Consider the following 115,343-nt stretch of genomic DNA (forward strand, 5'->3'; position numbering starts at 1 on the left):
GCGATCGTCACGGCGGCCGTACGGATCATGCGGTCCGAGGGGCTGCAGCGTGTCACCGTGCGGCGGCTGGCGAAGGAGCTCGACACCGGACCGGCCTCGCTGTACGTCTACTTCTCCGGCACCGCCGACCTGCACGCGGCGATCCTGGAGGAGTTCCTCGGCGCGGTCGACCTGGGCCCCGTGACGGGTCCGGGCGACTGGCGCGACCGGCTCGCCTCGGTGCTCGTCTCGTACACGGGCGTCCTGTTCGAACACCCGAGCCTCGCGCACTCCGCGCTGGTGGTGCGCCCGTCCGGCACCCACTACCTCGCCCTGGTCGAGGGGATCCTGTCTCTCCTCCACGAAGGCGGCGTCCCCGACGGGCAGGCGGCGTGGGGGGTCGACCTGCTGCTCCAGGTGGCCACCGCGACCGCCGCCGAGCACTCCGCCCGCGACGAGAGCGCCTCGGCGGGCGAGGAGTGGAACGCCCTGGCCGAGGCCCTGCGCGCAGCACCGGCCGACACCCATCCCCGGATCGCCGCCCTCGGCGACGACCTGATGTCCGGAACCCCGGCACAACGTCTGCGCTGGCTGTTCCACGCGGTCGTCAACGGCGCCCTCACCACCCCGCGCGATCCCGCCTGACCCGGCTCCCCCCACCGGACGGCGGCCGCCCCCGCGAAAGGACCCGCACCATGGCCACCACCCCCCACCACCCGATCGCCGTCATCGGCGGCGGACTCGGCGGTCTCACCCTCGCCCGCGTCCTGCACGTGCACGGCGTCCACGCGACCGTCTTCGACCTGGAGGCGTCCCCGGCGGCGCGGACCCAGGGCGGCATGCTCGACATCCACGAGGAGACCGGCCAGGCGGCCCTGCGCGAAGCCCGCCTGTACGAGGAGTTCGCCGGCCGGGTCCACCCCGGCGGCCAGGCGATGCGCGTCCTCGACCGGCACGGCGCCGTCCGGCGCGAGGAGCCGGACGACGGCGGCGGCGGCCGCCCCGAGATCGACCGCGGGGACCTGCGGGACCTGCTGCTCTCCTCGCTCCCGGACGGCGCCGTGCGCTGGAACGCCAAGGCGGTGTCCTGCCGTCCGCTGGACGGGGGCGGGCACGAGGTCGTGCTGGCCGACGGCTCGGTGTTCACCACGGATCTGCTCGTCGGCGCCGACGGCGCGTGGTCGCGCGTCCGCCCTCTGGTGTCCCCGGCGACCCCCGCGTACACCGGCGTCTCGTTCGTCGAACTCGACCTGAACGACGCGGACGTACGCCACCCCGGGGCGGCCGGGCTGATCGGCGGCGGTATGTTCTTCGCGCTCGGCGAGGAGAAAGGCTTCCTCGGCCACCGCGAGACGGACGGCAGCCTGCACATCTATGTGGCGCTGCGCGCGGACGAAAGCTGGCTGGGCACCGTCGACTTCACCGACACCGACGCGGCGAAGGCGATCCTCGCGAAGCACTTCGACGGCTGGGCGCCCGCCCTGCGCGATCTCATCGACGCGGCGGACGGCCCGCTCGTACCCCGCCACATCCACGCCCTGCCCGCGGGTCACCGCTGGCCCCGGACCCCGGGCGTCACGCTCCTCGGCGACGCGGCCCATCTGATGTCTCCGTTCGCCGGAGAGGGCGCCAACCTGGCCCTGATCGACGGCGCGGACCTCGGGCGCTGCCTGGCCGCGCACCCCGGCGACACCGAGACGGCGCTGACCGCCTACGAGGAGATCATGTTCCCGCGCGCCGAGGACACGGCCCGGGAGTCCGCCGAGGGACTCGAGGTCATCTTCGACCCCCGCGCCCCGCAGCCGCTCATCGACATGTTCGCGCGATTCGACGGCGAACAGCACTGACCACGACCGGCCGTGCCGGGTCTCGGGGTTATGGATCGATACCGACTTCGTCGTTGATACACGGCGGATGCACGGGAAAACTGAGGCGCACCGGGGCGGGGAAGTGCCGGAAGCCTTCTCGGATGTGACGGGGGAACGGTCATGAGCATGCCGATGGGGTACGTGGCGTCGACGGCGGTCCTCACCTGGTGCACCTTCTTCGCCGTGGTCGCGCCGCGCCGGCCCCGGCCGCTGGCGAGCATGAGCTTCTGGTTCGGCCTGGGCATCAACGAGGTGCCGTTCATGGGGCTCTTCCTCCTGGTGGGCTCCACGGTGCTGGCCGCCGCCCAGGGCGATCTGCGGTCGCCGGGCGCCAAGGTGACGGCCGCGGTGGCCGCCGTCGCCACCGCCGGTCTGGCGGTCTCCGCCTGGCGGGGCGTGCGGACGGACCGGGTGATCGGGTCGGCGCTCCGGCACGGGCTGGGGGCCGACTGGCGGGAGCAGGTGCGCGTACCGCTGCGCCGGCACCGCCCCTGGGCCCGCATCCTGCTGCTGCCGGCGCTCATGTGGAGTCACGACGTGGAGCGGATCCCCAACATCCGTTACGGGCCGGCCGGGCGGCGGAATCTCCTCGACGTCTACCGCCACCGCGACACACCACGGGGCGGGCCCGTCCTGGTCTACTTCCACGGCGGCCACTTCACCGGCGGAGCGAAGAGCCGCGAGGCACGGCCCCTGCTGCACCGGCTCGCGAGGATCTGCCTCTACGGCTACTACGGGCACTACTTCGGCGACCGGCCCGCCGAGGCGCCGTCCCCGAACCAGCCGCAGGGCTACCTCCATTCCGGTGCGCCGCCGGTTCTCGTCGTCCATGGCACCAAGGACGCGCTAGCGACCGTGGAGGCCGCCCGGTACTTCGTCGGCCGGCTGCGCCAGGTCTCGGACGACACCGTGGTCTACGCCGAACTGCCGGGCGCGCAGCACTCGTTCGATGTCTTCCACTCCCCGCGCTTCGAAGCGGTCGTGGACGGCGTCGAGGCCTTCGCCGCCCGGGTGCTGGCCGATCCGGGGCGTACGTCCGCCGGGTCGTCCCGCTAGTCCCTGACCGATAGTCCCTGACCGACAGGTCAGGACCGGGCGCGGGACCGGCGGACGGGGTGACCGCCGGGGCCGTCGGTGAGCCAGGAACCGTCGCCCAGGGGCACCATCTCGTACGGTCCGGTCGCCTCGACGGTGATCACGCCGCCGGGCGTGCCCGTGCGGACGTCGACCAGGTGGTGGCGGAACCACTCCTCCTCGTCCTCGCTCTCACCGCCCAGGGTGACGACGGCCGTGTCCTCGGTCAGGTAGCCGCCGCTCCATTCCAGGAAGGTCTCCTCCGGGTCGTATCCGAAGGACTCGACCGGGAGCGTGCAGAGCACCTCCCCGTCGGGGTGGCGGTGGAAGGACACATCCGCCTGTCCGTGGTCGACGGTCATGAACTGCCGTCCGGACGGGGCCAGACCGATCAGGCAGCGGTCATGCCACGGGTACGTCGTGAACGCGGCCGTCCCGTCTCCCCCGACCACCTCGGCCGTGCCCCGGAGAACCACGACACCGTCCTGCCCCTCGCCGATGTCGAGGTAGACGCTGCCGTCCACGGGGTGCACATGGTGGCCGCCGCCGTGCCCGACCGTCCCCAGTTCCCGGCGGGCGAGAACCACTCCGCTGTCGGCGTCGTGCACCACCCACTGGTCCTCGCCCGCGCGTCCCGCCATCGCGTCGGGCCGGTAGACCCATACCGTCCGGCCGTCCGCGGACAGGGCACAGCCGGGCCGGTGGCCGTGCCTCACGTCCGAACGGGGCTCGAAGTCCGAGGCCCACACCGGGTCACCGGCCCGGGTGAGGCAGACGACACCGTTCAGCGTCGTGTACACGACCCTCTCCAGATCGTGCCGGACCGCCGACTCCACGACCTCGTCACCGGCCCGTGGCCGGAACACCGCGGCGGGCTCCAGCGTCCCGTGGGCGCCGGAGTCCACCACGTAGGCATGGATCCGCCCGTCGTGGTGGCGCGTGATGACCTTGGGCGGTGGCACGGAATTCATCCGCCGAGGATAAGGCCCGCCACGCTCCTCGTTGATCGTCAGGCCCAGGGGTCCACGGCGCGGTCGCCGAAGGAGGTCCAGGGCTGCCAGCCGCCGCCCGGGCGGTCCTGCACCCGCGTCCGCACCCGGCCGTCGGCGGTGACCGCGAAGACATGGATCCGTCCGGTCGCGTCCACGGCGGCGGAGGGGGGCGCGGCGAGCACGGTGTCCGGTTCGCCGAACGCGCCGCCGGGGCTCCAGCCCTCGCCGGGCGCGGTCTGCCAGCGGTGATCGATCCGGTCACCGCCCGGGGACAGGACGAACGCCTCCAGCCGGCCGTCGGCGCCGGTCACGAGCAGCGGGGCCGCGGCCGACCAGCCGAACAGAGGCAGCCAGTCGTCCCATCCTCCGCTCGGCGCCGACTGGCGGCGCTGGAAGGACCCCAGACCGGACGGCCCGATCGCGGCGACGGTGAGCCGGCCGCTGCCGTCGCGCATCACCCGTGGAGCCGCTCCGGCCGCGGTGCCGAACCGGTGCCACGGGGACCAGTCGCCGCCCGGCGCCAGCTGCCACCGGTGCCGGATCTCCGCGCCTCCGCGTACGAGGGCGAACACCTCCAGCCGGCCGTCCGCGTTGACCGCGACGACCGGTGGCGCGCCCGTCGGCCCGCCGAATCCGGCTTCCCACGGGTCCCAGGTCAGCGACCCGGGCGACCGTTGCCGCCGCCGGGAGACGACGCTGCCGTCGGGGCTCGGCGCGAAGACCTCCAGCCGTCTGTCGGCTGCGCGGGCCACGGCGGGGGCGGCCCCGGCCGGCCCGCCGAACTCCTCCCACGCGTACCAACCGCCGTCCGGTCGCTGCACCCGGTGGTGCAGGTTGGCGCCGCCGGGGGCGAGGGAGAACACCTCCAGTCCGCCGGAGGAGTTGTGCCCGAGGGTGGGGACCGCGCCGGCCGGCCCGCCGAACTCCTCCCACTCCGACCAGGTGCCGGCCTCCGGGTCGAGCTGGACGCGCCGCAGCATCGAACGGTCTCCGGCGTCGAGGGCGAACACGGTCAGCCGGCCCTGTACGTCCACGGCGGCGACCGGGTTGTCCGGGCTCCGCCACGAAGGGGGCGTGGCCCGCCAGTGCAGCGGTGCCAGGTACAGGCCGTCGCGGAACCAGCCCGCGGCGCTCGCGTACCACTGGTCCCCGTCGGCGACCGGTTCCACGGCGTGACCGGGCACATGGCCGGCGTATCCGTCGAGCGCGAAGCGGAAGGGATCCCGGGAGGCCAGGACGTCGGTGCCCTCGTACCCTCCCCTCGGCCCGATGAACAGGTAGTACCAGCCGTCCCGTTCGACCACGAAGGGCGACTCAGTGACCGAGACGCCGGTGGCGCCGGTGCTCGCGTCGGTGTACGCGATGCCGGGCTCGCTCCAGTGCAGCAGATCTCCGGAGCGGCGGTAGCAGACCAGGTGGCGGTCGTCGGAGGCGGAGAGCTCGGTGTAGTACATGACCCACTCGTCGCCGATCCGCACGACCATGGGGTCACGCGCGACGTGCCCGCGGAAGAGGGGGCCGGAGGGCAGGCGGGTCCAGCTGAACAGGTCGGTGGAGGTGGCGAGACCGATCGCGGCGCCGGCGCTGCCGCCCGCGGCGTAGAACATCCAGTACCGCCCGTCTGCCTCGATGACGTGCGGGGCCCACAGGTGCTCCTCGCCGTGGTGGCCCGGGTCGACGGTCAGTGCGTCGGGGTGGGTGGTCCAGGGTCCGTGGAGGGCGGGCGCGGAGGCGTGGGCGAAGGAGATCTCCGCGGCGCTGTCCGGGGCCTCGCCGGGCGCCGCGCTGTCGCCGACGATGCTGAACAGGCGCCACCGGCCGTTCGCCCGGATCAGGGTGTGGTCGTTGAGGTAGCGGCGCCGGCCCGGTGGGGAGGGGTCGTGGACGTGGGTGAAGGATCCGGCGCCGACCCACCGGGGCGCCGGCCCGGGGACGGAGGCCACGGCTGGAGCACGGCCGGTGAGCGGGAGCACGAGGGCTCCCGCTCCGGCCGCGCGCAGCAGGTGGCGCCTGCTGAACGGATGCACGAGAACGCTCCGGAGGTACGTCGTCGTCAGTTGACCGCGGGTCCCGCGGTCTCCTTGAGCCAGCCCCACTGGGACCAGGTGGAGAAGCCGGTCTGCCAGCGGTGGTAGACCCCGGTGGGATTGGTCCCGAAGACCTCGATCCGTCCGTCGGCGTTGGCCGCCGCGGTGATCTCCGTGCCACCGTCGCCGAAGGTCTCCCACGGGCTGTACGGGGCGTTCACCCCGGTCTGCCACATGTGCTGGGCATCGCTCGCGTTGATCGCGAACACCTCGACCCGCCCGTCCACGGTGCGCTGACTGGTCAGCTGGGAGTTGGCGAGACCACCGGTCTCCTGCCAGCCGGACCAGCTCGTGGGACCGGTCTGGTACCGGTGGAAGACGCCGACGGGCCCGGAGGCGAACACTTCGATCCGGCCGTCCTGGTTGTGGTCGACGGTCAGGTCATGACCACCGGTACCGAAGTCCTCCCAGGGTGACCAGCCGCCGTTCACGGACGTCTGGTAGAGATGCTGGAAGACCTCACCGTTGAGGGCGAACACCTCCAGCCGGCCGTCCGGCGCCTTCGCCAGTTCGACACGGCTCCTCCCCGGGCCGCCGCCGGTCCCTTCCCAGCCCGACCAGCCGCTGTTGGGGGCCGTCTGGAACCGGTGGAACACGTCCTCGGGGCCGGAGGCGAAGACCTCAAGACGGCCGTCGTTGTTGGAGCCCACGGCGAGGTCATGGCCGCCTTCGCCGAAGTTCTCCCAGCCGGACCAGCCGCCGGAGGGCCGGTCCTGGTAGCGGTGCTGGAGGATTCGGTCGTTGATCGCGAACACCTCCAGCCGGCCGTCGGCGTTCGGCCCGATCGCCAGCTCCGCTCCCGCGGGACCGGCGATGAACTCCCACTCCGACCAGGTGCCGTTGATGTTCTCCTGCCAGGCATGGTGCACGCCGTCGGCCCCCGCGGCGAACACCTCGAGACGCCCGTCCGAGGACCGCGCCGACACGACTCGGCCCGACTCCGCCGGATAGACCAGCGGCGCGGGACCGGGCCCGGGGTGGTTGAGACGGTCCACGGCGGCCCGTGCCGTGCCCATGTGCCGCTGGTGGTGGCCCTGGTTGTAGGTGGACCAGGGGCTCCAGTTCGTACCCCTGGAGGAGATACGGAAGGCCTCGTTCGCATTGCACTGCGCGTCATAGGCACAGGCGTCGCTGACTTCGGCATGCCAGTAGTCGTTGATCTGCCACAGTCCGCGGTCGGTGGACGGGGGCGTGTTGTTCGTGCGGTTGTACGCCTGCGGATTGCAGCTGGACTCCGCCAGGGCGACGGCGACGGCGGTCACCAGGCTCTCGCCCCGGAAGCCGGCGTTGTAACCGACCTCGGCACACAGGTCGCTCGCGGCGGCGGCGACGCCGACGGCCCGGGCCGGGACCGGGGCGGAAACGGTCTGCGCCCCGGCAGGTGAGCCGGCGACGAGCCCCGGCAGAAGGATCACGGTCAGCGCGAGAAGCAACCCGAGCACCCGCCCGGAAACGCCTCGGAAAACGACGGACATCACGCGAGGCCCCCCGTCATGCCTTGCGCAGGCGGGCGATGACACCGTTGATGTCGCGCTCCAGCAGATCCCGGCGGACCCAGTGGCCGCCGTCCACCTCATGCGGCTCGTGGGGGATGCCCGCGCGGTCGAGGTGCCACCTGAACTCCCGCTGGGTGGCGAGCACCACGGTCTCGTTGGCGTATCCCTGGATGTCCTGGGGGCTGGTGCCGGCGACCAGGAAGACCCGCTTGTTCCGGTAGCTCTCGACGCGCTCGCACGGGTTGTCCGCGCTGACCCGGGCCTGGTCCCAGAAGGGCACGCCGTAGATGGTGCCGCCGCCCAGTTCCACGGCGGCGGAGGAGGCGTTGGCCCAGTGGGTCACCAGGTCGCCGTTGCCCCCGCGCAGGTTGGCCGGGCCGGAGTGGGCGCTGACCGAGGCGAAGTGGCCGTAGTACTTGGCCGCGTACTTCAGGGCGCCGAAGCCGCCCATCGAGAAGCCGGAGACGGCCCGGCCGTCGTACTCGGCGTACGTACGGAAGTTGGCGTCGATCCACGGGAGGAGCTGCGCGATGTGGAAGTGCTCCCAGTCCCGGGCGCCGACGTTGGTGTTCACCGGGTTGGAGTACCAGCCGGCGCGCCCGCCGTCGGGCATCACGACGATGAGGTCCTTCCAGGCGGTCAGACCCCGGATGTCGTGATGCGCGTCGAAGGTGATGAAGTCCTCCAGGCCGCCGTGGAACAGATAGAGGACGGGGTAGCGGCGCCCGCTGGTGTGGTAGCCGTCGGGCAGCAGTACGTTGACGGCCGGGGTCCAGCCGCCGATGGCGGAGGTCTGGAACCGGTAGTACCACATCCGGTGATCCTGCTCGCCGCGCTCCGTGATGCGCAGGCCGAAGCCGTCGCCGACCGCCGCGGCCGGAGACGCCGACGCGAGAACGCCGCCGGCTCCCAGGGCCGCCGCGGCGGTGAGCCCGCCGGCGGACTTGAGGATGCTTCTGCGGGTGGGGTGCTGCGCGGTCAAGGTGACCTCCTGTGGGCGGGCTGGCTGAGGACCCGGCTGCCTTCACAGCGACACCGGCGTTCGGAAGCTAGCGAGCCACGCCCGGGAGGAGTATCCGGAACCTTACGGACTGACAGAAGCGGCTCACGTCCTCTAGGCCGACGGTCCTGACGGGTAGGCGAACCACAGCGACAAGGGGCCGAGTGGACAAGGAGACACGGGGACACGGCACTTGACGGTCCGACAGGCTTCGCTCCGCCGGCCTTAGCCGGACCGGCCGCGGTCGTCCATCCGCAATTCTCCGGATCCCAGGACCGCACCCCGCTCGGCTACCTTCAGCGCGACCACACCGTGACCCGGCGCGCCCCCTGCGCGACCCGGCGCGATCACGGCGGTCCCCCCTCTCGTACGTGCCTCGTATCGCTACCGACCAGGAGCCCGTTGTGAGCGCACACCATCCCTCCCGCAGAGCGCTGCTCAGAGCCGCCGGTGGATTCTCGGCCGCGCTGTCCCTCGCCGGCGCGACCGTCCTCGCGACCGGATCCGCGGCCGGTGCCGCCGGACACGGCAACGGCCTCCGCTCCGCCCAGCGCGTTCGGTCGGACGTGGGCGGCCCGATCAGCCGCGACGAGATCCTCCTCCGGGCCCAGCACTGGGTGGATCTGAACGTCTACTACAACCAGAACGACTCCCACCCGGACCTGCAGGGCAGGCACTACCGCACCGACTGCTCGGGCTTCGTCTCCATGGCCCTGCACCTGGCCTCGTCCCCCAGTACGGTCACCCTGCCCGAGTTCATGGACCCGATCGGCTGGGAGGATCTGAAGCCCGGGGACGCCGTCGGCACGCTCGGGCCGGGAACCGGTGGCGACGCGGGGCACGTCGTGCTGTTCGCCGGCTGGGCCAACCATCAGCACACGCGCTTCTTCACCATGGAGGAGATGGGCGGGAACGGGTCCGTCCGCTACGAGCGGCCGATCAACTACACCACGAGCGGAGGCCGGTTCGTCGCCAAGCCGTTCCGCTACAGGAAGGTCGTCGAGGCCCCCGCCCACCGCGTCGTCAGCCCGTCCGAGACGGGCCGGGTGGTGTCGGCGCGGTCGGCCGACGGCCGGCTGGAGACCTTCGCGGCCGGCGCCGACGGGGTCCACCACGCCTGGCAGACCGAGGTGAACGGCAGTTGGTCGGCCTGGCGGCCGCTCGGCGGACCGCGCGACGCGCAGATGGCGATCGCGCCCAACGCGGACGGGCGGCTGGAGCTGCTGGCGATCAACGGCGAGACGGCCCAGCACATCTACCAGACCGGCCCGTCCAAGGAGTGGTCCGGCTGGGAGGAGTTCGGCACCGCCGGCCGGTACATCGCCGCCGGAACGAACGCCGACGGCCGTATCGAGGTCTTCGCCTCCGGCCCGAAGGGCGTGTACCACCGGTACCAGACCGGGCCGAACGCCGGCTGGTCGGGCTGGGAGTTCACCGGTGGCGGTCCCGTCGACGCCCGGCTGGAGATGGAGAAGTCCCCCGACGGTCGCCTGGAGGTGTTCGCGCTCAACGGCACGGTCTTCGAGCACCAGTACCAGCTGGCCCCCAGCGGCGGCTGGTCCGCCTGGGAACGCTTCGGCGAGGGCGGCCACGATCTGACGGTGGACCACAATGCCGACGGTCGCCTGGAGGTGTTCGCCTCCGGACCGGAGGGCATCTTCCACCGGTACCAGGAGAACCCGACCTCCTGGTCGGGCTGGGTGCGCACCGGCGGACCGGCCGACGCGAAGCTCACCAGCGAGCGGACCGCCGACGGCCGGGTGGAGGTCTTCGCGATCAGCGGGGAGATCGCCGTCCACGCCTGGCAGACCGGGATCAACGCGCCCTTCAGCGACTGGGCCACCATCGGCACCGGCGGTACGGACATCACCGCCGCCACCAACGCCGACGGCCGCCTGGAGGTGTTCGGGACCAGCCATGCGGGCGTCTACCACACCTGGCAGACCGGCTTCTCCGACTGGGCACCGTGGGTGTGGCTCAACGGCTCCGGACCGGCGATCAGCTGACGGTGGCGGGACCGCCGCTGCGGACGGTGCCGGTGCCGCACCCGGATCATCGGGCGGCCCGGCCCGGACGCCGTCGCCTGCGTGCGCGTCGCAGCTCGTCCGTTCCCCAGACGATGAAGGGGAACGTGGCCACGAGCACCACGACGTCCCAGGGCAGCGCGGCCGTGCCGAACAGTTCCTGGAGCGGCGGAAGGTAGACAAGAGCAGCGGTGAAGGCCAGTTCGAAGGCGATCCCCGCGAGCAGCAGGGGATTGGTGAACAGGCCGATCTCGCGGAGGGCGGCGTGGTCGGTGCGGGCCGCGACGGCGGTACCGACCTGGCAGGAGACAATGCCGGCGAAGGTGGCTGTCGTGGCCATGGTGTAGGCGTGGTGGAGGGCCGTCCCCTCGCCGGTCGGCGCTCCGGGAGTCCAGCCCGAGCGCCACAGCACGTAGAAGAACGCGCCCATCACCACCACGGCCGACACCAGACCGAGCCAGCCCCAGCTGCGTATCAGCATGTCGCGGGAGATGACTCCCTGGCGGTGCGGCCGGGGCGGTCGTTTCATGGTGCCGGGCTCGGACCGCTCGCGGCCCAGCGCCAGGGCGGGCACGGTTTCGGTGCCCAGGTCGATGGCGAGGATCTGCAGCACGGTGAGCGGGAGCGGGACGGTTCCGGCCGACAGCGCGAACACGAGGAACGGCACGACCTCCGGGGTGGTGTGCGCGAAGATGTAGACGATGAACTTCCGTACGTTGTCGTAGACGCGTCGGCCGGATTCGACCGCGGCGACGATGGTGGCGAAGTCGTCGTCGGTCAGGACCATGGTGGCGGCCTCGCGTGCCACGTCGGTGCCCGACCTGCCCATGGCCACGCCGATGTGGGCCCGGTGCAACGCCGGGGCGTCGTTCACGCCGTCGCCGGTCATCGCCACGATCCGGCCGTGGGCACGCAGGGCGTCGGCCACCTTCAGTTTCGTCTCGGGCGAGGACCGTGCGAACACCACTTCGACGTCGTCCTCCATGAGAAGCCGGTCGAGTTCCTCGTCCGTGATCGATTCCGATGCGGGCACGACGTGCAGTCGGGGAACGCCTATGCCGACCTCACGGGCCACGGCGGCCGCTGTGGCACCGTTGTCGCCGGTCACGATGAGCACCCGGATACCGGCGTCGTGGCAGCGGCGCACGGCCTCGGCCACCTCCGTGCGCGGGGGATCGTAGAGCCCGACCAGCCCCAGCAGCGTCAGCCCGGACTCGGCGTCCTGTCGCTGCGACGGGACTTGCGTGCCTTCGGGCCACTCCCGTCCCGCGACCGCCAGGACGCGCATGCCCTGCCCCGCCATGCTCTCCGCGGCCTCACGTGCCGCCTCGATGTCCGCGTCGGCTCCGACGTGTGGCAGCACGGCCTCGGGGGCGCCTTTCACCACGACGCGGAGGGGGCCGGTTCCCCGCCCGCTCTGGACGACCGACATCAACCGCAGCCGGGGGTCGAACCGGAACAGGGCGCGCCGTCCCGCGTCACGCTCGTCCAGGTCCAGGGGCGCACCCCGCTCGGCCGCCCCTTCGACGAGGGCGGTCTCGGTGGGGTCGCCCCGCAGGGCCCCTTCGTCCGTACGGCTGACGGTGGTGCACAGCGAGGCGGTGTGCGCGGCCTCGGCGGCCCAGGGGCCCGGTGAGGTGCCGTGACCGGGAGTCCACACCGTCTGCAGGCGCATCCGGTTGAGGGTGAGCGTGCCGGTCTTGTCGGTGCAGATGACGTCGGTGGAGCCCAGGGTCTCGACGGCGCTCAGCCGTTTCACCACCGCTCCTCGGCGCGCGAGCGACCGTACGCCCACCGCAAGGGCCAGGGTGATCGTCGGAAGCAGGCCCTCGGGGACGTTGGCGACGAGGAGACCTATCGCGAACGTCAGGGAGTCGGTGAGCGGCAGGCCGACGGCCACCCCGACGAGGAGGAAGATCATTCCCATCGCGACGGCCACGGCCGCGATGAGCCAGGCGACTTTCTTGACCTGCTGTTCCAGCGGGCTCGGCTCTCGTCCGGAGCGCCGGCTGAGCGCCGCGATGCGTCCGAGCTCCGTGTGGTTCCCGGTGGCGTAGACCGTGGCCCGGGCCTGCCCTCCGAGACAGGTCGTCCCGCTGAACACGAGGTTGGGTTCCTCGATGAGCGGGGCGCCTGCCCGGCCTGCGGCATCCGTCCTCTCCGCGGGCGCGGACTCCCCGGTCAGCATGGAGAGGTCGACCTCGACCCCTCCCTCGGTCAGCCGTGCGTCGGCCGGAACCCTGTCTCCTTCCTCCAGGAGGACCACATCGCCCGGAACGAGGTCCCGGGCCCCGACCTGTCCCGTCCTGCCGTCCCGGACCACGAGGGCGTGCTCGGGCAGGTAGCGGGCGAGGGTCTCGACCGCCCGCTCGGCCTGGCGTTCCTGGAGCAGCGCGAAGGCGGCGTTGACGGCGATCACCGCGAGGATCGCCCAGCCGAGCACGGCCAGTCCGGCCACGAAGGCGAGGGCCGCGGCGGCCCACAGGAGGAGGGCCAGGGGGTGGGCGAGCTGTGTGGACAGCTCGCGGGCGATGGAGGAACGCGCCTTCGACCGCACCTCGTTGGGGCCATGGACGGCGAGGCGGCGGGCGGCCTCGCGTGCGGAGAGCCCTTCGGGGCCGGTGGCGAGTTCACGACGCAGCCGGGAGACGGGCTCGCTCGGATCGAATGCCTCGCCCGGCGCGGGGAAGGCCGGGTCCTCGGTCGGTGCTCCCTCAGCCATCGTCGGTCCCGTGTCGCGATGTCATCGGCCGGATCAGCGGGGTGGTGGGGTGGCGGGCCGGGCGGCGGCGTTCATCAGCGCGTCGCCCGGGATCGTGGTCCCTCACCATGCCTTCCTCCTGTGGCGGAACAGCCCGGACCCTCGCGATCGGTCAGGAGGGCGGGGCGAGTTGGGCTCCGATGTGGTGGGCCCACCGGCGGATACGTTCCGGGTTGCGGAAGTCACCGCCCTTCCCGTGCCGGACCATGCTGTGGGCGATCAGGCCCGGCGTCCGCTCCGTGAGCGCTCCGCCGAAGGTGATGTGCTCCCGTGCGCCGCCCATGTCCTTCACCCGCTTCCGTGTGCATCCCGATCTCCTGGGCGGGCGCCATCGGCCGGCCGCGTCCGGCCTCATGTGTCACGACAGGGCACGACGACGACGGGGCACGCGGCGTGGTGCAGCGCCCGGTGGGCCACCCTGCCCAGTTGCAGGCCGACGGGGCTTCCCCCACGGCGTGCTCCGACGACCAGCAGGTCGGCCGCGGCCGACCGCTCGACCAGGACCGTGGAGGCCGCCCCCTCCGGAGTGGCCCGGCTCACCGGGACATCCGGGTACTCCCGGGCCGGTCCTTCGAGTGCCCGGTCGAGAACGCGGATGGCGCGCGCCTCCGCCGAATGTGCCGGATCGCCCGTGATGAGCGGGTGCTCGGCGGGTCTGGGCAGGGGGTCCCGCCAGGCGCTGAGAGCGCTGAGGGCGCAGCCGCGTGCGGCTGCCTCACGGAAGGCGAAACGCACCGCGGGAGCCTCGACGTCCTTGCCGCCGACTCCCAGGAGGACGCGTTCATGACGGGAGGCGAGCGCTATGTCGTCCCCACGCACCACGACCACGGGGCACGCGCTGCGGGCCGCCACGACCAGGCTCACCGAGCCCAGCAGCAGAGAAGCCAGCTGCCCGCGGCCCCGTGATCCCACGACGACCGCCGCGGCGGAGGCCCCTTCTCCGAGCAGGGCGCCGGCGGCGTCCTCGGCGAGCACGTCGGTGGAGACGGTCAGGCCGGGCGCGACCACCAGAGCGCGCTGGGCAGCGGCTCCGACGATGTTCTCGGCGAGAATCCGCGCGGCCGGCCGATCCAGGCCGCCGGAGGGAACCGCTCCCTCGTACCGTTCCCAGAGCGAGGCGTACACCAGCCTCAGCGGGATCGCGTGACGCGCGGCCTCGTCGGCGGCCCAATCCACCGCCTGGAGACTCGACTCGGAACCGTCGACCCCTACCACCAGCGGCGCTTGCATCGGGCACACCACCCTTCCCTCTTCGAAGGATTGACTGCATCCAGGCTGGCACCGGGCACCCTACCGGGCCAGGGCCGGTCGGTCCCCACCGCGTTCCGTCCGGCCCACGGACGGTCCGGCACGGCGTGCGGCGTGCCCGCACTCACGGCAGCCCCGCCGCTCCTGGCGAACCCGTGCTTCGGAAGGCCGTGCGGACGGCCCGTGCCGCGAGGAATCCGGCGGGCGCACAGGCCGCCGCCAGGGCGAGTCCCGTGCCGCCGAGCGGTTCGGTGTCGAGGGCCGTACGGAGGAAGGGCACGTAGAGCGCCGCCAGGGCCAGCAGGGCGGAGGCGAGGACCGAGAGGGGAAGGAACGGGTTCTTCCGGGTCAGCAGCCGGGAGCGCAGTCCGAGGACGACACCGAGCTGGGCGGCGAGCAGGGCGAGGAAGAGCACGCTCTGCCAGCTCAGGCCGAGCGCCCGCGCGGCCAGCCCCGCGCCGAGAGCCCCGCCGGTGACGACGGCGGCCAGGACCAGCAGCCGCTGCCAGGCGCCACCGCCGAGGATGTGCTGGTCCGGAGGGCGTGGCGGACGTCGCATCGTCCCGGGCGACGCGGGCTCGGCGCCCATGGCGACCCCGGTGAGGCCGTGGGTGAGGAGGTTGATCCAGAGGATCTGCCCCGCTCGCAGCGGCAGGGGCAGGCCGAGCAGCGGGCCGATGAGCATCACGAGGATCTCCGCGGCCCCGCCGGCCATCCCGTAGACGAGGAAGCGGCGGATGTTGTCGTAGACGCGCCGGCCCTCCTCCACGGCTGCCACGACGGTCGACAGCTCGTCGTCCGTCAGCACGAGATCCGCGGCCTGGCGTGCGACCTCGGTGCCGCGGGCGCCCATGGCGACGCCGATGTCCGACCGGTGCAGAGCGGGCCCGTCGTTCACACCGTCGCCGGTCATGGCCGTGACCGCGCCCTTCGATCGCCACGCGGCCACGATGTCGAGCTTCTGCTGAGGATCGGTGCGGGCGAAGACGCGTACGGACGTGAGGTCGTCGATCCGGCCCGCGGCGACGTCCGCGCCCGTGACGACGCGGGGCTCCGGGTCGTCGGCCGCACCGGCGAGGCCGACGGCGCCGGCGACCGCCCGTGCCGTCGCCGGATGGTCGCCCGTGATGAGGACGGGGGTGATGCCCGCCGTGCGGCAGGCAGCGAGCGTCCGGGCCGCATGGGGCTTCGGCGGGTCGCTCAGCGCCACCAGGCCGAGGAACCTCAGTCCCGACTCGGCCGCCGCCACCGGGTCCGGGGTGTCGTGGCGTACGCCGGAAGCCACCGCGAGCACCCGGTGGCCCCGTCCGGCGAGGCGCCCGGCCACGTCCCTGGCCTGCGTGAGGGTGTCCGCACCCGCCCGCAGCACGGCCGGGGTGAGGACCGCCTCGGGTGCTCCCTTCAGACAGACGAGGACCCGTCCTCCGGCGGCCCCGTGCAGTGTGGTCATCCGCTTGCGGAGACTGTCGAAGGGCGCTTCGGCGATCCGGGGGTCGTGGGCGCTCCGTTCCTCCTGAGAGGGGCATCCCGCCTTGGCCGCCGCGGCGAGGAGGGCTGCTTCCATGGGGTCGCCGACCGCCGTCCAGCGGCCGTCTCCATCCGTGTCGTCCGGCGGGCGCAGGGCGGCGTCGTTACAGAGGGCGGTCACCGTCAGCAGCTCCCGTATCGGGGCGAGTTCCTCCGGGTCGGCGGGTCTCCCGGCGACCAGGACCTCCCCCACCGGCTCGTAGCCGACGCCCGTCAGCTCGACGCTCACCGCGGGCGTCCAGACCTCCTGGACGACCATGCGCCCCTCCGTGAGGGTGCCCGTCTTGTCGGTGGCGAGGACGGACACCGAGCCGAGCGTCTCCACCGCGGGCAGCCTGCGCACCAGCGCGTGCCGGGCGACCATGCGCCGCGCCCCGAGGGCGAGGGCGAGGGTGACCACGGCGGGAAGGGACTCCGGGACGGCCGCCACCGCCAGGCTGATCGCGGTCACCGCCATCGTCCCGAGCGGAAGACCGCGGACGAGGCCGAGGGCGAAGACCAGTGCGCACAGGGCGAGCGTCACCGCGGCGAGGACCCGGCCCAGAGCCGCGAGACGGCGCTGCAGCGGGGTCGCCTCGCGCCGGTCGTCGAGGAGGGCGGCGATCCGGCCGAGGGCGCTCCGCGGGCCGGTCGCGGTGACCGTGGCCACGGCCCGGCCGCGTACGACGACCGTCCCCGCGCTCAGGGTGTCGGGGGCGTCCTTGTCCACCGGTACGGATTCCCCGGTGAGCATGGATTCGTCCAGGAGGAGGGCGGATGCCTCGGAGAGCCGGGCGTCGGCGGCGACGATGTCTCCTTCGCCGAGGACCAGGACGTCGCCGACGACGACCTCCGCGGCCGCGAGGTCGCGTACGGCGCCGTCCCGCCGCACCCGCGCGCGGGGAGCGCTGAGGGCCGAGAGGGCGGCGACGGCATGGTCGGCGCGGACCTCCTGGACGACGCCGACGGTGGTGTTCACGACGACGACCAGAGCGATGACGATGGTGTCGGGATGGTCGCCGATCGCCAGGGTCAGTGCGACGGCGCCGAGCAACACCATGATCAGCGGGTCGCGGAGCTGGGCGAGGATCCGGCTGTACAGCCGTACGGGCCGGCGGGCGGCCACCTCGTTGGGCCCGTCGGTTGCGAGCCGTCGGGCCGCGTCCGCAGCGGTGAGGCCTGCCGCCGGGGAGACCGGGGCGGCCTGGGCGTCGGCCGGCGTCGTCATGGCGCGTGCTCACCCCACGGGGACGACGGTCAGGGCGTGCTCGGCGTCACCGGCCACGACGACGGGGCAGCGGGCCCGGTCGGCCGCCGCACGCAGGGCGTCCTGGGCTCGCCGCGTCAGGGCCCGGTGCCGTGGCGTGTCGTCGGCGTGCTGCGGGGGGACGGCGACGAGACGGAGCGCCGGCCCTCGGCGGTGGGTCTCGTCGGCCGCCCGGGCCAGGCCGAGGTGTGCTTCGCGGTCGGGGCCGATGCCGACGACAGGCTCGCGCCGGCCCGTGGTGGTGGTCATGCTGTGCTCCCGTGTCCGGGTCCGTACCGGTCCGATGCGTTCGGCCGGGCGGTGTGCGTGCCGCAGCGGGACGAGCGTGGTCCGGCCCGTGCCGGGCCAGGGTGTCCGGGGCGGCGGACGGCGCGGCCGGCATCCGTACGACCGGGGCCGTCGTCACTCATCGTCCGGCCCGGGGTCGTTCCCCTTGCCGAGCCGGCCGGACCAGACGGGCTCGACCTGCTCCCATTCGCGCTCCAGGGCGGCCGGGGTGCTGCCGTCCGCCCTTCGCCGCAGGAGTACGAGGCCGGCGGCTCCGGTCGCGGCGACCGCGGCGGCTGTCGCGACTCCGCCGGCGACCGACGTCAGCAGCAGGTCGGATGTGCCGCCGGCCCGCCTGACGGGTGCTCCCGAGTCGTCCACCGAGACCGGCACCGTCCGCCCCTGGGGCGTCCGGGCCGGGACCTCGACGGTGCCGGAGCGGCGCACACCGTCCGGGTACTCCCACTCCGCGGGCGCGACGGACCGGTTCGCCGGACCGCTCCGCGCCGGGAGCTGTTCCTGGGCCGGTCCCGTCGTGGTCGCCGTCACCAGGTGCAGCCGGGCGGCGCGGTCGCGCTCGGCCTGGGCGCCGAAGCTCCACAGATACCCGGCGGTGATCGCGCCGCAGAGCAGCGCGAGGACCAGTACGACGATCACGCTCGCGCGGCGGCCCGGGCCGCCGCGCGACGGTCCTGGCGCGGCACGGGGTGTTCCGCGGTCGGTCATGACACGCCTCCGGGTGCTCGTCCCCTCTCAGACGGGACGGGTCATGAACGGTTCTCCTCGTCGCCGGCGGCCCGCTTGACGGCGATGGTCCGTGCCGTACGGGTGTCCTGGGCGGGCATCGGGATCCGGACGGTCAGGATGCCGTCCGCGTAGGAGGCGTCGACGCCGTCCGTGGGAACGGTGCCCGGGAGGCGTACGGTCCTGCGGAACACGCCGTAGCGGAACTCCGAGTGGTCCTTGTCCTCGGCGCTCTCCCGGTGCTCGGCGCTGACGGTGACGAGGTTGTCGTCGGCCGTGACGGTGATGTCGTCCGGGTCCACGCCGGGGAGTTCGGCCCGCAGCGTGCAGACGCCGTCGTCACCGGCGGAGACCTCGACCGGGATGGAGTGGGCGGCCGACCCGGGGCGCCATCCGGGAAGCCCGGGAAACTCCCTGCCGAACCATGTGTCGAGGTCGGGGAAGAAGCTGCGCCTGCGTTCCGGCTTGGCTCCGGTCATCGTTCTGCTCCTCTTCGACGGTGCCGGGGTTCCGGTCCCGGCGAGCGGTGTCCGATGGCGGAGACCGGTCTCCGCGGTTCCAGCCTTCCGCCCGTACGCCGCGCGGCGGAGTGTCGAACGGGGTTGTCGAGGAGGGCCGAACGGTCCCGTTCCGGAGCCGACCGGCCCCGGAGGCGGCCCTGGTCGCCTCACGGCCGTGGGTTGCGCGGACCGCCGGGCCGTGGCCCTCGGCGTAGACGGTCTTCACCCGCTTGGTTCCGGTCCGCACATCGATCACGGGGCCGAGGGCCGGGTCCTTCATGCTCGGTTCGAAGACCGTGTACTCGTCGGGGTCCACCCGGCCGCCGACGACGGTCTCCCCCAGCCCCGAGCCCCCAGCCCCCAGCCCCCGGGCGGCGCTCACCGGCATGCCGTCCTCGGACGTTCAGGTACGTCTCCTGCGGTCCGGCGAAGCTCGCCTCCGGCAAGTCCTCCAGGCGGGCGCCTTCGCGGAGCCGGTCGATCTGTGCGGCGACGGCGGAGCGCAGACCGTGGGCGCCGAGCCGGGGTCAGTAGGGCAGGGTGCGGCCCGACGGGGTACGCAGATCGAGCGGCCATCGCTCGCGGCGTCTGCGCGGCCTGGCGGCGATCCGGATGCGCTGCACGGTGCTCACCTCTCCGTGTCCTGGGACGACCGCGGGTGCGTCCTCTTCCCCACCCTCCGGCGCGGCGTGCGCGGTTCGCAGTGCCGAGCGGGTCAGCGGAGCGCAGGCCGGACGGACTCCACGGAACCGGGCCGTTCGGCCCCGATACGGACCGGAGCGGCCCTCACCGCGCGGTCGTGCGCCGGACCAGCCTGGAGTCATCGACGGCGACGGACGAGGAGGCAGTGATGACGGCACAGGTCACCGTGGGGCTGGACGGCTCGGACGAGAGTCTGGCCGCGGCCCGCTGGGCCGCGGCGGAAGCGGCCCTCCGTGAGGTCCCGCTCCGTCTGGTGTACGTGGAGGAGTGGCCGAACACTCCGGAGATCCCGGCCCCTCACGCCCGGACGCTGTACGAGCGGGCCGGGACTCTTCTGGACGACGAGGCGGAGCGGGCCCGGAAGGACCATCCCGACCTGGAGGTCGCCACCGAGCAGGCGCGCGGGCGTGCGGCGGACGAGCTGGCCGCCGCCGCGGACGCGGCGGATCTGCTGGTGCTGGGGTCACGCGGTCTCGGCGTCCTCGGATTCGTCATCGGCTCGGTCTCTCTCGCGGTCGTGGGCACGGCCCGGCGGCCGGTCGTCCTCGTGCGCGCGGAGCACCCGGATACCGCGCCCTCCGCCCGCGGGATCGTGGTCGGGGTCGATCTCCGGCAGCCCAGCGAGCCGCTGCTGGCCTTCGCCTTCGAGGAAGCGGCCAGGCGGCGCGCTCCGGTGCGGTTCCTCAGCGCCTGGACGGCTCCCGCCTCCTACGGCTTCGCCTCCGCCATGGACCCGGGCATCAACGAGGAGCTGGGGAACGGCGTCCGTGTCGGTCTCGAAGAACTGCTGGCTCCGTGGCGGACGCGCTGTCCGGGTGTCGACGTCACGGCCGAGGCGGTCGCCGGCTCGGCCGCGTTCCGGATGACCGAGGCGTCACGGGAGGCGGAACTCGTTGTCGTGGGGCGCCGCACCCGTCGGCTGCCGGTCGGCCCGCACATCGGTCATGTGGCGCACGCGGTCATCCACCACAGCCCGGCGCCGGTGGCGGTCGTTCCTCAGGAATGAGTGGGGGTCACAGCCCCTGGGGGCCAATGGTCCCGGAAGGGTCCCATTCGGCACTCCTGGCGAATGCGCCGGTACAGCAGGGTGGGACGGGGGGACTTCCGCTCGGCGAAGGAGGAGTGTCATGCAGCACCGCACCGTCTTCGAGGTGATGACGCACCGCGTGGTCACCGTCTCTCCCGCCACCCCCTTCAAGGAGATCGTGCGTCTCCTCGCGGAACACGACATCTCGGCGGTGCCGGTCGTCGACGAGGACCGGCGTCTGCTGGGCGTGGTCTCGGAGGCCGATCTTCTGCGGGACACCGCGGAGCTGCCCGATCTGGAGGGCCGCTGGGCAGGTATCCGCATGCTGTCCCAGGAACGGGGTCTTCCCGAGGCGGAGACGGCGGCCGACCTGATGACCTCGCCGGCCGTCTCGGCGCAGCCCGGCTGGAATCTCGTCGAGACGGCCAGGACCATGCACCGCAAGGAGGTGAAGCGGCTCCCCGTGATCGACGAGACCGGCCGGCTCGTCGGAGTCGTCAGCCGCACCGATCTTCTGCGGCCGTTCCTCCGAGGTGACGCCGCCATCCGGGACGAGATCGAGCACGACGTCCTGGCCGACACCCTGCGGCTCGCCCCCGAGACGCTCCGCGTCACGGTCGACGACGGGGTCGTCACGCTGACCGGTCGCGTCGACGAGCGGGCCGACATACCCGTGATCGTCAGACTGTGCCGTTCCGTCGACGGAGTCGTCGCCCTGCACGAATCGATCGATCACGCCTCCGACGACGCGGCGCTCGATGCGGAGCAGCCGCGCTGAACCGCCCTCGGACGACGCCGGTTCCGTACACGGAAGGAGCGGATGATGCGACACCGCAGGATCGAAGAGCTGATGTCCCGTGAGGTGGTGAGCGTTCACGGCGACGCGCCGTTCAAGGAGATCGTGCGGGTGCTGTCGCGACACCGCGTCACCGCGGTGCCGGTCGTGGACGGGTCCGGCCGGGTGATCGGCGTCGTCTCGGAGGGCGATCTCCTGCGCAAGACGGCCGATCGGGCCGTCGCCGGAGATCTGCCCGCCGTACCGGGGCTGGAGGCGTGGGAGCGGGCGAAGACGGAGGGCACGCGCGCGGAGGAGCTGATGTCGGCCCCGGCGGTGTGCGCCCGTCCGGACTGGACGGTCGTGGAGGCCGCGCGTCTCATGGAGGTTCAGGGCGTCAAGCGCCTGGTGGTCGTGGACGACCAGGACCGGCTCGTCGGCATCGTGAGCCGCCGGGACCTGCTGGGGATCTTCCTCCGCGACGACGAGGACATCCGCCGCGAGATCGCCGAGGACGTCCTCGGCCGTACGCTCCACCTCGCGCCCGGCACCGTGAACGTCGAGGTGAGGAAGGGGCAGGTGGAACTCGATGGCACCGTCCCGTACCGCGGCATGCTCCCGGCCATCGAGCGCATGTGCGCGATGGTGGACGGCGTGGTCTCGGTGTCGCTCACCCGCCTCGCCCACGAGATCGACGACATCGCCACGCCATCGCGGGGCGGACAGCGGTGACCGGCGGTGCGGAGGGGCGGGGACAGAACCCGCGCTCTCTTCTCCGCCAACCAGCTTTCCTGTCGCGGGCGTTCACCGCCGCACGCGCGGCATCCCCAGCCCGATCCACGAGATGATCTCCCGCTGGATCTCGTTGTTGCCGCCGCCGAAGGTGAAGATCACGGCCGAGCGGTAGCCGCGTTCCAGTTCGCCGTGGAGCACCGCGCCGGCCGAGCCCTCCTTCAGCGCGCCCGCGGAGCCGACGATCTCCATCAGCCAGGCGTAGGCGTCCCGGCGGGCCTCGGAGCCGTAGACCTTGACGGCCGAGGCGTCCTGGGGGGTGAGGGTGTTGTCCTGGAGGGCGGCGACCATCTGCCAGTTGAGGAGTTTCATCGCGTCGAGGCGGGTGTGGGTGCGGGCGAGCAGGGCGCGGACCCAGCCGAGGTCGATGACCCGGCGGCCGTCGGCGAGCTTGGTGTCGGCGGCCCAGCGCTGGACGTTGTGCAGGGCGCGGACCGCCATCGTGCCGTGGGCGGCGAGGGTGACGCGTTCGTGGTTGAGCTGGTTGGTGATGAGCCGCCAGCCCTTGTTCTCCTCGCCGACGCGGCGGGAGACCGGGACGCGGATGTTCTCGTAGTAGCTGGCGGTCGTGTCGTGCGAGGCGAGGGTGTTGATCAGGGTGCAGGAGTAGCCCGGGTCGCTCGTGGGGACCAGGAGCATGGTGATGCCCTTGTGCGGCGGGGCGTCGGGGTCGGTGCGGACGGCGAGCCAGACCCAGTCGGCGGTGTCGCCGTTGGTGGTCCAGATCTTCTGGCCGTTGACGAGGTAGGTGTCTCCCTCGCGGACCGCGCGGGTCCTGAGGGCGGCGAGGTCGGTGCCCGCGTCCGGTTCGCTGTAGCCGATCGCGAAGTCGATCTCGCCGGCCAGGATGCCGGGCAGGAAGTGGGCCTTCTGCTCGTCGGTGCCGAACTGCATGATCGTGGGGCCGACGGTGTTGAGGGCCATCAGCGGCAGCGGTACGCCGGCCTGGGCGGCCTCGTCGAAGAAGATGAACTGTTCCATCGGGGTCAGCCCCCGGCCGCCGTACTCCTTCGGCCAGCCGACCCCCAGCCAGCCGTCGGCGCCGAGCCTGCGGACCGTCTCGCGGTAGAAACGTTTCTGGGCGGCGGGTTCCGCGTAGCGGGCGTAGGCGTTGTCGGGCACCAGGGTCGCGAAGTAGGTGCGCAGTTCGGTACGCAGCCGCTGCTGCTCAGGCGTGTTTTCGAGGTGCACGGCCCCTCCAGAGTCTCGCTTCGGCGTCCCCGTGTGCGGCGGCGCACACAGTAGAACCTGTTGCAAGAATCCGGAAGGGCCGGGACGCGGGGATCGGCGTCAGCGCTTGACGGCGCGCAGCACCACGAACTTCGGGTCGCCCGCGACCGTGGTGCAGTTGCCGAAGATCCGGCGCAGATGGGTGTGGTACGAGAGGTGCCGGTTGCCGACGACCCAGAGTTCGCCGCCCTGGCGCAGGGCGGTCCGCGCGCCGGCGAACATCGTGCGGGCGGTGGCGTCGGTGGTCGCCAGGTGCGAGTGGAAGGGCGGGTTGTTCAGCACCAGGTCGACGCTGCCCGGGTCGAGGTCGCCGAGGCCGTCGCCGACCAGGAAGTCGGCCTTCGCGCCGTCCGGCGCGCCGGCCCGGAAGGTCTCCTCGGCGGAGGCGACGGCGCCGTAGGACTCGTCGACGAAGGTGAGGTGCGCCTCGGGGTTGGCGCGGGCGGCGGAGAGCCCGAGGACGCCGTTGCCGCAGCCCAGGTCGACGACCCGGACGGCCCCGCCGCGGGTGGGCAGGTGCTTCAGGAAGAAGCGGGTGCCGATGTCGAGGCGCTCGGCGCAGAAGATTCCCGCGTGGTTGACGGTGGTCAGGCCCGCGACGGGGCCTACGTCGGCGGGCAGCTCGTAGCGGTACGGCCAGGGGCTCGGCGTACGCGGCAGTCCGGTGTCCGCGGTGCTGAAGATGAGCCGCGCCTTGCGCACCGCGAGGGAGGTGCGGGTCGGGCCGATGATCCGCTCGAAGAGCTTGAGCGTGGAGGTGTGGATCTCCTTGACCATGCCGGTGCCGATGACCACGGTGCCGGAGTGGACGGCCGGGGCGAGCCGGTGGAGCTGGTCCTCCAGGAACGCCAGGGACTTGGGCACCCGGACGATCAGGACGTCGATCCGGTCCGGCGGGGTGTCGCGGGAGGACAGCAGAGTGACGGCGTCGGCGTCCAGGCCGTTGCGCGCGAGGTTGGCGAGGGTAGCGCGCCGGGCCAGGTAGGAGTCGCTGATCTGGACCGGCCGGTGGGCGGCCAGCGCGGTGGCGAGCGCCCCCCACCGGTCCCCCACGACGGCGACCGTCCCCGAGAGGTCGACCGGGCCCGTCTCGGGGTCCGTCAGCTGCCGGAGCAGATATTCGTCGGCGGCGTCCCACGCCCGGAAGGGATCGCGCGGGTGCTCGGGGAAGCGGGCGAGCTCGAAAGCGCCCTGTGAGGTCGTCAAACGGTTCATATGTCACTCAGGCTAGCCGAGGGAACCGGGGGCGCCCCACACGCTCCCCGGCTCCTCGGCCGCCTTCACCTCGGCGTCACGGCTCCGCGCACCGCCCGCCGGGTGCTCCCACGGGCCCCCGGGAACCGTCAGGGCAGTTGTTTGTCGATGGCCGACCGCCCCTCGGCGGCCAGCTTGCGCCGCGCCCATTCCAGGGTCTCGGGCGTCAGGTCCCGCCCGGAGGCGAGCACCAGGTCCTCCGCGCTCGGTCGGTCGCTCGCGCCGGTGTGCAGGAACCGGTCGGGGGTGACGCCCTCCGGCCCGGACACCGGCGCGGATACGGATTCGGGCTCTTCGCTCATGCCGCCTCCTCGTCCTTGCGGCAATTCTCGCGCCGCACGGACCCCACCGCATCCGAGGGGCCGGCGGACTCTTGCCCGGAAGGGTGAATCAGCCCTTGGCACGCCCGGGGAGTGGGCAGGAGAGGGACGTTCCTGCTCCATCTCCCGAGGCGGTGCCCATGCTCCACGGCGTCGATGTCAGCGCTTACCAGCCCTCCTACGACACGGACGGTCTCGACTTCGTCATCGTCAAGTCCACCGAAGGACGCACCTATGTCAATCCGCGTATGGACGCGCAGGTGAAGCGGGCCCGGGACGCCGAGTGCGTCGTCGGCTTCTACCACTTCCTGTGGCCGGGGGACGTGGCGGATCAGGTGGCGTACTTCCTGGCAAAGACCCCGGAGAAGGCGGGCGATCTGCTCGCGGTCGACTGGGAACAGACCGGCGGCGGGACGCGGGCGAGCAACGCGGAGAAGGACCGGTTCATCCGCGAGGTGAAGCGGCAGCGGCCCGGTCACCGGGTCCTGCTGTACTGCAACCGCTCCTTCTGGCTCAACCACGACACCACCGGCTACGCGGGCGACGGGCTGTGGATCGCCGACTACGTCGCCGCGGGCAAACCCCGCATCGAGGCGGACTGGCGCATCCACCAGTACACCGACGATCCGCTCGACCGGAACGTGGCCGACTTCGCGTCGGTCCGGGCGCTGCGCGACTGGGCCGCCGGATAGCACCCGACAGCGCCGGACCACATCGGGCACAGCTGCCCCGTCCGCCCCCGGGAGCCCGTCCGCCGGGGGCGGAGTGCCGTCCGCTACCGGTTCCGGCCAACCCACTCTTGACCTGCACATGATAGGTACAGAGTGTTCACTCCTGGAGCACGGTGCGTGTGGAAGGCTCCCGGCTGACCACCTACCGCACGGCCGCCGCGCAGGCCCCCACCCAGGGCCCGTCGCGACGCCCGCGTTCCGGAGAGGACACCCCACATGTCCCGTCGTCATTCGTTCTACGCGCGTCCACTGCTGGCGGCCGTAGCGGCCGTCACCGTACTCACCGGCACCGCGGCCGCCGCGCCCGCGGGCGACGCGCCCGACCGTTACACCGCCACCTCCGCCGCCCTCGACGACACGTACTACCAGGACGCGCTCGGCAAGACCGGAGCCGAGCTGAAATCCGCCCTGCACACGATCATCAGCGACCAGACCAAGCTCTCCTACAGCCAGGTGTGGGACGCCCTCAAGGCCACCGACGAGGATCCCGCCAACTCCTCCAACGTCGTCCTGCTGTACACCGGGCGCTCCCAGTCCAAGAACGACAACGGCGGCAACTCGGGCCAGTGGAACCGGGAGCACGTCTGGGCCAAGTCGCACGGCGACTTCGGTACGGCGACGGGCCCGGGCACCGACATCCACCATCTGCGGCCCGAGGACGTCCAGGTCAACTCCACCCGCGGCAACAAGGACTTCGACAACGGCGGAAGTGAACTGGGCAACGCGCCCGGCAACTTCACCGACGGCGACTCCTTCGAACCGCGCGACGAGGTCAAGGGCGACGTCGCCCGCATGATCCTCTACATGGCCGTGCGCTACGAGGGCGACGACTCCTTCCCCGACCTCGAACCCAACGACCAGGTGGACAACGGCTCCGCCCCGAAGATGGGCAAGCTGTCCGTCCTGAAGCAGTGGAGCCAGGAGGACCCGCCGGACGCCTTCGAGAAGCGCCGCAACGACGTCATATTCGAGCAGTTCCAGCACAACCGGAACCCGTTCATCGACCACCCCGAGTGGGTCGGCTCCATCTGGTAGGGCCGGCTCAGCCCTCCCCGGCCAGGGCCTGCGCGCAGCCTTCGACGGCCGCCTCACGGGTGGCGAAGCGCGGCAGGTCCTGGCCGGTCCCCCGCCGGACGACATCGGGCGGACCCAGCAGATCGCGTGGATCGACGACCGCCGCGCGCCGCCCGTCGGAGGTGAGCCGCGCGAGGCCGGTGTGCAGCATGGCCAGGGCCACCGAGTCGATGGCCGTGACGTCGTGCAGGTCGAGCACGACGGAGCCGCCGTCCGGACCGGACTCGTCCAGGGCGTACAGCACGCGTTCGGCGGCCGTGAAGTCGATGGACCCCTGGGCGACGACGACGCCGACCTGCCCGCGCAGGACCCGTTCGTGCTCGGCCGAGGGCGCCGACGGCAGATCGTCGGCGGTCGTGACGAGGGTGACGGTGGAGCCGGGAAGCGCCGGATTGAGCATGAGGTGCAGCCCGTACCGCTGCGACAGCGTCTCCAGCGCGGCGTGGCCGCGTACCGAACCGCCGGTGGCGTCCAGCGGCGGGCTGTAGGTGGCGACCCCGAAGCGGGCGGGGCCCACCGCGATGAGGCCGCCGGACACTCCGCTCTTGGCGGGCAGCCCGACGCGCAGCAGCCATTCTCCGGAGCCGTCGTACATGCCGCAGGTCGCCATGACGGCGAGGACCCGGGCAGCGACCTCGGCGGAGACGACCTCCTCGCCGGTGACCGGGTTCACGCCGCCGTAGGCCAGGGTCGCGGCCATCGTGGCGAGGTCGATCGCGGTGACGCGGATCGCGCACTGGCGGAAGTAGCGGTCGACGGCGAGGACCGGGTCGACGGGCATGGTGCCGGTGGAGCGGATCAGGTAGGCCAGCGCGCGGTTGCGGTCCCCGGTCACCGACTCGGAGCTGAACACCTCTTCGTCGACGTCGAGTTCGCGTCCGGCGAACCGGCCGAGGCAGCGCAGGATCCGGTCGAAGGCGGGCTCGTCGGGGGTGTCGGGGATCAGCGCGGTGGTGACGATCGCGCCGGCGTTGACCATGGCGTTGGCGGGCCGGCCCGTATCGGGTTCGAGGCTGATGGCGTTGAACGCCTCGCCGCTCGGCTCGGCGCCCACCCACCGGCTCACCTCGTCGAGGCCGAGGAGGGAGAGCGCGAGGGCGTAGACGAACGGTTTGGAGACGGACTGGAGGGTGAAGGGGATCTCGGCCTCGCCCGCGCTGTAGCGGTGTCCGTCCATGCTGACCAGTGCGAGCCCGAAGGCGTTCGGGTCGGCGAGGGCCAGCTGGGGGATGTAGTCGGCCGGCTTCCCGTCCCGTACGTCCACGAACTGGGCGCGCAGGTTCTGGAGCGAGTCGGTCACCGCGTCGGCAGCACTCATGGGCGCCGCCCCTCAGCCGCGCTCGGCCTGGGCGACCCGGGGGAAGGTCTTCACCCCGGCGGCCTTGCGGCTGTTGGCCTGGACGCTGACCGTGCGGTCCGGCGGCGCGTCCTCGACGCCGACGACCACGGTGTCCAGGACCTTGTCCTCGGCGTCGACGAACTCGACCTTCACGGCGTAGAAAGCGGCCTTGTCGGTGGGGTTGGTGATCCGGACGAGCGCGCTGCGGACCTCCTCGGACGCGGTGACCGGCAGTCCGTTGACGGAGACGTCGCCGACCGCGTTGCCCCGGCCCTCGACCTCGTCCAGCCGCTTGGCCGCCTCCTGGCGTACGCGTTCGGACTCGGCGGACACCGAGGCCGCGAAGCTCTGCTGGGTGCGCGGGCTCGGTGACTCGGCGGGCGACTCCGCCGGCTCGGGTGTGAGGGTGTGGACGCCCCGGTCGGTGCCTTCGCCGCTGGTGTCGGAGTCGCAGGCCGTCGCACCGGCGAACAGCAGGGCTGCCGCCGCGAGGGGGGCCAGGGTGTGGGCGGCGCGGCGGCCGCGAGCCCGGCGCACAGGGAGGTTCGCTTTCACGGACGGTCCGTCCAATCCAAGAGAGGGGATCCGGGTGAGGAAAGGGGGTGTGCGCGGGTCACGCCGTCTCGTCGCCGAAGATGTCGCGGAGCTTCGCCTCGCGCTCGGTGTCGAGGTTGCTGTGGAGGAGTTCGGCGCCGTCGCCGGGCAGCTGCGCGCCGATCCGCTCGGGCACCTCGTTCATGGTCAGCAGGAACAGCGCCGAGGTTCCGGGCGTCACCTTCTCCTTGACCTCGGCGATGAAGTCGTCGTCGATGCCGACGTCCGCGAGCTTCCCGCCGAGCGCCCCGGCGGCCGCCCCGATCGCGGCGCCCAGCAGCGGCATGAGGAAGAGCAGCCCGAAGAGCATGCCCCAGAAGGTCCCGCTGAGGGCCCCGGCGCCGACGAGGTTGAGCAGCTGTTTCGTGCGCGGCTTGGCCCGGTCGGCGGGCCAGCTGACCACCGCGGCGTCGAGGATCTTGATCAGCCCTTCCTTCTGAAGGGCTTTCAGCGCCTCCTCGACGCTCTCGGCGCCCTCGGCCGTCCGGAACTTCCACACCGTGAGGGTGGACATCGCGCAACCTCCCGCACTCCAGGAGCAACAACTCGCTCATATTAGGATCAAAAGGTATGAATTGACTCGTCGAAGCATCCGCTCAGACGGAGCGGGTTCGAGCCCCGGGAGGGAACGATGGATACGGACGCCCTGACCGCCGACCTGTTGCGGGAGCTGCGGGCGACCCGGCCCTATCCGGCCCTGTCCCTGACCATGCCGACCCATCGCAAGGCCCCGGACAACGCCCAGGACCCGGTGCGGCTGCGGAACCTGGTGGCCGAGGCCGGACACCGCCTCGACGCCGACCCCGAGGTCAGCCGCGAGGTCGCGGCGGCTCTCCGGGCCCAGCTGGAGCGGGCGGCGGCCGAGGTGGACCCGCGCGGGGCGCTGGACTCCCTGGTGCTCCTGGCCACCACCGACGAGTCCTGGATCTGGCAGCTTCCGCGCACCGCACCCGAACGGGTGGTGCTCAGCGACACCTATCTCACCCGCAACCTCGTCGCGGCCAAGGCCCAGACCCGGCCGTTCCGGGCGCTGACCGTCGCCGCCGACCACGCCACGCTGTGGATCGGCACGGGCGACGGCATCCGGCCCGAGAAGACGGGCGGCTTCCCGCTGACCGCGCCGAAGGAGCCGCCGAACCCGCAGCGCGAGGAGCGGATCGGCGACACCCCGAGCACCTTCACCGACGAGGAGACCCGGAACTTCTTCCGTGACGTCGACGAGAAGCTGCGCGCGGTGCTCGCCGACGATCCGCGTCCGCTGTATCTGATGGGCCTGGCCCCCGCTCTCGCTCTGCTGGACGAGGTCGGCGCGGGCTCCGGGTCCGCCATCGGCCGGGTCGCCAAGGGCGCGCCGGCCGATCTGCCGCCCGCCGAGGTGCTCCGGGAGCTGCGGCCCGCCCTCGACGAGGGCGTACGCCTGGCGGCCGCTGAGGTGGAGACCCGGCTCGACCACGCCCGGGGCGCGCACTCCTTCGCCGGGGGTCTCGACGAGGTGTGGGCCGCCGTCCGGGAGGGCCGGGCGGGTCTGGTCGCGGTGGAGGAGCACTTCCAGGCGGCCGTGCAGGTGACCGACGAGCATCTGGAGCCGGTGCCCGAGGGGAGCGCACAGACCGCTGACGGCACGATCCGTGAGGACATCGTCGACGAGCTGGTCGAAGCGGCGCTGGACAGCGGCGCCGACGTGGTGTTCGTCGAGGACGGTTCACTGGCGGAGTACGGCCGGATCGCGGCGGCGCTGCGCTACTGACCGGGACCGCCCACGGGGCCTTGGCCGTCAGCCCAGGCGGCGCACGGGCTGCCCGTCGAGGAACGCCCTGATGTTCTCCACGGCCTGGCCGTAGTAGGTCTCGTAGTTGGCGCGCGACACATAGCCCAGGTGCGGGGTGGCCAGCAGGCGCGGGGCCGTGCGCACCGGGTGGCCGGCCGGGAGCGGCTCGATGTCGAAGACATCGGTCGCGGCCCCGGCGATGGAGCCCGCGTGCAGCGCGGCGAGCAGGGCGTCCGTGTCGACGATGGCCGCCCTGGAGGTGTTGATCAGATACGCGGTCGGGCGCATCCGGGCGAGTTCGGCCGCGCCGATCAGGCCGCGGGTCCGGTCGCCGAGCGCCAGGTGGACGGAGACGAAGTCGCTGTCGGCCAGCAGTTCTTCCTTGGAGGCGGCCAGGACCACGCCGACCTCTTCGGCGCGTTCCTTCGTGAGGTTCTGGCTCCAGGCCACCACGTCCATGCCGAAGGCCAGGCCCACCTGCGCCACCCGGGCGCCGATCTTCCCGAGCCCCAGCAGACCGAGCCGCCGGCCGTGCAGATCGGCCCCGAGGGTGGACTGCCAGGGCCCGCCCGTGCGCAGGGCCTCCGCCTCGGGGACGACCCCGCGCGCCAGGCCCAGGAGCAGCGCCCAGGTGTGCTCGACGGGCGGGGTGGAGGAGCTGGCGGTGCCGCAGACGACGACGCCGTGCCGCTCGGCGGCGTCGAAGTCGATGACGGAGTTGCGCATGCCGGAGGCGATCAGCAGCCGCAGCCGGGGCAGCCGGGCGAACAGCTCCGCCGGGAACGGCACCCTCTCGCGCAGGGTCACCACGATGTCGAAGCCGGCCAGGGCGGCGGCCGCCTCGTCCTCGGTGGCGAGGTGCTCGGTGAACGACACCACCTCGACATCGGCGGTGACGGCCGACCAGTCGACGACGGTGGTGGCCACGGACTGGAAGTCCTCGATCACGGCGCAGCGCAGCTTCATGGCGGCCTCTCCGGTGGGTGTCGGGTCGCCGTCCATGATCGCTCATCGGCCGGTACGGAAGAACGGCGGCCGGTGGAAGCCTCGGTCAGCCGCCCCACTTCCAGTCCACGACCTCCGGCAGATCCGTGCCGTGCTCGCGGATCCAGGCGTGGTGGCGGGTACGGGTGTCCGCCATCTCCTGGCGTACGGCGACGGCGCGGACGCCGAGCCCCGGCACCCGGTCGATGACGTCCATGACCAGCCGGTAGCGGTCGAGGTCGTTGCGGACGACCATGTCGAACGGCGTGGTCGTGGTGCCCTCCTCCTTGTAGCCGCGCACATGGAGGTGGGCGTGGCCGGTCCGGCGGTAGGCGAGCCGGTGGATCAGCCACGGGTAGCCGTGGTAGGCGAAGATCACCGGCTTGTCGCGGGTGAACAGGGCGTCGTACTCGGAGTCCGGCATACCGTGCGGGTGTTCCGTGTCGGGCATCATCCGGGCGATGTCGACGACGTTGACGACCCGGACGGCCAGCTCCGGCAGATGGCGGCGGATCAGGTCGGCGGCGGCCAGCGTCTCCTGGGTGGGTACGTCCCCGGCGCAGGCGAGGACCACGTCCGGTTCGCGCCCGCCGTCCTCGGTCCCGGCCCAGGTCCAGGCTCCGGCCCCGCGCGCGCAGTGGGCGCGGGCCTCCTCGGGGGTGAGCCAGTCGAAGGTCGGCTGCTTCCCGGCGACGATGACGTTGACGTAGTCCCGGCTGCGCAGCGCGTGGTCGGCCACCGAGAGCAGGGTGTTGGCGTCCGGCGGGAGGTAGACGCGGACGACCTCGGGGCTCTTGTTGAGGATGTGGTCGACGAAGCCCGGGTCCTGGTGCGAGAAGCCGTTGTGGTCCTGGCGCCAGACGTGCGAGGTGAGCAGGTAGTTGAGCGAGGCGATGGGCCGCCGCCAGGGCAGCCGGCGCGAGGTGCGCAGCCACTTGATGTGCTGGTTGACCATGGAGTCGACGATGTGGGCGAACGCCTCGTAACTGGAGAAGAGCCCGTGCCGTCCGGTGAGCAGATAGCCCTCCAGCCAGCCCTGGCAGAGGTGTTCGGAGAGCACTTCCATCACCCGGCCGTCGTGGGCGAGGTGTTCGTCGGTGGGCAGGGTCTCGGCCTGCCAGGCCTTGCCGGTGGCCCGGTAGAGGGCGTCCAGCCGGTTGGAGGCGGTCTCGTCGGGGCCGACCACCCGGAAGTCCCTGCGCTCGGCGGTGGCGGCCATGACGCTCTCCAGGAGGCCGCCGAGCACCCTGGTGGGCTCGTGGAGCGTGGTGCCGGGCCTGTCGACCCGTACGGCGTGGTCCGCCGGGTCGGGCAGCGGGAGGTCGCGCAGGAGCAGCCCGCCGTTGGCGTACGGGGTGGAGCCGAGCCGGGCGTCGCCCTCGGGCACACAGGCGAGGACCTGTTCGGTGGGCCGGCCGTCGGCGTCGAAGAGTTCGCCGGGGCGGTAGGAGCGCAGCCAGGTCTCCAGCTGCCGCAGGTGATCGGGGTGGTCGCGGACGCCGGAGAGCGGGACCTGGTGGGAGCGCCAGGTGTTCTCGACGGGCTGCCCGTCGACCTCCGCGGGGCCGGTCCAGCCCTTGGGGGTGCGCAGCACGATCATGGGCCAGCGGGGGCGTTCGGTCGCGCCGTCCTCGCGGGCCGCCCGCTGGTACGCGCCGATGCGGTCCAGGGCGGTGTCCATGGCGGCGGCGAGCGCCCGGTGGACGGCGGCCGGGTCGTCGCCGGTGACGAACAGCGGGTCGTGGCCGTAGCCGCGCAGCAAGCGGTCCAGTTCCTCCTCCGGGATCCGGGCGAGGACCGTCGGGTTGGCGATCTTGTAGCCGTTGAGGTGGAGGACGGGCAGGACGGCCCCGTCGTGGACCGGGTCGAGGAATTTGTCTCCGTGCCAGGAGGCGGCGAGCGGTCCTGTCTCGGCCTCGCCGTCGCCGATCACACAGGCCACCAGCAGGTCCGGGTGGTCGAAGGCGGCTCCGTAGGCGTGGGCGAGGGCGTAGCCGAGTTCGCCGCCCTCGTGGATGGAGCCGGGGGTCTCGGGGGCGACATGGCTGGGCACACCGCCGGGGAACGAGAACTGCCTGAACAGCGCGCCCATGCCCGCGGCGTCCCGCCCGACGTCCGGATAGGTGGCGGAGTAGCTGCCCTCCAGCCAGGAGTTGGCGAGGACGGCGGGCCCGCCGTGGCCGGGGCCCCAGACGCACAGGGCGCTCAGTTCACGGGCCTTGATCACGCGGTTGAGGTGGGTGTGGACGAGGTTGAGCCCTGGCGAGGTGCCCCAGTGGCCGAGCAGCCGGGGCTTGATGTCCTCGGGGACGAGCGGCCGGGTCAGCAGGGGGTTGGCCATCAGATAGATCTGGCCGACGGCGAGGTAGTTGGCCGCGCGCCAGTGCGCGTCGAGCGCGGCGAGTTCGTCGTCGGAGAGCGCGGCGGTCGCGGAGGGCGCGGCTGCGGTACGGGGGTCGCTCACGGGGCAGGTCTCCTCATCGGGTGACGGCGCACGGGCGGGGGTGTCGTCAGGACGCCTCGGGGCCGTACCAGAGCGTGGTGGCGTTGCAGAACTCGCGGATGCCGTGTCCGGCGAGCTCACGTCCGTAACCGGAGCGCTTGATCCCGCCGAAGGGCAGGGCGGGGTGCGAAGCGGTCATCCCGTTGAAGAAGACCCCGCCCGCCTCCAGGTCACGGGCGCAGCGCTCCTGCTCGCCGGGGTCGCGGGTCCACACGTTGGAGCTGAGGCCGAAGGGCGTGTCGTTGGCCAGCTGGACCGCCTCGTCGAGGTCGGCGACCCGGTAGAGGGTGGCGACCGGTCCGAAGGTCTCCTCGCGGTGGACGCGCATGGCGGTGGTGATGCCGGCGAGCACGGTGGGCTCGTAGAACCAGCCGTTCTCCAGGCCGCCGCCGAGCTTGTCGGGCCGGCGTCCGCCGCACAGTGCCCGGGCCCCGCGTTCGACGGCGTCGTCGACGAGTTCCTCCAGGTCGGCGCGGCCCTGTTCGGTGGAGAGCGGGCCGATGTCGGTGGCGTCCTCCAGCGGGTCGCCGACGGTCAGGGCGCGCATGCCCGCGGTGAAGTGCTCGGCGAACGTGTCGTAGACGTCGGCGTGCACGATGAAGCGCTTGGCGGCGATGCAGGACTGGCCGTTGTTCTGGACCCGGGCGGTGACGGCGGTGGCGGCGGCCTTCTCCACGTCCGCCGAGGGCAGCACGAGAAAGGGGTCGCTGCCGCCGAGTTCCAGCACGGTCTTCTTGACCTCGTCACCGGCGGTGGCGGCGACGGCGCGCCCGGCCGGTTCGCTGCCGGTGAGGGTGGCCGCGACGACGCGCGGGTCGCGCAGGACCGCCTCGACCGCGCCGGAGCCGATCAGCAGCGTACGGAAGCAGCCCGCCGGGAATCCGGCCCGGTGGAAGAGGTCCTCCAGGTAGAGGGCGGTCTGCGGGACGTTCGACGCGTGCTTGAGGAGTCCGACGTTGCCCGCCATCAGCGCGGGGGCGGCGAAGCGCACCACCTGCCAGAGCGGGAAGTTCCACGGCATCACCGCGAGGACCACGCCGAGCGGACGGTAGCGGACCAGCGCGCGGGCGGCTCCGGAGTCCTTCACATCGGCGGGGTCCGGGTGTTCGTCGGCGAGCAGCCCCTCGGCGTGGGCGGCGTACCAGCGCATCGCCTTCGCGCACTTCGCCGCCTCGGCGCGGGCTGCCGTGATGGGCTTGCCCATCTCGACGGTCATCGTGCGGGCGATGGTGTCGCGGTCCTCGTCGAGGAGGTCGGCGGCACGGTTCAGCCAGGTGGCGCGCTGTTCGAAGGGGGTGGTGCGGTACTGGTGGAAGGTCTCCGCGGCGGCGGTGATCCTGCGGTGCGTCTCCTCCTCGCCCAGGGCGTCGAAGGACCTGATCAGTTCGCCGTTCGCGGGGTTGACCGTCGCGATGGGCATGGCAGTGGCCTCCTAGCATCGGTACTTCGACCGTGCCGCGCCGCACCGGTCCGCGCAACGCGGCCCTCCCCTCCCCCGCACGTACCCGGCCGACGCGGATCATGCGTGCCCAGGGGGCACGTTCCGCGTCGGCCGGTGTGCGGTCCGCCCTTCCGGGGCGGTTATACGAGCGCTGCCAGGGGCAGGTCGCGGGCGGTACGGACGCCGGGCAGCGGGGCGTACGGGAGCAGGCCCGCGGTCTTCGGCGCCTCGGCGTAGCGGGTGAACCAGACCACCTTGCCGTCCATGGTCCGGCAGGTGCCCCAGCTGTCGCTCAGGGCCATCACCCGGCTCAGCCCGCCGCCGGCCGGCAGCAGCCGGGGCATCCGGGCGCTGTTGTCCGCGACGGACACGGTCACGTGCCGTCCGGTCCAGCGGAGTTCGAGGACGCAGGTGTTGCCGTCGCCGACATGCCGGTGGACGTTGGTCAGGAGTTCGTCCAGGGCCCGGCCCACCGGCCGGACGTGCAGATCGAGACTCCAGTGACGGAGGTGTGCGGCGACGATCCGCCGCAGCTGGGAAACGCGCTCTGCCGACACCTGCAGTTCGACCGAGTAGTGCCGGTCGAGTGGAACGGTCATCGTCGAGGCTCCTCACCACGAGGCCCACGTGCTTCACCCCGTCGTACCTTTCACCCCGTCGTACGAACGACCCCCGAACACGAAGCGTGAGCACTGATCACTTCTGGGTCACTCCTCAGGGTGAGGCCGGTACGCCGGACGCGCAACAGCTGGGCCGTCCGTGCTGGTCGGAGCCGGTGTCCGGGCTCAGGACGATCACAGCAGGTAGGGCAGCAAGGTGTCCGGGGCGAGGGGCAGTTCGCGCAGCCGGGCGCCGGTGGCGTGGCGGACGGCGTTCCCGATGGCGGCCGCTGTGCCGACGATCCCGATCTCGCCGATGCCCTTGCTGCCCATCGGGTTGAGGTGGCGGTCGTCCTCCTCGATCCAGTGGGCCTGGATGTCGGCCGTGTCGGCGCAGACGGGCACGTGGTAGGCGGCGAGGTCCTTGGCGGTGAAGTCGCCGAAGTCGGGGTCGAGGCCGCAGCCCTCGGTGAGCGCCATGCCGATGCCCATCACCATGCCTCCGGTGAACTGGGAGCGCGCGGTGCGGGCGTTGAGGATCCGCCCGGCGGCGTACACGCCGAGCAGCCGGCGTACGCGCACCTCGCCGGTGACGGAGTCCACGGCGGTCTCGGCGAAGTGGGCCCCGAAGGCGTGCCGGGCGTACGGGGACTCCTCGCCGGTCTCCTGCTCGGTGTCGGCGGTGGTGGTGATCCCGTCGGGCGGCAGCGGTCCGGTGTGTTCCGCGAGGCGGGCGGCCAGGTCGGCGGCGGCCTTGTGCACGGCCCAGCCCCAGGAGGCGGTGCCGGAGGAGCCGCCGGCCAGCGGGGCGGTGGGCAGATCGGTGGAGCCGATGTCGATGTGTACGGCCCCGGGGTCGACGCCGAGCGCGTCGGCGGCGATCTGGGCCAGCACGGTGCGGGCCCCGGTGCCGATGTCGGTGGCGTTGACCGCGATGCTCAGCGCGCCGTCCGGTGCGGCGTGGGCGCTCGCGGTGGAGCGGGAGACGAGCACGGGGTACGTCGCCGAGGCCACGCCCGTACCGATGAGCCAGCGGCCCTCCTGGCGGGCGGCGGGCCGGGGGTCGCGGTCGTGCCAGCCGAAGCGCGCGGCGCCGTCGCGCAGGCAGGCGGCGAGACCGCGGCTGCTGAAGGGGCGGTCGCTGTCCGGTTCGGTCTCCGGTTCGTTGCGCAGCCGCAGCTCCACGGGGTCCAGGCCGAGCGCGGAGGCGAGCTCGTCCATGGCGGACTCCAGGGCGTACATCCCCGAGGCCTCCCCCGGGGCGCGCATCCAGGAGGGGCTGGGGACGTCGAGGGCGGTCACCCGGTGCGCGGTCCGGCTGTACGGCGAGGCGTACATGGTGCGGGCGGGCACGGCGGCCTGCTCGACGAACTCCTTCACGGTGGAGGTCTGGGTGACGACCTCGTGGCTGACCGCGGTGAGCACCCCGTCCAGGTCCGCGCCGAGCCGGACCCGCTGGATCGTGGGGGCCCGGTGGCCGATGACCTCCGCCAGCTGGGCGCGGGGGAACACCAGCTTCACCGGCCGCCCGGTGTGCCGGGCGGCCATCGCGGCCAGGACCGCCTGGGGGCGGGTGGTGCCCTTCGAGCCGAAGCCGCCGCCGACGTGCTCGGAGACCACGGTGATCCGGTCCGGTTCCAGGCCGAACGCCCGGGCGAGGCTGCCGCGCACCTTGTCGGAGCCCTGGCTGGCGTCGTGGACGGTGAGGTGTCCGTCCTCCCATACGGCGGTGGCGGCGTGCGGCTCCATGGGGTGGTTGTGCAGGGCGCCCATCCGGTACGTGGCGTCGACCTGGACGCGCGCCCCGGCCAGGGCGCGTTCCACGTCGCCGCGGACCCGGACGGCGGGGAAGCCGCCGTTGGCCTCCTCGGGCGTGTAGAGGCCGGGGTGGTCCTCGGTGAGGGTGACGTCGAACGGGTCGCGCTCGTACTCGACGTGGAGTTCCCCGGCGCCGGTCCGGGCCGCTTCGAGGCTGTCGGCGATCACGAGGGCGATCGGCCAGCCGTGGTGCGGGACCCGGTCGTCCTGGAGCACGGCGAGGATCGGGTCGTCGGGCTCCCGGAGCCGGGGCGCGTTGTCGTGGGTGAGGACGGCGTGGACGCCGGGTACGGCGAGGGCGTCGACGGCCCGTACGGCGGTGACGCGACCGGCCGCGACGGTGGCCGGGACGGTCCAGGCGTACAGACAGCCGGAGGGTGTGCGGTCGGCCGCGTAGCGGGCGGTGCCGGTGACCTTGTCCCGGGCCTCTCTGCGGACGACGGGCGCACCGGGGAACTGCGGGGCTCGGGTGGTCATGGCGATGGGTCCTCGGGGGTCGGTGGTGCGGGCGGGCGCGGGTGCCCCGGGCGGTTACGGCCGGTCCCGGCGGTTCAGCCGGTCCGGGCGGGCTGCCGGGCGGTGAGTTCGCCGAGCACGTCGAGGGCGAGGCGGCGGGCGAGGTCCACCTTGAACGCGTTGTCGCGCAGCGGCCGGGCCTCGGCCAGTTCGGCGATCAGGGCGTGCTGGAGGACGGCGGGCGTGGCCGGTGCGCCGCGCAGCTCGGCCTCGGCCCTGCGGGCCCGCCAGGGACGGTGGGCGACGCCGCCGAACGCCAGCGTGGCGTGCTCGACGCGGCCGGCGGCCACCCGGACGGTGGCGGCGACGGAGACCAGCGCGAAGGCGAACGAGGCGCGGTCGCGGGCCTTGCGGTAGCGGGAGGCGGTGCCGGGCGCCGGCGGCGGGAGCAGCACCTCGGTGATCAGCTCGCCGGGCCTGATCACGGTGTCCTGGTCGGGGTTCTCCCCCGGCAGCCGGTGGAATTCCGTGAGGGGGACGGCCCGTTCGCCCTCGGGGCCGAGCAGCAGCACGGTCGCGTCGAGCGCGGCGAGGGCCACGGCCATGTCGGACGGGTTGGTGGCCACGCACTCCGGCGAGTGCCCGAGGATGGCGAGGTCGCGGTGGGTGCCTTCGCGCGCGGGGCAGCCGGAGCCGGGGAGCCGTTTGTTGCAGGGCTTGGAGACGTCCTGGAAATAGCGGCACCGGGTGCGCTGGAGCAGGTTGCCGCCGGTGGTGGCGGTGTTGCGGAGCTGGCCGGAGGCCCCGGCCAGCAGCGCCTGGGACAGCACGGGGTAGCTCTCGATGACGTCGGGGTGGGCGGCGAGGTCGCTGTTGCGCACGGTGGCGCCGATGCTCAGGCCGCCTTCGGCCGTCCGGGTCACCCGGTCGAGCGGCAGCCCGGCGACGTCGATGAGGATCCGGGGCGTCTCGACGCCGAGTTTCATCAGGTCCACCAGATTGGTGCCGCCGCCCAGGAAGCGGGCGCCGGGGCCGGCCGCGCAGAGCCGGACGGCCTCGTCGGTGGAGGCGGGGCGCGCATAGCCGAACGGTTTCACTCGATCACGTCCTCGATGGCTTCGACGATCCGGGGGTAGGCCCCGCACCGGCACAGGTTGCCGCTCATCCGTTCCCGGATCTCGTCGGCGTCGAGCACGACGGCTCCGGCGACGGTCCCGTCCGGCCCGGCGGCGAAGGAATCCGGTGCGGTGGCGTGCGAGGGGTGGCCGTCGGCGGCCTCGCGGAGCATTCCCACGGCCGAGCAGATCTGGCCCGGGGTGCAGAAGCCGCACTGGAGGGCGTCCCGCTCGACGAACGCCTGCTGCACCGGGTGCAGGCTCTCGCCGTCGGCGAGCCCTTCCACGGTGGTGATCGTGGCGCCGTTCCGGGCGACGGTGAGCAGCAGACAGCTGTTGACCCGGCGTCCGTCGACGAGGACCGTGCAGGCTCCGCACTGGCCGTGGTCGCAGCCCTTCTTGGCGCCGGTGAGTCCGAAGTCCTCCCGCAGCGTCTCCAGGACGGTGGCACGGTGGTCGACGGTCAGCGTCGTCTCCTCGCCGTTGACGTACAGCGTCACGGCGGAGCGTTCGTCGACGACCGGTTCCGGTTCGAGGTCCGCTCCGAGAGCGAGGGAATCCATGCGCGCGCCTTTCGCTTCGCCGTGCGGCCGGGCCACCCCGGCCGGGTTCTGGTCCGGTCCGGTCAGCGGCTCTCCAGCCGCAGCCTGACCTCCTGCTCCTGGTCCCCGGCGGCCGTGCCGACGACGCTCACCACGAAGGCTCCGGTGAGGTGGGTGCGCAGCCGGTCGACGGCCCAGTAGCCGCCCTGGGCGTCCACCGTGACCGGTGCGGTGAGGCGGGCGGGGGTGACGTCCGCCCGCGGTTCGGACACGTCGACGGTGGTGACCCAGGCGGTGGGGCGGGGGCCGGAGACCGGTGCGGGGGTCTCGCCCATCGGGTGGTCGGAGGCGAAGGCGGTGGCGAGCACGTCGAACACGGTCCGCGCGTCCTGGGTGTCGCAGCGGCCGAGCGAGACCACCACCTCCCGGCCCGCCGGGTGATCCTCGCCGCTCTGCTCGGGGGTGCTGTTCACCGTGGTTCCTTCCGCTGGGGTGCCGGCCTTCGGGACCACTCCAGGCTGACCCCGCATCCGGCCGACGGCGACACGGGAAGCACCCGAAAGAGGCCTGGAACACCTGGAGGGCGGGCAGGAGGGCTGTCCTGGCCCACGGTCTTGAAACGCGTTTCCCGCGAGATACCCATAAAACATGAATTGATGTGAATAGCTGACTGATGCCCTCCTCCCGGGGTATGGGCATTGCATGGACGTTCTGAATGCAGTCACCGCGGCCGAGGTGTCCGCCGAGGTTCCGCTCGCTGCGACCACGGGCGCCCTCGGGGTCGTCATGCCCATCGTGGCGCTGGCCGTCGTCGCCCTGCTGATCGGCGGCTTCATCCTCAGCAAGCGCAAGCACGACGCCGAGCCGCCGCCGCCCCAGCCCCATGAGCAGCCGGAGACGCCCGAGCGGCGCACCCACGTCGAACAGCACGACCCGCATTCCTCCGATCAGTTCCCCGAGGACGGCCACGCCCTGTCGCCGTACGAGCTGAAGGACCACGGCAACGGCCCGCTGCCGCCGGACGAGGAGCGGCCGAACGGCTGACCGGCCCGTCCCGCGGGGGCGTCACGTCGGCCCCCTCTGCTCAGGAGGTTGTGATGGCCGGCTCGGCCGCCGACCGACGTACCCGACTCACGGTCCTGGTGGCGCTCGCCGCCAACCTCGTGATCGCGGCGGCCAAGACCCTGGGCGGGCTGGCCTCCGGCTCCCCCGCCCTGCTCTCCGAGGCCGCCCACTCGGTCGCCGACAGCCTCAACGAGGTCTTCCTGCTCGCCGCGCTCCGGCGCAGCCGCCGTCCCGCCGATGCCCGTCATCCGTTCGGATACGGCAAGGAGCGCTACTTCTGGGCGCTGCTGGCCGCTGTCGGGATCTTCGTGATGGGCGGCTGTTTCTCGTTCTACCAAGGCCTCTCCGCCCTCCGCCGGGGCGACCACGATCCGCCCGAGGGCTACACGGCGGGGCTGATCGTGCTCGGCGTGGCCTTCGTCGCCGAGGCCACCTCGCTGAGCCGGGCCCTGCACCAGGCGCGCGGCGAGAAGCGCGGGGCACTGGACCCGGCGCTGCGCACCGTCATCGCGGAGGACAGCACGGCGGTCCTCGGCGTCACCCTGGCGATGGCGGGCATGGGGCTGCATCTGGCCACCGGCAGCGTGGTCTGGGAGGCGGCGGCCTCGCTGGGCATCGGGCTGCTGCTGGTCTACGTGGCCTTCCGGCTCGGCCGGGACGCCCGCGACCAGCTGATCGGCGAGGCCGTCGATCCCGAGCTGCGACGCGATCTGGTGGGCTTCCTGATGCGCCAGGGCGAGATCGACAACGTCGCCGAGCTCCTCACGATGCGGCTGGGCATGGACTCGGTCCTGGTGGCCGCCCGGATCGACCTCGCCCCCGGCATCGACAGCGAACGGGTGGAGGAGGTCTCGATGCGGATCAGGGAGGCGATGGCCGACCGGTGGCCGCAGGCCGACCAGATCTTCCTCGACATCACGAACGCGCCGCCGCGCGCCGGTCTGTGACCCCGCAGGCGCCCCGGCCCGCGTTGCGGGACCGGGCGGGCCGTTCGAGGCTGGTTGCTGGACCGCAGCGGCCGGGCAGAACGCCGCTCCCCGAAGAAGGCAGTGGACCATGACCGGAAGCGATCCCCGTACGGCCTCATCGGCGGCCCCGCTGACGGGCCCGGCCGCACCGTGCTGGGTCACCCTCATGACCCGGAGCCTGGAGACGGCCGAACGGTTCTACGCACAGGTCCTGGGCTGGTCGTTCCGGCCCGGGCGGCTCGGTTCGGACTACGCGGTGGCCTACCGCGACGAGGTGCCGGTGGCCGGCGCCTTCGCCGTCTCCACGGCGTTCCAGGTCGCGGTGGCCTGGACGCCGTACTTCGCGGTGGAGGACGCGAACGTGGCCGCCGCCCGGATCCGTGAGCGCAGCGGGACCGTGGCGGTGGGGCCGCTGACGCTCGGCAAGGGGCGCGGGGTGCTGGCGTCGGACCGGGACGGGGCGGCGTTCGGCCTGTGGGAGCGCACCGAGCCCTCCACCTCGCCGCCGGCCCCGGCCGACCACGCGCACGCCTGGCTGCGGCTGCGGACCCGTAACGCCTTCGACGCGGCGATCTTCTACGGCGAGGTACTCGACTGGGCGAGCGGACGGCCGGGCTGCTGCGATGTGGCGTACGAGGGCGACGAGGTCATCGTGCGGTGCGAGGGGCATGCGCTGGCCCGGATCAGCTCCGGCGCCGAGGAGAGCGCGGCCGAACCGGTGGTGCGCCCGCACTGGCAGGTCCAGTTCCCGGTGACGGACCTCGCGGCGACGGTCTCGGCCGCCGAACGGCACGGCGGCGACCTCGTCGAGGAGCGCACCGGCTTCGGGGGCACCGAGGTCACGCTGCGGGACCCGAACGGCGCGCTGTTCGCGGTGACCGATCTGCGCAGCCCAGCCTGACACGGCCTAGGAAGCCCTGGCCCCGGGGCCGTTTCCCGACTCGTCCTCGTCATCGCTCTCGTCCCGCGCAGCGCTCCCCCGGGCCAGGGCCCATACCGGGAAGACGAACCAGCAGGCCAGGAACCACAGGGCCATCGCGCCGACCAGCCACAGCGCCAGCTGATTGTGCAGGGCGACACGGAGGATCAGCAGCAGCGCCGAGCACATGGTGCAGAAGAGCAGCACCAGGCCGAGGACGGTCATCCTGGAGGCCCAGATGACCGTCTCGGGCTTCATCCGGCGGCCGGTGAGGAGCCGGTGGTACGAGACGGGGCCGATGAGCGCCGCCGCGGTCGCCGAGCCCAGCATGACCGTGATCACGTAGATGGTCCGGTCGGTGTTCCCCAGCTCCTCGAAACGCGACTGGAAGACCACCGCGAGCAGAAAGCCGAAGAGGATCTGGACGCCGGTCTGCGCGACGCGCAGTTCCTGGAGGAGTTCGGACCACTGCCGGTCCGCCCGCTCCTCCTGGGTCTCCTGACGGCCTCTGCTGAATGTCACGTGACCTCCCTTCCCGCGTGGCGGCGCGCCCATGGCCGGAATTCACGGGTTCCCCGCGGTCACGGGCCCATTCCCGTGGACCGGCGGGAGGCGGCCCGCCTAGGATCACCGCAGGGCATCGCGCGTCGGTCACCGGCCGGGTGAGGCGTGGAGGTAGCCCGTGAGATGCCCGTTGGAGGCATTCCACCGTGTCAGTCGAGTTGAACCACACCATCGTCCATTGCCGGGACAACCGCGAGTCCGCGGAATTCCTGGCGGACCTGCTGGGCCTGGCGGTCGGAGAAGAGTGGGGGCCGTTCATTCCGGTCGTTCTCGCGAACAGCGTCACGCTGGATTTCGCGACGATTCCCGCCGCTTCGATCACCCCGCAGCACTACGCGTTCCTCATCTCGGAGGCGGAGTTCGACACCGCGTTCGCGAAGATCCAGGAGCGGGGAATCGACTATTACGCCGATCCCCATCAGAAGATTCCCGGCGAGATCAACCACAACGACGGCGGGCGGGGCGTGTACTTCCCCGATCCGAACGGTCATGGGATGGAGCTGATCACCCGCCCGTACGGCGGCTGATCAGCACCCGCAGCACCCCGTCCGGTCCCGGAGCCCGGCCGCGCACCCGTGCGGCCGGGCTCCGGTCGTCCCCGGGGCGGCGCGCCTCAGCCGATGCGCAGCAGGAACTCGGGGCGGTCCCACATCACCGCGGGCGGGGCGGCGAGGACCGTGCCGACGGGTTCGGCGCCGATGCTGCGGTAGAAGCCCTCGGCGGGCGGATGGGAGACGATCCGGACGCCCGTGAGCCCGGCGTTCCGGGCCTCCTCGCGCAGATGGCCCGCGAGCAGCCGGCCGATGCCGAGCCCCTGGGCGGAGTCGGCGACGAACATCAGGTCCAGCTCCGGCGGGTCGAGGAGCAGCGCGTAGAAGCCGAGGATCTGTCCCGTGCCGCCGTCCGCGGCGACGAAGACCCGGTGCACGGCGATGTAGTCCGGCCCGACCCGGTAGCCCTCGACCATCGGTGCGTACGGGCCCTCGTAGGCGCGTGAGGTGCGGACCAGCCGGGTCAGACGGCCCGCGTCGCCCGCCTCGGCGCGGCGCACCACCACATCGGCGCGCCGTGCGGCGGGCCCGCGCCGCCGCCCTGTTCCGCCCGATCCCATACGGCGAGTATGCGGCACGGTGACGACAAGCCCTAGGCCGGGCGGCGTTCCTCGCGCCAGCGGCGTACGGTCCCGTCCACGTCGAAGGGCTTCAGTCCCAGCGGCGGGCCCTCGGGCGGCCTCCTGATCGCGCGTTCGATCTTCTCGTTCACCTCGGTCAGGATGCGCCGCACCTCGGCCTCGGTGCGAGCGGCGGAGACCGCGGCGGGAACGTCTTCCGCCTCTTTGCGCAGGGCCAGGGCGGGCGGCAGCATCGACACGCCTTCCCGCTGCATCTTCTGCTTGATCCACCAGGTCTCGTCGTACGGGCGTTCAAGACCGGCGATCGGCTTGCCGAAGCCCGGGAGCGCGGAGAAGTCGCCGCGCTGTTCCGCCTCGTGAATCTGCCGGTCGACCCAGGATTCGAAACTGACTCCCGGTGGTTTGCGCTCCGTCATCGCGTGTCCCTCCGACCTGCAGCCGATCCGACTCCTTCACCCTACCCAGGACGCCGCACGGGCCCTCCGGCCGGAAGGCGGCGGCCTCGAACGGGCAACCGGGGGTACACGAACTCCTGCGCACCGCCCGGCGATTGCCGCCGGGCCCGGACCGAAAGGGGTTGACCACTGTGCGACAGCAGAGCTACGTACCGGCCGATGAACGTTGGGGGCGGTAGCCGTGACGACAGCGATCATCATCATCGCCGTGGTCGTCGTGGCGGCCATCGCCGCGTTCTTCCTGCTCCGTGGAGGTCCGGTCGGCGGCCGGGGGCTGCGCAGCCGCTTCGGACCGGAGTACGAGCGGGTGGTCGCCCGGCACGACGGCGACACCGCGGCGGCCGAGCGGGAGCTCGGCGACCGGGTGAAGCGGCACGGGCGGCTGGAGAAGCGCCCGCTGACCGACGAGGCCCGCGCGCGCTACGCCGCCCGCTGGGCGAGCGCCCAGGAACTCTTCGTCGAATCGCCCGGGCGGGCGCTCGCCGAAGCCGACACGCTGCTGGCGGATCTGTCGCGCGAGCGCGGCTTCCCGGCCGGCGAGGACTTCGAGGACCGTACGGACGCGCTCTCCGTCCACCATGCCGCGCACGTCCACGGCTATCGGCGGGTGCACTCCGCGCGACGCGGGGACGCGAGCACCGAGGAGATGCGCGAGGCGCTGGTCGATGCCCGCGGGCTCTTCGACTCCCTGCTCGCGGACGGCCCGTCGGGGCGTGAGCACGGCAACCGGCATCTGGTGAAGGGACGCGGCACATCATGACGCGGACGACGGACGAAACGACGCAGACGCCCGACAGCACGGACCGCCCCGAGGGCGCCGGGCCCCTGGACACGGGGACGCCCGTGCGGAACCCGGGCCCCGCCGAGGGCGGCCCGCACCCCGGGCGGCCGCTGTTCGCCCCCGAGGAACAGGAGGCGTTCACCGCCCGGATCCAGCAGGCGGTGGCCGGGTTCGTGGCGGATCCGCACCGGGCGGTGCGGGACGCCGACGCCACGTTCGAGGAGGTGGTGGCGGACCTCGGGGCCGCCCTGGCGGAACGCGGGCGGCGACTGCGCGCGGGCAAGGACGAGCGCGACGCGCCCACCGGGGCGGAGACCGAGGATCTGCGGATCGCCCTCCAGCACTACCGCGACCTGACAGAACGCCTCGTACGCCTCTAGCCCGAAGCGCGTACGGAAGGGGCCGGTCCCAGCCGGACCGGCCCCTTCCCGCGCTCGCGTCGCTTCCGTACGGGTCAGCCGTGGATCACCAGGCCGTCGCGCAGCCGCTCCAGTACGGCGTCGGGCACCCGCAGTCCGTCGCGCACATAGCCGTCGAGGCCGCCCCAGCGCTCGTCCATGGCGTCGAGCGCCACGTCGAGATAGCGGGGGCGGACCTCGATGATCGCCGCGGCGACGGCGGGGTCGCCCCCGCCGTCCAGGAACTTCGCCACGTACGGGGCGAAGGCGGCCCGTACGGCGGGATTGACCGCGACGAAGTCCGACCGCACCGTGGCGCGAGCCGCTCCGAGGATCATCAGCAGGACGGCCGCCGCCCAGCCCGTACGGTCCTTGCCTGCCGTGCAGTGGAAGAGCACCGGGCGGGCACCGGCGTCGGCCACCGTTTCCAGGAAGGCCCGGTAGGCGGCCGCCGCGCCGGGCGAGAGGACCATCTTCCGGTAGGTCTCGGCGAACAGTTCCTCGGCCCGGCCGCCGCCCAGCGTCCGCTCCGCCTCGACCGGGTCGGCCAGCAGGGACCGCAGCCGGGCGGGCGCCACGCCCGGGTGGTCGCCCAGGACGTCGGCGACGAAGAGTCGGGCCCGGTCCGGCAGCCGGTCCGGGGCCCACCGGCGCTCGTCGGCGGTCCGCAGGTCCACGACGGTACGGATGCCGAGCGCCGACACCGCCCGGTCGCTCGCCGGGTCGAGCTCGCTCAGCTGCCCCGAGCGGAACAGCAGGCCCTGCCGCACCCGGCGGTCACGGCCCAGGGCGATGCCGCCCAGGTCGCGCAGATTGACAACGGTGGCGGCCGGAACGGTCCGGGCGGTCTGCACGATGAACTGCCTCTTTCCCCGATGAATTCCAAGAATTCCGTATATCAGGATCAACGACGCATGCAGTGCGGAAAGGACGTCAGTCCGACAGGAGTTTCGTCTTCTGCTCCACGAACTCGTCGTCGGTGAGGACGTCCCGCTTCCACAGTTCGGCGAGCCGCTCCAGCCGGGTGATGATGTCGTCCCCCGCGCTCTCCTCACCGGCGTCGCCGCCGCCCGTGGTGAGGCGCTCGTGGGCGACGAAGGCGCCGCCCGCCTCGCGGGCCGTGCGGGCGAGCCCGGTGGTCCACAGGTCTTCCCGGACCACGATCGCGACGACATCGCCCGCCGGCACTCCACCGTCGAGCCGTTCGATGTCCTCCGCGCCCAGCACCACCGCCGCCCCGCCCTCCGCCGCATCGGCGGGAACCACTCCCTCGGGGTCCAGCTCCCGCAGGCCCACCGGGGTCAGCGCGCCGCCCTCGGCCCGGCGGACGAAGGCCAGGTCACCGGCGCGTACGGCGCCGGACGACACGGCGTCGGCGAGGGCGGGGGCGACCGACCCGGTGAAGCGACTGCAGGGGAAGGCGATGACGAGGTATTCCACAGGTCCGACGGCCACGGTCGCGTCCTCTCCGTATCCCGGCGGCCACAGGGCGCCGGGGTGGATACGGCATTCCAGGGATGACATAACAAATCAGGAAACTTCGCACATAATATGCATCTCTGTCCCGATTCATCCCGATGTCGAGGACCGTCGTGTTGCCGCCCGCCGTCCGCCGCGCCGGTTACGCGACCGCATGTAAAGGATCAAGTGCATACCCGAGAGGGCAAGGTCACAGCACGTGCCCCTGCTGCTCATTCCGCGCACTGGCCTAGCATCTGAGCATGACGGTCCAGCCTGCTGACGGGCTCTCTCCGGCCGCCGCGTTCCCCGACCCTTCCCATGACCAGTGGCAGAGCCTCGTCGAAGGCGTACTGCGCAAGTCGGGCAAGGAAGTCACGGGCTCGGCCGCCGAGGAAGCGCTGTCCACCACACTGGAGGACGGGCTCACCACCCGCCCCCTCTACACCGCGAGCGACGAGTCGCCGGACACCGGTTTCCCCGGCTTCGCCCCCTTCACCCGGGGCAGCAGGGCCGAGGGGAACGCGGCGGGCGGCTGGGACGTGCGCCAGCGCCACACCCTCTCCGACCCGGCCCGGCTGAACGAGGCGCTGCTCGGCGATCTGGAGAACGGGGTCACCTCGCTCTGGCTCACGGTGGGCGGCCCGGCGGGCGTCCCCGTCGACGGGCTCGCGCGGGCGCTGGAGGGCGTATACCTCGATCTCGCACCCGTCGCGCTCGACGCCCCGGCCGATCCGGACGCCGCGGCGACGGAACTGCTGCGGCTGTACGAGGAGCGCGGCGTAGCCCGGCACGAGGCGCGCGGCACGCTGGGCGTCGACCCGCTCGGCCACGAGGCCCGGACGGGCGTCGCGGCGGATCTCGCCCCCGCCGTGCGCTGGGCGCAGCGGTGCGACGCGGAGTACCCGGGACTGCGGGCGGTCGCCGTGGACGCGCTGCCGTACCACGAGGCGGGCGGTTCGGCGGCCGAGGAGCTGGGGCTCTCGCTGGCCGCCGGCGTCGCCTATCTGCGGGCCCTGACCGCTGCCGGGATGAGCGTGGAGGCGGCCTGCGGCCAGCTGGAGTTCCGTTACGCGGCCACCGCCGACCAGTTCCTGACCATCGCCAAGCTGCGCGCGGCGCGCCGGCTGTGGGCGCGGGTCGCCGAGGCCTCCGGGGCTCCCGCCGCCGGGGCCCAGCGGCAGCACGCCGTCACCTCTCCGGTGATGATGACGCGCCGCGACCCGTGGGTGAACATGCTGCGCACCACGCTGGCCACGCTCGGCGCGGGCGTCGGCGGCGCGGACTCCGTGACCGTGCTGCCGTTCGATCACGCGCTGGGCCTGCCGGACGCGTTCGCGCGGCGGATCGCCCGTAACACCTCGACGATCCTCATGGAGGAGTCGCATCTGGCGCGGGTCATCGACCCGGCGGGCGGCTCCTGGTACGTGGAGCGGCTGACGGACGAACTCGCGGCGGCCGCCTGGGCGTTCTTCCAGGAGACCGAGCGGGCGGGCGGGCTGCCCGCCGCCCTGCGCTCCGGGCTGGTCGCGGAGCGGCTGGCGGCCACCTGGGCGACGCGCAGTGCGAAGCTGGCGCGCCGCAAGGAGCCGATCACCGGGGTCAGCGAGTTCCCGATGCCCGGCGAGCGTCCGGTGGAGCGCGAGCCCGCCCCCGACGTGTACGCCGGGGCTCCGGGCGGTCTGCCCCGGGTCCGGCGGGACGAGGCGTTCGAGGTGCTGCGGGCCCGGTCGGACGCGCACCTCGCGGCGACCGGAAGCCGCCCGAAGGTGTTCGTCGCCGCGCTCGGCCCGGCCGCGGCGCACACCGCGCGGGTCTCGTTCGCCGTCAACCTCTTCGGGGCGGGCGGGATCGAGGCGGTGCACGACCCGGTCTCCGTGGACGCGGACACCGCCGCCGGTGCGCTGGCCGCCTCCGGGGCGTCGGTCGCCGTGCTGTGCTCCTCGGACGCGCTCTACGCCGAGCGGGCGGACGCGGTGGCCGGTGCGCTGAAGTCGGCGGGCGCGGCGCAGGTGTTCCTCGCGGGGCGCCCCGGCGAGTACGCCGATGTCGACGCCTATGTCTTCGCGGGCTGCGACGCGGTCGCCGTTCTCACCTCCGTACTCGACCGCATGGGAGTGGCGTGATGCCGACACCGCCCACGGAACGCACCAGCTCCGTTCCCGACTTCTCCGACCTGCCGTTGGCGTCCACCGCGCCGCCCGCCGGTTCCGCCGAGGAGTGGCAGGCGGCCGTGACCAAGGCGGCCGACGGCGCCGAGGCGCCGCTCTGGGAGACGCCCGAGGGGATCACGGTCAAGCCGCTCTACACGGGTGAGGACCTGGAGGGTCTGGACGCGCTGCACAGCTACCCGGGCATCGCCCCGTATCTGCGCGGCCCCTACCCGACGATGTACGTCAACCAGCCCTGGACGATCCGTCAGTACGCCGGTTTCTCCACGGCCGAGGAGTCCAACGCCTTCTACCGGCGCAACCTCGCGGCCGGGCAGAAGGGTCTGTCGGTCGCCTTCGACCTGCCGACCCACCGGGGCTACGACAGCGACCACCCCCGGGTGACGGGTGACGTCGGCATGGCCGGGGTGGCGATCGACTCGATCTACGACATGCGCCAGCTGTTCGACGGCATTCCGCTGGACCGGATGTCGGTGTCGATGACGATGAACGGCGCGGTGCTTCCCGTGCTGGCGCTGTACATCGTGGCCGCCGAGGAACAGGGCGTACCGCCCGAGAAGTTGGCCGGGACCATTCAGAACGACATTCTGAAGGAGTTCATGGTCCGCAACACCTATATCTATCCGCCGACCCCGTCGATGCGGATCATCTCCGACATCTTCGCGTTCACCTCGCAGAAGATGCCGCGCTACAACTCCATCTCGATCTCCGGCTATCACATCCAGGAGGCCGGGGCGACGGCCGATCTGGAGCTGGCGTACACGCTGGCCGACGGTGTGGAGTATCTGCGCGCCGGGCAGGAGGCCGGTCTGGACGTCGACGCGTTCGCGCCCCGGCTGTCGTTCTTCTGGGCGATCGGCATGAACTTCTTCATGGAGGTCGCCAAGTTGCGGGCGGCCCGGCTGCTCTGGGCGCGGCTGGTCAAGCAGTTCGACCCGAAGAACCCCAAGTCCCTTTCGCTGCGCACCCATTCGCAGACCTCGGGCTGGTCGCTGACCGCACAGGACGTGTTCAACAACGTGACGCGTACGTGTGTGGAGGCGATGGCCGCGACGCAGGGCCACACCCAGTCGCTGCACACCAACGCACTCGACGAGGCGCTGGCGCTGCCCACCGACTTCTCGGCGCGGATCGCCCGTAACACCCAGCTCCTGCTCCAGCAGGAGTCCGGCACCTGCCGGGTCATCGACCCGTGGGGCGGCAGCGCGTACGTGGAGAAGCTGACCCGCGATCTGGCGGACCGGGCCTGGCAGCACATCGAGGAGGTCGAGGCGGCCGGCGGGATGGCGAAGGCCATCGACGCGGGCATCCCCAAGCTCCGGGTGGAGGAGGCCGCGGCGCGGACGCAGGCGCGGATCGACTCCGGGCGGCAGCCGGTGATCGGGGTGAACAAGTACCGGGTGGAGACCGACGAGCAGATCGACGTGCTCAAGGTCGACAACTCCTCGGTGCGCACCCAGCAGATCGAGAAGCTGCGCCGGCTGCGCGAGGAGCGCGACGAGACGGCGTGCCAGGAGGCGCTGCGGGTGCTGACGGCGGCCGCCGAGCGCGACCCGGGTCCGGGTCTTGAGGGCAATCTGCTGGCACTGGCGGTCGACGCGGCGCGCGCGATGGCCACGGTCGGCGAGATCTCGGACGCGCTGGAGAAGGTGTACGGCAGGCACGCCGGGCAGATCCGTACGATCTCCGGTGTGTACCGCAAAGAGGCAGGAGAGTCCCCTTCCGTGGACCGGACCCGTGCGCTGGTCGACGCGTTCGAGGAGGCGGAGGGCCGTCGTCCGCGCATCCTGGTCGCCAAGATGGGCCAGGACGGCCACGACCGCGGCCAGAAGGTGATCGCCACGGCCTTCGCCGACCTGGGCTTCGACGTGGACGTCGGCCCGCTGTTCCAGACGCCGGGCGAGGTGGCGCGGCAGGCCGTCGAGGCCGACGTGCACATCGTGGGCGTCTCCTCGCTGGCGGCCGGGCATCTGACGCTGGTGCCGGCGCTGCGCGAGGAGCTGGCCGCCGAGGGGCGCGAGGACATCATGATCGTGGTGGGCGGAGTGATTCCGCCGCAGGACATCGAGGCCCTGCACGAGGCGGGCGCCGCCTCGGTCTTCCCGCCGGGGACGGTGATCCCGGACGCGGCCCACGACCTGGTGACGCGGCTCGGCGCCGCGCTCGGCCACGAGCTGTGAGCCGCTGACCGGATGGCTGCGAAGATCGACATCGACGGTTATGTGCAGGGAGTGCTCGACGGGAAGCGCGCGTTCGTGGCGCGCGCGATCACCCTCGTCGAGTCGACACGGGCCGAACACCGGGTGCTGGCCCAGCAGTTGCTGAGCCGGCTGCTGCCGCACGCGGGGGCGGCCCGGCGGATCGGGATCAGCGGGGTGCCGGGCGTGGGCAAGTCCACGTTCATCGACGCGCTCGGCACGATGCTCACCGGGCTCGGGCACCGGGTGGCGGTGCTGGCGGTCGACCCGTCCTCCAGCCGTACGGGCGGTTCCATCCTGGGCGACAAGACCCGGATGGAGCGCCTGGCGGTGGACCCGGCCGCCTTCGTCCGGCCCTCCCCCACGGCGGGCACGCTGGGCGGGGTGGCCAAGGCGACCCGGGAGTCCATCGTGGTGATGGAGGCGGCGGGCTACGACGTGGTGCTGGTGGAGACGGTGGGGGTCGGGCAGTCGGAGACGGCGGTGGCCAACATGGTCGACACGTTCCTGCTGCTGACCCTGGCCCGTACCGGTGACCAGCTGCAGGGCATCAAGAAGGGCGTCCTGGAGCTGGCGGACGCCATCGCGGTGAACAAGGCCGACGGCCCGCACGAACGCGACGCCCGCTCGGCGGCCCGTGAACTGGCGGGCGCGTTGCGGCTGATGCATCCGGCGGACGCGGCCTGGACGCCCCCGGTGCTCACCTGCAGCGCGCGCGAGTCGACCGGGCTGGACACCCTGTGGGAGCGGCTGGAGCAGCACCGTACGGTCCTGGAGTCGACGGGCCGGCTGGCTGCCAAGCGGCGCGACCAGCAGGTGGACTGGACCTGGGCCATGGTCCGGGACGAGCTGCTGGACAGTCTGTACAGCAACCCGGCGGTGCGGAAGCTCGCGCCGGAGCTCGAACAGCGGGTCCGGGAGGGCACGTTGACGGCGACGCTGGCCGCCGAGGAGATTCTCGGCGCGTTCCGCGGCGGCGGTGCGGGCACGTCCGCCTGAACGCGTCGGCGCGGTAGCTGTAGCCGTAGCTGTAGCGAGGAAGCGAACCGAGGGGCCCCCGGACGGAGGGGCCCCTCGGCGTTCTCGGGCGCCCGTGGGCGCTTGCGCGGTCGGCTGCGCCTCAGGCGGCGGCCGGCGTGCGTACGGTCGGTACGACGACGGGCGCCCCGTCGGAGGTCGCGGTGAGGATCTCCGCCTCGATGCCGTAGAGCTCCTGGACCAGGGCCGCGTCCACGGTCTCGCGGGGCGGTCCCGTGGCGATGATCCGCCCGTCGCGCATGGCGACCAGGGTGTCGGCGTACCGCGCGGCGGCGGCGAGGTCGTGGACGACCATGACGATGGTGCGGCCTTCGGCGGCGACCTCGCGGACCAGGTCCAGGACTTCCACCGCGTGGCCGATGTCGAGGGCGCTGGTGGGCTCGTCGAGCAGCACGACGGGGGTCTCCTGGGCGAGGGCCATGGCGAGCCAGCAGCGCTGCCGCTGGCCACCGGAGAGCTGGTCGAGCCGGCGTCCGGCCAGAGCGGCGGTGCCGGTGGCCTCCAGGGCGCGGGTGACGGCCTCCTCGTCCTCCCGCGACCACTGGCGGAACAGCCCCTGGTGCGGGTGGCGTCCGTACCGTACGAGTCCGGCCACGGTGACCGCCTCGGGGGCCTGCGGGGCCTGGGGCAGCAGGGCGATGCGGTGGGCGGCGTCGCGCTGGCGCAGCTGCCAGATGTCGGCGTCGCCGACGAACACCGTGCCGGAGCGGGGCTGGTGGAGGCGGGCCATGGAGCGCAGAAGGGTCGATTTGCCGCAGCCGTTGGGGCCGACGATCGCCACGACCTGCCCGGAGGGGACCGTCAGATCGACCTGATCCACGGCGGTATGACCGGCGTATCCAGCGGTGAGCTGTTCGACACGGATTTCCACGAGGACCGGCCTTTCCGAAGGAATGGGACATCATCTTGCCCGATGCCGCTAAAGTAAGGCTAACCTTAGCTCGCTCACGAGCCGACGGCCGCCTCCGTGTGACCGTACGGCCGTCACCGCTTCATGTCCCGTTGAACCCGGAGTCCTTGATGAACCTGCACCACCGCCCCGCCCGCACCGTCGCCCGAAGAGCGGCGCGCGCCGTCGCCGCGCTCGGGGCCGCGGCCCTCCTCCTGACGGCCTGCGGAACGGACTCCGACTCGGGCAAGTCCTCCGGCGACAAGGCCGGCAAGGCGGACTCCGCCTCCTCCGCGACCCGTACGGTCAAGGACGCCACCGGCAAGGCCGTGGAGATACCGGCGGAGCCCAAGCGCATCGTCACCCTGACCCAGGAGGACCTGGACGCGGTCCTGGCGCTGGACATCAAGCCGGTCGGCATCACCAACGGCCAGGGCCTGGACAAGCCCCCGGCCTACCTGGCCGACAAGGTCGAGGGCATCGACGTCGTGGGCAACCTCCTCCAGCCGGTCATGGACAAGGTCGTCGCCGCGAAGCCCGACCTGATCCTCGCCGGTGACATGCAGGACGAGCAGGTGCTCAAGCAGCTCCGCGAGATCACCCCGGCCACGCTGGTGACGATGGCGCCGGCCGACGACTGGAAGCTGTTCTTCCGGGGCATCGGCAATGCCGTCAACAAGCTCGACGCCGCCAACAAGTTCATCACCGACCACGAGGCGTCCGCCAAGGCCGCCGGGGAGAAGCTCGGCGAGAACAAGGGCGCCGAGGTCTCGATCGTCCGCTGGAACCCGGACGGGCCCAGCTGGATGGAGAACAAGCAGTTCGCCAGCGGCGTCGCTCTGGAGATGGGGCTGAAGCGGCCCAAGTCCCAGAACAAGGACGGCAACGCGCACACCCCGTCGCTGAGCCTGGAGAAGATCAACGAGATCGACGGCGACTGGCTGTTCCTGTCGACGCTGACCTCGGACGGCGAGAAGGCCCTCAAGGACGTCCAGTCCAAGCCCGCATACAAGGAGCTGGGCGCCGTCAAGAACGGTCACGCGGTGACCGTCGACGGCTCGGTGTGGTCCACGCGCGGCGGCCCGCTGGCGGCCGACGTCGTCCTCGCCGACTACGTCAAGGCGCTCTCCGCCAAGTGATCTGCACGCCGTGCGGCCCGGCCGGGAACTCCCGGCCGGGCCGCACGGCTTCGCCGCTCCCCGTCAGAGGGAAGCGCGCGCGGCGGCGAAGTCGGCCGCCGTCCAGGCCATGCCCACCGCCCCGTCGAGCAGCGCCCGTTCGGCCGCCGGGGAGATGGCCGCCTCGGCGAACGCGGCCTCGTGCGGGCCGCAGGCTCCCCCGCTGATGTCGAGCACCGGGTGGATGGACGGCACCACGTGCGAGACATTGCCCATATCGGTGCAGGCGAACGGCGGGCGCTCGACCGGTTCGGCGCGGCCCAGCTCGCGGGCGTTGGCGGTCCAGAGCCGGATCAGCTCCGGGTCGCCCCGGAAGTCCAGATAGTCGGGCTCCGGCCGCTCCAGGGTCACCTCGCAGCCGGTGGCGAGCGCCCCGGCGCGGAAGCAGTCCTCGACCCGCTGCCGCAGCTCGCGCAGGTCCTCGGCGGCCAGCGCCCGTATCTCGTAGGTGGCGGTGGCCCGGTCGGGGATCGCGTTGGGCGCGGTCCCGGCGGCGGTGGTGATGCCGTGCACCCGCCACTGCGGGGGCAGTTGCTGGCGCAGCAGGCCCAGGGCGACCTGGGCGACGGTCAGCGCATCGGCGGCGTTGCGGCCCTCGTGCGGATTGAGGCTGGGGTGCGCGGCGCGGCCGGTGTAGGTGACGTCGAGGGTGCCGAGCGCGAAGGAGCGGAAGTCGGCCATCTCGAAGGGGCAGGGGTGCACCATCATCGCGGCATCGACCCCGTCGAACGCCCCGGCGTCCAGCAGCAGCGCCTTGCCCGCCCCGCGCTCCTCGGCGGGCGTTCCGACGACCCGTACGGTCAGGCCGAGTTCGTCCGCGTGGGGGGCGAGGCCGAGGGCCGCGCCGACTCCGGCGGCGGCGATCAGATTGTGCCCGCAGGCGTGACCGAGGCCGGGCAGGGCGTCGTATTCGCAGGCGATGGCCACGGTGACGGGCCCGGAGCCGATCGTGGCCCGGAACGCCGTGTCCAGACCGTGGGCGGGGGCGGTGACCTCGAAGCCGTGCGCGGCGAGGAGTTCGGAGCAGAGCGCGGCGGACTTGTGCTCCTCGAAGGCGGTCTCGGGCTCGGCGTGCAGGCGCCGGCTCAGGTCGAGCAGGGCCGGGGCGTGGCCGCCGACCGTCTCCCGCACGGCGGTCCTGAGGGCGCGCATCCGCTCGTCGGCCACCGTGTCGGCCACCTCCTCGGCCCGTGTCTCCGGGCGGGGGGCTGCGGGGACGGTCATGGACTCTCCTTGCGTTCCGGACCGCTCCGGGGCGGTCGCCTGCACTGTCGGAAATAGGTTAACTTAGCCTTACCTAAGTGTGCGCCGAGTGCCCGTTGGCCCGGTGTCCGTTGTCCTTCAGGGGAGTCGTCACACCCATGCATGAGCGTCCGAACCGCCCGACCAGCTCTTCGGCAGCACACTCCGGCAGCGCGCCGTCCCCCGGACTCCCGCTCCTGACCGCCCAGTCGGGCATCTACTACGCGCACCAGCTGGCTCCTCTCGGCACCGAGCTGAACACGGCGGACTGTGTGGAGATCGACGGGCCGCTGGACGCGGATCTGTTCGTGGCGGCGCTGAGACGGACGGTGGGCGAGGCGGAGACCCTCGCCCTGCGGGTGTCGGAGGCGGACGGCGTGCCGGTGCAGCGGGTCGTGCCCGCCGCCGAACCCGTGGTGCACCGGCTGGAGCTGACGGAGGAGCGGGCCGAGGCGTGGATGCGGGAGGACCTGGCCCGGCCGGTGGATCTCGCCGCCGACGGCGCGCTGATGACGCAGGCGCTGATCCGGGTCGGCGAGAACCGCCACCGGTGGTATCGCCGTGTGCACCACATAGCCGTCGATGCCTACGCCCTGTCCCTCATCGGTGAGCGGGTCGCCGAGGTCTACCGTGCGCTGGTCGCCGGACAGCCGCTGCCCGAGGGCCGGTTCGCCCCGCTGAGCGAGCTGACCGGCGAGGAGACGGCGTATCTGACAGGTGAGGAGTACGCGGCGGACCGCGCCTTCTGGTCCGCGCGCATGGCGGGCTCCTCCGTCACCGCGCCGCACCGCGCGCCCGGCCTCGCGGAGGCGCCCGGCGGCGGTCTCCTCCACCGGGCCGTCGACCTGCCCGCCGACGCCCTGGAGCGGCTGTCCGGGGCGGCGCGTGCGGCGAAGGCGACCTGGGCCGAGCTGGTGGTGGCAGCGACCGCCGGTCATCTGCACCGGCTCACCGGCTCCGAGGACATCGTGCTGGGCCTGCCGCTGACCAACCGGCGAGGGACCGCGGCCCTGCGGACCCCCGCCATGACCGTGAACGTGCTGCCGCTGAGGATCGCCGTACGCCCGGCGGACACCGGGGCCGAACTGCTGCGCCGGGTGGTGCTGGAGATCCGTGCGGCCCGTCGCCACCAGCGCTATCCGCAGGCCGATCTGCGCCGCGATCTGGCCCTGGAGTCGGCCGACACCCCGCTGACCGGTCCGATGGTCAACGTCAAGCCGTTCGACGACGCCCTGGACTTCGCCGGGGTCACCGGCACCGTGCGCAATCTCGCGGCCGGCCCCGTGGAAGGGCTCGCGGTCGGCGCGGCGCCCGGTCCGGACGGAGGCCTGCGGCTCACGCTGGACGCCAACCCAGCCGCGTACGGAACGAGTGACCTCGCCGCCCACGAGAGCACCTGGCTGCGCTATCTGGACGGCCTGACCGAACTGCTGCTGACCGAACCGGAGCGGCCGATCGGCACCCTGGACCTGCTCACCGGCGACCAGCTGCGCGAGGCCACCTCCGGCCGCGTCGAGCCCGCCGCCGCACTCCCCCTCCCCCGGTCGTTCACCGCGCAGGCGGCCCGGACCCCCGAGGCCGTCGCCGTGCGCTCCACGGTGGCGGGCACATTCCGCGGGACAGCAGAGACGGCAGGGACGGCAGAGACGGCAGAGACGGCGACGGACGCGAGCGCGGATGCGGGCGCGCCGGAAGCCGCCGCCGCGTCCGGGGCCCGGCTCACCTTCGCCGAACTGGACGCCGCCTCCGACCGTCTGGCCCATCTGCTGACCGGCCTCGGCGCGGACAGCGCGGACCACACGGCCGGTGCGGGCGGCACGGTGGCGCTGGCGCTGCCCCGGACCGCCGACATGGTCGTCGCCCTGCTGGCCGTGCTCAAGGCGGGCCGGGTCTGCCAGCCGCTGGACCTCGGCCACCCCGCCGCCCGGACCCTGGCCGTCCTGGAGGACGCGCGGCCGCTCTGTGTGATCGGCACGGCCGCGACGCTCGCCGCGCTGCCCGAGCACGGGCTGCCGACCGTCGCGCTCGACGCCCCGGCCACGGCCGACGCCCTCGCCGCCTGCCCCGACGGGCCGCCGCCCACCGGGCCCGCGCTCACGGACCCCGCCTATCTCATCCACACCTCCGGTTCCACGGGCCGCCCCAAGGGCGTCCTCGTCAGCCACGCCTCGCTCGCCAACCTCTGCGCCGGGCACGGCACGGACCACATCGCCCCGGCCGTCGCCCGGACCGGCCGGGAGCGCCTGCGGGTCGCGCACAGCGCCTCGTTCGCCTTCGACGCGTCCTGGGACCCGCTGCTGTGGATGGTCCACGGGCACGAGCTGCATCTGTTGGACGACGCCGCCTACCGGGACCCCGCGGCGCTCACCGCGTACGTCGGCACGCATCGGGTCGACTATCTCGATGTCACCCCCTCCTACGCCGAAGCGCTCATCGCCGAAGGCCTGCTGGACGAGGGCCGCCATCACCCGGCCCATCTGGTGGTCGGCGGGGAGACCGTGCCGCCGGCCCTGTGGGAGCGGCTGACCGAGGCCGGGGCCGTGCACCCGGTCAACCTCTACGGGCCGACCGAGACAACGGTCGACGCCTACTACTGGGTACCCGGCAGCTCCGCCGCCCGTCCCGACGGCCGCCCCGTGCGCGGCTCCCGGGTCTATGTCCTGGACTCCTCCCTGCGTCCGGTGCCCGCCGGTGTGACGGGTGAGCTGTATGTCGCCGGGGCCTGTCTGGCCCTCGGCTATCTGGGCCGCCCCGACCTGACCGCCGAGCGGTTCGTCGCGGACCCGTTCGGCGCGTCGAACGGCGACGCCGGGGGCCGGATGTACCGCACCGGGGACCTGGTGCGCCGCCGCGAGGACCACACCCTGGAATTCCTCGGGCGCAGCGACGACCAGGTGAAGATCCGCGGCTTCCGGATCGAACTGGGCGAGATCCAGGCCCGGCTGGCCTCCCATCCGCAGGTCGCGGCGGCCGCGGTCATCGCCCGGGACACCGGGCACGGCAAGCGGCTGCTGGCCTACGCGGTCCCGGTGCGGACGGCGGGCGACGACCCGGCCGCCGACATCGCGCCGCCCACCCCCGCCGAGCTCCGCGACCATCTGGCCGGGGCCCTGCCCGAGCACATGGTGCCCGCGACCGTGACGCTCCTGGACGCGCTGCCCCGTACGGCCAACGACAAGCTCGACCACCGGGCCCTGCCCGACCCCGAGCCGCTCCCGCTCGCCCCGGGCGGCCCGGACGGCGCCGTCGGCGGGCCGCACACCGAGATCGTGCGCGGGCTCTTCGCCGACGTGCTCGGTATCGCCGAACCCCCGGCCGCCGACGCGGGCTTCCTCGACCTCGGCGGGCACTCGCTGCTCGCCGCCCGGCTGGCCGCCCGGATCCGGGAGCACTTCGGCGTGCCGATGAGCATCGCCGACGTCTTCCGCCACCCCACGTCCGGCGCCCTGGCCGCCCTGGTCCGCACCCGTGGTGGCGCGACCACCGCGTCCGTCCCGCTCTCCCCCGTACCACGCACCGGTCCCCTCCCCCTGTCACCGGCCCAGCAGCGGCTGTGGTTCCTCCACCGTCTCGAAGGCCCCAGCCCCACCTACAACATCCCGCTCGTCCTGAGCGTCAACGGCCCGCTCGACCGCGACGCGCTCCAGCTCGCCCTGCACGACCTGGCGGAGCGTCACGAGACACTACGAACGGTATATCCGCCCACTGACAACGCCTCCGAAGGCGCGGTCGGCACCGTCGCCGGTGCTCCGGACGACACCCCCCACCAGCGGATCCTCGCCCCCGACGACCCGGCGGGCCGCCCGGTGCTGCGGCTCGCGGAGCCGGGCAGCGATCTCACCGAGGCGGTGCGTCACTGCTTCGACCTCGCCACCGAACCCCCGCTGCGCACGGTCCTGTTCAGCGAGTCGCCCGACCACCACACCCTGCTCCTCCTGCTGCACCACATAGCGGGCGACGGGGCCTCCACCACTCCCCTGGCCCAGGATCTGGCCGTCGCCTACACGGCCCGCGCCGAGGGCCGCGTACCGGAGTTCGCGCCGCTGAGCGGCCAGTACGTGGACCACGCGGCCCGGCTCCAGCAGCTGCTGGGCACCCCGGCGGAGCCGACCGCGCTCGCCGAGGCCCAGCTCGCCCACTGGCGCGAGGCGCTCGCCGGGCTGCCCGACCAGCTGGAGCTGCCCACCGACCGGCCCCGGCCGCCGGTGGCCACGTCGGCGGGCGACACCGTGCCCTTCGCCGTGGACGCCACCGCGCACGAGGCGCTGCGCCGGCTCGCGCGGGCGCACGGGGCGACCGTGTTCATGACCGTGCAGGCCGGGCTCGCCGCGCTGCTGACCCGGCACGGCTGCGGCACCGACATCCCGCTCGGCACCCCCGTGGCGGGCCGCGACGACGACGCCACGGCCGGGCTCGTCGGCTTCTTCACCAACACCGTGGTCCTGCGCACCGACACCTCCGGCGACCCCGCCTTCGGCGAGCTGCTGGACCGGGTGCGGGCCACGACGCTGGCGGCGTACGAGCACGACGCGCTGCCCTTCGACCACCTGGTCGAGGCGCTGAACCCGACGCGTTCGCTGGCCCGGCACCCGCTGTTCCAGACGATGCTGGCCTGGCAGTCGATCGCGGACGGGCCCGTCGCCCTCGGTCCGGACACCACCGCGCGGCTGACCGCCGTGCCGTCCGGCACCGCCAAGTTCGACCTGACCCTCAACGCGGGCGAGCTGCCCGGCGGCGGGATCGGGGGCTTCCTGGAGTTCCGTACCGACCTCTTCGACCGGTCGACCGCCCAGGCCCTCGCGGACCGGCTGTCCCGGCTGCTCACCGCGGCGGCCGAGCGCCCCGAGACGCCGGTCGGTCTGCTTCCGGTGCTCGGCGACGACGAGGTCCACCGCGCCCTGGTCGAGGCCAACGGCGTCAACGACGACCGGCCGGTGCCGCTCACCCTCGCCGAGGTCTACGCGGTCGCCGCGCGCCGGCATCCGGAGCGTACGGCGGTGAGCTGCGAGGGCGTGTCGCTGACCTATGCCGAACTGTCCTCCCGGGCCCAGTCGCTGGCCCGGCTGCTGGCGGCCCGGGGAATCGGTCCCGGCTCGATCGTCGCGCTCGCGCTGCCGCGCTCCCCCGACCTGGTGGCCGGGCTGCTCGCGGTGTCGCTGGCGGGCGCCGCGTATCTGCCGATGGACCCGGACTATCCGGCGGACCGGCTCGCGTACATGCTGGACGACGCCCGGCCGGCCGCGCTGATCACCGACGCGGCGACGGCGCAGCGGCTGCCCGCGCACGAGCTGCCGCTGATCACCGTGGACGAGGCGGCGGGCTACCCGGACGGGCCGCTCGACCAGGCGGACCGCACCCGGCCGCTGAGCCCGCAGGACCCGGCGTACGTCATCTACACCTCGGGTTCCACCGGCCGCCCGAAGGGGGTCGTGGTCACCCAGCACAATGTGACGCGGCTGCTGACGGCGACCGAGCACTGGTTCTCGTTCGGGCCGGACGACGTGTGGACGCTGTTCCACTCCTACGCGTTCGACTTCTCGGTGTGGGAGCTGTGGGGCGCGCTGCTGTACGGCGGCCGGGTCGTCGTCGTCCCGTACGCGACCAGCCGTGACCCGCACGCCTTCCTGCGGCTGCTGGCCGACGAGCGGGTGACCGTCCTCAACCAGACGCCGTCCGCCTTCTATCAGCTGGCGGCCGCCGACCGGGAGGCGCCCGGGCACGAACTGGCTCTGCGGTACGTGGTGTTCGGCGGTGAGGCGCTGGAGCTGGGGCGGCTCGCGGACTGGTACACGCGTCACCACGAGAACGCTCCGACGCTGGTCAACATGTACGGCATCACGGAGACCACGGTCCATGTCTCCTACCTGGCGCTGGACCGGGCGACGGCCGCCTCCGCGATCTCCAGCACCATCGGGGTGAACATCCCGGACCTGCGGGTCTACGTCCTGGACGAGCGGCTGCAGCCGGTGCCGCCCGGGGTGACCGGTGAGATGTACGTGGCCGGTGAGGGGGTGGCGCTCGGTTATCTGGGCCGCCCGGACCTGACGGCGGGGCGCTTCGTCGCCGATCCGTTCGCGCATCTCTTCGGGGAGAGCGGGCGGCGGATGTACCGTTCGGGCGACCTGGCCCGGCGGCGCGTGGACGGCACGCTGGAGTACTTCGGCCGGGGTGACCAGCAGGTCAAGATCCGTGGGTTCCGGATCGAACTCGGCGAGATCGAGGCGGTGTTGGCCGACCACCCGGAGGTCTCCGACGCGGCGGTCGTGGTCCGCGAGGACACGCCCGGCGACAAGCGGCTGGTCGGCTACGTCGTTCCCGCGCCCGGCACGGAGCCGGTCCCGGCGGCGCTGCGCGAGCATGGAGCCGCCACGCTGCCGGTGCACATGGTGCCCTCGGCCGTGGTGGTGCTGGAGCGGTTGCCGCTGACCGGCAACGGCAAGCTGGACCGCAAGGCGCTGCCAGCGCCGGGCGTTCCGGTGAACGCCGGTGGGCGCGCGCCGCGCACGGTCCGCGAGGAGCAGCTCTGCTCGGTCTTCGCGGAGGTGCTGGGCCTGCCGTCGGTCGGGGTGGAGGACAACTTCTTCGACCTGGGCGGCCATTCGCTGCTCGCGGTGCGCCTCGCCGGGCGGATCAGGTCGGCGTTCGGCATCGAGGTGTCGATCGGCACGGTCTTCCAGGCCCCGACGCCCGCCGCGCTGGACACGGCGCTGGACGTCTCGCGCGAGGAGGACCCGCTGGATGTGCTGCTGCCGCTGCGGCCCGCCCGCCCGGGTGACCGCGCCCCGGTCCACTGTGTGCACCCGGCGGGTGGCCTGAGCTGGTGCTACGCCGGTCTGATCCGCCATCTGCCGGCCGATGTGCCGATCTACGGGCTCCAGGCCCAGGGCGTGGGCGAGGCGACGGCCGAGGACCCGCTGCCCACCACACTGGAGGAGCTGGCCGCGCACTACGCGTCCCGGATCCGCGAGGTCCAGCCCGAGGGCCCGTACCGGCTGCTCGGCTGGTCGACCGGCGGCATCATCGCGCACGCCATCGCGGCGGTGCTGCAAGAGGCGGGCCAGGAGGTGGAGTTGCTGGCGATCCTGGACGCGTACCCCGCCGAGGGTTTCCGCGACCTGCCGGTGCCCGACCGGGCCGAGGCGCTCGAATCGCTGCTCACCATGGGCGGTTACGGCCCCGACAGCCTCGGGGACAAGGAGCTGAACACGGCGAACGTGGTCGAGGTGCTGCGCCGCGAGGGTTCCCCGCTGGCCACGCTCTCCGCCGCGAAGATCGAGGCGCTCGGCGAGGTGTACCTCAACACCAACGACCTCGTACGCGCCTATGACCACCGGGTGTTCCGGGGCGATGTGCTGTTCTTCCGGGCCACGGTGGACACGATCGACGACACCCTGACGCCGGAGACCTGGACCGATTACGTGAGTGGGCGCATCGACAACACGAACGTCGCCTGCTCCCACAAGGACATGACCCTGCCCGAGCCGATCGCGCACATCGCGCGCGTGGTCGCCGACCGACTGACCGAGCTGGAGAAGTGACACCGATGAGCGACGCATCCGCCAACCCCTTCGACACGGACGGGGAGTTCCTCGTCCTGACCAACGCGGAGGGTCAGCACTCGCTGTGGCCGCTGTTCGCGGCGGTGCCGGAGGGCTGGTCGACGGCTCACGGTCCGTGCGCCCGGCAGGACGCGCTGGACTGGATCTCCGCACACTGGGCCGGTCCCCTCCCCGTCGCCGCCCGGTGAGCGGGCTGCTGATCCGGCCCCGGATACGCCCCCGGGTCGCGGTCGTCCTCGTCTACACGGCCGCGATGTGCATGAACGGCCTGGACTCGACGATCGTGAACCCGGCGCTCTACACGATCGCGGGCGACTTCGGCCGTCCGTTGTCGGCGGCGAACACCGTGGAGACGGCCTTTCTGGTCGCGCTCGCGGTGGGGCTGCCGGTGGCGGGGTGGCTGGGCGACCGGTTCGGGACGAAGCGGGTGTTCCTCGGCGCGCTGAGCGCGTTCACGATCGCCTCGGCGGTCTGCGGACTGGCGCCCGATCTGACGACGCTGGTGGTGGCGCGGGCCGTACAGGGCCTGGCGGGCGGGTTGTTGACGCCGGTCGGGATGACGCTGCTGTTCCGGGCGTTCCCGCCGCACGAGCGGATGAAGCTGGCCAAGGTGCTGATCGTGCCGACGGCCCTGATGCCCGCGCTGGGTCCGCCGCTGGGCGGGCTGCTCACCGAACACCTCTCCTGGCACTGGCTGTTCTTCGTGAACGTGCCGATCGGCGCGGCGGCGGTGCTGCTGGGCGTGTTCGGTCTGCGCGAGCATGTCGAGGGCCCGGAGGGGAAGTTCGACACGGTCGGCTTCTGGCTGGCCACTCCGGCGCTGGGGCTGCTGACGTACGCGCTCGGCTTCGGCCCCTCGCAGGGCTGGACGAAGCCCGCCGTCGCCGTGAGCGCGGCACTGGGATCCGTCCTGCTGGTGGCGGCCGTGCTGCACCAGGTGCGGGCGAAGACTCCGCTGCTGAAGCTGCGGCTGTTCGCCGACCGGGTGTACGGGTCGGCCTCGGCGCTGGCCGGGGTGACCGCGGCCGGGCTGATGGGCGTGCTGTTCGTCTTCCCGCTGCTCTACCAGGCGAGCCTGGGGGCTTCGGCGCTGGACGCCGGGCTGAGCGTGTTCCCGGAGGCGGTGGGGCTGATGCTGGCCTCGCAGGTGGTGGACCGGCTGCTGCCGCGGCTCGGCCCCCGGCTGCTGACCGTGCCGGCGCTGCTGGTCGCGGCGGCGGTCTTCGGGGCGCTCGCGGTGCCCGGGGTGGCGGAGAACGCGTGGAGTGTGCGCGGGCTGATGTTCCTGATCGGTCTGGTGCTGGGGACGGCGGTGCTGACCGTGCAGATCTCCGGCTTCGAATCCATCGCGCCGCCCGACATGGGCCAGGCGATGGGCCTGTTCCAGATCGTCCGCACCCTGGGCGGGGCACTCGGCATCGCCGCCTGCGCGGCGGTGATCGGCGGCGGCCATGTGACGGAGGCCTCCGCCGACCCGGGCCCGTACCGTACGGCGGTCTGGGTGACGGCGGGGCTCGTCGCGGTGGGCGCGCTGATCGCGCTGCGGTTGCCGCGCGAGGCCCCGCAGCCGCCGCCGTTCGACGACGAGGACGGTCCCGAGGCGCCCGGTGAGGGCCTGGCCGAGGAGGAGGCTCCGGCCGTCAAGGGCTGAGCGGGCACACGAGTAGGGGGCGGGGCGGCATCCGGAGGGGGGATGCCGCCGCGCCCCCTACTCGTGGTCGGAGCGCGGGGTTACGGAGGGGGCTCAGCCCTCGCCGAGCAGCGCCGCCAGGCCGTCCGCCAGGCCGCCGCGCCAGCAGGCGTAGTCGTGGCCGCCGTTGAACTCGCGGTAGCGCACGTCGTATCCGCGGGCGCGCAGCACATTGCGGAATCTGCGGTTCTCCTGGAGCAGCATCCACTCCTGGAGGCCGACCTCCAGGTGCAGGGTGACCGGCCTGCGCTCCGCCCAGGCGTACTGCCCGGTGAGCCATTCGCTGCCGCGCTCGTCGTCGGGCCACCAGAAGGAGCCGGACTGGGAGAGCGCGAGGCCGAAGCGGTCGGGCCGCCGGAAGGCCGCGAACGCGGCGGTGAGGCCGCCCGCGCTCTGCCCGGCGACGACGGTGCGTGCGGCGTCGGCCCCGGCCCCGTACTCCCGTCCGGCCCAGGGCAGCAGGGTGTCGGCGAGCCAGTCGACGAACGGGCCGCTGCACGCGAGGTCCTGCATGCGCCGGCCCATGGTGTCGACCAGGACCGCCACGGTGGGCGGCAGGTCCCCGTCGGCGTACAGGTTGTCGAGGATGTCGCCGACGCCGAGGACCGGCCCCCACATCTCGCCGTCGAGGAGCACGGCGAGCGCGTACGGGCCGCCGTCCGGGCGGTGGCCGGGCGGCAGGTGGACGGTGATCCGGCGGCCGTCCACCTCGGCGTCGAGCGTCCGCCCCCGGGCCACGTCGTCGCGCCGCCGGGTGCGTGACTGCTCGGGGGCTTCGGGGAGTTCGAGTACGGAGGCGGGGTTACGGCCGTCCCGGGAGGGGAGCGGGGCCCGGTCGTTGAGCGGGTCGGGTTCGGCGTGGTCGAGGACCCGGAGCCAGGAGGCCCGGTCGGCGCGCAGGGCGTCCTCGCGGGTGCCGTCGGTGGCGTGGAACTGGTACGAGGCACGGTGGTCGGCGCGCAGCCGGTGGCTGATCGACCAGACGCCGGTGCCCTCGATCCGTTCCATCAGGTGCGGGGCGAGGTCGCCCGCGTACCGGTCCTTGTCGGTGACCGTGTGGACGAGGGCCAGGACATGAGTGGCGGGGCGCGCGGGGTCCTCGCGGCGGACGAAGGTGACGAGCCGGTGGTCCGGGTCGCCCTCGGGGTCGGGTTCGACGAGCGGGGTGCCGGAGGCGGCCGCCCGGAGCCAGAACTGCTCCTCGGCGTCGGGCTTGTCGTCACGGACGTCCGCGAGGAGCGTACGCAGCAGAGGGCTTCGTACGGCGCTCGCCTCGGTTCCGGTCGGTCCCCCGGACACCGGAGGGGCCGGGGGGTTCCTGCGCGGCGGGTAGGTCATGGATGTCTCGCTCTTCTACGCGGGCGGCGGGCGGTTTCTCTGCGCGGGCGGCTGCTACACGCGGGTGGCCGCGGAGCGGCCGAGCAGCACCCAGAGCAGGAAGGGGCCGCCGAGGACGGTGGTGACGATGCCGACGGGGAGTTCGACGCCGTCGAAGGCGATGCGGCCGAGGGTGTCGGCGGCGACGACGAGGACGGCTCCGGTGAGCATCGAGCCGACGAGCGGGACGCGCAGCGGTCCGGCGAGCCGGGAGGCGATGACCGGGGAGGCGAGCGCGACGAAGCCGACGGGGCCGCAGATGCCGACGGCGAGACCCGCGAGGGCGACGGCGAGGAGCAGCGAGAGGGTGCGGACCCGGCCGGGGGCGGAGCCGAGCGAGGAGGCGGTCGCGTCGTCGAAGCGCAGGACGCCCAGATGGCGGGCGACGACGAGGCTGACGGGGACGAGGACCGCGAGGCCGATGAGGACGGGGACGGCGACGGAGTAGCTGCGTCCGTTGAGGCTGCCGGAGGTCCAGACGTACAGCGAACTGGCGGAGGAGAGGGACCGGCGGGAGAGGACGACCTGGGTGATCGCGGAGGCCAGCGCGGACATGGCGAGGCCGACGACGAGGACGCGGTAGCCGCGTTGGCCGAGGCCGCCGGAGACGGTGGTGACGACGATGACGGCGACCAGGGCGCCGATCGGCCCGGCCCACCACGCGCCGAACGTTCCGGTGGCGCTGAGGGTGACGGAGAGCAGGACGGCGGCGGTGGCCCCGTCGTTGACGCCGAGGAGTTCGGGGGTGGCGAGGCGGTTGCGGGCCAGGGTCTGGGTGAGGCAGCCGGCCAGGCCGAGGGCCGCGCCGGCGGTGAGTCCGGCGACGACGCGGCCGAGCCGGAACTTCTGGACGAGCAGCACGTCGAAGCGGTCGCCCTGGCCGAGCACCGCGCGGAAGGTGCGGCCGACGCCCATGTCGCTCTGGCCCGCGTACGCGGAGAGGACGACGGCGAGCAGGAGGGCCCCGGTGAGGGCGACGGCGGCGAGGGCGGCGCGCCGGGTGACGAGCAGCGAGAGCGGTCCGCGGCGCAGGACGAGGGTGTCGGCCGGGCGGACCCGCAGGGTCTTCGGGGTGCGGCGGGCGGGGCGGGGCAGGGCGATCCGGAAGCGGCGGGGGCGGTCGGGGGCGCGTTCCTCGGTGGCGGGTTCCGTCATGCCCATCGAGGCCAGCTGCTTGGAGCGGACGATGGCGATGAGGACGGGGGCGCCGATGAGGGCGACGATGACGGAGACGGGCGCCTCGAAGGGCCGGGAGACCACGCGGGCGGCGATGTCGGAGACCGTCAGGACGCAGGCGCCGATGAGTCCGGCGAGCAGGATGCGGGCCGCGAGCCGGGTGCCGGCGAGGGCGCGGGCGAGGAAGCCGGCGAGCAGGCCGAGGAAGGAGATGGGCCCGGCGAGCGCGACGGCCGCGGCGGTCAGGAGGGTGACGCCGACGGCGACGACCGTACGGATGACGGGGGGCCGGTGGCCGAGGCTGCGGGCCAGGTCGTCGCCGAGCGCCAGGGCGGAGAGCGGGCGGGCGACGAGGAGGGCGACGAGGAAGCCGATGGCGAGTACGGGGGCGAGGCGGCCGAGTTCGCCGAAGCCCTCGACTCCGGCGAGGGAGCCGAGGACCCAGAAGCGGAATCTGTCGTAGGTCTCGGCGGAGTTGACGACGATGACGCTGGTGAGTCCGCCGAAGGTCGCGCCGAGCGCCGCGCCCGCGAGGACGAGGCGCATGGGAGAGCCGCCGCCGCGTCTGCCGGATATGAGGAGGACGAGGCCGCTGGCGACCACCGCGCCGACGAAGGCGCAGACGAGGTAGGCGTAACCGGAATCGAAGCCGAGGAGCGCGATGCCCGCGACGACGCCGAGCGAGGCGCCCGCGTTGACGCCGAGCAGTCCGGTCTCGGCCAGCGGGTTGCGGGTGACCGCCTGGAGCAGACAGCCGGCGACGCCGAGGGCGGCTCCGACGAGCAGGGCGGTGAGGGTGCGCGGCAGGCGCAGGTCGCCGACGACGAGGGAGAGCCGGGCGTTGTCGCGTGCGCCGTCGCGGCCGAGGAGGTAGTCCAGGACGCCGCCGGGGCCGACCTCGCCCGCGCCGATCGAGAGGGAGAGGGCCGTCAACAGCAGGACGGCGAGGGCCAGTCCGGCGACGGCGATCACGACGGTCCGCCGTCGCGGGTCGGCGGTGGAGCGGAACGCGTCGGGTGCGCCCGGGGCGGCGGGCCCTTCGGGGGCCGTCCGGGGGCCGGAGGGCTGTCCGGTTCCCGACGTTGTTCCCTTTTCGGTTCCCGGGAATGCTTCCTCGTGTCCGGCGGGCGGGGCCTCCGTCCGGTGGTCGGCTTCGCCCCCGTCCAACTGAACGGTCGAGGAGTCATGTTCGGGAGCCGAGGCCGTGGTCCCCGTGCGCGGCGTTTGCATAAGGTGAGGCTAGCCTAAGTAGATATCGGCGGCTCGACCCCCTTCTGGGCGGTCGAATGAATTTAGGTTACCCTTACCTAACAACGGAGGAGGTTGCTCATGCCTGAGCACATACCGGGCAGAAGCGGCGAGTTCATCGGCCGCACTGCTCTGGTCACCGGTGCCGCTCAAGGCATCGGCGCGGCAGTCGCCGACCTGCTCGCCACCCTCGGCGCCCGTGTGGCCGCCACCGATCGCGCCCTGCCCGGCATCGAGGCGCTGGCCGCCGAGTGGACCCGGACGCAGGAGAAACTGCCCGGTGGCGAGCGTTCGGCAGGCAGCCTCGACCCGTATGTGATGGACGTCACCGACCGTGGCTCGGTGGAGAGCACCGTAGCCCGAGTGGAGCGCCAACTGGGCCCGGTCGACGTCCTGGTGAATGTCGCGGGCATCCTGCGCACCGGCCCGGCGGCCGTGCTCTCCGCGCACGACTGGGCGGACACCTTCGCGGTCAACGCCACCGGCGTCTTCCATGTCTCCCAGGCGGTCGCCCCGCTCATGGCGGCCCGCGGATCCGGCGCGGTCGTCACCGTCGGCTCCAACGCCGCCGGAATCCCCCGCACCGGCATGGCCGCCTACGCCGCCTCCAAGGCGGCCGCCGCCATGTTCACCAAGTGTCTGGGCCTCGAACTGGCCGGCAGCGGCGTCCGCTGCAACGTCGTCGCGCCCGGCTCCACCGACACGCCGATGCAACGCGCCCTGTGGACCGATCCGGGCGCCGAACAGCGCGTCATCGACGGCGACCCCTCGACGTACCGGACCGGCATTCCGCTGGGCCGGATCGCCGACCCCGGGGACATCGCGGAGACGGTGGCGTTCCTCGCCTCGGACCGCGCCCGCCACATCACCATGCAGGAGCTGTACGTCGACGGCGGCGCAACCCTGCGCTGACCGCCCGCCCGCCTCCTCCCCTTGCTTCTCGCCTTCCTTCGCCTTCCTTCACCCTCCCATCCAGCCCCCCGCACCCGCTGACGGGACCATCGAGAATGGAGTCCCCGTGTCGACGGCATCCCAGGTCGCCACGCACACCGCCCCGGCCGAACCGGCCCACCCGGCCGTAGGAGCGGCCACCTCACTGCTGGACGCCTACACACCGGGCGACCACTTTCTCGCCACCCCCGGACGCACACTGCTCGCACGGGGCCCGGGACGTCATGTCCCGCACGACGAAAGACCGTTGACCGAGCGGGTGGACGCCACGCTCGCCGCGGCGGTCGCCGCCGGGCAGGAATCGCCGGTGGTCATCGGCGCCATCCCCTTCGACCACACCGCCCCGGCCGCCCTCCGGGTACCGGAGTCCGTGCGCACCGCGCCGCCGCTCGCCTCCGACCCGCTCATCGCCCTGCCCGCGAGCGCGCCCACCGCCGGGGCCTGGGAGATCCGCCAGGTGCCCGAGCCGGAGATCTACGGCAAGGGCGTCGCCTCCGCCGTGGAGCGCATGTGGCGCGGCGAGTTCAGCAAGGTCGTCCTGGCCCGCACCCTCGAACTCACCTCCGGCGACCCGCTCGACCTGCCCGCGATGCTCCAGCGCCTCGCCCGCCGCGACCCCTCGGGCTACACCTTCGCGCTGCCGACCGGCCCCGACCGCACCCTGATCGGCGCCAGCCCCGAGCTGCTCGTCTCCCGCCACGGCAAGCAGGTCGTCGCCAACCCGCTCGCCGGGTCGACCCCGCGCAGCGCCGACCTCGCCGAGGACGTACGCCGGGCGGCGACGCTGCTGGAGTCCGTCAAGGACCTGCACGAGCACGCCGTCGTCGTGGACGCCGTCCACCAGGCGCTCGCGCCGCACTGCACGCGGATGACCGTCCCGGCCCGTCCGACGCTCATCCGCACCGCCACCATGTGGCACCTGTCCACCACGGTCACCGGCACCCTCACCTCCCCCGACGCCTCGGCGCTGGAGCTGGCCATGGCGCTGCACCCGACGCCCGCCGTGTGCGGGACGCCGACGCAGACGGCCCGTCAGGTGATCGCCGAGACCGAGCCGTTCGACCGCGGCTTCTTCACCGGCGTGGTCGGCTGGGGCAACGCCGAGGGCGACGGCGAATGGGTCGTCACGATCCGCTGCGCCGAGGCCGAGGAGCGCACGCTGCGCCTGTACGCCGGAGCGGGCGTCGTCGCCGCGTCCGAGCCCGAGGCGGAGACCGCCGAGACCGCGGCCAAGTTCCGCACCTTCCTGAGCGCCGTGGGAGCCGAACTGTGAGTACGGACGCGGCGGCGCCGACCTGGCCCGCCGAATTCGCGGAGAAGTACCGGGCGGCCGGCTGGTGGCGCGGCGAGACCTTCGGGGAGATGCTGCGGCAGCGCGCCGAGGCCCATCCGGACCGGGTCGCGATCGTCGACCCGGTGGCGGGCAGCCGGTGGACGTACGCCGACCTCGACCGGCGCGCCGACCGGCTGGCGGCGGGCTTCCTCGCCCGCGGCATCGTCAAGGGCGACAAGGTGGTGGTGCAGCTCCCCAACATCGCCGAGTTCTTCGAGGTGATCTTCGCGCTGTTCCGGATCGGCGCGCTGCCCGTCTTCGCGCTGCCCGCGCACCGCGAGAGCGAGATCACCTACTTCTGCGAGTTCACCGAGGCGGTGGCGTACGTCGTCGCGGCCGAGCACGGCGGCTACGACTACCGTGAGCTGGCGTCGAAGACCCACGCCAATGTGGGCACACTGCGCCATGTGTTCGTGGCCCAGGGGGATCCCGGCGAGTTCGAGGCGCTGTCCGAGGTCGCCGAGGAGCCGGTCGGCTACGGCGGGCCCCGCCCGGACGACCTGGCCTTCCTCCAGCTCTCCGGCGGCAGCACCGGCGTCCCGAAGCTGATCCCGCGCACCCACGACGACTACATCTACTCGCTGTGGGGCTCCAACGAGATCTGCGCGGTCGACGAGAACAGCGTCTATCTGTGCGTCCTGCCCGCCGCCCACAACTTCCCGCTCTCCTCGCCCGGTTCGCTCGGCACGCTGTACGCCGGGGGCCGTGTGGTGCTGTGCCCCCAGCCCTCGCCGGAGGTGGCGTTCCCGCTGATCGAGCGCGAGGGCGTCACGATCACCGGGCTCGTGCCGCCGCTGGCCCTGCTGTGGACGGAGGCCGCGCCAGGCACCGCGCACGACCTCAGCAGCCTGGACGTGCTGCTGGTGGGCGGCGCCAAGTTCAGCGAGGAGGCGGCGCGCCGGGTGCGGCCCGCTCTCGGCTGCACGCTCCAGCAGGTGTTCGGCATGGCCGAGGGGCTGGTCAACTACACCCGCCTCGACGACCCGGTGGAGACGATCGTCACCACCCAGGGCCGGCCCATCTCGCCCGACGACGAGATCCTGGTCGTCGACGACGAGGACCAGGAGGTGGCCCCGGGCGAGACGGGCCATCTTCTGACCCGGGGCCCGTACACCATCCGGGGCTACTGGAACGCCCCCGAGCACAACGCCCGTTCCTTCACCGAGGACGGCTTCTACCGCACCGGTGACATCGTGCGGGTCACCGAAACCGGGCACATCGTCGTCGAGGGGCGCGCCAAGGACCAGATCAACCGGGGCGGCGAGAAGATCGCCGCCGAGGAGGTCGAGAACCACATCCTCGCCCACCCGGCCGTGCACGACGCCAACGTGGTGGCCGAGCCCGACCCGTATCTGGGCGAACGCGTCTGCGCCTACGTGATCCTGCGCTCGGGCGCGGGCCCGCTCAAGGCGGTGGCCGTCAAGCGGTTCGTCCGCGAGCGGGGCCTGGCCGCCTACAAGGTGCCGGACCGGGTCGAGTTCGTCGACGCGTTCCCGCAGACCGGCGTCGGCAAGGTCTCCAAGAAGGACCTGCGCAACGCCGCCGCCCGCACCGCTCCTGCCTCCCCGTCCCCGTCCCACTGAACGACTCTCCCCGAACGGAATCCTCTCCACCATGGCTCTGCCCGCCATCGTCCCCTACCCCATGCCGGCCGCCGACGAGCTGCCCGCCAACCGGGTCGACTGGACCGTCGACCCCGCGCGTGCGGTGCTGCTCGTCCACGACCTCCAGAACTACTTCCTGTCGGCGTACGACCGCGAGGCCGCGCCCGTGCCCGAACTGCTCGCCCATGTGGCCGAGTTGAAGAAGGATGCGGCGCGCCTGGGCGTACCGGTGCTCTACACCGCGCAGCCCGGCGGCCAGAGCGCCGAGGAGCGCGGTCTCCAGCAGGACTTCTGGGGCCCCGGCCTCCCGGCCGACGAGCAGCTGGCGGCCATCGCGGACGAGGTCGCGCCCGACGCGGGCGACACCGTCCTCACCAAGTGGAAGTACAGCGGCTTCGTCCGCACCGATCTGCTGGAGCGCCTGCGTGAGCAGGGCCGCGACCAGATCGTCATCACCGGCGTCTACGCCCACATCGGCGTGCTGATGACCGCGTGCGACGCCTGGATGCAGGACATCCAGGCGTTCGTGGTGGCCGACGCGGTGGCGGACTTCTCGGCCGAGGACCATGCCATGGCGCTGCGGTGGGCCGCGGGCAAGTGCGCCGTCGTCACCACCGCCCGGACCGTCTTCGAAGGGAAGTGACCGCTGTGGCGCTCACGCTCGAACAGCTCCGTGCCGATGTCGCCGATGTGCTCGGTGAGGACCCCGAGGAGATCCCGGTCGACGAGAACCTCGTCGACTACGGTCTCGACTCCGTCCGTCTGATGTCGCTGGCCGCCGCCTGGCGCCGTGACCACGGCATCGAGGTGGCCTTCGCCGACCTCGCCGAGAAGCCCGCGCTGGAGTCCTGGGCGCCGCTGCTGGGGGTCACCGGCTGACCCTGCGGCCCGTCCGCGACCCGCTGCGGTCACCGAGGGCGGTGGGAACCCGAACATCGGGTTTCCCACCGCCCTCGACGCATCTCCGGCGCATAGTGGTACAGTGCGATGAGCACATGTGCATGCCCCTTTTCTTCGGGCACCGGTGCTTATTCCTCTCCACCGCTGTCGCGCCCGTCCTTTCCGACCGGCGATCAGCTTCTTCCCAGCGTTCTCGCTGTCTCTCCGGCGACCTGCCCCGGGCCTCTGTGCCCCCGCTGTGTGGCGTGATTCCCACCGCCGCTCCGTACGCCGGTCCCCTCATTCGCCTGTCCGCGAAAGGACCCCCTCCCATGACCACCACACTCGAACGCCCCGTAACGGGTGAGCGGCGCCCCGTCCGGGTCGCCGGACTCCTCGACACCACCGACAACGGAAACGGCATGCTCCGGGTCCACGGCGGCCACCCCTCCCCCGGCGACATCCAGGTGTCGTCCGCGCTGATCCGTCGCCACGGGCTGCGCCGGGGCGACGCCGTCGAGGGCGGCTGCGACCGGCCGCGCGTCCTGTCCTCGGTCGACCGCGTGAACGGGCTCGCCCCGGAGGCCCTGCGAGGCCGTCGCCGGTTCCACGAGCTGACCCCCGTCCACCCCCGCGAGCGGCTGCGGCTGGAGACGCCGCACGGCGGGCCCGCGCCGCGCGTCGTCGATCTCGTCTCCCCCGTCGGCAAGGGCCAGCGCGGCCTGATCGTCGCACCGCCCCGGACCGGAAAGACGGTGCTGCTCCAGCAGCTGGCCGCGGCCGTCGCCACCAACCACCCCGAGGCGCACCTGATGGTGGTGCTGCTCGACGAACGGCCCGAGGAGGTCACGGACATGCGCCGCTCGGTACGCGGCGAGGTGTACGCGTCGACCTTCGACCGGCCCGCTCGGGAGCACATCGCCCTGGCCGAGCTGGCCGTCGAGCGCGGCCGGCGCCTCGTCGAGCAGGGCCGGGACGTGGTGATCCTGCTGGACTCCCTCACCCGGCTGTGCCGGGCCCACAACAACGCGGCCCGCGCGGGCGGCCGGACCCTGAGCGGCGGCGTCGACGCGGCGGCGCTGACCGGCCCCAAGAAGCTGTTCGGCGCGGCCCGTTGCGCCGACGAGGGCGGTTCGCTGACCATCCTGGCGACGGCCCTCGTGGAGACCGGTTCGCGGGCCGACGAGTTCTTCTTCGAGGAGCTGAAGGGCACCGGCAACATGGAGCTGCGCCTGGACCGCTCCGCCGCCGAGGCGCGGATCTTCCCGGCCGTCGACATCGCCCGGTCCGGCACCCGGCGCGAGGAACTCCTCTTCGGTCCGGGCGAGTTGGCGGCGGTGCGGGCGCTGCGCCGCGCGCTTAACACACGCGACGGCCAGGGTGCCCTTCAGGTGCTGCTCGACAAGGTCCGGCGCACCCCGGACAACGCGGCCTTCCTGCGTCAGGTGCAGCCCACCGTGCCGGGCGCCTGAGGAAGGCGGCCCGATGGGGGCCGGGACGCCGCGTCCCGGCCCCCATCGCCATGCGCGCCGTCGGTTCAGGCGTTGCCGAGCGCGTCGGACACCAGCGCCCTGGCCTCCTCCTGGACCCGGGCGAGATGGCCGGGGCCCTGGAAGCTCTCCGCGTACACCTTGTAGACGTCCTCGGTGCCCGAGGGGCGGGCGGCGAACCAGGCGCTGTCGGTGCAGACCTTGAGGCCGCCGATCGGGGCGCCGTTGCCGGGGGCCTCGGTGAGCACGGCGGTGACGGGTTCTCCGGCCAGGGTGTCGGCCTTGACCTGCTGCGGGGAGAGCTTCGCCAGAACGGCCTTCTCCTCGCGGGTGGCGGGTGCGTCGATGCGGGCGTACGCCGGGTCGCCGAAGCGGTCGGTGAGGCGGGCGTAGAGCTGGGAGGGGGTGTCTCCGGTGACGGCGGTGATCTCGGAGGCGAGGAGGGCCAGCAGGATGCCGTCCTTGTCGGTGGTCCAGACCCGGCCGTCGCGGCGCAGGAACGAGGCCCCGGCGGACTCCTCGCCGCCGAAGCCGAGGCTGCCGTCGTGGAGGCCGTCGACGAACCACTTGAAGCCGACCGGCACCTCCACCAGGGTGCGGCCGAGGTCGTGGGCGACCCGGTCGATCATGGAGGAGGAGACCAGGGTCTTGCCGATGCCGGTCCCGGCGGCCCAGTTGTCGCGGTGGGTGTAGAGGTAGTCGATGGCGACGGCCAGATAGTGGTTGGGGTTCATCAGCCCGCCGTCGGGGGTGACGATGCCGTGCCGGTCGGCGTCCGCGTCGTTGCCGGTGGCGATGGCGTACGCGTCGCGCTGTTCGATCAGCGAGGCCATGGCGTGCGGCGACGAGCAGTCCATGCGGATCTTGCCGTCCCAGTCCAGCGTCATGAACCGCCAGGTGGGGTCGGCGAGCGGGTTGACCACGGTGAGGTCGATCCGGTGGCGTTCGGCGATCCGGCCCCAGTAGGCGACGGAGGCGCCGCCGAGCGGGTCGGCGCCGATGCGGATGCCCGCGTCCCGGACGGCGTCGAGGTCGAGGACGGAGGGCAGGTCGTCGACGTACGCGGTCAGGAAGTCGTGGCGGCGGGTGGTGTCGGCGGCCAGGGCGCGGGCGTACGGGATCCGGCGGACCTCGCCGAGCCCGGCCTCGATCAGGGCGTTCGCCCGGTCCTGGATCCAGGAGGTGGCGTCGGAGGCGGCCGGCCCCCCGTTCGGCGGGTTGTACTTGAAACCGCCGTCGGCGGGCGGGTTGTGGGACGGGGTGACCACGATGCCGTCGGCCAGGTGCTCGGTGCGCCCCTGGTTGTACGTGAGGATGGCGTGCGAGACGGCGGGGGTCGGGGTGTAGCCGTCCTCGCTGTCGATGAGCGCGGTGACGCCGTTGGCGGCGAGTACCTCCAGGGCGGTGACCCGGGCCGGTTCGGAGAGCGCGTGGGTGTCCGCGCCGAGGTAGAGGGGTCCGTCGGTGCCCTGGCGGGTGCGGTAGTCGCAGATCGCCTGGGTGGTGGCGGCGATGTGGTCCTCGTTGAACGCGGCGGCGAACGCGGAGCCCCGGTGGCCGGAGGTGCCGAAGGCCACCCGCTGGGCGGGCTCGGCCGGGTCGGGGTGGAGGGCGTAGTAGGCCGTCACCAGCCGGGCCACGTCGACCAGGTCTGCGGACTGCGCCGGGTGACCGGCCCGTTCGTGCACCATCGGGTCTCCTCGTACGTCTTCGTCGTCGGCCGGCCCGCGGGGAGACGGGCCCGGCGCACCGGGGAAACGATCACCCCGGTCCGTACCCGATTCTGCTCTCTCGGCCGCCCCGGTGCGCGACCGGTTCACGCCTTCCTCGTGTCGCCGCCCGGCCGGAGCGACACCGCGCCCCCGGTCATCGGCGGACCGGGGGCGCGGAAACCCGTACGGGCAGGGGGGCGGGAGCCGTACGGCAGGGGCTCAACGGCCCTGGAGGGACTTCACGTTGTCACCGAAGGTCCAGCCCTTGGAGCCGTCCCAGTTCAGGGACCAGGTCATCAGCCCCTTGAGGGAGCCGTTGTAGTGGTTCCAGGCCTGTGCGACCAGTCCGGTGGACATATGGCCGCCGCCCGCTCCGATCTGGGCGGGGAGCCCGGGGACCTGCTTGTCGTAGGGGACCTTGATGGTGGTGCCCTGGATGACGAGCCCGTTGTTCAGGCAGTCGGTCTGGGCGGTGAAGCCCGCGACGGTGCCGGCGGAGTAGGAGTCGCCGGAGCAGCCGTACATGCTGCCGTTGTAGTACTGCATGTTCAGCCACCACAGGCGGCCGTTGTCCGCGTACTTCTTGATGATCGGGAGGTACGAGCCCCAGATGGAGCCGTAGACGACGCTGCCGCCGGTGACGTACGCCGTCTCGGGGGCCATGGTGAGGCCGAAGTTCGACGGCATCGCGGCGAGGACGCCGTCGATGATGCGGATGAGGTTGGCCTGCGACGGGGAGAGCTGGTTGATGTTTCCGCTGCCGACGAGTCCGGTCTCGATGTCGATGTCGATGCCGTCGAAGTTGTACTTCTTCAGGATCGGCACGATCGTCTCGACGAATCGGTCGGCCACCGTGCTGGAGCTGAGGTCGATCCCGGCCGTGGCTCCGCCGATCGACATGAGGATGGTGGCGCCGGCGGCCTTGGCCTGACACATCTCGGCGGGGGTGGCGACCTTGACGGTGCTGTCCATGCCGTCCTCCCAGAGGACGGTGCCGTCGGAGCGGATGACGGGGAAGGCGGCGTTGATGACGTTGTAGCCGTGCTGGGCGATGCGGGAGTCGGTGATCGGGATCCAGCCGAGCGGCGGGTGCACGCCGTTGGCCGCCCCGTCCCAGTTCTCCCAGTACCCCTGGAGCACCTTGCCCGTGGGCTTCGACTTGACCGCGCAGGTCTCGTCGGCCGCGACGACGGCGCCCGCGTCGGGGCCCTTCGACGGAGCGGCTCCGACCAGCATCGGCACGACGAGCGCCGCTGCCAGGCCGAGGCCCAGCAGTCGTGAGGTACGACCCATGATCCGTACGTCCTTCCAGCCCGGGTCCGCCGCCGACGGTGCGAAAGGTTCGCCCCGCCCCGCCCTATGTCGTGACCCTGCCAAACCGTAGAATGGTCCAGACCTTCGGTCAAGAGGTCTGGACCAGACCGTCCGTCAGGAGCCGCCGCGCAAACACCGCGGCGGGGCGGGGAGCGGCACAGTCAACCGCTTCCCACCCCGTCCGGCCATCGGTCGGGCCCCTCAGCCGCGACCTGACCCGGGCCCCTCAGCCCCGGTCGTACGTGTGGAACCCGCGACCCGTCTTCCGGCCGAGCAGACCGGCCTCCACCATCCGCAGGAGCAGCGGGGGCGGGGCGTGGAGCGGTTCCTTGAACTCGTCGTACAGCGACGCGGCGATGGAGGCCACCGTGTCGAGACCGATCAGGTCGGCGAGCCTGAGCGGACCCATCGGGTGGGCGCAGCCCAGCTCCATCCCGGCGTCCACGTCGGCGGCGGTGGCGAAGCCCGACTCGGCCATCCGGATCGCGGAGAGCAGATACGGGACGAGGAGGGCGTTGACCACGAAGCCGGCCCGGTCCTGCGAGCGGACCACCGTCTTGCCGAGCACCGAGGTCACGAACTCCTCGGCGGCGGCGACCGTCGCGGGCGCGGTGTGCAGCGAGGTCACCACCTCCACCAGCGGGAGGACCGGCACCGGGTTGAAGAAGTGCAGTCCGAGGACGCGGTCGGCGCGGTGGGTGGCCATGCCGAGCCGCATGACGGGGATGGCGGAGGTGTTGGTCGCCAGGATCGCTTCCGGGTCCTCGACGATCTTGTCGAGGGCGGTGAAGATCTCCGTCTTGGCGGCGGCGTTCTCGACGACGGCCTCGATGACGAGCTGACGGTCGGCCAGGTCGTCGAGGCTGCCGGTGAAGTCCAGCCTGCCGAGCGCGTCCTCGGCCGTGAGCCGGTCGAGCTTGCCGCGCTGCACGGCCCGCTCCAGGGAGACGGCGACCCGCTCGCGGGCCCGGTCGGCGGCGGTGGCGTCCGCCTCGCAGACGATGGTGTGCAGTCCGGCGCGGGCGCAGACCTCGGCGATCCCGGCCCCCATCTGGCCGCCGCCGACGACGCCCACCCGGGCGATGCCGGCGCTCATGCCCGCACCGCCGGACGGCCGACGAGGTGGCGGGCGTACGCCTCCGTGGTGAAGAAGGCGGGCAGCTCCCTGCCGAGCGCGGTGCGTTCGAACAGCTCGCGGACCTGGTCGAGCTGGGCCCAGGGGTACGTGGCGCCGAGCGCGGCCAGTTCCTCGTCGAGGAGCGCCAGGACCGTCTCGCGGTCGACCGCCCGGTGCTTGAGCCACTGCCAGATCTGCACCCGGGCGATCTCGGCGGTCGCCGCGTCCTCCATGAGCCCGTTCAGGGCGACGGCCCCCTGCCCGCGCAGCCAGGCGTCGTAGTAGCGCAGAGCGACGGCGATGTTGTCGCGCACGCCCTCCGGGGTCGGGCGACCCGCCGTGCGGCGGACGGCGACGAGGTGCTCGGCGGTGACATGGACGTCGTCGCGGGTGCGCTCCAGCTGGTGCGGCCGGTCGCCCAGCACCTCGTCGAAGACGGTCCGGCAGACCGGGACGAGGCCGGGGTGGGCCACCCAGGAACCGTCGAAGCCGTCCTCCGCCTCGCGCTCCTTGTCGAGCCGGACCTTCGCCAGGGCCGCTTCCCCGGCGGCGGGCTCGCCGCCGGGGATCTGGGCGGCCATGCCGCCGATGGCGTGCGCGCCGCGCCGGTGGCAGGTGCGGACCAGGAGTTCGGTGTAGGCGCGCAGGAAGGGGGCGGTCATGGTGACCTTGCCCCGGTCGGGGAGGACGAAGTCGGGGCGGTGCGCGAAGTTCTTGATCAGGCTGAAGAGGTAGTCCCAGCGGCCCGCGTTGAGGCCGGCGCTGTGTTCGCGCAGTTCGTAGAGGATCTCCTCCATCTCGAACGCGGCGGTGATCGTCTCGATGAGGACGGTGGCGCGGATCGTGCCGCGCGGGATGTCCAGCAGGTCCTGGGCCAGGAGGAACACATCGTTCCAGAGCCGGGCCTCGTACCGGTTCTCCAGCTTGGGGAGGTAGAAGTACGGTCCGCTGCCCGCGTCGATCTGGCGCTGTGCGCAGTGGAAGAAGTAGAGGCCGAAGTCGACGAGCGCGGCGGGCACGGGCCGTTCGTCGATGACGAGGTGCTTCTCGGTGAGGTGCCAGCCGCGCGGCCGGACCATGATGGTGGCGGGCCGGTCGGTGAGCCGGTACTCCTTGCCGCTCGTGGTGGTGAAGTCGATACGGCGGTCGATGGCGTCGATCAGGTTCAGCTGCCCCCGGACGATGTTCTCCCAGGTGGGCGAGGTGGCGTCCTCGAAGTCGGCCATCCACACCTGGGCCCCGGAGTTGAGCGCGTTCACCGCCATCGAACGCTCGGGCGGGCCGGTGATCTCCACCCGCCGGTCGGTGAGGCCGGGGGCGGGGCGGGCGACCTGCCAGTCGGGGTCCTTGCGGATCGACGTCGTGGCGCGGGAGAAGTCGAGCGGGGTGCCGCCGCGCAGCAGCGCGGAGCGGCGGCGGCGCTCGGTCAGCAGATCGAAGCGGCGGGCGGCGAAGGCCGCGTCGAGGCGGCCGATGAAGTCGAGGGCCTCGGGGGTGAGGACCTCCTCGTGCCGGTCCCCCGGTACGCCGAGGACCTGGACGCGGCCGGTCGTGGCAAGGGTGGTCATGCGGTTCTCCTCAGCGGGGGCGTGGCGGGACAGGGGCCCCGGTCGCGGGGGCGTGGGCGGCCCCCGCGACCGGTGGGTGGGGGGTCTAGTGGAACTGCTCTTCCTCGGTGGAGCCGGTGAGGGCCGTGGTGGAGGAGGCGGGGTTGATGGCCGTGGAGACCTGGTCGAAGTAGCCGGTGCCGACCTCGCGCTGGTGCTTGACCGCGGTGAAGCCCTGCTCCTGGGCGGCGAACTCGCGCTCCTGGAGGTCGACGTAGGCGGTCATGCCCTGCTCGGCGTAGCCGCGCGCCAGGTCGAACATGGCGTGGTTGAGGGAGTGGAAGCCGGCCAGGGTGATGAACTGGAAGCGGTAGCCCATCGCGCCCAGCTCGCGCTGGAACTTGGCGATCTGGTCGTCGTCCAGCGTGGCCCGCCAGTTGAAGGACGGCGAGCAGTTGTACGCGAGCATCTGGTCCGGGTGCTCGGCGTGGATCGCCTCGGCGAACTCGCGGGCCTGGGCGAGGTCCGGGGTGCCGGTCTCGACCCAGATGAGGTCGGCGTACGGGGCGTAGGCGAGGCCGCGCGAGATGACCGGGGCCATGCCGTTCTGCACCCGGTAGAAGCCCTCGGCGGTCCGGTCGCCCGTGATGAACCGCGCGTCGCGCTCGTCGACGTCGCTGGTGATGAGGTTGGCGGCGAGCGCGTCGGTACGGGCCACGATCAGGGTGGGCACATCGGCGATGTCGGCGGCGAGGCGGGCCGCGTTGAGGGTGCGCACATGCTGGGCGGTGGGGACGAGGACCTTGCCGCCGAGGTGGCCGCACTTCTTCTCGGAGGCGAGCTGGTCCTCGTAGTGGATGCCGGCCGCGCCCGCCTCGATCATCGCCTTGGTGAGCTCGAAGGCGTTGAGCGGTCCGCCGAAGCCGGCCTCCGCGTCGGCGACGATCGGCGCGAGGTAGTCGGTGGTGTCGCCGGCGTCCTCGGCGGTGGCGATCTGGTCGGCGCGCAGCAGGGCGTTGTTGATCCTGCGGACCACGCTCGGCACCGAGTTGGCCGGGTAGAGGCTCTGGTCGGGGTAGGTGTGGCCGGCCAGGTTGGCGTCGGCGGCGACCTGCCAGCCGGAGAGGTAGATGGCCTTCAGGCCCGCCTTGACCTGCTGGACGGCCTGGCCGCCGGTCAGTGCGCCGAGCGCGTGGATGTAGTCCTGCTCGTGGAGCTGACGCCACAGCCGCTCGGCGCCGCGCCGGGCGAGGGTGTGCTCCTCGCGGACGCTGCCGGAGAGCCGGATCACGTCCTCGGCGCTGTAGGTGCGCTCGATGCCCTTCCAGCGGGGGTCGCTCGCCCACCGCCGCGCCAGCTCTTCCGCCGTCGTCCTTGCCTGCGCCATGGCGTGTCTCCCGAAGTCGTGTGGGTCGATCGTGTGAAGGGTGCGAAGCCAGTCACTGAGTGACGCGACTCCTGGCTGCGGCCCACCGGACCTCCGAGGTGGAACGGTAAGCAATGCGCCCGGCCGACCGGTCCGGGATCCCGAGGAGAACGACGTCAGGGCATGAAATCGTGCTCGGTTCCCCGGCCCGGAGCCGGTGTCCGGTGGGCCGCGGGAACAACTCTGACAGTGGCACTGAGTGCCATCAACGGGGTACGGATGCCAAGTTCTGCGAATCTTCCGGCGCACTTTGCCAAGATTGCGAAGACTCCCGATGAGGTCCTGGCGGCTAGGGTTGTCGCTATGACGATGGTGACGGGAAGGGCTCCGAGGTGAGCAAGACCTACGCGGGCGCGCGGCTGCGCAGGCTGCGCGAGGAGCGCGGGATGAGCCAGGCGGAGCTGGCCCGGGTGCTGGCGATCTCGCCGAGCTATCTGAACCAGATGGAGCACGACTCGCGGCCGCTGACGGTGCCGGTCCTGCTCCGGCTCACCGAGGCGTTCGGCGTGGACCCGGGCTTCTTCTCGGAGCGGGACACCACCCGGGTACTGGCGGATCTGCGGGAGGCGCTCGCGGACGAGGTCGGCGCGGCGCGGGTGTCGGCGGCCGAGCTGTCCGAGCTGGCCTCCCGGCTGCCGGGGGTGGCGAACGTGCTGCTCGACCTCGGGCGGCGCAACCAGGCGCTGGCGGGGCGGCTGGCGGAGGCCGCCGAGCTGCGGGGCGGCGGCGGGCCGGACCTGCCGCGCTCCCCGCACGAGGAGATCCGCGAGTTCTTCTACCGCCGGCAGAACTACCTCCACGAGGCGGACCTGGCGGCCGAGGAGCTGGCGGCCGAGATCGGCGTACGCCCCGGCGAGGTGGTGCGTACGCTCGCCTCCCGTCTGACCGAGCGGCACGGCATCCGGCTGGCCACCGCCGCCGACCGGCAGGAGCGGACCGGATCCGCCGGGGCGGAGCGGCGGCCGGCCCGGCGCCCCGGCGACGAACCCGCCCGGAGCGCGCCCCGGCAGGCGGACACCGGGCGGCTGCACCACTACGACCCGGACGCCCGGGTGCTGTACCTCTCGGGCCGGCTCCGGCCGGGCCAGCAGGCGTTCCGGATGGCGACACAGCTCGCGCTGCTCGAATACGGCCCGGAGATCGCCCGGTTGGCCTCGGAGGACTACGAGGAGGGTTCCGCGACCTGGCCCCTGGCCCGGATCGGGGTCGCCAACTACTTCGCGGGCGCGCTGATCCTCCCGTACCGGGCCTTCCACACGGCGGCCGAAGAAGTGCGGTACGACATCGAGCGGCTCACCGACCGGTTCGGGCTCGGCTACGAGACGGTCTGCCACCGGCTCTCCACGCTCCAGCGGCCCCGGCTGCGCGGGGTGCCGTTCTCCTTCGTCCGGGTCGACCGGGCGGGGAACATGTCGAAGCGGCAGTCCGCGACCGGGTTCCACTTCTCCCGCGCGGGCGGCACCTGCCCGCTGTGGAACGTGTACGAGGCGTTCGCCGCGCCCGGCAGGATCCATGTGCAGATCGCGGCGATGCCGGACGGGCAGCGCTATCTGTGGACCGCGCGGGCGGTGACCCGGCACCGGGGCGGCTGGGGCGAGCCCGGCAAGACGTTCGCCATCGGGCTCGGCTGCGAGATCCGGCATGCCGGGCGGCTGGTCTACTCCGACGGCCTCGACCTGGACAACGCCTCGGCCGCGACGCCGATCGGGATGGGCTGCCGGATCTGCGAGCGGCTGGACTGCCCGCAGCGCGCGGTCCCGCCGCTGGGGCAGCCGCTGGCGATCGACGAGAACAGCAGCACGTTCGTGCCGTACCCGGTGAAGGGGACGCCCGGGTAGCCGGGGTCCCCCACCGGGCCGGTCAGGAGTAGCGCAGTGCGATGGTGTCGCCGACGCCGATCACCTTGTCGCGGGCGGCCCCGGCGAAGGCGGAGCCGTCGACGGACACCTTCCAGGTGGCCGATCCGGCGTTGGCCTTGCCGTTGACGGAGGTGATGGTTCCGGTGCCGGTCGCCGGGACGACGCCGGTGACACAGCCCGCCGGGGCGGAGGCGCTCGTCGCGGCGGTCAGGACGTCGCCGAGGGTGGTGGTCGTGCCGGTCGGGGTGAAGGCGACCGAGCAGACCTTCAGGGCGCCGGTGCCGTCGTCCACGGTGAGCGCCAGCTTCGTCGCCGTACCGGCCGTGAAGCCGCCCGCCGCGACCCACTTGGGCGCGCCGGAGGTGACCGGGGTGGGCGGTGCGGCGGTGAAGCCGCCGCCCGCGACGGCGCGCAGGGCGTCGAGGGAGGAGTAGGCGGACGGGGCGGTGTCGGAGGGCTGGTACTTGAAGCCGCCGCCGGGGTTGAACTGCTGGGCGATCAGGAAGTCGATCGGGGTCTTGCCCATGGGGGTGAGGAAGTCGCCGGTCTGCGGGTTGATGCCGCAGGCGTTGAGCCCGGAGACGGCCCAGCCGTTGGAGCTGGTGTTGATGCCGTACATGGCGTTGAACGCGCCGGAGTTGTTGACCAGCTTGCTCTTGAGGAACGCCTTGGCCTGGAGGATGTCGGGGTCGGTGTTCGGAACGCCGGAGACGCAGAGCGCGGCCATGGAGGCGCCGGTCATGTCGACGTCGCCCGGCTTGGCCAGCTCGGTGGCGTTGCCCTCGGCCTTGGCGTAGGTCCAGCCGCCGTCGTTGTGCTGGTTGGCCCGGAGCCGGGTGACGATGCGGTCGACGAGCGCCTGCGGGACCCGCTGCGCGCCCGCCTGGGTTCTGGCACCGCCCAGGGCGAGGGCGGCGAAGACGGTGCCGTTGTAGTTGGCGGACGGGCCGAAGTAACCGGCCTCCGCGTTCTGCCAGTAGCCGTAGATGTCGGCGATCAGGTTGCGCGAGGCGGAGACCCGGGCGGGGTCGATCCCGGCGGCGTACGCGTTGAGCGTGCCGCGCTGGTAGTCGGTGACGACGGGGGTGGCTGAGGGCCAGCCGGGGGTGGCCAGGAGGTTGCGGTAGACGGTGCGGGCGTTCTTGGTGGCGTCGCCGCCCGGTGTCACGTCCACGGCGGCCGTGCCGGCGGCGGCGAACGCGCTGAACGCCCACTCGTTGGAGAGCCCGGAGCCGGCGTACGAACCGTCCGCGGCCTGGAGGGACTTGACGTACGCCACACCGTTGGTCTTCGAGGTGGCGATCTGGGCGGGGGTCGAGGTCGCGGCGGCGGGCAGCGCGGTGAGGGCGAAGGCGCCGAGGGCGGCGGGCGCCACGACGCCGAGGCGACGGTACGTACGCGAGGTGCGGGTGGTGCGGGTGGTGCCGGAGGCTCGGGTGGCTCCGGATGCACGGGGGACGACAGAACGGGGCATGGGCCTGCTCCTGGGGTGAGGGGCGCACGGCACCGCGCCGCCTCCCGGACCGCGCACGGCGGGTCGGGGCAGGCCGGGGGTGGCCGACGCCCGGACGCGTGGGTACGGCTTCTCCTGGGACAACCGCCGTCTGGGCATTCGGGCTCGGGAACGGCCCCCTGCCGTCCCACACCGCTGCGCGTCAGCCCCGGATTCGCACCGGGTTCCCCCCTACGGCAGGCCAGGACGCTACCCGAGGCCGCACAGGCGCGCCAGGGACGGCCGGGGCGTGCGCCGGAGCGCCCGGGAAGGAGACACAGGCCACCTTGACGGCTCATTCGAGAGCGTGTTCCAATCCGCCTGATACGCACTCAGCCCCAGGGGAAGCCGGTCGAAATCCGGCGCTGACCCGCAGCCGTGGGCCCGCATCGCGCGGGCGAGCCGGAATGCCTGGGGCCAGGAATTTCAGCGAGAAGCGCCGTCGCGGACTACGGCGTGGTTCGAACAGCTCCCCGGGGGCGGCCCCTTCGCGGCCGTGTCCTGCCCGGGTGGTCGTCCTGCCACGCACGGCCCGCGCGGACGACACGAGGGGCCGTGGTGGGGACCGCACAGCAACAGGACCGACGCGTGGGCAAGAAGAGACTTCTGTCGCTGCTCTCGGCCGCCGCGGTGACCTTCGCCGCGAGCGTGGCGTTCGTCACCGGTGCGGGCCCGGCGGCCGCCGACCCCGTCGCGGAGTGCACGCCCACCAGGGGCGCGATCGTCGCGGTGGACTTCGGGCCGTTCGGCGGCGGTGTGGTGCGCGGCTGCGACACCACGCCCACCACCGGCTACGAGCTCCTCCACGAGGGCGGGTTCAGCACCGAGGGCACCCAGCACGACGGTGACGGCTTCATCTGCCGGATCGGCACAGGATCCTTCAACTCGGGTACGCCGTACCCGACTCCGACCACCGAGGACTGTGTGCTGACCCCGCAGGCCACCGCCTACTGGTCGTACTGGATCGCCTCGCCCGGCCAGGACACCTGGTCCTACAGCCCGCTCGGCGCGATGAGCCGCCAGCCGAAGGCGGGTGACGTGGACGCCTGGGTGTTCGGCGGCACCGACGTCGGCGGCTCCACCGGGAAGCCCACCTTCACCCCCGACGAGGTCCGCGCGGGCGGCGGCGCGACGCCCGGCCCCACCGACGGCCCGACCGGCGGCCCGAGCGTGCCCGCCGGGGAGATCGACGTACCGGCGGCCGGCCGCTGGGTGAGCGCTCAACTGCGCGACGGCACCCATGTAGTGGACGAAGGGTCCGAGACGCCCAACGACTTCCTCACCACGGAGGCCGCGTACGCGCTCGCGGCGGCCGACGGCAAGGGCGCGGCCCTGGACAAGGTGACGGCCCATCTGGCAGGCCGGACCGACGCGTACGCCTACCCGGCCGGTCCGGACGAGGCGCCCGACGCCACGGCCGCGGCCCGGCTGGCGCTGCTCGCGGAGAGCACCGAGGGCGATCCGCGCGCCTTCGGCGGCCACGATCTGCTCGGCGACCTCGTGAAGCACGTCTGCCCGGCCGGCCCGGACTCCGGCAGCCCCACCCCCGGCTGCACGGCCAAGGGCGACTTCCACGGCGCGATGTACGCGGACGGCCAGGCGCTGGCCGTGCTGGCGCTGCTGCGCGGCGGGGTCGAGCCGCCCGCCGGGACCGTGGACCGGCTGACCCAACTGGTCTGCCAGAACGGCTCGGTGACCAGCATCCTGATCCGCCCGGGCGAGAACTGCGACGGCGACCCGGCGACGACCGGTCTGGTCGCGCTGGTGCTGGACGAGGCGGGCGGCCAGGAGGCCGCCGTCGCCAAGGCGCGTACGTATCTGAAGAAGGCTCAGCTGGAGTCGGGCGCGTTCCCGCTGTCCACCGGCGAGACGACCGGTTCCGTCACGGCCACCGCGTACGCGGCACAGGCGCTGCGCGCGCTCGGTGACGGCGGCGCGGCGGACGCGGCGGTCTCCTGGCTGTCGCGGCAGCAGCACGACGACGGTGGCTTCGGGTTCGACGAGAGCGCCACCGACAGCGCGCTCTACCCGACCGGACCCGCCGTGCTGGCGGGCACGGGCACCAGCCTGGCCACCCTCACCACCAAGACGCCCGAGCCCACCGTCCCGCCGACCACTCCCCCGACGACCGGGCCCACCACCGCCCCGCCGACGACGCGCCCGCCGGGTGCGGGCCCCGATCTCAAGAAGGGCGTCGCCTACCTCACCAGCCCGGCCAATCTCCACCAGGGCCGCTACTACCGGGCGGTCGACAACGCGGGACGCGCCGACTTCGGCCTGACCATCGACGGGGCGTTCGCGCTGGCGGCGACCGGTCACGACGACAACGCGCTGCGCACGATCGTGGACTTCCTCGCCCAGGGCGGCAAGGACAGCGAAGGCCGGACCCTGCACGACTGGACCGGGGTCGGCGGGAAGTACGCGCTGGGCGGCTCGATGGGCAAGGCGGCCCTCCTCGCCCAGGTCGTCGAGCGGGACCCGCGCGACTTCGGCGGCCAGGACCTGATCGCCGGCCTGGCCGACGCGGTCTGCGAGAAGCCGAGCACCGCGCCCGACCGCAGCTGCGCCGCCGAGGGCGCGTACACCTACGCACCGTCCGTCTTCGCGCACTCGCTCGGGATCATCGCGCAGCTGCGGGCCGGCGAGGAGAAGGCGGCCGAGGCCCCGATCGCGTATCTGGCGAGCCTCCAGCACTCCGCCTCCGGCGCGTGGCCGAGCCTGATCCCCGCGACGGGCGACTCGGACGTGGACTCGACCGCGATGGCCGCGATGACGATGGACCTGGTCCCGGGCGACGCGCACGCGGCCGCCGTGGACAAGGCGCTGGCCTGGATCGCGTCCCGGCAGCTGCCGGACGGCGGGTTCCCCGGCGCCGCCGGCAACTCGGTCAACTCCGCGGCGCTCGCCGTGCAGGGCCTGTCGCTGGACGCGGAGAAGTACGACAAGCAGATCACGAAGGCCTTGAAGTTCCTCGCCTCGCAGCAGAACAAGGACGGCGGCTTCAACGTGGCCAAGGAGGGGCAGCGGGGCTCCGACATCCGCGCCTCGGCGCAGGCGGTCGGCGGTTCCACCGGCATCTCCTTCGGTGTCCTGACCCGCAGCCTGGAGGGCACCACGCCCAACCCGGTCCCCTCCTCCTCCGCCCCGGCGATCGTGACGCCCGGCGACGGCGGGGCCGGTTCGGTCGTCGACGCCGACGGTCCGGGTGACGGCGGCAGCCTCGCCTCGACCGGTGTGCAGGCGCTGGGCCTGGCGGCGGCCGCCGCGGTGCTGGTCCTGGCGGGCTGGCGCACGGTCGCGATCGCCCGCAACCGGCGTACGGCGACGGGTGGTGAACGGTGAGGTCCCGCCTCCGCCGTACGGCCGGCCGGACCCTGGCCGCCCTGGGCCTGACCGGCGCGGCGCTCCTCGCGCCCGTGGGCCAGGCGTCGGCGGCCCCGCAGCCGATCGGCCGGTGCACCACCTCCTCGGGCGTGGTGCTGGCCGTCGACTTCAGCCACTGGGGCGGGCCCGTCTACCGCTCGTGCGGTACGACGCCGACGACCGGCTACGAACTGCTCAACCAGGGCGGCTGGCGGACCACCGGGACCGGGCACGACGGCCCGGCGTTCATCTGCCGGATCGGCTACAGCGGACACCAGGGCGGCAAGCAGTACCCGACGTCCCAGCAGGAGGACTGCGTCCTCACCCCGCCGGCCTCGGCCTACTGGTCGTACTGGCACGCGAACCCCGGCGAGAACACCTGGGAGTACAGCCAGCTCGGCGCGATGAGCTACCGACCCCGGCCGGGCAGCGTGGACCTGTGGATCTTCGGCGGGACGAACATCGAGGGCACGAAGGGCCGCCCGACGGTCACCCCGGACCAGCTCCGCGCCCACAACACCCGTCCCACGGGAGGCGATCCGGCACCGAAGCCCAAGCCGAAGCCCGACCCCGTACGGACGACACAGCGGCCGGCGGACGGCGACCAGGCCCCGCCTCCGCCCTCGGAGCGCCCCTCGGAACCGTCCTCGCCCTCCGCCTCCGCGAGCCCGTCCGCATCCGCATCCGCATCCGCGACGCCCTCGCCCACTCCGTCCGCGTCGGTGACGACGGATGCGGCGGTGGCCGCGCCGCAGGGGTCGGCGAAGGTGGTGGACGCGGCTCCGGCGGCCGACGCGGAGCACGACTCCGGGTCGATGGTGCCGGTGGCGGCGACGGCCGGTCTCGTGGTGGTCATCGGCGGCGCGGCCGTGTTCGCCGCGAAGCGCCGCCGCCGTGAGCAGTAGCGCCCGCGTGGCACGTGCGGCCGGGGACCGTTCCGCCGACAGCCCGGACACCGGCGGCCGGCGGCTGCCGCGCACCCTGCACCCGGTCGCCTGGTGGATCTGGGCGCTCGCCCTGGCCACGGCGGTGAGCCGCACCAACAATCCGCTGCTGCTCTTCCTGGTCCTCGCAGTGCTCGGTTACGTCATCACCGTGCGGCGCACCGAGGCCCCGTGGGCGCGCGGCTTCAAGTACTACCTGTATCTCGCGCTGACGGTGGTGGCGATCCGGGTGATCTTCCGGGCGGTCTTCGCCACCGGCATCACCCCGAACGACCACTACCTCTTCTCCCTTCCGCACATCCCGACGCCGGACTGGTACGCGGGCATCCAACTGGGCGGCCCCGTCTCGCTGGAGGCGCTGCTGTCGGCCGCGACGGACGGCCTGCGGCTGGCCTGCATGCTGTGCTGCATCGGCGCGGCCAACACCCTCGCCAACCCGAAGCGGGCGCTGCGGGTGCTGCCCGGTGCGCTGTACGAACTCGGCGTCGCCGTCACCGTGTCGATCAGCGTCGCCCCCCAACTGGTGCAGAGCGTCCAGCGGGTGGCCCGTGCCCGACGGCTGCGGGCCGGTCGCAACAAGGGGCTGAAGGCGCTGCGCGGGATCGTTGTCCCGGTGCTGGAGGACGCCCTGGAGCGGTCGTTGCGGCTGGCGGCGGCGATGGACTCGCGCGGCTACGGGCGGGCCGGGTCGGCGACGCGCGGCTCGCGCCGGCTGACCGGAGTGCTGATGCTGCTGGGCATGTGCGGTCTGTGCGCCGGGGCGTACGGGCTCCTCGACGCGTCCGCGCCCACGCTGCTGGGGCTGCCGGCGCTGGCGGCCGGTTCGGTGCTCTGTCTGGCCGGGCTGCGCCTCGGCGGGCGGCGGGTGACGCGGACGACGTACCGGCCGGATCCATGGCGGTTCGCAGAGTGGGCGGTGGCGTCCTGCGGAGTGCTCTCCGCGGTGCTGCTGTTCGTCAACGTGGGCTACGACCCGGCCGAGCTGAACCCGTCGATCTATCCGCTGAGCTGGCCGACGCTGCCACTCGTCCCGGCCGCCGCGATCCTGCTCGCGGGAGCGGCCGGATTCCTGGCGCCACCGCCCGGTCCGCCCGGTCCGCCTGCTCCGCACGTCCCCGCGCAACGCACCGAGGAAGCCGCATGATCACCTTCGACCAGGTGTCCGTCGTGTACGACGGCGCCGACGAGCCGGTCCTGCGGGACGTGAACCTGGAGGTCGACGAAGGCGAACTGTGCCTCGTGGTGGGCCATACGGGGGTCGGCAAGTCGACGCTGCTGGGCGCGGTCAACGGGCTGGTCCCGCACTTCACCGGGGGCACGCTGTACGGCACGGTCACGGTCGACGGCCGCGACACCGCCGGCCATCCGCCGCGCGAACTCGCCGATGTGGTGGGCGTGGTGGGCCAGGATCCGCTGGACGGTTTCGTCACGGACACGGTCGAGGAGGAACTGGCGTACGCGATGGAGCAGTTGGCCATCGAGCCGTCGGTGATGCGCAAACGGGTCGAGGAGACGCTCGACCTGCTCGGGCTGGCGGATCTGCGCCACCGGGCGCTGTACGAACTGTCCGGCGGGCAGCAGCAGCGCGTCGCGATCGGTTCCGTGCTCACCGCCCACCCGCGCGTCCTGGTGCTGGACGAGCCGACCTCGGCGCTCGACCCGACGGCGGCCGAGGAGGTGCTGGCCGCGGTGACCCGGCTGGTCCACGACCTGGGGGTGACGGTGCTGCTGGCCGAACACCGGCTGGAGCGGGTGGTGCAGTACGCCGACCGGGTCATCCATCTGCCCGGGAACGGCCGGGTGGTCCCGGGCCCGCCGTCGGAGATCTTCACGGCCTCGTCGATCGCCCCGCCCATCGTCGAGCTGGGCCGGGCGGCGGGCTGGTCGCCCCTGCCCCTGTCGGTACGCGACGCCCGCCGGGCCGCCCGCCCGCTGCGTACGGCCCTGGAGAGCACACCGCCCCCGCCGGTGCGCGCGGTCCCGGACGCACCGGGCACGGATCTCCTCCGGGCCCGGGGGATCACGGTCGCCTACCGGGGTGTCCCGGCGGTGCGGGAGGTGGACCTCGATCTGCGGGCCGGGGAGGTCACGGCGTTGATGGGCCGCAACGGCTCGGGCAAGTCGTCGCTGCTGTGGGCGCTCCAGGGCTCGGGCCCGCGCAGGTCCGGCACGGTACGGGTGGTCGGGGACGGGGTCGAGGTCGGGGCCAGGGCCGGGGGCGGGGGCGGGGGCGGCGACCTGAAGAGCCTGTCCGCGGCCGAGGCCAGACGGCTGGTCGGACTCGTGCCGCAGACCCCGACCGATCTGCTCTACCTGGAGAGCGTCAAGCAGGAACTCGACCAGGCCGACACCGAATCCGCGACGGGCGGTGGGGGGACCGGCACCGCGAACCCGTCCGCCCGGACGCTCCTGGACCGGCTGGCTCCGGGCATCGACGGCGCGACGCACCCGCGCGATCTCTCCGAGGGCCAGAAGCTGGCCCTGGTCCTCGCGATCCAGCTGACGGCCACGCCCCGGGTCCTGCTGCTGGACGAGCCGACGCGCGGTCTGGACTACCGGGCGAAGACCCAGCTGATCGCCATGGTCGACGAACTCGCCGCCGAGGGGCGGTCGGTGGTGATCTCCACCCATGACGTCGAGTTCGCGGCCCGCGCCGCGGACCGGGTGGTGGTGCTGGCCGAGGGCGACATCGTCGCGGACGGGCCGACCACCGAGGTGATCGTCGCCTCCCCCGTCTTCGCCCCGCAGGTCGCGAAGATCCTGTCGCCGCTGCCGTATCTGACGGTCGACCAGGTGACCGCGGTGCTCCCGCACGAGGAGCCGGGCGCGTGAAGGACATCGAAGGCCTCAAAGACCTCACGGAGCGCTCCGCCGGGGCCATCCGCATCGCACCGCGCGCCGGAGTCGTGATCGCCCTGGCGGCCTTCCTCGGCCTGGTCGCCTTCTTCTGGCCCTTCGTCGTCGCGCCGGGCCGGCTGGGCGCGGCGTACGCGCCACCGCTGATCTTCGGCGTGCTGCTGGTGCTCGTCCTGTGCGTGGTGATCTCCGAGATCGCCGAGGGCGGCATCAACTCCAAGGCGCTGGCGATGCTCGGGGTGCTCTCCGCGGTGAACGCGGCGCTGCGCCCGCTCGGTGCGGGAACGGCGGGCATCGAGACGGTGTTCTTCGTCCTCGTCCTGGCGGGCCGCGTCTACGGCCCCGGCTTCGGCTTCACCCTCGGCTGCACGTCCCTCTTCGCATCCGCGCTGATCACCGGCGGGGTCGGCCCGTGGATGCCGTACCAGATGTTCGGCTGCGCGTTCGTCGGCATGCTCGCGGGCCTGCTGCCCCGGGCCACGGGACGACTCGAGGTCATGATGCTCGCCGTCTACGGATCGCTCTCCGGCTACCTCTTCGGCTTTCTGCTGAACCTGTCCTTCTGGCCGTTCTCGGTGGACCCGAACAGCTCCATCGCCTACCTCCCCGGCCTGCCGTTCACCGAACAGTGGCAGCGCTACCTGGCGTTCGACGTCGCCACGTCCCTCGGCTGGGACACCGGACGCGCCGTCACGAACTTCCTCTGCATCACCCTGGCGGGCCCCGCCGTCCTCACCACCTTCCGCCGGGCCGCCCGCAAGGCGCGGTTCCGGGCGCCGGTGCGTTTCGTCGGCTCGGGGCGGGGTGGCGACGTGCCGACCGCACCGTCCGACGCGTGATGATTCCCGTACAATATGACCGCCCTGAACTCCAGTTCGACCCCTGAAAAGGTTGCAGCACCGCTTGAGATGCGATAAGTCGACAATAGCCGCGAGCCGCGAGCCGCGAGCCGCGAGCCGCGAGCCGCGAGCCGCGAGCCGCGAGCCGCGAGCCGCGAGCCGCGAGCCGCGAGCCGCGAGCCGCGAGCCGCGAGCCGCGAGCCGCGAGCCGCGCTGGGGCGGTGTGCCCGTAGCCTTTCGGGGTGGCCATGCACGCTAGCCAGCCCCTCCGCGTCCCCGTCGGCAGCGACGCCGGGCGGTGGAGCACCTTCCACGGTGAGAAGACCCTGGTCGTAGCGGCCCGTACGGTGACCTCGACCGTACGGGTCCTCGAATGCCTGCCCGCCCTCCTGCGCGGGGACGACCGGGTGACCGTCGTCTTCGCCCACGACCCCACCTCCGCCTTCAACGCCGGGGTGCTGGACCTACTGCACGACGCGGGCTGCCGGGTCATCCCCTGGGAGCAGGTGAGCCAGGCCGAGCCCGATCTGATCCTCACCGCCAGCGAGAACATCGATGTGCCCGAGGGGCATTGCCCGGTCCTCGTGCTGCCGCACGGCATCGGCTTCCAGAAGCAGGTGCCCGACGCCCGCGCCCCGGGCGACCGGCTGTCGGGGGTCGTGCCGGACAGCCTGCTGGAATCCGGCAGGGCCTGGCTGGCGATCTCCCATCCGCAGCAGGAGGAGCAGCTGCTCTCCTCGCATCCGAAGGCGGCTGGGCGCACGCTGCTCGTGGGCGACCCGTGCTTCGACGAACTGCTGGTCAGCGCGGACCGGGCCGACACCTTCCGCCGGGCGCTCGGCGTGCCCGACCGGCACCGGCTGGTGGTGCTCAGCTCCACCTGGGGGCGCACCTCGCTGATCGGGCAGGACCCCGGTCTGGCGGCCCGCCTTCTCGCCGCCCTGCCCTACGACGAGTTCCGGGTGGCGGCGATCGTCCACCCCAACGTCTGGGCGGGACACGGTTCCTGGCAGGTGCGCAATGTCCTCAAGCCCGCCCTGGACGCCGGGCTGATGCTGATTCCGCACATCCACGCGTGGCGGTCGGCGCTGGTCGCGGCGGACGTGGTCGTGGGCGACCACGGCTCGGTGACGCTGTACGGTGCGGCGCTCGGCAAACCCGTTCTGCTGGGGGCCTTCGGGAGCGAGGCCGTGCCCGGCACCGCGGCGGCCGCGCTGGGCCGGACCGCGCCCCGCCTCGACGCCCACGACGATGTGCACGGCCAGATCGTCTCCGCCCTGGCCGTGCAGCGGCCAAAGCTCTTCGCCACCGTCACCGAGGGCGCCTTCCATCAGCCGGGCCGGGCGCTGCCCCGACTGCGTACCGCGCTCTACGACCTGCTCCGGCTTCCCGAGCCGGTGTCCACCGTCCCGCCGGAGCGGTTCCTGGCCGATCCCGTCGAGACGGGCACGAAGGCCACCGCCTGGATGGTCACCACGACCGGGCTGCCGACGGACGGGCCGGATGCCGTCACCGTACGCCGACAGCCCGCGGCGGTGTGGCAGGAGGCGGACGACCCGGGCGAGGACGAGGCGGCCGGGCGCTTTCGTCATCTCGCCTGCGACGAGCGGGAGCCGGAGCGGCGTCTGCTGGAGAGCGCCTCGGTGCTTCTGTGCGGCGCTCCCGTCCGTTCCGCCGCCGCCGGTGTCCGGTGGATCGGCGCGACCCTGGACCGTCTTCCGGGCTGCCGGCTCGCGGCGGCCTCGCTGGCGGGCGGCGGGGCTCTGGTGGGGCTGCGGGACGGCCGGATCGTGGAGGCCGCCACGACAGGGCCGACGCGGGACCCCGCACTGCCCGCGTCAGCCGTCTACGCGCTGCTGCGCGCCGCCGCTCCGCTGGACGACACCATGGTGACCGTCCGGGTCGGCGAGCGGGCCGAGGATGTGGCGCTCCGGCTGCGCGCACACCGGCCGGGCGGCTCGTCCGGCTGAGCTCACCCGGTTCCCGGCCTCACTCCGCCGCCGGTTCTCCTCCCGTCAGCCTCTTCCTCAGCTCCTCCGCGAGGGGGCTGCCACCGGCCTCGTAGATCTCCAGGGCCCGCTCCAGATGGGCGCGTACCTGGCGGGGATCACCCTGCGGGCCTTTCTGGATATCGGCGAGCGCGACGAGCGCCTGTGCCTCGTAGTGGGTCGCCTTCTTCTTGTGCAGGATCTGAATCGCTTCGCTCAGCGCCCGTACCGCCGCGCCGGTCTCCTTGAGGTGGCCGTGAGCGATACCGATGGCCACCTGTGCCCGGGCCGCCATCCGCAGGTCCTCGCGCGCCACGAGGTCGTCGTGGGCGCCGCGCAGGGTGTGCAGGGCCTCGCGGTGGGCCTTGGCCGCGTCCTGGGCACAGCCGAGGAAGTAGGACGCTATGGCGGCGCCGCGGCCCTCGTTCGCGGCCGTGTTGAGGTCGATGGCCTTGCGGTAGGCCTCCATGGCCCGCACGGGGTCGGTACGGTCCCAGTACCGTCCGGAGAACTCCTGCACGGAGGCGCGGACGACCAGGTGGTCCGACACCTCGGCGCAGGCCTCGGCGGCGTCCAGTTCGCGGCGCGCCGCCTCGTACTCGCCCAGGTCCATCAGTGGACGCGACAGCAGGCTGCGCAGCCGCGCTTCGGCGGCCGGGACCATCGCCTCGGCGGCGGCGGCCGCGCCGATTTCGAGCGACTCCCGCCAGTCGCCGAGGTGCCGGTAGTGGAAGAACAGAACCGTGAACGCTTCGGCGAGCTGCCAGACCTCGGTGTGCAGCGTCTCCTCGCGTGCGGCGGCCCGCAGGACGCCGAGGATGTTGCGGTGTTCGGCCTCCAGCCAGTTCACGGGCCGGGGTGCGCCGGGCCCGACGAAGGGGTCATGAACGTCGGAAAGCCACTGATCGAGCTCGGCGATCCGCAGCCGGTCCCGCCGGACGGCCCGGTCGGCGAGCGCGGCCAGGGCCAGGTAGTGCAGCGTCACTCGCCGTACGAGAGCGGTCCGTTCGGCCGGCCCGTCCTCCTCCGTCGCACGTTCGCTGGCATGCAGCCGTACGAGATCGTGGAAGCGGAAACGCCCGCCCGGTGCCTCCTCCAGCAGGCTGGCACGGGTCAACGCGTCCAGCGCGTCCGCGGTACGTCCCGGGTCCAGGTCCGCCGCCGCCGCGGCGACTCCGGCGTCGAAAGTGGCCCCCGGGTGCCAGCCCATCAGGCGGTAGAGCCGAGCGGGTTCAGGGTCGAGTTCACGGTAGGCGAGATCGAACGCGGCGGCCACGGACCGCTCCTTTCCCAGGGACATTCCTGCCAGTCGGCGTGGTTCGTCGGCGAGCTCCGCCGCGAGCGCCGCCAGGGTGAGCCGGGGCTTGGCGGCGAGCCGGGCGGCGACCACGTGCAGCGCCACCGGCAGCCCGTCGCACAGCTCCACCAGGCGTTCCGCCGAGGCCGGGTCGGCGGCGACCCTCTCCGCGCCGCACCGGTCGGCGAGCACCTCCAGGGCGCTGTCCCGGTCGAGCGGCTCCACCGCCATCAGCTTCGCCCCGTCGGCGGCGAGCTCTCCGACCCCGCTGCCACCGGCCACCACCAGGAAGCTGCCCTTCCCCTTCGGCAACAGCGCGGCGGCCTGGCCGGGTTGGGAGACGTTGTCCAGGAAGACCAGCAGACGTCGGCCCGCCGAGCGGCTCCGCAGGCGCTGAATCCGCTCCGCGAGCGTGGCCGGGATGTAGGCGTCGTCGATGCCCAGGGATCGCAGGCAGCACCGGGCCGCCTCGGAGACGTCCGCGCCCGCCGTCCCACCCCGCAGGTTCGCGAAATCGACATAGATCTGCCCGTCCGGGAACCGTTTCCGGCCCCGTTCCGACCAGCGGGACACCAGCGCGGTCTTGCCCACGCCGGGCGGACCGTGGAGCGCGGCGAAGCCGACGCTCGCGCGATCGTCCTCGTCTCCCCCGTTGTCGTCGTCCGCATCGGGGGCCAGCCAGCCGTCGAGCCTGGCCAGTCCTTCGGACCGGTTGATCAACCGCACGGTCAGTGGCGGGATCTCGTCGGGTCTGACGTTCGCTCCGACCGGCGGCGGCGCGTCGACGCGGAAGGTGATGCCACCGTGGATCGTGCCGGCCTGGACGACCGGGCCGTTGACGATGCCCGACAGATCGTTGTGGGCGGCCGTGTGATCGGGTCCGTCCGCGTCCTCGGCCGTCATGCCGTGCCCGGCCGCTGGTCCGGGAGGTCCGCACCACCGCTGTTGAACGTCAGGTTGGAGAACTTCTCGCCCTGGAAGACCGGCCCGTGCTGGGTGCCTCCGCTGATGGTGTTGGTGACGGACACCGTGTGGCCGGCCGGTTGCAGGGGTGCCAGCTCGTCCAGGAGGTCCCTCAACTGGGCGGCCGCCTCCGGGTTGGCGCGCAGCGCCCGGCGGAGCCTCGTCCGCCACTCCGCCTCGATGTCCGCTGCCGTCTCCTCGTCGGCGTCGGCACGGGCCGCCGTCAGTTCGGCGCGGGACTCCTCCAACTCGGCGTCGATCGTCTCGTCGTCCTCGCCCCGGCCCAGGAACCGCGCCACGCGCCCGCGCACCTGCGTCCAGGCCTCCGTCGCCATCAGCCCCACGAACGTCGTCGCACCGGATGCCGCCAGTGCCGTCAACTCGGCTTCCACCGAACCCCCTCCGCCTCACTTGTCGCAGCGTACGGGCACGTGAACCGTCGCTGATGCAACCGTAGAGAGCGAACAGCGCCTTCGGAAGCGGAATCGGGTGCGCGCCGCAGAGCAGTTCCAGCCATGTCCGGCCCGGAGAATCCCGCCACGCTACGACGCCCGGCGCTCCGGCATGTCCGGCCGGGTCGGCAGTCCCGCCACCAGGGCCGCTCCCACGGCGATGTGCATCAACGCGGTCCGCGTTCCGCCGGTCATTCCGGATCCGGCCAGCGGGGCGAGGGCACGGTCATCGGTCCGCTCCCGGTGTCGGGGCGAGCGCGCCGTGGAGGAAGACCTCCGCCAGCCGGCTCCCGGTGAGGCGTGCCGGGTCGTCAGGGTGCGGGCGGGTGAACAGCAGGCCCAGGAAGAGCGCGGCGGCCTGTTCGACCGGCAGGCGGAAGGACTCGGCGTCGGGTGCCAGGAGCTCGGCGACCGCGTTCCGGATCGCGGCCATCGACTCCTCGCGCCCCGTGCCGCGGGCCTGTTCGCCCGCCGGGGTGTCGCGGCGGCGGTGGCCGGAGGCGTGCAGTGATCCCGCGATGGCGCCCATCCGGTCCAGGTGCGCCTCCAGGGCGTCGGCGGCCTCGGCCAGACGGTCGGCGGTCGGGAGGTCGGCGGGGATCGACATCAGCTCGCGTACGGCGTGGTCGTGGCGCATCGCCTCGGCCATGCAGGCGTCCAGAAGCTCCTCCTTGTCGGCGAAGACGCGGAAGATCGTCGCCTCGCCGATACCGGCGGCGCGGGCGACCTTGGCGGTGGTGACGGCGGCGCCGTACTCGGCGATCAGCGGAATGGCCGCCTTGACGATCATTTCGCGGCGCTGTTCGGGGCTCATGCCCGCCGCACGACGACGGGTTGTCGGCTTCTCGGTCATGGGAGGAACAGTACGGAGTGAGTACTCACTCCGCCAAGGTTCCGGGGCCGATCCGGGGGCCGATCCGGGCCCGTTCCCGTATCGGTCCGGGGCTGTTTCAGGGCCGGTCCCGGGCAGCTGCCCCTTCCCGGCGCAACCACCGGCGCCCCAGACGCGTGATGATGGATGAGGGGCCGCGACACGGCGGTGCTCCGCCATCACCGCCGGCCGGCGCCCCGGAAGGGCGGTCGCCATGTCCGCAGCCGGAGTGAAGACCTCGGTCGCAGCGCTGTTCACCGCGCTCCTGCTGGCCGTGACCGCCGCGTGCACGGGCGGGGACGGTTCGTCGCCATCGCCCAGCAGCCGCTCCCCGTCCGGTGCGGGCAGGACCGCCGACGTACTCGCCGTGAAGATCGACAACGTGGCGCCCGCGCGCCCCCACACCGGCCTGGAGCGGGCCGACATCGTCTACGTCGAGCAGGTGGAGGCCGGTCTCAGCCGGATCCTCGCCGTCTACTCCTCCGATCTGCCGCCGGTCATCGGCCCCGTGCGCAGTGCGCGCGAGACCGATCTGGAGCTGCTGCGGCAGTTCGACCGGCCGACGCTGGCCTTCTCCGGGGCGCAGAGCAGGCTGTTGCCGGTCATCGACCGCGCGCCGCTGGAGGCCGTGCCGCCCTCGGAGGCGCCGGGGGCGTACTTCCGCGGTCAGGACCGGCCCGCACCGCACAATCTCTACCTGCGGCCGGAGCGGATCCCGTTCACCGCCTCCGGTGTGGACGCCGTCGAGGAGCTGGGGCTGAAGAAGGGCCCGCCGCCGCCCGGCGGCGAGCCGGAGGACAGCCGTACGGTCCGCTATCCGTCCGCGTCCGTGACCTTCACCTGGTCCGCCGAACGCGGCCGCTGGCTGGTCTCCCTGGACGGCTCCCCCGCCCGTACCGCCGACGGCGAGCGGATCGGGGCCGGCACGGTCGTCGTCCAGGACGTGACCGTCCGCCCGTCGGACTTCAGCGACCGGTCCGGGAACGTCACCCCGTTCACCGAGACCGTGGGGTCGGGCAGCGCAACCGTCCTGCGCGACGGCCGGACGTACGAGGCACGGTGGTCGCGGAGCTCGGCCGACGCGGACACGGTGTACACCGGCGCCGACGGGCGGCGCGTCGATCTCGCCGACGGGCCGCTCTGGATTCTGTACGCGCCGCGCGGGGGCGCGGATACCGGGGCGGGCGGCTGAGGCCGGGACAAGCGGCCGGGCGGCGGGTTCCTCCCGCCGCCCGGCCGCCCCGGTGCACGGTCTGCTACTGCCAGACCTTGACGTAGTCGATGCTCAGCTTCTGCGGGAAGCGGGTGGTGGCGTCCGGCGATCCGGGCCAGTCACCGCCGACCGCGTTGTTGAGGATGAGGAAGAAGTCGTGGTCGAACACCCAGGGTCCGCGGGTGCTCTCCAGCTCCTCCTTGTCGACCGTGTGCGTCACCTGACCGTCGACCCGGAACGTCATGCCCTTGCTGTCCCAGTCCACGGCGAAGGTGTGGAAGTCGTCGGCGAAGTCCGCGCCCCCGGGCAGGGAGTACGGGGCCCCGTAGCCGGCCGCGCCGTTGTACGCGGGCGCGTGGAGGGTGGAGTAGGTGGTGTTCGGCTCCTTGCCGACGTGTTCCATGATGTCGATCTCGCCGGTGTAGGGCCACGGGCGCCCCTGGTCGAAGTAGTCGGCGCCCAGCATCCAGAACGCGGGCCAGAGCCCCTGCGTACCGGAGACCTTGATACGCGCCTCGACCCGGCCGTAGGTGAACTGGAACTTCCCGTACGTGTTGAGCCGCGCCGAGGTGTACTGGCACGTGGTGCTGCCGCTCAGCGGGTCGGGCGGGCAGGCGGTACCCGGGGTCTCCTCGCGGCGGGCCTCCAGGACGAGACTGCCGTTGCCGTCCTGGGCGGCGTTCTTGTTGTTCGTGTAGTACTCCAGCTCGTTGTTGGGGCCGGTGCCCGTCTCCGGGACCCACTTGGCGGGGTCGGGCGCGGCGCCCGCGGGACCGTTGAACTCGTCGCTGAACACCAGCCGGTCGTACGTGGGGTCGGCCGGCAGCGGCGGTGCGGGGTTCGGGGCTCCGCCGGTGCCCCAGACCTGGAACTCCCAGAGCGAGTAGCCGTATTCGCCGCTGCGCTGGGTGGCGTACAGGCGTACGTGCCGGCCGGCGCCGCTCACGTCCAGCGTCTCCTTGAACCCGGTGCCGGTGGTGGTGGAGTGGATCGTCGTCCAGTCGGTCCCATTGTCGGAGACCTCGATCCGGTAGGCCCTGGCGTGGGCCGGGTCCCACTGGAGGACGACCCGGTGGATCTCGGCGCGGGCGCCGAGGTCGACCGCGATCCAGCCCTGGTCGGTCCAGCCGCCCTCGGGGCTGGTGGCCCAGCGGCTGGCCGGGTCACGGTCGAAGGCCTTGTCCGGCGAGCACTCCCAGCAGGTGCCGTCGTGCTGCGAGGTCGAGGCGGAGCCGGCCTTGCCGTAGGAGAGCAGGACGTCGCCGTCGCCGGGGGCGGTGCCGCCGTCGGTGGTGGAGTAGACCTGGAACTCGTGGAGGGAGTAGCCCCAGGCGGTGGCGCGCTCGGTGCCGTGCATCCGGATGTAGCGGCCGGTTCCGGAGACCGTCAGGGTCTCGACGCCCCCGGAGCCGGTCGTCGTGGAGTGGATCGTCGTCCAGTCGGTTCCGTCGGCGGAGATCTCCAGCCGGTAGCCCTTGGCGTACGCGGCCTCCCAGTCGAGGACGACCTGCCCGATCGACGTGCTCGCGCCCAGGTCGATACGGATCCACTCGTCGTCGGTGAAGGCGCTGGACCAGCGGGTGGCCCGGTCGCCGTCCACGGCCGACGCGGCGGTGAAGGGCGCCTCGGTGCTGGAGGCGGTCGCCGGCTTTCCCTGGGAGACGAGAACGGCCGCGGCCGCGGCGCGTTCCGGGGCGACGGCCACCGAGAGGGTGAACAGGAGGGCCACGGCGGCCATGACCGCCAGGGCACCGCGCAACCGTGGTGTTCCACGGGCTTCCATGCGAACTCCTTGCTCTGTGAGGGGGTTGGGCCGAGAGAGCGCTCCCCCGCAGTGGGGAGACTGGCGGGAGCGGAGTGAACCGTCAAGAGTCGCGGCCGAGTCGATTCAAGAGACCACAGCCGCCGAGGTCCGACTTGTCGTCCTGATGCCTGGTCAACTGCCTCTGCCCTTTCAGGAGATGAAACATCGGGCGGTCCGGCCGACAAGGCGCGGCCTTTCTGTGCACAACTCTTGACGTGACGGAAACACGGGAGAATCATTCGGCTACCGAGAGAGCGCTCTCTCCCTCTGTGGGAGCACGAGTCCGCACCCGTTCCACCCCCGCCCACCTGACCTTTCAGGAGATCAGACATGTCCGTTGCCCTCGTCAGACCCTCGCGGCCCCCGATGGCCGCATCCCACCGATGGCGCACCCTTGCCCTCGCCCTCGTCACCACGCTGGTCGCGGCGCTCCTCGCGACCGTGCAGGCGGCTCCGGCGCAGGCCGCTCCCGTCCTGCTCTCCCAGGGCGGCGCGGTGACCGCGTCGAGCGAGGAGAACGGCGGCACGGCCGCGGGGAACGCCGTCGACGGGGACGGCGGGACACGCTGGTCCAGCGCGTTCGCCGATCCCCAGTGGATACGGATCGACCTCGGCTCCCCGGCCGCGCTCAGCCGGGTCGAACTCTCCTGGGAGGCCGCGCACGCGAAGAGCTACCGGCTGGAGATCTCGGCCGACGGCAGCAACTGGACGACCGCGTACAGCACCACCACATCGGCGGGCGGCAACGAGACCCTGAACATCTCCGGCGACGCGCGCTACGTGCGCCTCACCGGCACCGAGCGCGCCACCGGATACGGCTACTCCCTCTGGGAGTTCAAGGTCTTCGGCACCCGTGACGGCGGCGGCGGTCCGGAGATTCCGGGCGGCGGCGACCTCGGTCCCAACGTCCATGTCTTCGATCCGTCCACGCCCGACATCCAGGGCAAGGTCGACGCGATCTTCGAGCAGCAGGAGGAGGCCCAGTTCGGCAGCGGCCGGCACGCGCTCCTCTTCAAGCCGGGCACGTACGACAACCTCAACGCGCAGATCGGCTTCTACACGCAGATCGCCGGTCTCGGGCTCAACCCGAACGACACCACGTTCAACGGTGATGTGACCGTGGACGCGGGCTGGTTCGACGGCAACGCGACGCAGAACTTCTGGCGTTCGGCGGAGAACCTGACCCTCAACCCGGTCAACGGGACCAACCGCTGGGCGGTCTCCCAGGCCGCACCCTTCCGCCGGATGCACGTCAAGGGCGGGCTCAACCTCGCGCCCGACGGATACGGCTGGGCCAGCGGCGGCTACATCGCCGACTCCAAGATCGACGGCACGGTCGGACCGTACTCCCAGCAGCAGTGGTACACCCGCGACAGCTCCGTGGGCGGCTGGACCAACGCCGTGTGGAACATGACGTTCTCCGGCGTCCAGGGCGCACCGGCGGCGAGCTACCCGGACCCGCCGTACACCACGCTCGACACCACCCCGATCTCGCGCGAGAAGCCGTTCCTCTACCTCGACGGCAACGAGTACAAGGTGTTCGTCCCCGCCAAGCGGGTCAACGCTCGCGGCGTCTCGTGGGACGGCGGCGCCCAGCAGGGCGAGTCCATCCCGCTGAACCGCTTCTACGTCGTCAAGCAGGGCGCCACGGCCGCGACCATCAACGCCGCGCTCGCGCAGGGGCTGAACCTGCTCTTCACGCCCGGCGTCTACCACATCGACCAGACCATCAACGTGAACCGGGCCGACACGGTCGTCCTGGGCCTCGGTCTGGCCACGATCATCCCGGACAACGGCGTGACCGCGATGAAGGTCGCCGACGTGGACGGGGTGAAGCTCGCGGGCTTCCTCATCGACGCCGGTCCCGTCAACTCGCCGACGCTGCTGGAGGTCGGACCGCAGGGCGCGTCCGCCGATCACTCGGCGAACCCGACGTCGCTGCAGGACGTGTTCGTGCGGATCGGCGGCGCGGGCCCCGGCAAGGCGACCACGAGCATCGTGGTGAACAGCGACGACACGATCATCGACCACACCTGGGTGTGGCGTGCGGACCACGGTGAGGGCTGGGGCTGGGAGACCAACCGGGCCGATTACGGTGTCCGCGTCAACGGTGACGACGTGCTGGCGACCGGGCTGTTCGTGGAGCACTTCAACAAGTACGACGTGGAGTGGTACGGCGAGCGCGGCCGCACGATCTTCTTCCAGAACGAGAAGGCCTACGACGCCCCGAACCAGGCCGCCATCCAGAACGGCGACACCAAGGGCTACGCCGCCTACCGGGTCGACGACTCGGTCGAACAGCACGAGGGCTGGGGCATGGGCAGCTACTGCTACTACAACGTCGACCCGACCATCGTGCAGGGCCACGGCTTCAAGTCCCCGGTGAAGCCCGGCGTGAAGTTCCACAACCTGCTCGTCGTCTCGCTCGGCGGCAACGGCCAGTACGAGCACGTCATCAACAACACCGGCTCCCCCACCTCGGGAACATCGACGATCCCTTCGACCGTCGTCAACTTCCCCTGACCCGGGCCTCTTCGGCCCGGACCCGGTGACCCGGGAGCGGTGAGCCGGCCCGGTGTCCGGCGGCCCGGACCGGCCTCGCCGCGAACGGAGGGCGGCATCCGGTGGACGTGACCGTCCGCCGGATGCCGCCCGTTCGCGTTCAGGATCGGGACAGCAGCGACCCGCCCGCATACTGCGCCGAATCGCCCAACTCCTCCTCGATCCGGATCAGTTGGTTGTACTTGGCCGTACGGTCGGAGCGGGACAGCGAGCCTGTCTTGATCTGGCCGCAGCCCGTCGCCACCGCCAGGTCCGCGATCGTGGTGTCCTCCGTCTCGCCGGAACGGTGGGACATCACGGCGCTCCAGCCCGCACGACGTGCGGTGGCGACCGTGGCGAGGGCTTCGGTCAGGGTGCCGATCTGGTTGACCTTCACCAGGACCGAGTTGCCGACGCCGGTACGGATGCCTTCGCGCACCTGGGCCTCGTCGGTGCAGAACACGTCATCGCCGGTGAGCTGGCAGCGGTGGCCGACCCGGGTGGTCAGCTCGCGCCAGCCGTCCATGTCGTCCTCGGCCATCGGGTCCTCGATGGAGACGACCGGGTACGCGTCGATCAGCTTGGCCAGGTACTCGACCTGCTCGGAAGGGGTGCGGCGCACACCCTCACCCGCGTACACGTAGGCGCCGTCGTGGAAGAACTCCGAGGAGGCCGGGTCCATGATCAGGCCGATGTCCGCGCCGGGACGGTATCCGGTGCGTTCGACGGCGCTCATGACGAAGTCGAGCGCCTCCTCGGCGGTGCGCAGCGCGGGTGCGAAGCCTCCTTCGTCGCCGACACCGGTGGAGTGTCCGGCGGCGAGCAGGTCGCGCCGCAGGGTGTGGAAGATCTCGGAGCCCATGCGTACGGCTTCCGCGAAGGTCTCCGCCCCGACCGGCGCGATCATGAACTCCTGGAAGTCCAGCGGATTGTCGGCGTGCGCCCCGCCGTTGATGATGTTCATCATCGGCAGCGGGAGCAGACGGGCGTCGGCGCCGCCGAGGTAGCGGTAGAGCGGCTGGCGGTGGGCCGCGGCGGCCGCCTTCGCGGCGGCGAGGGAGACCCCGAGGATCGCGTTCGCGCCGAGCCGGGACTTGCCGGGCGTGCCGTCGAGCGCGACGAGGGCGGCGTCCAGGCCGGCCTGGTCGTCCGCGTCGCGGCCCACGACCGCGGCCGCGATCTCCCCGTTGACATGGGCGACCGCGCGGTCGACCCCCTTGCCGTGCCACTGCCCGGCATCGCCGTCGCGCAGCTCCAGGGCCTCCCGGGCGCCGGTGGAGGCGCCGGACGGGACCGCCGCGCGGCCGAGGGACCCGTCGGCGAGGCGGACGTCGGCCTCGACGGTGGGGTTGCCACGGCTGTCGATGATCCGGCGGGCGGTGACGGACTGGATTGCGGTGGGCTCAGCTGCCTGGTGGGCCATGCGAGGTCCTTCCGGTAGTCACATGCCGCGGCGATCCTGCGACAGCGCCGGCGCGGGCCGCGACGGAATAACTCTACAGCAATGCTGTTCAGATTGGCTGTTTAGCTTTGCTGTTCAGTTGTGCTGTCCAGTTCTCCGGTCCCCTGCCACGGCAGGGGCGACCTGCGCAGACGCGTCGGCGACCGCGGGTTAAAGTGCCCTATGCCCACCCCGGAACCCGCCACCGTCGCCGCCGATCTGCGCACCGCCATGGGCAAACTCGCGCGGCGCGTGAAGCAGGAGGACCGGATCCCGCACGGCCAGGTCGCCGTTCTGGGCGTGCTCGACCGGGACGGGGCCATGACCACCAGCGACCTCGCTGCGGACCAGCGCGTACGCCCCCAGTCGATGGCCCGTGCGGTCGGGCTCCTCATGGACCAGGGCCTCGTCGTCCGCCGCGCGCACCCGACGGACGGCCGCAAGTCCCTCGTCGACCTCTCCGAGGTGGGGCGGGCGGCGCTGGAGGCGGAGCGCGACCGCCGGGCCGACTGGCTCGCCCGGGCCATCGACCTCGAACTCAGCGCGGAGGAGCAGGAGATGCTCGCGCGCGGCGTCGCCTTGATGGAGCGGCTCGCCGGGCACTAGTTTCGGGATCATGAACCGGCCGGCCGACCCCCGCACGGATCAGGCTCCGGCCGATCCGGGCGCCACCGACGACATGCTCGCCACCCAGCCGATCGGGTACTGGAGCGGACTCGTCCACACCGCCGTCACCGAGCGGCTGCGCGACGCGATGGCCAGGATCGACGTCACGCAGCCCCAGTACTGGGTGGTGAACTGCGTGCACGGCCGGCCCGAAGCGCCCAGCCGCGAGGAGGTCGTCAGCCTGCTGACGCCGCTCGCGGACGGGCCGCACGCGATCACGCGCGTCGTCGACCAGCTGGCCCACCGGGGCTGGCTGCGGATCGACGCGGGGCGGCGTCTACACCTCACCGACGCGGGGGAGGCGGCGAGGGTGCGGGTGCGCGAGCTGGCGACCGAGGTGCGCGCGGTGGTGCACGAAGGCGTCAGCGACGAGGAGTACGTGGCCGCGCTCAAGGTGCTGCGCAGGATGGCCGCGAACGCCGAGGGCGACTTCGCGCAGGGGTGACCGCCGCGCGGCGCATCGGTGACCACGAGGGCATCACATCGGACACCGCTTCCGGATCACCAACACCCCTTCACCGCCGCTGGGTTAGGCTGCCCTAATGTTCTGGGGCCCGGCCTTTCCCTCCTCCTCCCGCAAGGAGACGTTCATGCGTCCGGTGATCGAGCGGGCACGCCGCTCATGACCGCTCCCCGCCCCGGCCCCGTGGCCGACACCGAGAGCCCTTTCGCCGCCTTCGGTCTGCCGGGCCGCCCCGGCACCGACGCGTTCTGGGCGAAGGCGCGTACACCCGCGTCGATTCCCGTCGACGACGCCTGGCTGACCCTCTTCCTGTGGCGCGGCTCCGGGGCGGTGCTCGACTTCGAGAGCTGGTCGCCGCCCGTCCCGCTGCGCCGCTGGGAGGACACGGACTGCTGGTACGCCGAGGTGCCCATGCCCGCGCGGCTGCGGGTGACCTACCGCGTCCTCGTGGGGGACGCGGCCCACGCCGATCCGTTCAACCCGGCCGGTGCGGGCGCCGACCGTTCCCTCGCCGCGACGCCGGACGCCCCGCCGCAGCCGTACTGGCCGGACCTCGCCGCGGACGATGTGCCGCCCCTCCCCCGTACCCGGATCCGATGGAGCAGTGACCGGCTCAGCGGGCGGCGCACCGTGCGGGTCCACCCGGTGGCGGGTGGCGGTCCGGTGGTGCTGCTGATGGACGGGGACGACTGGCTGTATCTGCACCCGGCCGTGGCCGCCTTCGACGCGGCCGCCGCGGCGGGGGCGATGCCTCCGGTGACGCTCGTGTTCGTCCCGGCGAAGGACCGGGAGGCGGAGTTCGCCTGCCGGCCGGCGCTGTGGGAGGCGGTCCGGGACGAGCTGCTGCCGCTGGTGGGCGACTGCGGCGTGCCGGCGGACCTGGACCGGCTGGTGGTGGCCGGGCAGAGCCTGGGCGGGCTGAGCGCGCTCTACGCCGCGCTGGAGTTCCCGGAGCTGGTCTCCCGTATCGCCTGTCAGTCGGGGTCCTTCTGGTGGGCGCCCGAAGCCGTGGACCTGGCGGATCCGCTGGGCGGGGCGGTCGGCGGCGCCATCGCCGAGCGGCTGCGCCGGGGCGCCGATCTGTCGCGGCTGCGGTGCGCGTTCGACGTCGGGGAACACGAGACGCGGATGCTGCCCCACTGCGAGCTGACCGAGTCGCTCACCGAGCGGGCCGGTGCGACCGTGCGGGTCTCGCGGTCCGCCTCGGACCACGACCGGGCGGGCTGGCGGCACGCCCTGCTCAGGGATGTCGCCTGGGCGCTCGGCTGAGCCTGCGGCAGGGGCGGGCCGTTGCCCGCCCCTGCCGCAGGCTCACCGGGCCACGGCCAGGCAGTACGCCTCGTCGCTCGCGAGCAGGTTGCGGTGGGTGTCCTCGGCGGTGATGGCGCCGCCGTCCAGGACCAGCACCCGGTCCGCCGCGTCCAGCAGCGCCGGACTGCTGGTCAGCACGAGCGTGGTCCGGCCGCGGCGCAGCTTGGCGACGTTTCGCGCGATGAGCTGCTCGGTCACCGCGTCCACGGCCGTCGTCGGATCGTGCAGCACGAGCATCTCGGTGTCGGCGGCCAACGCCCGCGCGAGGGACAGCCGTTGGCGCTGACCGCCGGAGAGATTCGCGCCCCGGTCGCGGACCACGTGGTCCAGCCCCTCACGGTGGAGGGCGACGACGTCGGTGAGCATCGACGCCTCGACGGCATCCGCGATCGACCGGCCGCTGCCCGACGGATCGATGTTCGTCCGGAGGGTGCCGGCGAAGATCTCCCCGTCGTACGGGTTCACCAGCAGGTACCCGCGGACCGCCTCGATCGACAGCTCACCGACCTCCCGCCCGCCGACCCGCACCACTCCCCCGTACGCCTGGGGCGCGACGTTCATCGCGAGGACGGCCGCGAGTTCGGCCGCCGCACGCGGCTGATAGGCGGCGATCGCGACGAACTCACCCGCCCGCACGGAGAACTTGACCCCCTGGAGCGTCCCGTGGCGTACGCCGTCGACCTCCAGGTCGCCGCCGGGCTCCGGGCGCTCGGGCCCCGGTGTCGTCACCGGCGGCGCGGTCAGCACCAGGGCCATGCGCTCGGCCGAGGCGCGGGCCATCATCACGTACTTGGGCATCTCGGAGAACATCTTGAGCGGTTCCATGATGAACTGCGCGAGGCCCACGGCCATGACGAGTTCCCCGATGGTGATCCGGCCCTCGAACGCCAGCCAGCCTGCTGTCAGCGAGACGGCCGCGGCGAGGACCGCGTTCAGGGCCAGTGCGGTGCCCGCGTAGGTGCCGTTCACCCGGGCGACGGTGATCGCCTGGTGCTTGGCGTCCGTGCTGACCCTGCGGTAGGCCCCGAAGGCGGCGTGGTTGCCGCCGAAGCCGTGCAGCGGACGCAGCCCGATGATGAGGTCGGCGACCTTGGCGCCGGCCCGCGCCACCCGGGCCTGCTGTTCCTGGGTGCTGGCCCCGATCCGCTTGGACATCACGGCGAGGATCGACAGGATCGCGACGGTCCCCGCGATCACCAGCAGACCGAGCCGGAGGTCGGCGAGGCTCAGCGCGACCGCCGCGACCACCACCGCGACCAGCGAGCTGATCAGCAGCGGCACCACCTCGATGATGTCGGCGGTCTGGTCGGCGTCCTCGGTGGCGATGGTCAGGATCTCGCCGGACTTGAGGTCCACGTCCCTGGCCACCGGCTGGAGCCCGCAGGCGGCCACCTGGACCCGCCAGCGGTGCGCCTCGGTCGTGTTGGCCTTCTGCAGCACCCGCATGCCGAACCGCCACGACAGGGACACCGTCGTGATGATCACGGCCAGCGAGCCGATCGAGACGCCGAGCGAGCCCAGGCTGCGGTCCTGCATCGTGTGCTCGACGATCAGTCCGAGCGCGATGGGGAACGCGGTCTCGGCCGCCTGGTAGAGGCCCATGAGGACGGTGCCCGCGATCATGGCGCCGACGTTGCGGCGCAGTGCCGTCCGCAGGATGGCGGCCCCGGGTCGGGGCCGCGTGGTGTCAGGAGTTTTCATCAGGGTCAGGAGTTCTCATCGAGGTGGCGGGCAATCGCTTCGGGGGTGCGCAGGGTGAACAGATCGCGGATGGTGATGACAGGACCGTACTCGCGGCGGAGCAGTCCGATCAGCCGCACCGCCAGCATGGAGTGCCCGCCGAGGGACACGAAGTCGCTGACCGCGCTGACCTCGTCGTCGTCGAGGTCGAGCGCCTCGGCGAAGAACTCGCAGACCACGGTCTCGGTCTCGGTCTCCGGGCCGCGTTCGCCCGCCGTGGTCAGGGCGCCGAGCGGCCTGGCCTCGGGCAGCGCCTTGGTGTCGGCCTTCCCGTTCACGGTCAGCGGGATGCTGTCGACCTGGGCGAAGTGCGTCGGGCGCAGGAAGTCCGGCAGCCCGGCGCCCACCTCTCCGGCGACCTGGGCGAGGTCGGCGGAGCCCGCCAGGACGAGATAGGCGGCCAGCCGGTACGCGCCGTCGACCCCCGGGTCGGGCTGGGCGACGGCGGCGACGAAGCGGACCGCCGGGTGGGCCGCGAACACGGCCTCGACCTCGCCGAGTTCGACCCGGTGGCCACGGATCTTGACCTGCTGGTCGGTGCGGCCCAGGTAGGCGATGTTCCCGTCGGGCCGGCGGATCACCAGGTCGCCGGTGCGGTACATGCGCTCCCCGGGTGAGCCGAACGGGCAGGCGACGAAGCGGTGCGCGGTCTGGGCGCTGCGGCCCAGGTAGCCGCGGGCGATGCCGACGCCCGCCACGTACAGCTCGCCGGGCACCCCGTCGGGCAGCGGTCGCAGCCACGGGTCCAGGACGTACACCTCGGTGTTGTCGATGGCCACGCCGACCACCGGGTCCTGGCACTCGAAGGTGCCGACGCCGAGGGTGTTGATGGTGTATTCGGTGGGCCCGTACAGGTTGTAGCCGACGGTGCCCTCGGTCTCGGCGAGCCGCTGCCACAGGGTCGGGGTGACGGCCTCGCCGCCCAGCAGCACCAGCGCGGGCCGCCGCTGCGGGTCTTCCAGGAGCCCTTCGGCCACCAACTGCTGGGCGTAGGTGGGTGTCACGTTGATGACGTCGATGCCGTGCTCGACGCAGTACTCCACCAGCCGGGGCGCGTCACGGCGCAACTCCTCGTCGCAGATGTGGACTTCGTGGCCGTCGGCGAGCCACAGCAGCTCCTCCCACGACATGTCGAACGCGAAGGACACGGTGTGCGCGATCCGGAAGACCCGGTGGTCGTGCTCGGCGAGGACCGGCTCGAAGATGCGGCGCTGATGGTTGATCAGCATGTTGGTGAGCCCCGCGTACTCGGTCACCACGCCCTTCGGCTTTCCGGTCGATCCCGAGGTGTAGATGGTGTACGCGGGGTGGCGCAGCCGGTCCGGGTCGTCCGGTGCGAAGGTCGTGTACGGCTCCGCCTCGGGCAACGGGCGGTCCAGCTCGATGAGTTCGCCGGTCAGCCGGGGCGAGACCTGGCTCACGGTGAGGATCACCTCGGGCCGGGCGTCCTCGACGATCGCCGCGATCCGCTCGTCCGGGTGGTCCAGCTCCAGCGGCACGTACGCGGCTCCGACGCGCAGCACCGCGAACAGCGCGGCGATCCAGTCGAGGGAGCGCGGGATCGCCAGGCCCACGGTGGTCTCGGGGCCGATGCCCCGCCGGGCGAGGACGCCCGCCACGGCCCGGCTGCGGTCGCGCAGCTCGGCGAAGGTCATGGTGGCGCCGTCGGCGACGAGCGCGACCCGCTCCGGATCACGGTCGGCCGCGAGGTCGAAGCGGTCCACCACGGTGTCGGTGCCGACCTCGGTGCGCACGGCGGGTGCGGGGTCCGGTGCCGGGCCGCGCAGCGCGCCCAGCGGGCCGGTCGCCCGCGCCAGGTCCTCCAGGACGCGCAGATAGTCGTCGAGGAGCGCGCGGGCGCTGTCGGGGTCGCCGTGGCGGTGCTCCAGCTTGACCGTGAGCCGGTCGCCGGGCGTGACGACCCAGGTGTACGGGTAGTGGGTGGAGTCGTCGGCCTGCACGGAGGAGATGCCGTGGCGGGCGTTCATCGCGGCGAACGCGTCCAGGTCCAGGAAGTTCTGCAGCACGAACAGGTTGTCGAAGAGGGTGTCGTGCCCGCCGGCCCGCTGGATCTCGCCGAGCCCGAGGTGTTCGTGGTCCATCGCCGCCACCCGCGCCGCCTGTACGGAGGACAGATACGCCTCGACCGAGTCGTCGGGCCGGGCCCGTGTCCACAGCGGCACGGTGTTGAGCAGGACGCCGACGATGTCGCCGTGCCCTTCGCCCTCGCGGCCCGAGACGGTGACGCCGAACACGGCGTCGGCGCGGCCGGTACGGGCTCCGAGGAGGAGGCCGAAGGCGCCGGTCAGGACCGAGTTCAGGGTGACGCCCCGGTCCCGGGCGGTGTCGCGCAGCAGCTGGGACAGCTCGGCGGACAGGGTGCGCACGAGCGGCTGCGGCAGCTCCTCGGAGAGGGCCGGGGCCACTCCGGCGAGCAGCGTCGGCCCCGGCAGTCCGGCCAGGTGGTCCGCCCAGAAGCGTTCCGATACGGCAGGGTCCTTGGCGGCGAGCGTCCTGGCGTACTCCTCGAAGCTCGGCACGGCCGGGGTCGCGTCCCACGGCTCGCCCGCGACGACGGCCTCGTACGCGTCGAAGAGGTCGCGCAGCAGGATCTCGCGGGACCAGCCGTCCCACAGCAGCAGGTGGTAGCTGAGCAGCAGGCCGTCGCGGCCGTCGGGCCGCCGGACCACGGTCAGCCGGAGGAGCGGCGGCTCCCCGGGGTCGAAGCCGCGCTCGCGGTCCCGGGTGCGCAGGGCCTCGGTCTCGGCGTCGGTCGCCAGGTCGACGGTGTGGACGGGTACCCGGCGGCCCGCCTTGAGGACCTGGACCGGGTTTCCGTCCTCGTCGGTGGTGAAGCCGGCGCCGACGACGGGGTGGCGGGCGATCACGTACGCCATCGCCTCGGCCAGCGCGTCGGTGTCCAGGCGCCGGTCGAAGGTGAACCAGCTCTGCGCGACATAGTGCCCGGCCGTGCTCGCCGCACCGGGGTCGGCGCCGACTCCGGCCATCTGGGCCTGGAAGAAGAGGCCGCGTTGGAGCGGGGTGACCGGGGCCGTGCGCTCGGCCGTCGCGGACGCGTCGCCGATCCGTTCCAGGGCGGCCAGCCAGTGTTCGGTGATCGTGTCGGGTACGCCGTCGGCGAGGGTGAAGGCCGCGTGGAGGGAGCCGGTGGCCTCGTCGGTCCAGGCGTTGACCTCGACGGCGTACGGGCTGGTGTGCTGGTCGCCGCCGGAGATGCGCAGGGCGTCCGACTCGCCGCCCCGGCCCAGATAGTTGAAGAGGACCTGTGGCCGGGCGGTCAGCAGCGGGGCCGTCTGCGGGTTGAGGTACCTGAGCCGGCCGTAGGCCACGTGCCCGTCCTCGTCCGGCTGCCGTTCGGCGGTCTCGCGCGCCGCGGCGACGGGGTCGGTGTGGGCGGTGAGGCGTACGGGGGCGATGGAGGTGAACCAGCCGACGGTACGGGAGTAGTCGTGGTCGTCGCGGGCCGGGACCCGGCCGTGCCGCTCCAGGTCGACGGCGAGGTCGGTGGGCGCGGCCTGGACGCGGGTCAGCGCGGTGCGCAGGGCTCCGCACAGCAGCTCGGTGAGACCGATGCCGAGCGCTCCGGGCGCGCTGCGCGTCACCCGGTCGCTCGCCCCGGGCGGCAGGACCACCGTCCGCTCGCGCAGGCCCTGGACCGCGGGCAGCAGGGGCGGGGCCTGGAGGGTGGTGAGCCAGTGGGCCAGGCCCTCGGCCGATGCGGCGGACCGTACGGCCAGCGCCTCGGCGTATTCGGCGTAGGAGGTGGTGGGCGGCGGCAGGGCGGCGCCGCTCAGGGCGGTGGTCAGATCGTCGAGGATGACGAGCCAGGAGACCGCGTCCACGGCCAGGTGGTGGGCGGTGACGACCAGGGTGCGGGTCGCCTCGAGCCAGGAGAACGCGATGACGTCTCCGGCCTCGGGGTCGAGCCGTCCGGCGGCCTCGTCGGCGGCGGCCGTCGCGTCGGCGGTGCTCTCCGGTACGACGGCCACGGCGGCCTCGCGGGCGGGCTCCGTGCGCAGGGCCCACACACCGTGCTCGATGTGCAGCCGCAGCCGCAGGGCCGGGTGGGCGGCCACGACGGCGGTCGCGGCGCGCCGGATGTCGGCGAGGCCGGTTCCCTCGGCGACGGGCACCGCCCTGGCCTGGGCGAACCGGTCGAGCGAGCCGCCCAGTTGACGTTGGCGCAGGATGATCGGCGTGAGCGGCAGGGGCCCGTCCTCACGGCGGGAGGGCGTCGTCGGCGCGGGTGCCGGGGTGTGTGTCGCGAGGTGCCCGGCGAGGGCGCGCGGTGTCTTGAACAGGAACACGTCGCGGGGCGCGATCGACAGGCCGAGCGCCCGGGCCCGGTTGATCACGGTGATGGCGACGATGCTGTCGCCCCCGGCACCGAAGAAGTCGGTGTCGGCGTCCACGGTCGCACCGGGCAGGCTCTCGGCGAAGATGCCGGTCAGGGCGGTGAGGGC

The 115,343-nt window shown here is 72.8% G+C and carries 88 protein-coding genes, 1 pseudogene and 2 riboswitches (2 of these 91 running past the window's edge); of the genes and pseudogenes, 41 read left to right on the forward strand and 48 right to left on the reverse strand.

Going from position 1 to position 115,343, the window contains the following annotated elements; all coding sequences use genetic code 11:
- The 3 genes from ACSMXR_RS00785 to ACSMXR_RS00795 form a co-directional block, all read left to right on the forward strand.
- A protein-coding gene (locus ACSMXR_RS00785) for a TetR/AcrR family transcriptional regulator (protein ID WP_473170945.1) crosses the window boundary here: on the forward strand, nt 1-624 show its 3' portion. The gene continues 72 nt to the left of window position 1, outside the view; 624 of the gene's 696 nt are visible here — the last part of the coding sequence; its start codon lies beyond the left edge, outside the window; its stop codon occupies nt 622-624.
- A 50-nt stretch (nt 625-674) separates the two neighbouring features.
- The gene (locus ACSMXR_RS00790) at nt 675-1,826 is read left to right on the forward strand and encodes an FAD-dependent oxidoreductase (protein ID WP_473170946.1); all 1,152 of its coding nucleotides are present in this window, start codon (nt 675-677) and stop codon (nt 1,824-1,826) included.
- A 141-nt stretch (nt 1,827-1,967) separates the two neighbouring features.
- Entirely contained in the window at nt 1,968-2,903 is a 936-nt protein-coding gene (locus ACSMXR_RS00795) for an alpha/beta hydrolase (protein ID WP_473170947.1), read from the forward strand.
- A 29-nt stretch (nt 2,904-2,932) separates the two neighbouring features.
- Here ACSMXR_RS00795 and ACSMXR_RS00800 read toward each other — a convergent pair whose 3' ends face one another.
- From ACSMXR_RS00800 to ACSMXR_RS00815, 4 genes are read right to left on the reverse strand one after another with little or no spacing between them, the layout of a single operon-like run.
- Entirely contained in the window at nt 2,933-3,892 is a 960-nt protein-coding gene (locus ACSMXR_RS00800) for a hypothetical protein (protein WP_473170948.1), read from the reverse strand.
- Nucleotides 3,893-3,930: 38 nt separating this feature from the next.
- Entirely contained in the window at nt 3,931-5,940 is a 2,010-nt protein-coding gene (locus ACSMXR_RS00805) for a DUF8189 domain-containing protein (RefSeq protein WP_473170949.1), read from the reverse strand.
- A 26-nt stretch (nt 5,941-5,966) separates the two neighbouring features.
- Nucleotides 5,967-7,475, reverse strand: a complete 1,509-nt coding sequence (locus ACSMXR_RS00810; protein ID WP_473170950.1) for a DUF8189 domain-containing protein — start codon at nt 7,473-7,475, stop codon at nt 5,967-5,969.
- 16 nt (nt 7,476-7,491) lie between these two features.
- A complete protein-coding gene (locus ACSMXR_RS00815) occupies nt 7,492-8,478 on the reverse strand; it encodes an alpha/beta hydrolase (protein ID WP_137231162.1) in 987 nt (328 codons plus the stop codon).
- 422 nt (nt 8,479-8,900) lie between these two features.
- Here ACSMXR_RS00815 and ACSMXR_RS00820 point away from each other — a divergent pair, with 422 nt between their 5' ends.
- Nucleotides 8,901-10,502, forward strand: a complete 1,602-nt coding sequence (locus ACSMXR_RS00820; RefSeq protein ID WP_376184396.1) for a PLL family lectin — start codon at nt 8,901-8,903, stop codon at nt 10,500-10,502.
- 46 nt (nt 10,503-10,548) lie between these two features.
- On the opposite strand, the gene ACSMXR_RS00825 is transcribed toward ACSMXR_RS00820, so the two are convergent.
- The 8 genes and pseudogenes from ACSMXR_RS00825 to ACSMXR_RS00860 form a co-directional block, all read right to left on the reverse strand.
- On the reverse strand, nt 10,549-13,242 hold the full coding sequence (locus ACSMXR_RS00825; protein WP_473170951.1) for a cation-translocating P-type ATPase: 2,694 nt from the start codon (nt 13,240-13,242) through the stop codon (nt 10,549-10,551).
- Nucleotides 13,243-13,393: 151 nt separating this feature from the next.
- Nucleotides 13,394-13,564 carry a hypothetical protein gene (locus tag ACSMXR_RS00830; RefSeq protein WP_473170952.1) on the reverse strand — a complete coding sequence of 57 codons (171 nt, stop codon included), beginning with the start codon at nt 13,562-13,564 and terminating at the stop codon, nt 13,394-13,396.
- Nucleotides 13,565-13,632: 68 nt separating this feature from the next.
- On the reverse strand, nt 13,633-14,511 hold the full coding sequence (locus tag ACSMXR_RS00835; protein ID WP_473170953.1) for a universal stress protein: 879 nt from the start codon (nt 14,509-14,511) through the stop codon (nt 13,633-13,635).
- Between the two features lie 142 nt (nt 14,512-14,653).
- The gene (locus ACSMXR_RS00840; RefSeq protein ID WP_473170954.1) at nt 14,654-17,263 is read right to left on the reverse strand and encodes a cation-translocating P-type ATPase; all 2,610 of its coding nucleotides are present in this window, start codon (nt 17,261-17,263) and stop codon (nt 14,654-14,656) included.
- 9 nt (nt 17,264-17,272) lie between these two features.
- Nucleotides 17,273-17,551 (reverse strand): hypothetical protein, encoded by a 279-nt coding sequence (locus ACSMXR_RS00845; RefSeq protein WP_473170955.1) that lies wholly within the window; start codon nt 17,549-17,551, stop codon nt 17,273-17,275.
- 153 nt (nt 17,552-17,704) lie between these two features.
- Nucleotides 17,705-18,295 carry an Rv1733c family protein gene (locus ACSMXR_RS00850; protein ID WP_137231152.1) on the reverse strand — a complete coding sequence of 197 codons (591 nt, stop codon included), beginning with the start codon at nt 18,293-18,295 and terminating at the stop codon, nt 17,705-17,707.
- Between the two features lie 41 nt (nt 18,296-18,336).
- Entirely contained in the window at nt 18,337-18,792 is a 456-nt protein-coding gene (locus ACSMXR_RS00855; protein WP_473170956.1) for an Hsp20/alpha crystallin family protein, read from the reverse strand.
- 277 nt (nt 18,793-19,069) lie between these two features.
- Nucleotides 19,070-19,201 (reverse strand): annotated as a pseudogene (locus tag ACSMXR_RS00860) (hypothetical protein); the annotation flags it as partial.
- A 462-nt stretch (nt 19,202-19,663) separates the two neighbouring features.
- Here ACSMXR_RS00860 and ACSMXR_RS00865 point away from each other — a divergent pair.
- The 3 genes from ACSMXR_RS00865 (at nt 19,664) to ACSMXR_RS00875 (ending at nt 22,049) form a co-directional block, all read left to right on the forward strand.
- Nucleotides 19,664-20,521 carry a universal stress protein gene (locus ACSMXR_RS00865; protein ID WP_137231147.1) on the forward strand — a complete coding sequence of 286 codons (858 nt, stop codon included), beginning with the start codon at nt 19,664-19,666 and terminating at the stop codon, nt 20,519-20,521.
- 121 nt (nt 20,522-20,642) lie between these two features.
- Complete coding sequence (locus ACSMXR_RS00870) at nt 20,643-21,320, forward strand: CBS domain-containing protein (protein WP_381911079.1); 678 nt, start codon at nt 20,643-20,645, stop codon at nt 21,318-21,320.
- Nucleotides 21,321-21,365: 45 nt separating this feature from the next.
- Nucleotides 21,366-22,049 carry a CBS domain-containing protein gene (locus ACSMXR_RS00875; protein WP_473172495.1) on the forward strand — a complete coding sequence of 228 codons (684 nt, stop codon included), beginning with the start codon at nt 21,366-21,368 and terminating at the stop codon, nt 22,047-22,049.
- Between the two features lie 72 nt (nt 22,050-22,121).
- Here the strand turns inward: ACSMXR_RS00875 and ACSMXR_RS00880 are convergent, their stop codons facing one another.
- From ACSMXR_RS00880 to ACSMXR_RS00890, 3 genes are all read right to left on the reverse strand, one after another.
- The gene (locus tag ACSMXR_RS00880; protein WP_473170957.1) at nt 22,122-23,300 is read right to left on the reverse strand and encodes an acyl-CoA dehydrogenase family protein; all 1,179 of its coding nucleotides are present in this window, start codon (nt 23,298-23,300) and stop codon (nt 22,122-22,124) included.
- 99 nt (nt 23,301-23,399) lie between these two features.
- Complete coding sequence (locus tag ACSMXR_RS00885; RefSeq protein WP_381796058.1) at nt 23,400-24,554, reverse strand: methyltransferase; 1,155 nt, start codon at nt 24,552-24,554, stop codon at nt 23,400-23,402.
- A 128-nt stretch (nt 24,555-24,682) separates the two neighbouring features.
- The gene (locus ACSMXR_RS00890; protein WP_218527196.1) at nt 24,683-24,895 is read right to left on the reverse strand and encodes a hypothetical protein; all 213 of its coding nucleotides are present in this window, start codon (nt 24,893-24,895) and stop codon (nt 24,683-24,685) included.
- 158 nt (nt 24,896-25,053) lie between these two features.
- Between ACSMXR_RS00890 and ACSMXR_RS00895 the strand changes: the two genes are divergently transcribed.
- Nucleotides 25,054-25,605 carry a GH25 family lysozyme gene (locus ACSMXR_RS00895; RefSeq protein ID WP_364886381.1) on the forward strand — a complete coding sequence of 184 codons (552 nt, stop codon included), beginning with the start codon at nt 25,054-25,056 and terminating at the stop codon, nt 25,603-25,605.
- A 255-nt stretch (nt 25,606-25,860) separates the two neighbouring features.
- Nucleotides 25,861-26,679 (forward strand): endonuclease I family protein, encoded by an 819-nt coding sequence (locus tag ACSMXR_RS00900; RefSeq protein ID WP_473170958.1) that lies wholly within the window; start codon nt 25,861-25,863, stop codon nt 26,677-26,679.
- A gap of 7 nt (nt 26,680-26,686) precedes the next feature.
- Here the strand turns inward: ACSMXR_RS00900 and glsA are convergent, their stop codons facing one another.
- From glsA to ACSMXR_RS00915, 3 genes are read right to left on the reverse strand one after another with little or no spacing between them, the layout of a single operon-like run.
- Nucleotides 26,687-28,036 carry a glutaminase A gene (gene glsA, locus ACSMXR_RS00905; RefSeq protein ID WP_137231133.1) on the reverse strand — a complete coding sequence of 450 codons (1,350 nt, stop codon included), beginning with the start codon at nt 28,034-28,036 and terminating at the stop codon, nt 26,687-26,689.
- Nucleotides 28,037-28,048: 12 nt separating this feature from the next.
- Entirely contained in the window at nt 28,049-28,612 is a 564-nt protein-coding gene (locus ACSMXR_RS00910) for a hypothetical protein (RefSeq protein WP_473170959.1), read from the reverse strand.
- A 58-nt stretch (nt 28,613-28,670) separates the two neighbouring features.
- Nucleotides 28,671-29,165: a DUF1269 domain-containing protein gene (locus ACSMXR_RS00915; RefSeq protein ID WP_473170960.1), complete on the reverse strand. Its 495-nt coding sequence runs from the start codon at nt 29,163-29,165 to the stop codon at nt 28,671-28,673.
- A gap of 117 nt (nt 29,166-29,282) precedes the next feature.
- Between ACSMXR_RS00915 and ACSMXR_RS00920 the strand changes: the two genes are divergently transcribed.
- Nucleotides 29,283-30,398 carry a baeRF3 domain-containing protein gene (locus tag ACSMXR_RS00920; protein WP_218527190.1) on the forward strand — a complete coding sequence of 372 codons (1,116 nt, stop codon included), beginning with the start codon at nt 29,283-29,285 and terminating at the stop codon, nt 30,396-30,398.
- A 27-nt stretch (nt 30,399-30,425) separates the two neighbouring features.
- On the opposite strand, the gene ACSMXR_RS00925 is transcribed toward ACSMXR_RS00920, so the two are convergent.
- The 8 genes from ACSMXR_RS00925 to ACSMXR_RS00960 all read right to left on the reverse strand — a co-directional run bounded on the left by ACSMXR_RS00925 (nt 30,426) and on the right by ACSMXR_RS00960 (nt 40,350).
- Entirely contained in the window at nt 30,426-31,385 is a 960-nt protein-coding gene (locus ACSMXR_RS00925) for a D-2-hydroxyacid dehydrogenase family protein (protein ID WP_473172496.1), read from the reverse strand.
- 85 nt (nt 31,386-31,470) lie between these two features.
- On the reverse strand, nt 31,471-33,867 hold the full coding sequence (locus ACSMXR_RS00930) for a phosphoketolase family protein (protein WP_473170961.1): 2,397 nt from the start codon (nt 33,865-33,867) through the stop codon (nt 31,471-31,473).
- Between the two features lie 46 nt (nt 33,868-33,913).
- The gene (locus ACSMXR_RS00935) at nt 33,914-35,326 is read right to left on the reverse strand and encodes an NADP-dependent succinic semialdehyde dehydrogenase (protein ID WP_473170962.1); all 1,413 of its coding nucleotides are present in this window, start codon (nt 35,324-35,326) and stop codon (nt 33,914-33,916) included.
- Nucleotides 35,327-35,487: 161 nt separating this feature from the next.
- On the reverse strand, nt 35,488-35,946 hold the full coding sequence (locus ACSMXR_RS00940) for an ATP-binding protein (RefSeq protein WP_473170963.1): 459 nt from the start codon (nt 35,944-35,946) through the stop codon (nt 35,488-35,490).
- 195 nt (nt 35,947-36,141) lie between these two features.
- Nucleotides 36,142-38,241, reverse strand: a complete 2,100-nt coding sequence (locus ACSMXR_RS00945; RefSeq protein ID WP_381854212.1) for a xanthine dehydrogenase family protein molybdopterin-binding subunit — start codon at nt 38,239-38,241, stop codon at nt 36,142-36,144.
- 74 nt (nt 38,242-38,315) lie between these two features.
- On the reverse strand, nt 38,316-39,317 hold the full coding sequence (locus ACSMXR_RS00950; protein ID WP_137231117.1) for an FAD binding domain-containing protein: 1,002 nt from the start codon (nt 39,315-39,317) through the stop codon (nt 38,316-38,318).
- A complete protein-coding gene (locus tag ACSMXR_RS00955) occupies nt 39,314-39,898 on the reverse strand; it encodes a (2Fe-2S)-binding protein (RefSeq protein ID WP_137231115.1) in 585 nt (194 codons plus the stop codon). The genes ACSMXR_RS00950 and ACSMXR_RS00955 overlap by 4 nt, the downstream gene beginning before the upstream one ends.
- Nucleotides 39,899-39,960: 62 nt before the next feature.
- Nucleotides 39,961-40,350: a hypothetical protein gene (locus ACSMXR_RS00960; protein ID WP_103512346.1), complete on the reverse strand. Its 390-nt coding sequence runs from the start codon at nt 40,348-40,350 to the stop codon at nt 39,961-39,963.
- Between the two features lie 229 nt (nt 40,351-40,579).
- On the opposite strand from ACSMXR_RS00960, the gene ACSMXR_RS00965 reads away from it, so the two are divergent.
- The 3 genes from ACSMXR_RS00965 (at nt 40,580) to ACSMXR_RS00975 (ending at nt 42,811) form a co-directional block, all read left to right on the forward strand.
- The gene (locus tag ACSMXR_RS00965) at nt 40,580-40,921 is read left to right on the forward strand and encodes a DUF6479 family protein (RefSeq protein WP_137231111.1); all 342 of its coding nucleotides are present in this window, start codon (nt 40,580-40,582) and stop codon (nt 40,919-40,921) included.
- 53 nt (nt 40,922-40,974) lie between these two features.
- Nucleotides 40,975-41,889 carry a cation diffusion facilitator family transporter gene (locus ACSMXR_RS00970; RefSeq protein ID WP_381796071.1) on the forward strand — a complete coding sequence of 305 codons (915 nt, stop codon included), beginning with the start codon at nt 40,975-40,977 and terminating at the stop codon, nt 41,887-41,889.
- A gap of 109 nt (nt 41,890-41,998) precedes the next feature.
- Nucleotides 41,999-42,811 carry a VOC family protein gene (locus tag ACSMXR_RS00975; RefSeq protein ID WP_137231107.1) on the forward strand — a complete coding sequence of 271 codons (813 nt, stop codon included), beginning with the start codon at nt 41,999-42,001 and terminating at the stop codon, nt 42,809-42,811.
- 6 nt (nt 42,812-42,817) lie between these two features.
- Here the strand turns inward: ACSMXR_RS00975 and ACSMXR_RS00980 are convergent, their stop codons facing one another.
- Entirely contained in the window at nt 42,818-43,384 is a 567-nt protein-coding gene (locus ACSMXR_RS00980) for a DUF6328 family protein (protein WP_473170964.1), read from the reverse strand.
- Nucleotides 43,385-43,539: 155 nt separating this feature from the next.
- On the opposite strand from ACSMXR_RS00980, the gene ACSMXR_RS00985 reads away from it, so the two are divergent.
- Complete coding sequence (locus ACSMXR_RS00985) at nt 43,540-43,920, forward strand: VOC family protein (protein WP_137231103.1); 381 nt, start codon at nt 43,540-43,542, stop codon at nt 43,918-43,920.
- 86 nt (nt 43,921-44,006) lie between these two features.
- Here the strand turns inward: ACSMXR_RS00985 and ACSMXR_RS00990 are convergent, their stop codons facing one another.
- Both ACSMXR_RS00990 and ACSMXR_RS00995 read right to left on the reverse strand, forming a co-directional pair.
- Nucleotides 44,007-44,504 (reverse strand): GNAT family N-acetyltransferase, encoded by a 498-nt coding sequence (locus tag ACSMXR_RS00990; RefSeq protein WP_473170965.1) that lies wholly within the window; start codon nt 44,502-44,504, stop codon nt 44,007-44,009.
- Between the two features lie 32 nt (nt 44,505-44,536).
- Nucleotides 44,537-44,941 carry a DnaJ family domain-containing protein gene (locus tag ACSMXR_RS00995; RefSeq protein WP_137231100.1) on the reverse strand — a complete coding sequence of 135 codons (405 nt, stop codon included), beginning with the start codon at nt 44,939-44,941 and terminating at the stop codon, nt 44,537-44,539.
- 220 nt (nt 44,942-45,161) lie between these two features.
- Between ACSMXR_RS00995 and ACSMXR_RS01000 the strand changes: the two genes are divergently transcribed.
- Complete coding sequence (locus ACSMXR_RS01000; RefSeq protein WP_473170966.1) at nt 45,162-45,740, forward strand: hypothetical protein; 579 nt, start codon at nt 45,162-45,164, stop codon at nt 45,738-45,740.
- Nucleotides 45,737-46,141 (forward strand): hypothetical protein, encoded by a 405-nt coding sequence (locus ACSMXR_RS01005; RefSeq protein WP_473170967.1) that lies wholly within the window; start codon nt 45,737-45,739, stop codon nt 46,139-46,141. Before ACSMXR_RS01000 ends, ACSMXR_RS01005 begins: the two co-directional genes overlap by 4 nt.
- Before the next feature lie 74 nt (nt 46,142-46,215).
- Here ACSMXR_RS01005 and ACSMXR_RS01010 read toward each other — a convergent pair whose 3' ends face one another.
- Complete coding sequence (locus tag ACSMXR_RS01010) at nt 46,216-47,013, reverse strand: tyrosine-protein phosphatase (protein ID WP_473170968.1); 798 nt, start codon at nt 47,011-47,013, stop codon at nt 46,216-46,218.
- A 79-nt stretch (nt 47,014-47,092) separates the two neighbouring features.
- Nucleotides 47,093-47,614 (reverse strand): DUF6325 family protein, encoded by a 522-nt coding sequence (locus ACSMXR_RS01015; RefSeq protein ID WP_473170969.1) that lies wholly within the window; start codon nt 47,612-47,614, stop codon nt 47,093-47,095.
- Nucleotides 47,615-47,880: 266 nt separating this feature from the next.
- Here ACSMXR_RS01015 and ACSMXR_RS01020 point away from each other — a divergent pair, with 266 nt between their 5' ends.
- The 3 genes from ACSMXR_RS01020 to meaB are packed head-to-tail and all read left to right on the forward strand — an operon-like array spanning nt 47,881 to nt 52,985.
- Nucleotides 47,881-49,743, forward strand: coding sequence for a methylmalonyl-CoA mutase family protein (locus tag ACSMXR_RS01020; protein WP_473170970.1), 1,863 nt, complete (start codon nt 47,881-47,883; stop codon nt 49,741-49,743).
- Nucleotides 49,743-51,968: a methylmalonyl-CoA mutase gene (scpA, locus tag ACSMXR_RS01025; protein WP_473170971.1), complete on the forward strand. Its 2,226-nt coding sequence runs from the start codon at nt 49,743-49,745 to the stop codon at nt 51,966-51,968. The genes ACSMXR_RS01020 and scpA overlap by 1 nt, the downstream gene beginning before the upstream one ends.
- 12 nt (nt 51,969-51,980) lie before the next feature.
- Nucleotides 51,981-52,985 carry a methylmalonyl Co-A mutase-associated GTPase MeaB gene (gene meaB, locus ACSMXR_RS01030; RefSeq protein WP_137231086.1) on the forward strand — a complete coding sequence of 335 codons (1,005 nt, stop codon included), beginning with the start codon at nt 51,981-51,983 and terminating at the stop codon, nt 52,983-52,985.
- Nucleotides 52,986-53,106: 121 nt separating this feature from the next.
- Here meaB and ACSMXR_RS01035 read toward each other — a convergent pair whose 3' ends face one another.
- Nucleotides 53,107-53,895 carry an ABC transporter ATP-binding protein gene (locus tag ACSMXR_RS01035; protein ID WP_137231084.1) on the reverse strand — a complete coding sequence of 263 codons (789 nt, stop codon included), beginning with the start codon at nt 53,893-53,895 and terminating at the stop codon, nt 53,107-53,109.
- A gap of 149 nt (nt 53,896-54,044) precedes the next feature.
- On the opposite strand from ACSMXR_RS01035, the gene ACSMXR_RS01040 reads away from it, so the two are divergent.
- On the forward strand, nt 54,045-55,052 hold the full coding sequence (locus ACSMXR_RS01040) for an ABC transporter substrate-binding protein (protein ID WP_364886351.1): 1,008 nt from the start codon (nt 54,045-54,047) through the stop codon (nt 55,050-55,052).
- 63 nt (nt 55,053-55,115) lie between these two features.
- Here the strand turns inward: ACSMXR_RS01040 and ACSMXR_RS01045 are convergent, their stop codons facing one another.
- On the reverse strand, nt 55,116-56,315 hold the full coding sequence (locus ACSMXR_RS01045) for a M20 family metallopeptidase (RefSeq protein WP_381911039.1): 1,200 nt from the start codon (nt 56,313-56,315) through the stop codon (nt 55,116-55,118).
- 137 nt (nt 56,316-56,452) lie between these two features.
- On the opposite strand from ACSMXR_RS01045, the gene ACSMXR_RS01050 reads away from it, so the two are divergent.
- From ACSMXR_RS01050 to ACSMXR_RS01060, 3 genes are read left to right on the forward strand one after another with little or no spacing between them, the layout of a single operon-like run.
- Nucleotides 56,453-63,871: an amino acid adenylation domain-containing protein gene (locus ACSMXR_RS01050; RefSeq protein ID WP_473170972.1), complete on the forward strand. Its 7,419-nt coding sequence runs from the start codon at nt 56,453-56,455 to the stop codon at nt 63,869-63,871.
- Between the two features lie 5 nt (nt 63,872-63,876).
- Nucleotides 63,877-64,080, forward strand: a complete 204-nt coding sequence (locus tag ACSMXR_RS01055; protein ID WP_473170973.1) for an MbtH family protein — start codon at nt 63,877-63,879, stop codon at nt 64,078-64,080.
- Nucleotides 64,077-65,543, forward strand: coding sequence for a DHA2 family efflux MFS transporter permease subunit (locus ACSMXR_RS01060; protein WP_473170974.1), 1,467 nt, complete (start codon nt 64,077-64,079; stop codon nt 65,541-65,543). The genes ACSMXR_RS01055 and ACSMXR_RS01060 overlap by 4 nt, the downstream gene beginning before the upstream one ends.
- 93 nt (nt 65,544-65,636) lie before the next feature.
- Here the strand turns inward: ACSMXR_RS01060 and fes are convergent, their stop codons facing one another.
- Together fes and fhuB are read right to left on the reverse strand one after the other, a co-directional pair.
- Nucleotides 65,637-66,920, reverse strand: coding sequence for an enterochelin esterase (gene fes, locus ACSMXR_RS01065; RefSeq protein WP_473170975.1), 1,284 nt, complete (start codon nt 66,918-66,920; stop codon nt 65,637-65,639).
- A 54-nt stretch (nt 66,921-66,974) separates the two neighbouring features.
- The gene (fhuB, locus tag ACSMXR_RS01070) at nt 66,975-69,365 is read right to left on the reverse strand and encodes a Fe(3+)-hydroxamate ABC transporter permease FhuB (RefSeq protein WP_473170976.1); all 2,391 of its coding nucleotides are present in this window, start codon (nt 69,363-69,365) and stop codon (nt 66,975-66,977) included.
- A gap of 99 nt (nt 69,366-69,464) precedes the next feature.
- Here fhuB and ACSMXR_RS01075 point away from each other — a divergent pair, with 99 nt between their 5' ends.
- From ACSMXR_RS01075 to rho, 6 genes are all read left to right on the forward strand, one after another.
- Nucleotides 69,465-70,295: a 2,3-dihydro-2,3-dihydroxybenzoate dehydrogenase gene (locus tag ACSMXR_RS01075; RefSeq protein WP_381796105.1), complete on the forward strand. Its 831-nt coding sequence runs from the start codon at nt 69,465-69,467 to the stop codon at nt 70,293-70,295.
- Nucleotides 70,296-70,401: 106 nt separating this feature from the next.
- Nucleotides 70,402-71,607: an isochorismate synthase DhbC gene (dhbC, locus tag ACSMXR_RS01080; protein WP_137231068.1), complete on the forward strand. Its 1,206-nt coding sequence runs from the start codon at nt 70,402-70,404 to the stop codon at nt 71,605-71,607.
- Complete coding sequence (locus ACSMXR_RS01085; RefSeq protein ID WP_473170977.1) at nt 71,604-73,250, forward strand: (2,3-dihydroxybenzoyl)adenylate synthase; 1,647 nt, start codon at nt 71,604-71,606, stop codon at nt 73,248-73,250. The genes dhbC and ACSMXR_RS01085 overlap by 4 nt, the downstream gene beginning before the upstream one ends.
- A gap of 31 nt (nt 73,251-73,281) precedes the next feature.
- Entirely contained in the window at nt 73,282-73,914 is a 633-nt protein-coding gene (locus ACSMXR_RS01090) for an isochorismatase family protein (RefSeq protein ID WP_137231064.1), read from the forward strand.
- Complete coding sequence (locus tag ACSMXR_RS01095) at nt 73,911-74,150, forward strand: phosphopantetheine-binding protein (protein WP_032787168.1); 240 nt, start codon at nt 73,911-73,913, stop codon at nt 74,148-74,150. Before ACSMXR_RS01090 ends, ACSMXR_RS01095 begins: the two co-directional genes overlap by 4 nt.
- 332 nt (nt 74,151-74,482) lie before the next feature.
- Complete coding sequence (gene rho, locus ACSMXR_RS01100) at nt 74,483-75,622, forward strand: transcription termination factor Rho (protein WP_473170978.1); 1,140 nt, start codon at nt 74,483-74,485, stop codon at nt 75,620-75,622.
- A 65-nt stretch (nt 75,623-75,687) separates the two neighbouring features.
- On the opposite strand, the gene pgm is transcribed toward rho, so the two are convergent.
- The 5 genes from pgm to aceA all read right to left on the reverse strand — a co-directional run bounded on the left by pgm (nt 75,688) and on the right by aceA (nt 82,717).
- Nucleotides 75,688-77,331 carry a phosphoglucomutase (alpha-D-glucose-1,6-bisphosphate-dependent) gene (gene pgm / locus ACSMXR_RS01105; protein WP_473170979.1) on the reverse strand — a complete coding sequence of 548 codons (1,644 nt, stop codon included), beginning with the start codon at nt 77,329-77,331 and terminating at the stop codon, nt 75,688-75,690.
- A gap of 240 nt (nt 77,332-77,571) precedes the next feature.
- On the reverse strand, nt 77,572-78,645 hold the full coding sequence (locus ACSMXR_RS01110) for a chitinase (protein ID WP_137231058.1): 1,074 nt from the start codon (nt 78,643-78,645) through the stop codon (nt 77,572-77,574).
- Between the two features lie 247 nt (nt 78,646-78,892).
- Entirely contained in the window at nt 78,893-79,762 is an 870-nt protein-coding gene (locus ACSMXR_RS01115) for a 3-hydroxybutyryl-CoA dehydrogenase (RefSeq protein WP_473170980.1), read from the reverse strand.
- Nucleotides 79,759-81,351 (reverse strand): malate synthase A, encoded by a 1,593-nt coding sequence (gene aceB / locus ACSMXR_RS01120; protein ID WP_381796115.1) that lies wholly within the window; start codon nt 81,349-81,351, stop codon nt 79,759-79,761. The genes ACSMXR_RS01115 and aceB overlap by 4 nt, the downstream gene beginning before the upstream one ends.
- Before the next feature lie 85 nt (nt 81,352-81,436).
- Nucleotides 81,437-82,717: an isocitrate lyase gene (gene aceA, locus ACSMXR_RS01125; protein WP_473170981.1), complete on the reverse strand. Its 1,281-nt coding sequence runs from the start codon at nt 82,715-82,717 to the stop codon at nt 81,437-81,439.
- A 371-nt stretch (nt 82,718-83,088) separates the two neighbouring features.
- On the opposite strand from aceA, the gene ACSMXR_RS01130 reads away from it, so the two are divergent.
- Entirely contained in the window at nt 83,089-84,594 is a 1,506-nt protein-coding gene (locus ACSMXR_RS01130; protein ID WP_381854266.1) for a short-chain fatty acyl-CoA regulator family protein, read from the forward strand.
- A gap of 22 nt (nt 84,595-84,616) precedes the next feature.
- Here ACSMXR_RS01130 and ACSMXR_RS01135 read toward each other — a convergent pair whose 3' ends face one another.
- Nucleotides 84,617-86,089: a prenyltransferase/squalene oxidase repeat-containing protein gene (locus ACSMXR_RS01135; protein ID WP_473170982.1), complete on the reverse strand. Its 1,473-nt coding sequence runs from the start codon at nt 86,087-86,089 to the stop codon at nt 84,617-84,619.
- 132 nt (nt 86,090-86,221) lie between these two features.
- Nucleotides 86,222-86,298: riboswitch (cobalamin riboswitch) on the reverse strand.
- Between the two features lie 151 nt (nt 86,299-86,449).
- Nucleotides 86,450-86,519: riboswitch (cobalamin riboswitch) on the forward strand.
- A gap of 146 nt (nt 86,520-86,665) precedes the next feature.
- Between ACSMXR_RS01135 and ACSMXR_RS01140 the strand changes: the two genes are divergently transcribed.
- The 6 genes from ACSMXR_RS01140 to ACSMXR_RS01165 all read left to right on the forward strand — a co-directional run bounded on the left by ACSMXR_RS01140 (nt 86,666) and on the right by ACSMXR_RS01165 (nt 96,079).
- Complete coding sequence (locus tag ACSMXR_RS01140; protein WP_473170983.1) at nt 86,666-89,449, forward strand: prenyltransferase/squalene oxidase repeat-containing protein; 2,784 nt, start codon at nt 86,666-86,668, stop codon at nt 89,447-89,449.
- A complete protein-coding gene (locus ACSMXR_RS01145) occupies nt 89,446-90,375 on the forward strand; it encodes a hypothetical protein (protein WP_473170984.1) in 930 nt (309 codons plus the stop codon). Before ACSMXR_RS01140 ends, ACSMXR_RS01145 begins: the two co-directional genes overlap by 4 nt.
- Nucleotides 90,376-90,382: 7 nt before the next feature.
- Entirely contained in the window at nt 90,383-91,558 is a 1,176-nt protein-coding gene (locus ACSMXR_RS01150) for an energy-coupling factor transporter transmembrane component T (protein WP_473170985.1), read from the forward strand.
- Nucleotides 91,555-93,246, forward strand: coding sequence for an ABC transporter ATP-binding protein (locus tag ACSMXR_RS01155; protein WP_473170986.1), 1,692 nt, complete (start codon nt 91,555-91,557; stop codon nt 93,244-93,246). The genes ACSMXR_RS01150 and ACSMXR_RS01155 overlap by 4 nt, the downstream gene beginning before the upstream one ends.
- Entirely contained in the window at nt 93,243-94,109 is an 867-nt protein-coding gene (locus ACSMXR_RS01160) for an ECF transporter S component family protein (RefSeq protein ID WP_381910996.1), read from the forward strand. The genes ACSMXR_RS01155 and ACSMXR_RS01160 overlap by 4 nt, the downstream gene beginning before the upstream one ends.
- Before the next feature lie 248 nt (nt 94,110-94,357).
- On the forward strand, nt 94,358-96,079 hold the full coding sequence (locus tag ACSMXR_RS01165) for a hypothetical protein (protein WP_473172497.1): 1,722 nt from the start codon (nt 94,358-94,360) through the stop codon (nt 96,077-96,079).
- A gap of 19 nt (nt 96,080-96,098) precedes the next feature.
- Here the strand turns inward: ACSMXR_RS01165 and ACSMXR_RS01170 are convergent, their stop codons facing one another.
- From ACSMXR_RS01170 to ACSMXR_RS01180, 3 genes are all read right to left on the reverse strand, one after another.
- Entirely contained in the window at nt 96,099-98,297 is a 2,199-nt protein-coding gene (locus ACSMXR_RS01170) for an NB-ARC domain-containing protein (RefSeq protein WP_473170987.1), read from the reverse strand.
- Complete coding sequence (locus ACSMXR_RS01175; RefSeq protein ID WP_473170988.1) at nt 98,294-98,749, reverse strand: hypothetical protein; 456 nt, start codon at nt 98,747-98,749, stop codon at nt 98,294-98,296. The genes ACSMXR_RS01170 and ACSMXR_RS01175 overlap by 4 nt, the downstream gene beginning before the upstream one ends.
- Before the next feature lie 286 nt (nt 98,750-99,035).
- Nucleotides 99,036-99,662, reverse strand: coding sequence for a TetR/AcrR family transcriptional regulator (locus ACSMXR_RS01180; protein WP_473170989.1), 627 nt, complete (start codon nt 99,660-99,662; stop codon nt 99,036-99,038).
- A 232-nt stretch (nt 99,663-99,894) separates the two neighbouring features.
- Here ACSMXR_RS01180 and ACSMXR_RS01185 point away from each other — a divergent pair, with 232 nt between their 5' ends.
- Nucleotides 99,895-100,872 carry a DUF3048 domain-containing protein gene (locus tag ACSMXR_RS01185; RefSeq protein WP_473170990.1) on the forward strand — a complete coding sequence of 326 codons (978 nt, stop codon included), beginning with the start codon at nt 99,895-99,897 and terminating at the stop codon, nt 100,870-100,872.
- 64 nt (nt 100,873-100,936) lie between these two features.
- On the opposite strand, the gene ACSMXR_RS01190 is transcribed toward ACSMXR_RS01185, so the two are convergent.
- Nucleotides 100,937-102,676: a discoidin domain-containing protein gene (locus ACSMXR_RS01190; RefSeq protein ID WP_473170991.1), complete on the reverse strand. Its 1,740-nt coding sequence runs from the start codon at nt 102,674-102,676 to the stop codon at nt 100,937-100,939.
- Nucleotides 102,677-103,027: 351 nt separating this feature from the next.
- Here ACSMXR_RS01190 and ACSMXR_RS01195 point away from each other — a divergent pair, with 351 nt between their 5' ends.
- Complete coding sequence (locus ACSMXR_RS01195; RefSeq protein ID WP_473170992.1) at nt 103,028-105,220, forward strand: discoidin domain-containing protein; 2,193 nt, start codon at nt 103,028-103,030, stop codon at nt 105,218-105,220.
- A gap of 139 nt (nt 105,221-105,359) precedes the next feature.
- Here ACSMXR_RS01195 and eno read toward each other — a convergent pair whose 3' ends face one another.
- Complete coding sequence (gene eno / locus ACSMXR_RS01200) at nt 105,360-106,661, reverse strand: phosphopyruvate hydratase (RefSeq protein ID WP_473170993.1); 1,302 nt, start codon at nt 106,659-106,661, stop codon at nt 105,360-105,362.
- Between the two features lie 201 nt (nt 106,662-106,862).
- Here eno and ACSMXR_RS01205 point away from each other — a divergent pair, with 201 nt between their 5' ends.
- From ACSMXR_RS01205 to ACSMXR_RS01215, 3 genes are all read left to right on the forward strand, one after another.
- Nucleotides 106,863-107,285: a MarR family winged helix-turn-helix transcriptional regulator gene (locus ACSMXR_RS01205; RefSeq protein WP_137231021.1), complete on the forward strand. Its 423-nt coding sequence runs from the start codon at nt 106,863-106,865 to the stop codon at nt 107,283-107,285.
- Between the two features lie 10 nt (nt 107,286-107,295).
- Nucleotides 107,296-107,790, forward strand: coding sequence for a MarR family winged helix-turn-helix transcriptional regulator (locus tag ACSMXR_RS01210; protein ID WP_364891069.1), 495 nt, complete (start codon nt 107,296-107,298; stop codon nt 107,788-107,790).
- A gap of 177 nt (nt 107,791-107,967) precedes the next feature.
- Nucleotides 107,968-109,077: an alpha/beta hydrolase-fold protein gene (locus tag ACSMXR_RS01215; protein WP_473170994.1), complete on the forward strand. Its 1,110-nt coding sequence runs from the start codon at nt 107,968-107,970 to the stop codon at nt 109,075-109,077.
- Nucleotides 109,078-109,119: 42 nt separating this feature from the next.
- On the opposite strand, the gene ACSMXR_RS01220 is transcribed toward ACSMXR_RS01215, so the two are convergent.
- Together ACSMXR_RS01220 and ACSMXR_RS01225 are read right to left on the reverse strand one after the other, a co-directional pair.
- Entirely contained in the window at nt 109,120-110,820 is a 1,701-nt protein-coding gene (locus ACSMXR_RS01220) for an ABC transporter ATP-binding protein (RefSeq protein WP_473170995.1), read from the reverse strand.
- Between the two features lie 5 nt (nt 110,821-110,825).
- On the reverse strand, nt 110,826-115,343 hold the 3' end of the coding sequence (locus ACSMXR_RS01225; RefSeq protein ID WP_473170996.1) for a non-ribosomal peptide synthetase. The gene runs 6,405 nt beyond the window's last position; only the last 4,518 of its 10,923 coding nucleotides appear in the window; its start codon lies beyond the right edge, outside the window; it ends in the stop codon at nt 110,826-110,828.

Source organism: Streptomyces sp. DSM 106670, from assembly GCF_055792845.1.

What these genes read in the sequence shown, in the direction of transcription:
- ACSMXR_RS00945 (WP_381854212.1), bottom strand. Translation starts at nt 38,241, where the DNA reads ATGACCACCCGAGCCCCGCAGTTCCCCGGTGCGCCCGTCGTCCGCAGA.
- ACSMXR_RS01155 (WP_473170986.1), top strand. Translation starts at nt 91,555, where the DNA reads ATGATCACCTTCGACCAGGTGTCCGTCGTGTACGACGGCGCCGACGAG.
- ACSMXR_RS01055 (WP_473170973.1), top strand. Translation starts at nt 63,877, where the DNA reads ATGAGCGACGCATCCGCCAACCCCTTCGACACGGACGGGGAGTTCCTC.
- ACSMXR_RS01190 (WP_473170991.1), bottom strand. Translation starts at nt 102,676, where the DNA reads ATGGAAGCCCGTGGAACACCACGGTTGCGCGGTGCCCTGGCGGTCATG.
- ACSMXR_RS01180 (WP_473170989.1), bottom strand. Translation starts at nt 99,662, where the DNA reads ATGACCGAGAAGCCGACAACCCGTCGTCGTGCGGCGGGCATGAGCCCC.
- ACSMXR_RS01215 (WP_473170994.1), top strand. Translation starts at nt 107,968, where the DNA reads ATGACCGCTCCCCGCCCCGGCCCCGTGGCCGACACCGAGAGCCCTTTC.
- ACSMXR_RS00935 (WP_473170962.1), bottom strand. Translation starts at nt 35,326, where the DNA reads ATGCCCATCGCGACGGTCAACCCCGCGAACGGCGAACTGATCAGGTCC.
- ACSMXR_RS01115 (WP_473170980.1), bottom strand. Translation starts at nt 79,762, where the DNA reads ATGAGCGCCGGCATCGCCCGGGTGGGCGTCGTCGGCGGCGGCCAGATG.
- ACSMXR_RS00810 (WP_473170950.1), bottom strand. Translation starts at nt 7,475, where the DNA reads ATGTCCGTCGTTTTCCGAGGCGTTTCCGGGCGGGTGCTCGGGTTGCTT.
- ACSMXR_RS01170 (WP_473170987.1), bottom strand. Translation starts at nt 98,297, where the DNA reads ATGACGGCCGAGGACGCGGACGGACCCGATCACACGGCCGCCCACAAC.
- ACSMXR_RS01185 (WP_473170990.1), top strand. Translation starts at nt 99,895, where the DNA reads ATGTCCGCAGCCGGAGTGAAGACCTCGGTCGCAGCGCTGTTCACCGCG.
- ACSMXR_RS00835 (WP_473170953.1), bottom strand. Translation starts at nt 14,511, where the DNA reads ATGCAAGCGCCGCTGGTGGTAGGGGTCGACGGTTCCGAGTCGAGTCTC.
- ACSMXR_RS01110 (WP_137231058.1), bottom strand. Translation starts at nt 78,645, where the DNA reads ATGGGTCGTACCTCACGACTGCTGGGCCTCGGCCTGGCAGCGGCGCTC.
- ACSMXR_RS01045 (WP_381911039.1), bottom strand. Translation starts at nt 56,315, where the DNA reads ATGACCGTCCCCGCAGCCCCCCGCCCGGAGACACGGGCCGAGGAGGTG.
- ACSMXR_RS01005 (WP_473170967.1), top strand. Translation starts at nt 45,737, where the DNA reads ATGACGCGGACGACGGACGAAACGACGCAGACGCCCGACAGCACGGAC.
- ACSMXR_RS00940 (WP_473170963.1), bottom strand. Translation starts at nt 35,946, where the DNA reads ATGACCGTTCCACTCGACCGGCACTACTCGGTCGAACTGCAGGTGTCG.
- ACSMXR_RS00925 (WP_473172496.1), bottom strand. Translation starts at nt 31,385, where the DNA reads ATGAAGCTGCGCTGCGCCGTGATCGAGGACTTCCAGTCCGTGGCCACC.
- rho (WP_473170978.1), top strand. Translation starts at nt 74,483, where the DNA reads ATGACCACCACACTCGAACGCCCCGTAACGGGTGAGCGGCGCCCCGTC.
- ACSMXR_RS00870 (WP_381911079.1), top strand. Translation starts at nt 20,643, where the DNA reads ATGCAGCACCGCACCGTCTTCGAGGTGATGACGCACCGCGTGGTCACC.
- ACSMXR_RS00875 (WP_473172495.1), top strand. Translation starts at nt 21,366, where the DNA reads ATGCGACACCGCAGGATCGAAGAGCTGATGTCCCGTGAGGTGGTGAGC.
- ACSMXR_RS00855 (WP_473170956.1), bottom strand. Translation starts at nt 18,792, where the DNA reads ATGACCGGAGCCAAGCCGGAACGCAGGCGCAGCTTCTTCCCCGACCTC.
- ACSMXR_RS00845 (WP_473170955.1), bottom strand. Translation starts at nt 17,551, where the DNA reads ATGACCACCACCACGGGCCGGCGCGAGCCTGTCGTCGGCATCGGCCCC.
- ACSMXR_RS00850 (WP_137231152.1), bottom strand. Translation starts at nt 18,295, where the DNA reads ATGACCGACCGCGGAACACCCCGTGCCGCGCCAGGACCGTCGCGCGGC.
- fhuB (WP_473170976.1), bottom strand. Translation starts at nt 69,365, where the DNA reads ATGCAAACGCCGCGCACGGGGACCACGGCCTCGGCTCCCGAACATGAC.
- ACSMXR_RS00890 (WP_218527196.1), bottom strand. Translation starts at nt 24,895, where the DNA reads ATGAGCGAAGAGCCCGAATCCGTATCCGCGCCGGTGTCCGGGCCGGAG.
- ACSMXR_RS00975 (WP_137231107.1), top strand. Translation starts at nt 41,999, where the DNA reads ATGACCGGAAGCGATCCCCGTACGGCCTCATCGGCGGCCCCGCTGACG.
- ACSMXR_RS00795 (WP_473170947.1), top strand. Translation starts at nt 1,968, where the DNA reads ATGAGCATGCCGATGGGGTACGTGGCGTCGACGGCGGTCCTCACCTGG.
- ACSMXR_RS00830 (WP_473170952.1), bottom strand. Translation starts at nt 13,564, where the DNA reads ATGGGCGGCGCACGGGAGCACATCACCTTCGGCGGAGCGCTCACGGAG.
- ACSMXR_RS00980 (WP_473170964.1), bottom strand. Translation starts at nt 43,384, where the DNA reads ATGGGCGCGCCGCCACGCGGGAAGGGAGGTCACGTGACATTCAGCAGA.
- ACSMXR_RS00840 (WP_473170954.1), bottom strand. Translation starts at nt 17,263, where the DNA reads ATGACGACGCCGGCCGACGCCCAGGCCGCCCCGGTCTCCCCGGCGGCA.
- ACSMXR_RS00895 (WP_364886381.1), top strand. Translation starts at nt 25,054, where the DNA reads ATGCTCCACGGCGTCGATGTCAGCGCTTACCAGCCCTCCTACGACACG.
- ACSMXR_RS01220 (WP_473170995.1), bottom strand. Translation starts at nt 110,820, where the DNA reads ATGAAAACTCCTGACACCACGCGGCCCCGACCCGGGGCCGCCATCCTG.
- ACSMXR_RS00955 (WP_137231115.1), bottom strand. Translation starts at nt 39,898, where the DNA reads ATGGATTCCCTCGCTCTCGGAGCGGACCTCGAACCGGAACCGGTCGTC.
- ACSMXR_RS00900 (WP_473170958.1), top strand. Translation starts at nt 25,861, where the DNA reads ATGTCCCGTCGTCATTCGTTCTACGCGCGTCCACTGCTGGCGGCCGTA.
- ACSMXR_RS00970 (WP_381796071.1), top strand. Translation starts at nt 40,975, where the DNA reads ATGGCCGGCTCGGCCGCCGACCGACGTACCCGACTCACGGTCCTGGTG.
- ACSMXR_RS00865 (WP_137231147.1), top strand. Translation starts at nt 19,664, where the DNA reads ATGACGGCACAGGTCACCGTGGGGCTGGACGGCTCGGACGAGAGTCTG.
- ACSMXR_RS01050 (WP_473170972.1), top strand. Translation starts at nt 56,453, where the DNA reads ATGCATGAGCGTCCGAACCGCCCGACCAGCTCTTCGGCAGCACACTCC.
- ACSMXR_RS00965 (WP_137231111.1), top strand. Translation starts at nt 40,580, where the DNA reads ATGGACGTTCTGAATGCAGTCACCGCGGCCGAGGTGTCCGCCGAGGTT.
- ACSMXR_RS00920 (WP_218527190.1), top strand. Translation starts at nt 29,283, where the DNA reads ATGGATACGGACGCCCTGACCGCCGACCTGTTGCGGGAGCTGCGGGCG.
- ACSMXR_RS00825 (WP_473170951.1), bottom strand. Translation starts at nt 13,242, where the DNA reads ATGGCTGAGGGAGCACCGACCGAGGACCCGGCCTTCCCCGCGCCGGGC.
- ACSMXR_RS01210 (WP_364891069.1), top strand. Translation starts at nt 107,296, where the DNA reads ATGAACCGGCCGGCCGACCCCCGCACGGATCAGGCTCCGGCCGATCCG.
- aceA (WP_473170981.1), bottom strand. Translation starts at nt 82,717, where the DNA reads ATGGCGCAGGCAAGGACGACGGCGGAAGAGCTGGCGCGGCGGTGGGCG.
- ACSMXR_RS00790 (WP_473170946.1), top strand. Translation starts at nt 675, where the DNA reads ATGGCCACCACCCCCCACCACCCGATCGCCGTCATCGGCGGCGGACTC.
- ACSMXR_RS01090 (WP_137231064.1), top strand. Translation starts at nt 73,282, where the DNA reads ATGGCTCTGCCCGCCATCGTCCCCTACCCCATGCCGGCCGCCGACGAG.
- fes (WP_473170975.1), bottom strand. Translation starts at nt 66,920, where the DNA reads ATGACCTACCCGCCGCGCAGGAACCCCCCGGCCCCTCCGGTGTCCGGG.
- pgm (WP_473170979.1), bottom strand. Translation starts at nt 77,331, where the DNA reads ATGGTGCACGAACGGGCCGGTCACCCGGCGCAGTCCGCAGACCTGGTC.
- ACSMXR_RS01205 (WP_137231021.1), top strand. Translation starts at nt 106,863, where the DNA reads ATGCCCACCCCGGAACCCGCCACCGTCGCCGCCGATCTGCGCACCGCC.
- ACSMXR_RS00800 (WP_473170948.1), bottom strand. Translation starts at nt 3,892, where the DNA reads ATGAATTCCGTGCCACCGCCCAAGGTCATCACGCGCCACCACGACGGG.
- scpA (WP_473170971.1), top strand. Translation starts at nt 49,743, where the DNA reads ATGCCGACACCGCCCACGGAACGCACCAGCTCCGTTCCCGACTTCTCC.
- ACSMXR_RS01020 (WP_473170970.1), top strand. Translation starts at nt 47,881, where the DNA reads ATGACGGTCCAGCCTGCTGACGGGCTCTCTCCGGCCGCCGCGTTCCCC.
- ACSMXR_RS01075 (WP_381796105.1), top strand. Translation starts at nt 69,465, where the DNA reads ATGCCTGAGCACATACCGGGCAGAAGCGGCGAGTTCATCGGCCGCACT.
- ACSMXR_RS01040 (WP_364886351.1), top strand. Translation starts at nt 54,045, where the DNA reads ATGAACCTGCACCACCGCCCCGCCCGCACCGTCGCCCGAAGAGCGGCG.
- ACSMXR_RS01165 (WP_473172497.1), top strand. Translation starts at nt 94,358, where the DNA reads ATGCACGCTAGCCAGCCCCTCCGCGTCCCCGTCGGCAGCGACGCCGGG.
- ACSMXR_RS00885 (WP_381796058.1), bottom strand. Translation starts at nt 24,554, where the DNA reads ATGAACCGTTTGACGACCTCACAGGGCGCTTTCGAGCTCGCCCGCTTC.
- ACSMXR_RS00990 (WP_473170965.1), bottom strand. Translation starts at nt 44,504, where the DNA reads ATGGGATCGGGCGGAACAGGGCGGCGGCGCGGGCCCGCCGCACGGCGC.
- ACSMXR_RS01135 (WP_473170982.1), bottom strand. Translation starts at nt 86,089, where the DNA reads ATGCCCCGTTCTGTCGTCCCCCGTGCATCCGGAGCCACCCGAGCCTCC.
- eno (WP_473170993.1), bottom strand. Translation starts at nt 106,661, where the DNA reads ATGGCCCACCAGGCAGCTGAGCCCACCGCAATCCAGTCCGTCACCGCC.
- ACSMXR_RS00915 (WP_473170960.1), bottom strand. Translation starts at nt 29,165, where the DNA reads ATGTCCACCCTCACGGTGTGGAAGTTCCGGACGGCCGAGGGCGCCGAG.
- ACSMXR_RS00995 (WP_137231100.1), bottom strand. Translation starts at nt 44,941, where the DNA reads ATGACGGAGCGCAAACCACCGGGAGTCAGTTTCGAATCCTGGGTCGAC.
- aceB (WP_381796115.1), bottom strand. Translation starts at nt 81,351, where the DNA reads ATGACCACCCTTGCCACGACCGGCCGCGTCCAGGTCCTCGGCGTACCG.
- ACSMXR_RS01195 (WP_473170992.1), top strand. Translation starts at nt 103,028, where the DNA reads ATGTCCGTTGCCCTCGTCAGACCCTCGCGGCCCCCGATGGCCGCATCC.
- glsA (WP_137231133.1), bottom strand. Translation starts at nt 28,036, where the DNA reads ATGAGTGCTGCCGACGCGGTGACCGACTCGCTCCAGAACCTGCGCGCC.
- meaB (WP_137231086.1), top strand. Translation starts at nt 51,981, where the DNA reads ATGGCTGCGAAGATCGACATCGACGGTTATGTGCAGGGAGTGCTCGAC.